Source organism: Enterococcus sp. E4-223, from assembly GCF_035727065.1.
Classification (GTDB): Bacteria; Bacillota; Bacilli; order Lactobacillales; family Enterococcaceae; genus Enterococcus_B; species Enterococcus_B faecium.
Genome location: NZ_JAPMLH010000002.1, coordinates 230,686 through 346,028, shown reverse-complemented (window position 1 = coordinate 346,028; position 115,343 = coordinate 230,686). Strand labels below are relative to the sequence as shown.

112 protein-coding genes, 1 tRNA gene and 1 other RNA gene (2 of these 114 only partly in view) are annotated in these 115,343 nt (G+C 37.4%); 27 read left to right on the top strand and 87 right to left on the bottom strand.

Translation table 11 applies throughout. The features are described from left to right. The 3 genes in view from OS139_RS04405 to OS139_RS04395 are tightly spaced (each overlapping or abutting the next) and all read right to left on the bottom strand, a layout consistent with a single transcriptional unit that may run on beyond the window. Positions 1–123, bottom strand: partial view of a FecCD family ABC transporter permease gene (locus OS139_RS04405; RefSeq protein ID WP_325066813.1) — the 5' portion only. The gene continues 882 nt to the left of window position 1, outside the view; the window shows 123 of its 1,005 coding nt (coding positions 1–123); the start codon lies at positions 121–123; its stop codon lies off the left edge, out of view. Beyond that, the gene (locus OS139_RS04400; RefSeq protein WP_325066812.1) at positions 120–1,109 is read right to left on the bottom strand and encodes a FecCD family ABC transporter permease; all 990 of its coding nucleotides are present in this window, start codon (positions 1,107–1,109) and stop codon (positions 120–122) included. The genes OS139_RS04405 and OS139_RS04400 overlap by 4 nt, the downstream gene beginning before the upstream one ends. Further along, the gene (locus tag OS139_RS04395) at positions 1,106–1,912 is read right to left on the bottom strand and encodes an ABC transporter ATP-binding protein (RefSeq protein WP_002293905.1); all 807 of its coding nucleotides are present in this window, start codon (positions 1,910–1,912) and stop codon (positions 1,106–1,108) included. Before OS139_RS04395 ends, OS139_RS04400 begins: the two co-directional genes overlap by 4 nt. Before the next feature lie 165 nt (positions 1,913–2,077). Between OS139_RS04395 and OS139_RS04390 the strand changes: the two genes are divergently transcribed. Then, complete coding sequence (locus OS139_RS04390) at positions 2,078–3,034, top strand: ABC transporter substrate-binding protein (protein ID WP_325066811.1); 957 nt, start codon at positions 2,078–2,080, stop codon at positions 3,032–3,034. A 76-nt stretch (positions 3,035–3,110) separates the two neighbouring features. Here OS139_RS04390 and OS139_RS04385 read toward each other — a convergent pair whose 3' ends face one another. Beyond that, entirely contained in the window at positions 3,111–3,629 is a 519-nt protein-coding gene (locus OS139_RS04385) for a dihydrofolate reductase (protein ID WP_002331480.1), read from the bottom strand. A gap of 87 nt (positions 3,630–3,716) precedes the next feature. Next, a complete protein-coding gene (gene rpmG, locus OS139_RS04380; RefSeq protein ID WP_002320810.1) occupies positions 3,717–3,881 on the bottom strand; it encodes a 50S ribosomal protein L33 in 165 nt (54 codons plus the stop codon). A gap of 214 nt (positions 3,882–4,095) precedes the next feature. Between rpmG and OS139_RS04375 the strand changes: the two genes are divergently transcribed. Beyond that, positions 4,096–4,542: a DUF2188 domain-containing protein gene (locus tag OS139_RS04375; RefSeq protein WP_002293914.1), complete on the top strand. Its 447-nt coding sequence runs from the start codon at positions 4,096–4,098 to the stop codon at positions 4,540–4,542. Positions 4,543–4,735: 193 nt separating this feature from the next. On the opposite strand, the gene asnB is transcribed toward OS139_RS04375, so the two are convergent. From asnB to OS139_RS04355, 4 genes are all read right to left on the bottom strand, one after another. Then, positions 4,736–6,631 carry an asparagine synthase (glutamine-hydrolyzing) gene (gene asnB / locus OS139_RS04370; protein WP_002293915.1) on the bottom strand — a complete coding sequence of 632 codons (1,896 nt, stop codon included), beginning with the start codon at positions 6,629–6,631 and terminating at the stop codon, positions 4,736–4,738. Between the two features lie 324 nt (positions 6,632–6,955). Next, on the bottom strand, positions 6,956–7,930 hold the full coding sequence (gene bsh, locus OS139_RS04365; RefSeq protein ID WP_002306408.1) for a choloylglycine hydrolase: 975 nt from the start codon (positions 7,928–7,930) through the stop codon (positions 6,956–6,958). A gap of 338 nt (positions 7,931–8,268) precedes the next feature. After that, positions 8,269–8,356, bottom strand: a tRNA-Ser gene (locus OS139_RS04360). 144 nt (positions 8,357–8,500) lie between these two features. Next, positions 8,501–9,067 carry a TetR/AcrR family transcriptional regulator gene (locus tag OS139_RS04355; RefSeq protein ID WP_002302607.1) on the bottom strand — a complete coding sequence of 189 codons (567 nt, stop codon included), beginning with the start codon at positions 9,065–9,067 and terminating at the stop codon, positions 8,501–8,503. Positions 9,068–9,322: 255 nt separating this feature from the next. Between OS139_RS04355 and OS139_RS04350 the strand changes: the two genes are divergently transcribed. Continuing rightward, entirely contained in the window at positions 9,323–10,654 is a 1,332-nt protein-coding gene (locus tag OS139_RS04350) for a DUF1576 domain-containing protein (protein WP_002331481.1), read from the top strand. Beyond that, complete coding sequence (locus OS139_RS04345; RefSeq protein WP_002293923.1) at positions 10,620–10,973, top strand: hypothetical protein; 354 nt, start codon at positions 10,620–10,622, stop codon at positions 10,971–10,973. The genes OS139_RS04350 and OS139_RS04345 overlap by 35 nt, the downstream gene beginning before the upstream one ends. A 91-nt stretch (positions 10,974–11,064) precedes the next feature. Here OS139_RS04345 and OS139_RS04340 read toward each other — a convergent pair whose 3' ends face one another. Both OS139_RS04340 and OS139_RS04335 read right to left on the bottom strand, forming a co-directional pair. Further along, positions 11,065–11,484 carry a cupin domain-containing protein gene (locus OS139_RS04340; protein ID WP_002306407.1) on the bottom strand — a complete coding sequence of 140 codons (420 nt, stop codon included), beginning with the start codon at positions 11,482–11,484 and terminating at the stop codon, positions 11,065–11,067. Beyond that, positions 11,485–11,829, bottom strand: coding sequence for a carboxymuconolactone decarboxylase family protein (locus OS139_RS04335; RefSeq protein WP_002293927.1), 345 nt, complete (start codon positions 11,827–11,829; stop codon positions 11,485–11,487). Positions 11,830–12,177: 348 nt separating this feature from the next. On the opposite strand from OS139_RS04335, the gene OS139_RS04330 reads away from it, so the two are divergent. Together OS139_RS04330 and OS139_RS04325 are read left to right on the top strand one after the other, a co-directional pair. Further along, complete coding sequence (locus OS139_RS04330; RefSeq protein WP_002287776.1) at positions 12,178–12,774, top strand: TVP38/TMEM64 family protein; 597 nt, start codon at positions 12,178–12,180, stop codon at positions 12,772–12,774. Between the two features lie 123 nt (positions 12,775–12,897). Continuing rightward, positions 12,898–14,697, top strand: a complete 1,800-nt coding sequence (locus tag OS139_RS04325) for a glycerophosphoryl diester phosphodiesterase membrane domain-containing protein (protein WP_010829607.1) — start codon at positions 12,898–12,900, stop codon at positions 14,695–14,697. Positions 14,698–14,974: 277 nt separating this feature from the next. Here the strand turns inward: OS139_RS04325 and OS139_RS04320 are convergent, their stop codons facing one another. Next, positions 14,975–15,187: a hypothetical protein gene (locus OS139_RS04320; RefSeq protein ID WP_002297633.1), complete on the bottom strand. Its 213-nt coding sequence runs from the start codon at positions 15,185–15,187 to the stop codon at positions 14,975–14,977. A 462-nt stretch (positions 15,188–15,649) separates the two neighbouring features. On the opposite strand from OS139_RS04320, the gene OS139_RS04315 reads away from it, so the two are divergent. Both OS139_RS04315 and OS139_RS04310 read left to right on the top strand, forming a co-directional pair. Next, positions 15,650–15,799 (top strand): hypothetical protein, encoded by a 150-nt coding sequence (locus OS139_RS04315; RefSeq protein WP_002293931.1) that lies wholly within the window; start codon positions 15,650–15,652, stop codon positions 15,797–15,799. A gap of 267 nt (positions 15,800–16,066) precedes the next feature. Further along, positions 16,067–16,453 carry a YxeA family protein gene (locus OS139_RS04310; RefSeq protein ID WP_002288573.1) on the top strand — a complete coding sequence of 129 codons (387 nt, stop codon included), beginning with the start codon at positions 16,067–16,069 and terminating at the stop codon, positions 16,451–16,453. Positions 16,454–16,757: 304 nt separating this feature from the next. Here OS139_RS04310 and OS139_RS04305 read toward each other — a convergent pair whose 3' ends face one another. Both OS139_RS04305 and gdhA read right to left on the bottom strand, forming a co-directional pair. Continuing rightward, on the bottom strand, positions 16,758–18,104 hold the full coding sequence (locus tag OS139_RS04305) for a glucose-6-phosphate isomerase (RefSeq protein ID WP_002288574.1): 1,347 nt from the start codon (positions 18,102–18,104) through the stop codon (positions 16,758–16,760). A 111-nt stretch (positions 18,105–18,215) separates the two neighbouring features. Next, positions 18,216–19,565, bottom strand: a complete 1,350-nt coding sequence (gene gdhA, locus OS139_RS04300; RefSeq protein ID WP_002306402.1) for an NADP-specific glutamate dehydrogenase — start codon at positions 19,563–19,565, stop codon at positions 18,216–18,218. 116 nt (positions 19,566–19,681) lie between these two features. Between gdhA and OS139_RS04295 the strand changes: the two genes are divergently transcribed. Then, positions 19,682–20,935, top strand: a complete 1,254-nt coding sequence (locus OS139_RS04295; RefSeq protein ID WP_002293934.1) for an NAD(P)/FAD-dependent oxidoreductase — start codon at positions 19,682–19,684, stop codon at positions 20,933–20,935. Positions 20,936–21,005: 70 nt separating this feature from the next. Here the strand turns inward: OS139_RS04295 and ybaK are convergent, their stop codons facing one another. The 3 genes from ybaK to OS139_RS04280 are packed head-to-tail and all read right to left on the bottom strand — an operon-like array spanning position 21,006 to position 23,466. Next, on the bottom strand, positions 21,006–21,491 hold the full coding sequence (ybaK, locus tag OS139_RS04290) for a Cys-tRNA(Pro) deacylase (RefSeq protein WP_002288577.1): 486 nt from the start codon (positions 21,489–21,491) through the stop codon (positions 21,006–21,008). Positions 21,492–21,513: 22 nt separating this feature from the next. Next, a complete protein-coding gene (aroD, locus tag OS139_RS04285) occupies positions 21,514–22,272 on the bottom strand; it encodes a type I 3-dehydroquinate dehydratase (RefSeq protein WP_002293935.1) in 759 nt (252 codons plus the stop codon). A gap of 15 nt (positions 22,273–22,287) precedes the next feature. Further along, positions 22,288–23,466, bottom strand: a complete 1,179-nt coding sequence (locus OS139_RS04280) for a class I SAM-dependent rRNA methyltransferase (RefSeq protein WP_325066810.1) — start codon at positions 23,464–23,466, stop codon at positions 22,288–22,290. 229 nt (positions 23,467–23,695) lie between these two features. Between OS139_RS04280 and OS139_RS04275 the strand changes: the two genes are divergently transcribed. The 3 genes from OS139_RS04275 (at position 23,696) to OS139_RS04265 (ending at position 27,263) form a co-directional block, all read left to right on the top strand. Beyond that, a complete protein-coding gene (locus tag OS139_RS04275) occupies positions 23,696–25,816 on the top strand; it encodes an LTA synthase family protein (RefSeq protein WP_002306399.1) in 2,121 nt (706 codons plus the stop codon). A gap of 222 nt (positions 25,817–26,038) precedes the next feature. Next, a complete protein-coding gene (locus OS139_RS04270) occupies positions 26,039–26,764 on the top strand; it encodes a hypothetical protein (protein ID WP_325066809.1) in 726 nt (241 codons plus the stop codon). Continuing rightward, positions 26,754–27,263 (top strand): hypothetical protein, encoded by a 510-nt coding sequence (locus OS139_RS04265; protein WP_002331483.1) that lies wholly within the window; start codon positions 26,754–26,756, stop codon positions 27,261–27,263. The genes OS139_RS04270 and OS139_RS04265 overlap by 11 nt, the downstream gene beginning before the upstream one ends. A gap of 70 nt (positions 27,264–27,333) precedes the next feature. Here the strand turns inward: OS139_RS04265 and OS139_RS04260 are convergent, their stop codons facing one another. Genes OS139_RS04260 through OS139_RS04250 form a run of 3 tightly spaced genes read right to left on the bottom strand, consistent with a single transcriptional unit; the run spans position 27,334 to position 29,829 of the window. Beyond that, positions 27,334–28,782, bottom strand: coding sequence for a sensor histidine kinase (locus tag OS139_RS04260; protein WP_002302594.1), 1,449 nt, complete (start codon positions 28,780–28,782; stop codon positions 27,334–27,336). Next, positions 28,782–29,498, bottom strand: coding sequence for a response regulator transcription factor (locus OS139_RS04255; protein WP_002293942.1), 717 nt, complete (start codon positions 29,496–29,498; stop codon positions 28,782–28,784). The genes OS139_RS04260 and OS139_RS04255 overlap by 1 nt, the downstream gene beginning before the upstream one ends. After that, entirely contained in the window at positions 29,479–29,829 is a 351-nt protein-coding gene (locus OS139_RS04250) for an SdpI family protein (protein ID WP_002288595.1), read from the bottom strand. The genes OS139_RS04255 and OS139_RS04250 overlap by 20 nt, the downstream gene beginning before the upstream one ends. 143 nt (positions 29,830–29,972) lie before the next feature. Between OS139_RS04250 and OS139_RS04245 the strand changes: the two genes are divergently transcribed. Both OS139_RS04245 and ssrA read left to right on the top strand, forming a co-directional pair. Beyond that, entirely contained in the window at positions 29,973–30,746 is a 774-nt protein-coding gene (locus OS139_RS04245) for a Cof-type HAD-IIB family hydrolase (RefSeq protein ID WP_002288592.1), read from the top strand. 171 nt (positions 30,747–30,917) lie between these two features. Further along, positions 30,918–31,284: a transfer-messenger RNA gene (gene ssrA, locus OS139_RS04240) on the top strand. A 432-nt stretch (positions 31,285–31,716) separates the two neighbouring features. Here ssrA and OS139_RS04235 read toward each other — a convergent pair. Beyond that, positions 31,717–32,031 carry an SdpI family protein gene (locus OS139_RS04235; RefSeq protein ID WP_002331484.1) on the bottom strand — a complete coding sequence of 105 codons (315 nt, stop codon included), beginning with the start codon at positions 32,029–32,031 and terminating at the stop codon, positions 31,717–31,719. A 281-nt stretch (positions 32,032–32,312) separates the two neighbouring features. Here OS139_RS04235 and OS139_RS04230 point away from each other — a divergent pair, with 281 nt between their 5' ends. Beyond that, a complete protein-coding gene (locus tag OS139_RS04230; RefSeq protein WP_002321266.1) occupies positions 32,313–32,552 on the top strand; it encodes a hypothetical protein in 240 nt (79 codons plus the stop codon). 361 nt (positions 32,553–32,913) lie between these two features. Here the strand turns inward: OS139_RS04230 and OS139_RS04225 are convergent, their stop codons facing one another. The 11 genes from OS139_RS04225 to OS139_RS04175 form a co-directional block, all read right to left on the bottom strand. Then, entirely contained in the window at positions 32,914–33,174 is a 261-nt protein-coding gene (locus tag OS139_RS04225; protein ID WP_325066808.1) for a hypothetical protein, read from the bottom strand. Positions 33,175–33,359: 185 nt separating this feature from the next. Further along, positions 33,360–33,857, bottom strand: a complete 498-nt coding sequence (locus OS139_RS04220) for a GAF domain-containing protein (protein WP_002306328.1) — start codon at positions 33,855–33,857, stop codon at positions 33,360–33,362. Positions 33,858–33,986: 129 nt separating this feature from the next. Then, entirely contained in the window at positions 33,987–34,697 is a 711-nt protein-coding gene (gene budA, locus OS139_RS04215; RefSeq protein ID WP_002306327.1) for an acetolactate decarboxylase, read from the bottom strand. A 12-nt stretch (positions 34,698–34,709) separates the two neighbouring features. Then, the gene (gene alsS / locus OS139_RS04210) at positions 34,710–36,374 is read right to left on the bottom strand and encodes an acetolactate synthase AlsS (protein ID WP_002297645.1); all 1,665 of its coding nucleotides are present in this window, start codon (positions 36,372–36,374) and stop codon (positions 34,710–34,712) included. A gap of 205 nt (positions 36,375–36,579) precedes the next feature. Continuing rightward, positions 36,580–37,242, bottom strand: coding sequence for a DUF624 domain-containing protein (locus OS139_RS04205; RefSeq protein WP_002306326.1), 663 nt, complete (start codon positions 37,240–37,242; stop codon positions 36,580–36,582). Positions 37,243–37,251: 9 nt separating this feature from the next. Continuing rightward, positions 37,252–38,067, bottom strand: a complete 816-nt coding sequence (locus tag OS139_RS04200; RefSeq protein ID WP_025479090.1) for a carbohydrate ABC transporter permease — start codon at positions 38,065–38,067, stop codon at positions 37,252–37,254. A gap of 64 nt (positions 38,068–38,131) precedes the next feature. Next, a complete protein-coding gene (locus OS139_RS04195) occupies positions 38,132–39,028 on the bottom strand; it encodes a carbohydrate ABC transporter permease (protein WP_016628336.1) in 897 nt (298 codons plus the stop codon). Positions 39,029–39,080: 52 nt separating this feature from the next. Further along, positions 39,081–40,337 carry an ABC transporter substrate-binding protein gene (locus tag OS139_RS04190; RefSeq protein WP_002331487.1) on the bottom strand — a complete coding sequence of 419 codons (1,257 nt, stop codon included), beginning with the start codon at positions 40,335–40,337 and terminating at the stop codon, positions 39,081–39,083. A gap of 30 nt (positions 40,338–40,367) precedes the next feature. Continuing rightward, positions 40,368–41,519: a glycoside hydrolase family 88 protein gene (locus OS139_RS04185; protein WP_002331488.1), complete on the bottom strand. Its 1,152-nt coding sequence runs from the start codon at positions 41,517–41,519 to the stop codon at positions 40,368–40,370. After that, a complete protein-coding gene (locus tag OS139_RS04180) occupies positions 41,509–43,353 on the bottom strand; it encodes a DUF2264 domain-containing protein (protein WP_002331489.1) in 1,845 nt (614 codons plus the stop codon). The genes OS139_RS04185 and OS139_RS04180 overlap by 11 nt, the downstream gene beginning before the upstream one ends. Next, a complete protein-coding gene (locus tag OS139_RS04175) occupies positions 43,346–43,741 on the bottom strand; it encodes a hypothetical protein (RefSeq protein ID WP_002331490.1) in 396 nt (131 codons plus the stop codon). Before OS139_RS04175 ends, OS139_RS04180 begins: the two co-directional genes overlap by 8 nt. 175 nt (positions 43,742–43,916) lie before the next feature. On the opposite strand from OS139_RS04175, the gene OS139_RS04170 reads away from it, so the two are divergent. Next, a complete protein-coding gene (locus OS139_RS04170; RefSeq protein ID WP_002331491.1) occupies positions 43,917–44,960 on the top strand; it encodes a LacI family DNA-binding transcriptional regulator in 1,044 nt (347 codons plus the stop codon). Between the two features lie 189 nt (positions 44,961–45,149). Here OS139_RS04170 and OS139_RS04165 read toward each other — a convergent pair whose 3' ends face one another. The 21 genes from OS139_RS04165 to OS139_RS04065 all read right to left on the bottom strand — a co-directional run bounded on the left by OS139_RS04165 (position 45,150) and on the right by OS139_RS04065 (position 68,914). Next, positions 45,150–46,823 carry a heparinase II/III family protein gene (locus OS139_RS04165; protein ID WP_002331492.1) on the bottom strand — a complete coding sequence of 558 codons (1,674 nt, stop codon included), beginning with the start codon at positions 46,821–46,823 and terminating at the stop codon, positions 45,150–45,152. A gap of 253 nt (positions 46,824–47,076) precedes the next feature. Then, positions 47,077–47,673, bottom strand: a complete 597-nt coding sequence (locus OS139_RS04160; RefSeq protein ID WP_002306317.1) for a hypothetical protein — start codon at positions 47,671–47,673, stop codon at positions 47,077–47,079. After that, the gene (locus OS139_RS04155; protein ID WP_230198353.1) at positions 47,663–49,051 is read right to left on the bottom strand and encodes a HAMP domain-containing sensor histidine kinase; all 1,389 of its coding nucleotides are present in this window, start codon (positions 49,049–49,051) and stop codon (positions 47,663–47,665) included. Before OS139_RS04155 ends, OS139_RS04160 begins: the two co-directional genes overlap by 11 nt. After that, positions 49,048–49,704 (bottom strand): response regulator transcription factor, encoded by a 657-nt coding sequence (locus tag OS139_RS04150; RefSeq protein WP_002331494.1) that lies wholly within the window; start codon positions 49,702–49,704, stop codon positions 49,048–49,050. The genes OS139_RS04155 and OS139_RS04150 overlap by 4 nt, the downstream gene beginning before the upstream one ends. After that, entirely contained in the window at positions 49,679–50,377 is a 699-nt protein-coding gene (locus tag OS139_RS04145; RefSeq protein WP_002306314.1) for a DUF1361 domain-containing protein, read from the bottom strand. The genes OS139_RS04150 and OS139_RS04145 overlap by 26 nt, the downstream gene beginning before the upstream one ends. Positions 50,378–50,399: 22 nt before the next feature. Next, positions 50,400–51,251 carry a polysaccharide deacetylase family protein gene (locus OS139_RS04140; RefSeq protein WP_002331495.1) on the bottom strand — a complete coding sequence of 284 codons (852 nt, stop codon included), beginning with the start codon at positions 51,249–51,251 and terminating at the stop codon, positions 50,400–50,402. Between the two features lie 16 nt (positions 51,252–51,267). Continuing rightward, positions 51,268–52,158, bottom strand: coding sequence for an LCP family protein (locus OS139_RS04135; RefSeq protein WP_002306312.1), 891 nt, complete (start codon positions 52,156–52,158; stop codon positions 51,268–51,270). A gap of 162 nt (positions 52,159–52,320) precedes the next feature. After that, positions 52,321–53,208, bottom strand: coding sequence for a polysaccharide deacetylase family protein (locus OS139_RS04130; RefSeq protein WP_002331496.1), 888 nt, complete (start codon positions 53,206–53,208; stop codon positions 52,321–52,323). A gap of 368 nt (positions 53,209–53,576) precedes the next feature. Then, positions 53,577–54,071: a GNAT family N-acetyltransferase gene (locus OS139_RS04125; protein ID WP_002306311.1), complete on the bottom strand. Its 495-nt coding sequence runs from the start codon at positions 54,069–54,071 to the stop codon at positions 53,577–53,579. A gap of 94 nt (positions 54,072–54,165) precedes the next feature. After that, entirely contained in the window at positions 54,166–54,981 is an 816-nt protein-coding gene (locus OS139_RS04120; RefSeq protein WP_002306310.1) for a PHP domain-containing protein, read from the bottom strand. A gap of 26 nt (positions 54,982–55,007) precedes the next feature. After that, entirely contained in the window at positions 55,008–55,895 is an 888-nt protein-coding gene (locus OS139_RS04115) for a PhnE/PtxC family ABC transporter permease (protein ID WP_002331497.1), read from the bottom strand. Next, complete coding sequence (locus tag OS139_RS04110) at positions 55,895–56,692, bottom strand: phosphate/phosphonate ABC transporter permease (RefSeq protein WP_002331498.1); 798 nt, start codon at positions 56,690–56,692, stop codon at positions 55,895–55,897. The genes OS139_RS04115 and OS139_RS04110 overlap by 1 nt, the downstream gene beginning before the upstream one ends. 11 nt (positions 56,693–56,703) lie before the next feature. Continuing rightward, positions 56,704–57,456 (bottom strand): phosphonate ABC transporter ATP-binding protein, encoded by a 753-nt coding sequence (gene phnC / locus OS139_RS04105; RefSeq protein ID WP_325066807.1) that lies wholly within the window; start codon positions 57,454–57,456, stop codon positions 56,704–56,706. Positions 57,457–57,480: 24 nt separating this feature from the next. Then, a complete protein-coding gene (locus tag OS139_RS04100; RefSeq protein WP_325066806.1) occupies positions 57,481–58,518 on the bottom strand; it encodes a phosphate/phosphite/phosphonate ABC transporter substrate-binding protein in 1,038 nt (345 codons plus the stop codon). A gap of 319 nt (positions 58,519–58,837) precedes the next feature. After that, positions 58,838–60,550 carry a DUF4091 domain-containing protein gene (locus OS139_RS04095; RefSeq protein WP_002331500.1) on the bottom strand — a complete coding sequence of 571 codons (1,713 nt, stop codon included), beginning with the start codon at positions 60,548–60,550 and terminating at the stop codon, positions 58,838–58,840. Beyond that, positions 60,519–62,075: a DUF5597 domain-containing protein gene (locus OS139_RS04090; protein WP_016628460.1), complete on the bottom strand. Its 1,557-nt coding sequence runs from the start codon at positions 62,073–62,075 to the stop codon at positions 60,519–60,521. The genes OS139_RS04095 and OS139_RS04090 overlap by 32 nt, the downstream gene beginning before the upstream one ends. 37 nt (positions 62,076–62,112) lie before the next feature. Beyond that, complete coding sequence (locus OS139_RS04085; protein ID WP_002331502.1) at positions 62,113–63,078, bottom strand: alpha/beta hydrolase; 966 nt, start codon at positions 63,076–63,078, stop codon at positions 62,113–62,115. A 4-nt stretch (positions 63,079–63,082) separates the two neighbouring features. Continuing rightward, positions 63,083–64,450, bottom strand: a complete 1,368-nt coding sequence (locus tag OS139_RS04080; protein ID WP_002331503.1) for a glycoside hydrolase family 1 protein — start codon at positions 64,448–64,450, stop codon at positions 63,083–63,085. Next, positions 64,434–65,348, bottom strand: a complete 915-nt coding sequence (locus OS139_RS04075) for an ROK family protein (RefSeq protein ID WP_002306300.1) — start codon at positions 65,346–65,348, stop codon at positions 64,434–64,436. The genes OS139_RS04080 and OS139_RS04075 overlap by 17 nt, the downstream gene beginning before the upstream one ends. After that, entirely contained in the window at positions 65,348–66,694 is a 1,347-nt protein-coding gene (locus tag OS139_RS04070) for a PTS sugar transporter subunit IIC (RefSeq protein WP_002302944.1), read from the bottom strand. The genes OS139_RS04075 and OS139_RS04070 overlap by 1 nt, the downstream gene beginning before the upstream one ends. A gap of 15 nt (positions 66,695–66,709) precedes the next feature. After that, the gene (locus tag OS139_RS04065; RefSeq protein ID WP_002331504.1) at positions 66,710–68,914 is read right to left on the bottom strand and encodes a glycoside hydrolase family 3 N-terminal domain-containing protein; all 2,205 of its coding nucleotides are present in this window, start codon (positions 68,912–68,914) and stop codon (positions 66,710–66,712) included. Positions 68,915–69,120: 206 nt separating this feature from the next. On the opposite strand from OS139_RS04065, the gene OS139_RS04060 reads away from it, so the two are divergent. After that, the gene (locus OS139_RS04060) at positions 69,121–70,266 is read left to right on the top strand and encodes a helix-turn-helix transcriptional regulator (protein WP_002306298.1); all 1,146 of its coding nucleotides are present in this window, start codon (positions 69,121–69,123) and stop codon (positions 70,264–70,266) included. Positions 70,267–70,385: 119 nt separating this feature from the next. After that, positions 70,386–71,135, top strand: coding sequence for a LytR/AlgR family response regulator transcription factor (locus OS139_RS04055; RefSeq protein ID WP_002306297.1), 750 nt, complete (start codon positions 70,386–70,388; stop codon positions 71,133–71,135). A gap of 83 nt (positions 71,136–71,218) precedes the next feature. On the opposite strand, the gene OS139_RS04050 is transcribed toward OS139_RS04055, so the two are convergent. The 8 genes from OS139_RS04050 to OS139_RS04015 form a co-directional block, all read right to left on the bottom strand. Further along, positions 71,219–72,478 carry a GHKL domain-containing protein gene (locus OS139_RS04050; RefSeq protein WP_016628456.1) on the bottom strand — a complete coding sequence of 420 codons (1,260 nt, stop codon included), beginning with the start codon at positions 72,476–72,478 and terminating at the stop codon, positions 71,219–71,221. A gap of 75 nt (positions 72,479–72,553) precedes the next feature. Next, entirely contained in the window at positions 72,554–74,653 is a 2,100-nt protein-coding gene (locus OS139_RS04045; protein ID WP_002306295.1) for a lectin-like domain-containing protein, read from the bottom strand. Further along, positions 74,654–75,670: a DUF916 and DUF3324 domain-containing protein gene (locus OS139_RS04040; RefSeq protein ID WP_002331508.1), complete on the bottom strand. Its 1,017-nt coding sequence runs from the start codon at positions 75,668–75,670 to the stop codon at positions 74,654–74,656. Positions 75,671–75,683: 13 nt separating this feature from the next. After that, on the bottom strand, positions 75,684–76,394 hold the full coding sequence (locus OS139_RS04035) for a WxL domain-containing protein (protein ID WP_002331509.1): 711 nt from the start codon (positions 76,392–76,394) through the stop codon (positions 75,684–75,686). Positions 76,395–76,435: 41 nt separating this feature from the next. After that, on the bottom strand, positions 76,436–77,095 hold the full coding sequence (locus OS139_RS04030; protein WP_325066805.1) for a WxL domain-containing protein: 660 nt from the start codon (positions 77,093–77,095) through the stop codon (positions 76,436–76,438). Then, positions 77,092–77,412: an LPXTG cell wall anchor domain-containing protein gene (locus OS139_RS04025; RefSeq protein ID WP_002306291.1), complete on the bottom strand. Its 321-nt coding sequence runs from the start codon at positions 77,410–77,412 to the stop codon at positions 77,092–77,094. The genes OS139_RS04030 and OS139_RS04025 overlap by 4 nt, the downstream gene beginning before the upstream one ends. A gap of 391 nt (positions 77,413–77,803) precedes the next feature. Further along, positions 77,804–78,685 carry a LysR family transcriptional regulator gene (locus OS139_RS04020; protein WP_002331511.1) on the bottom strand — a complete coding sequence of 294 codons (882 nt, stop codon included), beginning with the start codon at positions 78,683–78,685 and terminating at the stop codon, positions 77,804–77,806. 20 nt (positions 78,686–78,705) lie between these two features. Then, positions 78,706–79,083 (bottom strand): MerR family transcriptional regulator, encoded by a 378-nt coding sequence (locus OS139_RS04015; RefSeq protein ID WP_002331512.1) that lies wholly within the window; start codon positions 79,081–79,083, stop codon positions 78,706–78,708. 222 nt (positions 79,084–79,305) lie between these two features. Here OS139_RS04015 and OS139_RS04010 point away from each other — a divergent pair, with 222 nt between their 5' ends. Beyond that, positions 79,306–80,499 carry an MFS transporter gene (locus OS139_RS04010; RefSeq protein WP_002331513.1) on the top strand — a complete coding sequence of 398 codons (1,194 nt, stop codon included), beginning with the start codon at positions 79,306–79,308 and terminating at the stop codon, positions 80,497–80,499. A 193-nt stretch (positions 80,500–80,692) separates the two neighbouring features. Here OS139_RS04010 and OS139_RS04005 read toward each other — a convergent pair whose 3' ends face one another. From OS139_RS04005 to OS139_RS03990, 4 genes are all read right to left on the bottom strand, one after another. Further along, entirely contained in the window at positions 80,693–81,865 is a 1,173-nt protein-coding gene (locus OS139_RS04005; protein WP_010727551.1) for a class C sortase, read from the bottom strand. A gap of 577 nt (positions 81,866–82,442) precedes the next feature. Then, positions 82,443–83,873, bottom strand: coding sequence for a SpaH/EbpB family LPXTG-anchored major pilin (locus OS139_RS04000; protein ID WP_002331515.1), 1,431 nt, complete (start codon positions 83,871–83,873; stop codon positions 82,443–82,445). Next, the gene (locus OS139_RS03995) at positions 83,870–85,372 is read right to left on the bottom strand and encodes a SpaH/EbpB family LPXTG-anchored major pilin (protein ID WP_002331516.1); all 1,503 of its coding nucleotides are present in this window, start codon (positions 85,370–85,372) and stop codon (positions 83,870–83,872) included. The genes OS139_RS04000 and OS139_RS03995 overlap by 4 nt, the downstream gene beginning before the upstream one ends. Further along, positions 85,369–87,696, bottom strand: a complete 2,328-nt coding sequence (locus tag OS139_RS03990) for an MBG domain-containing protein (protein ID WP_025479092.1) — start codon at positions 87,694–87,696, stop codon at positions 85,369–85,371. The genes OS139_RS03995 and OS139_RS03990 overlap by 4 nt, the downstream gene beginning before the upstream one ends. Positions 87,697–88,269: 573 nt before the next feature. Between OS139_RS03990 and OS139_RS03985 the strand changes: the two genes are divergently transcribed. After that, the gene (locus OS139_RS03985; protein WP_002306282.1) at positions 88,270–88,926 is read left to right on the top strand and encodes a CPBP family intramembrane glutamic endopeptidase; all 657 of its coding nucleotides are present in this window, start codon (positions 88,270–88,272) and stop codon (positions 88,924–88,926) included. An 87-nt stretch (positions 88,927–89,013) separates the two neighbouring features. Here OS139_RS03985 and OS139_RS03980 read toward each other — a convergent pair whose 3' ends face one another. The 11 genes from OS139_RS03980 to OS139_RS03930 form a co-directional block, all read right to left on the bottom strand. Next, a complete protein-coding gene (locus OS139_RS03980; RefSeq protein WP_002306281.1) occupies positions 89,014–89,307 on the bottom strand; it encodes a DUF2087 domain-containing protein in 294 nt (97 codons plus the stop codon). A gap of 258 nt (positions 89,308–89,565) precedes the next feature. After that, on the bottom strand, positions 89,566–89,913 hold the full coding sequence (gene rplS, locus OS139_RS03975) for a 50S ribosomal protein L19 (protein ID WP_002286913.1): 348 nt from the start codon (positions 89,911–89,913) through the stop codon (positions 89,566–89,568). Positions 89,914–90,048: 135 nt separating this feature from the next. Beyond that, complete coding sequence (trmD, locus tag OS139_RS03970; protein ID WP_002306280.1) at positions 90,049–90,810, bottom strand: tRNA (guanosine(37)-N1)-methyltransferase TrmD; 762 nt, start codon at positions 90,808–90,810, stop codon at positions 90,049–90,051. Further along, positions 90,800–91,321: a ribosome maturation factor RimM gene (rimM, locus tag OS139_RS03965; protein ID WP_002306278.1), complete on the bottom strand. Its 522-nt coding sequence runs from the start codon at positions 91,319–91,321 to the stop codon at positions 90,800–90,802. Before rimM ends, trmD begins: the two co-directional genes overlap by 11 nt. 169 nt (positions 91,322–91,490) lie before the next feature. Further along, complete coding sequence (locus OS139_RS03960; RefSeq protein ID WP_002331518.1) at positions 91,491–92,282, bottom strand: hypothetical protein; 792 nt, start codon at positions 92,280–92,282, stop codon at positions 91,491–91,493. A gap of 124 nt (positions 92,283–92,406) precedes the next feature. Continuing rightward, complete coding sequence (locus tag OS139_RS03955) at positions 92,407–92,658, bottom strand: KH domain-containing protein (protein ID WP_002290277.1); 252 nt, start codon at positions 92,656–92,658, stop codon at positions 92,407–92,409. 11 nt (positions 92,659–92,669) lie between these two features. Then, entirely contained in the window at positions 92,670–92,945 is a 276-nt protein-coding gene (rpsP, locus tag OS139_RS03950; RefSeq protein WP_002290274.1) for a 30S ribosomal protein S16, read from the bottom strand. A gap of 122 nt (positions 92,946–93,067) precedes the next feature. Further along, the gene (locus tag OS139_RS03945) at positions 93,068–93,838 is read right to left on the bottom strand and encodes an ABC transporter permease subunit (RefSeq protein ID WP_002306276.1); all 771 of its coding nucleotides are present in this window, start codon (positions 93,836–93,838) and stop codon (positions 93,068–93,070) included. Continuing rightward, on the bottom strand, positions 93,835–94,737 hold the full coding sequence (locus OS139_RS03940; RefSeq protein ID WP_002306275.1) for an ABC transporter ATP-binding protein: 903 nt from the start codon (positions 94,735–94,737) through the stop codon (positions 93,835–93,837). Before OS139_RS03940 ends, OS139_RS03945 begins: the two co-directional genes overlap by 4 nt. Further along, on the bottom strand, positions 94,737–94,937 hold the full coding sequence (locus tag OS139_RS03935) for a PLDc N-terminal domain-containing protein (RefSeq protein ID WP_002306273.1): 201 nt from the start codon (positions 94,935–94,937) through the stop codon (positions 94,737–94,739). The genes OS139_RS03940 and OS139_RS03935 overlap by 1 nt, the downstream gene beginning before the upstream one ends. A 1-nt stretch (position 94,938) precedes the next feature. Beyond that, positions 94,939–96,051 carry a helix-turn-helix domain-containing protein gene (locus tag OS139_RS03930; RefSeq protein ID WP_002331519.1) on the bottom strand — a complete coding sequence of 371 codons (1,113 nt, stop codon included), beginning with the start codon at positions 96,049–96,051 and terminating at the stop codon, positions 94,939–94,941. Between the two features lie 179 nt (positions 96,052–96,230). Between OS139_RS03930 and OS139_RS03925 the strand changes: the two genes are divergently transcribed. Next, positions 96,231–96,785, top strand: a complete 555-nt coding sequence (locus OS139_RS03925; protein WP_002306271.1) for an NADPH-dependent FMN reductase — start codon at positions 96,231–96,233, stop codon at positions 96,783–96,785. A 76-nt stretch (positions 96,786–96,861) separates the two neighbouring features. Here the strand turns inward: OS139_RS03925 and OS139_RS03920 are convergent, their stop codons facing one another. From OS139_RS03920 to OS139_RS03900, 5 genes are all read right to left on the bottom strand, one after another. Further along, positions 96,862–97,383 (bottom strand): dihydrofolate reductase family protein, encoded by a 522-nt coding sequence (locus tag OS139_RS03920; protein ID WP_002306270.1) that lies wholly within the window; start codon positions 97,381–97,383, stop codon positions 96,862–96,864. A gap of 3 nt (positions 97,384–97,386) precedes the next feature. Then, positions 97,387–97,965 carry a DNA-3-methyladenine glycosylase I gene (locus tag OS139_RS03915; RefSeq protein WP_002306269.1) on the bottom strand — a complete coding sequence of 193 codons (579 nt, stop codon included), beginning with the start codon at positions 97,963–97,965 and terminating at the stop codon, positions 97,387–97,389. Positions 97,966–98,077: 112 nt separating this feature from the next. Next, entirely contained in the window at positions 98,078–99,496 is a 1,419-nt protein-coding gene (gene ffh, locus OS139_RS03910) for a signal recognition particle protein (RefSeq protein ID WP_002291602.1), read from the bottom strand. Between the two features lie 20 nt (positions 99,497–99,516). Further along, complete coding sequence (locus OS139_RS03905; protein ID WP_002293708.1) at positions 99,517–99,855, bottom strand: putative DNA-binding protein; 339 nt, start codon at positions 99,853–99,855, stop codon at positions 99,517–99,519. Then, entirely contained in the window at positions 99,815–100,318 is a 504-nt protein-coding gene (locus OS139_RS03900) for a DUF523 domain-containing protein (protein ID WP_002297194.1), read from the bottom strand. Before OS139_RS03900 ends, OS139_RS03905 begins: the two co-directional genes overlap by 41 nt. 130 nt (positions 100,319–100,448) lie before the next feature. On the opposite strand from OS139_RS03900, the gene OS139_RS03895 reads away from it, so the two are divergent. Together OS139_RS03895 and OS139_RS03890 are read left to right on the top strand one after the other, a co-directional pair. Then, the gene (locus OS139_RS03895) at positions 100,449–101,153 is read left to right on the top strand and encodes a response regulator transcription factor (RefSeq protein ID WP_002306267.1); all 705 of its coding nucleotides are present in this window, start codon (positions 100,449–100,451) and stop codon (positions 101,151–101,153) included. Continuing rightward, positions 101,150–102,886 carry an ATP-binding protein gene (locus OS139_RS03890; protein WP_002331520.1) on the top strand — a complete coding sequence of 579 codons (1,737 nt, stop codon included), beginning with the start codon at positions 101,150–101,152 and terminating at the stop codon, positions 102,884–102,886. Before OS139_RS03895 ends, OS139_RS03890 begins: the two co-directional genes overlap by 4 nt. A 101-nt stretch (positions 102,887–102,987) precedes the next feature. Here OS139_RS03890 and OS139_RS03885 read toward each other — a convergent pair whose 3' ends face one another. The 3 genes from OS139_RS03885 to OS139_RS03875 form a co-directional block, all read right to left on the bottom strand. Further along, positions 102,988–105,459: a cation-translocating P-type ATPase gene (locus OS139_RS03885; RefSeq protein ID WP_325066804.1), complete on the bottom strand. Its 2,472-nt coding sequence runs from the start codon at positions 105,457–105,459 to the stop codon at positions 102,988–102,990. A gap of 323 nt (positions 105,460–105,782) precedes the next feature. After that, on the bottom strand, positions 105,783–106,673 hold the full coding sequence (locus OS139_RS03880) for a phosphate ABC transporter substrate-binding protein PstS family protein (RefSeq protein WP_002306264.1): 891 nt from the start codon (positions 106,671–106,673) through the stop codon (positions 105,783–105,785). 195 nt (positions 106,674–106,868) lie between these two features. Then, positions 106,869–107,351: a hypothetical protein gene (locus OS139_RS03875; RefSeq protein ID WP_002305696.1), complete on the bottom strand. Its 483-nt coding sequence runs from the start codon at positions 107,349–107,351 to the stop codon at positions 106,869–106,871. Positions 107,352–107,558: 207 nt separating this feature from the next. Between OS139_RS03875 and OS139_RS03870 the strand changes: the two genes are divergently transcribed. After that, positions 107,559–107,924 (top strand): hypothetical protein, encoded by a 366-nt coding sequence (locus tag OS139_RS03870; protein ID WP_002289810.1) that lies wholly within the window; start codon positions 107,559–107,561, stop codon positions 107,922–107,924. A 61-nt stretch (positions 107,925–107,985) separates the two neighbouring features. On the opposite strand, the gene OS139_RS03865 is transcribed toward OS139_RS03870, so the two are convergent. Both OS139_RS03865 and OS139_RS03860 read right to left on the bottom strand, forming a co-directional pair. Continuing rightward, positions 107,986–108,555, bottom strand: a complete 570-nt coding sequence (locus tag OS139_RS03865; RefSeq protein WP_002294835.1) for a prevent-host-death protein — start codon at positions 108,553–108,555, stop codon at positions 107,986–107,988. Positions 108,556–108,628: 73 nt separating this feature from the next. Further along, entirely contained in the window at positions 108,629–109,921 is a 1,293-nt protein-coding gene (locus tag OS139_RS03860; protein ID WP_010728246.1) for a hypothetical protein, read from the bottom strand. A gap of 257 nt (positions 109,922–110,178) precedes the next feature. On the opposite strand from OS139_RS03860, the gene OS139_RS03855 reads away from it, so the two are divergent. Genes OS139_RS03855 through OS139_RS03845 form a run of 3 tightly spaced genes read left to right on the top strand, consistent with a single transcriptional unit; the run spans position 110,179 to position 114,371 of the window. Beyond that, positions 110,179–111,123, top strand: a complete 945-nt coding sequence (locus tag OS139_RS03855; protein WP_002331524.1) for an AAA family ATPase — start codon at positions 110,179–110,181, stop codon at positions 111,121–111,123. Between the two features lie 13 nt (positions 111,124–111,136). Beyond that, the gene (locus OS139_RS03850; RefSeq protein WP_002331525.1) at positions 111,137–112,210 is read left to right on the top strand and encodes a DUF58 domain-containing protein; all 1,074 of its coding nucleotides are present in this window, start codon (positions 111,137–111,139) and stop codon (positions 112,208–112,210) included. Beyond that, positions 112,200–114,371 carry a DUF4129 domain-containing transglutaminase family protein gene (locus tag OS139_RS03845; protein ID WP_025481608.1) on the top strand — a complete coding sequence of 724 codons (2,172 nt, stop codon included), beginning with the start codon at positions 112,200–112,202 and terminating at the stop codon, positions 114,369–114,371. Before OS139_RS03850 ends, OS139_RS03845 begins: the two co-directional genes overlap by 11 nt. Positions 114,372–114,482: 111 nt before the next feature. Here the strand turns inward: OS139_RS03845 and copB are convergent, their stop codons facing one another. Continuing rightward, positions 114,483–115,343, bottom strand: partial view of a copper/silver-translocating P-type ATPase CopB gene (gene copB / locus OS139_RS03840; RefSeq protein WP_002331527.1) — the 3' portion only. The gene runs 1,311 nt beyond the window's last position; 861 of the gene's 2,172 nt are visible here — the last part of the coding sequence; the start codon falls outside the window, past its right edge; it ends in the stop codon at positions 114,483–114,485.

Genomic DNA, 115,343 nt, shown 5'->3' with positions numbered 1-115,343 from the left:
CCCTATGAACGTGGCAAAAAGCTGATCCAGGTAAATAAAAGGCGTACCAATCATCAAACTACCTATAGACAGGATGACAAGTACAAAAAGCAAGAAATAAAACGTCCAATATATTTTTTTCACCGTTGTTCCCTCCTTACTTGTATCAGTAAAAACGGAACGCCAATCAATGCAATGACTAATCCAAAAGGTGTTTCAAAAGGGGGATTGATCATCCTCGCTGTAAAATCCGCCAACATAACCAATCCACCGCCAACTAAAAAAGAGACAGGTAGAACATAACGATAGTCCGTTCCAACCATTCCACGAACAACTGGCGGAACCAACAGTCCAATAAAGGAGACTGGACCGACTAACGAAACTGCTATGGCTGCCAACACTGCGACTAGACAGAAAACAATCAACCGCGTTCGTTTAGGATGACTTCCAAGAGCTAATGCATGTGTTTCACTCAAATGAATCAAAGATATTGCTTTTCCTAATGAAAAAGAAACCAAAACAGCAAGTATATATAAAGGAAACAATACTGCTAATTGTTTCCATGTGATATTGGCAGCTCCGCCTACAAACCAAAAAGCAAGATCCTGCTGCAGATTAAAGAATTGGGTCAGTGCTTGGCTGATAGCAGTAAAAAAAGAACTAATAGCTACGCCAGCTAAAATAAGCTGTAAAGGATTCATGCCCATTTTCGAAAACTGCAAAAAACCAAATACGAGCAAAGTTACAGCAAAAGAACCTGCCAATGACATTAGAAATACAGAAAAATCAGAAGCTTTAGGCCAAAAAGCAAAACTAAGGGCCATTGCCAACGAAGCACCCGCGTTGATTCCTAGTAAGCCTGAATCTGCTAAAGGATTTCTTGTCACTCCTTGCATCAATGCACCGCTCAATGCAAAACAACTCCCTACAAGAAATGCTCCCGCCACACGAGGCAAACGAATATTTCGTATGATTTGGTGACTTTGTTTTGATCTATCAAAATCAAACAACGCCTGCCAAAAATCTGCTTTTCCCACAGTCGCTGCGCCATTTGAAAGATCAACAAAAAAAATAATCAAAAGAACAAAACAGACCAAAAGCAGGAGTCTATTTTTCTTCATAGTCCTCATAATTGATCCTCCTGCTCTTTTGGCAACAAATCATAGGTTAGAAAAACTGGTTTATTTGTTCTTGGAAGCGTGACAATCGTTGCATCAATCTCAAATATTTTTTTCATACACTCTTTTGTGATCACTTCTTCAGGTGTACCTTCTGTGATCAACTTACCGTTTTTCATTGCTAATAAATAATCTGAAAAACGTGAAGCATGATTAATGTCATGAATCGACATCAAGATCGTTGTTTGTTTCATTTGATTGATTTCAGTCAATAACTGTAGGATCTCTAATTGGTGTGCCGGATCTAAAAATGTTGTCGGTTCATCCAAGATCAAGATATCTGTTTCCTGAGCAAGCGCCATAGCGATCCAGACACGCTGGGTTTGTCCACCAGACAGCGTTGCGATATCCCGCATACGAAATCCAGCTAGACCTGTAGCATCCAACGCCCACTCGATTGCTTCATGATCTTGCGTGTCCATGCCACTGAACAGTTTTTGATAAGGGTATCGTCCGTAAGATACTACTTCTTCTACTGTCATACCTGTAGGGTGTTCACTAGTTTGTGCTAATAATGCAATTTTTTTTGCAAGTTCTTTTGAACTGTATGTAGAGATATCAGAGTTATTGACAATGATCTTTCCTGATTTCACAGGTAGTATACGGGTAAAACTTTTCAATAAAGTAGATTTTCCACTTCCATTTGGCCCAATCAAACTAGTGATTTTCCCTTCAGGAATCGTAACAGACATGTTTTCAATGATTTTTTTGTTTTCGTAGCCGGCTGCAATGTCAGCTGCTCTTAATCTCGTCATTTCACCCATCCTTTCGCTGAAAATCATTCTCAATTATGACGCTGTTTCAACATTTCGTCAAGCGCTACTTTCATATCTATAGCCAAATGAAGCGGTTGACAGCGTTCGAAATATCAGGAATAATAACCAATGAGAAAGATTCTCAATTATGTCAGGAGGAAAGAAATGAAATTAAAAACAAAAGTATTCACATTATCTAGCATATTGCTGCTGGCTGGAGTACTGAGCGCTTGCTCCCCCTCTTCAGATAAAGAAACAGCTACAACTGCCAATTCGACGACTTCATCCAATAGTACTCATACAGTCACAGATACACTTGGACATAAAGTAGAGATTCCAAACGCGCCCAAACGGATCATCGGCAGTTACTTAGAAGACTATCTGATTGCACTAGGGGAAAAACCTATCGCCCAGTGGACTGTTGGCAGTGGTTCCATTCAAGATTATCTGCAAGATGATTTAAAGGATGTCCCAACGATTTCTTATGATCTTCCTTATGAGAAAGTGTTAAGCTTTGAACCTGATTTGCTGTTGATTTCTTCTTCCGCTACTGTCGAAGGCGGGAAATACGAACAATATAGCAAAATCGCGCCAACTTATGTTGTAAAAAACGGAACAGATATCACATGGGAAGAACAACTAAAAGATGTCGGCAAAGCTTTGGCAAAAGAAAAAGAGGCAGAAAAAATCATTTCCGATTATCAAAAATCCATCAAGAAAACTCGAGAAGAACTAGCAGATAAAATCGAGAACAAGACAGCTGCAGTGTTGTGGGTGACCAACAACTCAGCCTTTATGGTCAGCAAAAATCGGTCAAGTGGAAGAATCGTATACGACGATCTGGAATTTGGTGTTCCTGATCTAGTGGAAGAGGTCTCCAAAAAAGCCACTTCTGACTGGTCTGCTGTTTCCTCTGAAAAGCTAGCTGAATTAGATGCTGACTACATCATCCTTGTGAACAGTGACAAAGATGCTGCCATGTTCAATGAACCAAGCTGGAAGAATCTTAAAGCAGTGACAGACAATCATGTACTGCAATTCGGACCTGAATCTAGCTGGCTATATAACGGACCTATTGCCAGTCAGGAAATGGTCAATGATATCAAAGAAAAACTAAATTGATTTTAACTAAAAAAAGCATCTTCACGATTAGTCGTAAGATGCTTTTGTTCTTATTAACAAACTAGACGCATAGATTTTATTCTTCTTTTGAAGCAACCCTATTTTTTACTCTTTCCCATTTTTGAAAACGATGGGCATATAGATTTTCTTGATCCGTTATCCCCTCATACTCCTCTATAAGGGTGAAGTCTGAAAAATCAATATTCCCAATATACGTATCGCCTTCAAACGTGCTATCGATCAATGTTCGCCAGATCCGACCAGTGTAAGGAAGAAGTTCTTGAAAAATCCGACTACCACCCGAAACATAGATATCTTCTGAGATCGTTTGACTATACGACAAAAGTTCATCGATCGAATGCATTACTTCCGCATTTTCTTTCGTACGAAAATTTGGTTGCTTTGTCAACACGATGATATGGCGATAAGGAAGTGAAAGATCCCCCATTCCTTCATAGGTCTTTCTTCCCATCACTAAAATTCGATCCATTGTATGTTCGCGAAAGAAACGCATATCATTTGGCAATCGCCATGGTAACAAACCATTTTTGCCGATCAGACCATTTTTATCTTGTGCCCACATGGAAATAAACATATTATCCGCTCCTTATGATTTTAGATGTTTTGAGATAAAAAAAGTCTCAATTCTTTGACCAGCAAGGAATTGAGAACTTTAAAAACATTATTTTGTTTCACGGTGCAAAGTAACTTTGCGTTCGCGTGGGCAATATTTTTGTTTTTCCAAACGATCAGGATTGTTACGTTTGTTTTTGCTTGTTAGATAGTTACGTTCTTTACAAGAAGTACACTCTAAAGTGATGTTTACGCGCATGTTTTTCCCTCCCATTTTTACAAGAATCCTCTAAGATGACTCTCAGACTTGATTATCTTACCATGATTTTTTCTAGATTGCTAGTGTTTTTCACGATTTTGTTAAGTAAAACTACTTGACGATAAATACAACGGTTTTACTTCTCAGACAAAATCTTTTTCTTTTTGTATAAATACCCTTACACTTGTTTATAGAGACTATGTTTTTTTAAATAAAGGGGGATACTAATATGCCATGGAACATGAAGGACTTTCCTGCATCAATGAAAAACTTAGATAAACTGACAAGAAAAAAGGCGATCGACATCGCAAATGCTCTATTAGACGAGGGTTACCCTGATAGCCGTGCGATCCCAATTGCCATTGATCAAGCAAAAGAGTGGTATGAAAATGCTAGTGAATCAGAAAGACGAACATTCGAAAAAGAAAAAAATCCAAGTAAGTCGGATAAACATGATACGAATCCTCGTGCCGGAAAATTGCTTGATTCAGATGTGATCGTAGAATATGCCGAAGAACAATGGATCGTGAAATCTAAAGGAGCAAAAAAGGCTAGCAACCATTTTGATACAAAGAAAGAAGCGATCGAAAAAGGAAAGCAAGTAGCACAAAACAAAGAATCAACTTTGGTCATTTATAAAAAAGATGGGACAAAAGAAAAAGAAATCGATTATTGAACATATGTAAAGGGGTTGTGACGAAAATCGTGTCACAACCCCTTATGTTCGAAACAATGGTGTTCCTCTGCCAACTCCGAACCACAAGTCATAATATCTATAAAACGGGAAGAACTGTTTTTTGAAATTTTTTCTTATCACTCGGTGTTAAACGGTAGGAGAAAACCTATTTTTTATTGATATTTGATTTTCATCAAACAGTCACATAGTCGATTGCTTCTGCTTGCGGAATCGTTTCATCTACAAAGTAGACTTTATACCATGTCAAGAAACTGAAGATTGTCCAGATTTTTCTTTGCTCTTCTTTACGTCCTTCGTGATGGTCATCTAGCAACTTCATGATTTTTTCTTGATCAAAAAATTCTTTTGCAAAATCTGCTTCGAATAATGCTTTGACTTGTTCGTAGCCGTGTTCTTCTTTCAACCAAGCTTTGATTGGCACAGGGAATCCTAATTTCACACGATTCGACCATTCTTCCGGAAGATGTTTGTTCGCAGCTTGTCTGAAAATATCTTTTGTGTTGTTTTGATTCAATAAGAACTTACTTGGTATTTGTTGAGCCAATTTCATGACTTCGATATCCAATAAAGGTACTCGGACTTCCAAAGAACTTGCCATAGAAAGTTTATCTGCCTTCAACAAGATATCTTTTGGCATCCATTGATGAAGATCGACATATTGCATCTTATTGACTTCATCTTTGATTCCTTCTGTTTTCTCGTAATGAACAGTCATGATTTCATCCACAGATGGTGCTGTTTGATATTTTGGTGTCAACACTTCTGATGCTTCTGATTCTTCGAACACTCGAGCATGACCGATAAAATATTCTTTTGCAGGAGCAAGTGATTCATATAAATGGATCCGTCCATGGAAATTTTTCATTTTTCCGATTTTACGTCCTAAATTATAGCGTGTTCCTTTTGGTAATTTTTTCAATCCTTGAGCAATCACACGGATGAATTTTGAATTCGTATGGAATCCATACGTTTGGTATCCCGCAAACAGTTCATCCGCCCCTTCTCCAGATTGGACTACCCGCACGCTTTGTGAAGCAAGATTTGCTAAAAAGTACAAAGGTACGCAAGAAGGATTTGAATCAGGTTCATCTAAGTGATACTGGATCAAAGGGAATGCTTTGAACGACATGTCTCCGTCGATCACTGCTGCTGTATTATCTAAGTCCAATAGTTCGGTTAGTTTTCTGGCTTCAATCGCTTCATTATAGGTTTTATCATCAAACCCGATTGAGAAAGAATGATCTGGTTTCAATACAGAGGTTACATAACTGGAATCAACCCCGCTGGATAAGAAAGAACCAACTTCTACATCACTGACCGTATGTGCTTCAATAGAAGCTTGAACGGTTTCGTCGATTTTTTCGATCCATTCTTGTCGGGAATGCGTTTCTTTTGTTTCAAAATCTGCATCCCAATATTGCTGAATGTCTAGTTTTCCATCTTTATACGTATAATAATGGCCTTCAGGCAAACGATAGACATCTTTGAAGAATGTTTCGCCGTTTAATGGAGAATATTGGAAAGTCATATAAGGTTTCAACGCTTCTTTGTTCAATTCTTTGTTAAAATCAGGATGAGGCAGAAAACTTTTGATTTCTGAACCAAACATAAATGTTCCGTTCATTTCTGCATAATAATATGGTTTGATCCCAAAGTGGTCTCTTGCACCGAATAACTCATTCTTTTCATTATCCCAAATAGCAAAAGCAAACATTCCGCGGATCTTTTGCAATAATTCTGTTCCCCATTCTTCGTAACCATGCAAAAGGACTTCTGTATCTGCATGTGTTTGAAAAACGTGGCCAGCTGCAATCAATTCTTCTCTCAAAGGCTGGTAATTATAGATTTCGCCATTAAAAATAATGATCTTTGTCCGATCTTCATTGTAAATAGGCTGAGTACCGCCCTCTAAGTCAATAATACTTAATCTTCTGAATCCTAAAGCAACATGTTTATCGATATATTCTCCTGAACTATTAGGTCCACGGTGAACGATTCGATCCATCATTGTATTAATAATTGTTTTTTTGTTGTCCTTGTCGTTAACAAAACCTACAATACCGCACATTTAACTTTCACATCCTAATATAAAATTACTGTTTATTTCATTCATATGCATCTTATCATAGAATAAATAGCGGACGAATATTTTCTCTCTTACAGTTTCGTCACGTGAAAACAAAAGATGAAAGTTTCTGTTTTTACAGAAAATAAAGTCCCAATATCTAATTTACCATGTTTTCTTTTTTGAGGCTATCTTATTCTCTTCGTGTTAAAAAAATATTAGTGGATGCTATTTCCAAAAAAACCAGCAAAAAAAGACACGACCTAAAGATCGTGTCTAATTATGACTGTATCAGAAAATATGATACCAAACGGATCTATTCATTAATTAATTGACATAGTTTATCTGTTGCTCTTTTATGACTGGATAACTGACCAATTCATGACGATCCAAGTCTTCTTTATTCATATTTACAGCAGTAATCTGACTGTCTTCATACGTACGATAATAATAAATCCCTTTATCAACGTTACAGCAAGAAGAATAAATCGTATATTCGTATTTTCCTTCTCCAGTATCGCATACTCCTTTTTGTTGCTCGACTGAGCCTAGTATATGAAAAAATTGACTGATACTTTCAGATTCTGAATCACCTGATGCAGCATTCATTTTAGTAAATGTGGCTTTTACAAATCGAGAAACAGAAGAGAGATCTCCAGGTAAGCCTAATCCTCCCATCCCACGACTATAAACATTCAAGCTGATCTGGTTTGAAAAATGATTTTCTGGTGTTCCATTTGATAGCGAGCGATAATTGTTCAGATTAAATAATTGATAATCAAATGGCGGATTATTTGTCAACACACCGACAGGATTATCATATAAATGAAGTCCATCTTTCATACTTTCAATTACTATCGATTTTTCTTTATCAGCTAATAACCAGTGTAAAGGTGACAAGGGTAGTTTTTCACTAAAATCGATATTGACTAGATTGATAGTAGCCAATAATTCTTTAGCTTCGTCTATGGTTGAGCATTGCCCTAGTATCCATGGAATAAACTCAAATGGTGCAACGTTATCTTTTCCTTCTTGTAATTCTTTATAATCAGCATTGCCAGGAAAATTCAGTCCTGCCATACTCAACCCTTTTTCATTTGTAGCCTCATAATAGAGTGGATAGTTGGCTACCCCAGCTGCTATCCCAATCATTGCATAATGTTTATCTAAATTTTTTACCTTTCTAAAATCGAAACGATAATTTCTTGGAGTAATAGTGACTACTTCATTATAAGACATCTCATAATCAAAATTCCTTCCAAAATAATGGTCTTTCGTTGCATAAGTGATTGCGGTACACATCGTTTCCCCTCCTAAAACAAATCGTTTTTACACTTTTATCTTACATCTAGTATTTTTTTTTATCAAAAAAAAAGCCAAAGAAGATTGATTTACTAGCATTTATAAAAAATAGTACTCAGGGGGAATCAAAAAATATTGTAGGCTAAAAGTACAACAAAAATAAGGGGCTGTGACAAAAGCATTGTCACAGCCCCTTATTCCGAACAAACGGTGTTCAAAAGCTTGCATCTGCAGTAATAAGCCCAACCAAATGAAAAAATAGGAAGAGCTATTTTTGTTTGGCCGTTCTTATTACTTGATGCAAGACAGCTTCTTCACAACCTCTAATCGTTGATATAAGGAAGGTACAGGATTTGAACCTGCGCGCCGGTATTAGCCGGTTCGCCGGATTTCGAGTCCGGTGCATTACCACTCTGCCAACCTTCCGTAAGTACTATTTTTAAACTTTTTCCACGAAATGTCAAGCCTATTTCTAATAGATAAATAACAGAAATCGCTTTTTTTAGAAAAAAAGTCCATTGACAGTTTGCAGCCAACGGACTTACCGATCAAATTCATACTGATAGAACACTATCTGATTATTTCAGGATTATCTAATGCTAAAATCGAGTCAATTGTCCGTTTGATCAGTGCAATGATTTGTTCTTCTGTTGGATGCATGATATTTGATGACATCAATGACGCTAAGCCAGTCACTGCTACCCACGTACCAGTATGCAGAGCATCGACATATTCATCCGATAATTGATTGTATCTTTCATCTTCTTTAACTATTTCACAGAAATAATTGTATGAAAAATCATGCATTTTCTTTCCGTCCCCATGTTCATCAATGTACAATGCCATGTAAAGACTATGATGCTTTTTTGCAAAGTAGATATAGTTCAAACCGAGATCAATGATTTTATCACCAGTACGTTCAATAGGGAAAACATCTTCTTTTAGTTGTTCAAAGATAGAATCCAGCAACGTATTTTTTAAATCTTCCATGTTTTTGAATTCCAGATAAATCGGCTGTGTCGAAATCCCCATCTTTTTAGCAATATTTCTCGCAGTAAATCCTTTAAACCCTTCCTTTGCAACAACATCATAAGCAGCTTTTAGAATTTGATCCTTGGTATAGACTTTTCTTCTCATTAAAACTCCCCCACTTCTTTACTGCAGTATATGTTGTTTTATTGTACCCTATTTTTAGCATTTTTTGCAAACATTTTACTCAAAACGTTATATTTTAAATTTTTTTCTCAGTCTTCTTTAACTTTTTTTGCAAAATTAAAAAAATTTGGTTAAATTCAATGGGTTCCCTTACATTTTTAGTTTTGACCTAAATGATAGTTGACCAAATCTTTCATTTCAAGTTATAGTTAAAGAAAATGAAAAAGAAGGTGTGTAATGGAAAACGAAACTGACGTTATTTATATTCATCCTCAAAAACGAATCGTTTCACAGAAAAGAAAGTATTTTTATCTTGGTTTTACAGGTGCTTTTTTTCTTTTTATTGGCTTGCTTTCTGGTACTCCTACTGATAATTGGAGTGGATTGCTAACTATTCTTACCTCGCCAAGCAATCTTTTGACAGATTATTTTGCTTTAGGCGGTTTCGGAAGCGCATTCATAAATGTGGGGATTTTGACCTTACTTTCTGTGCTTTTAGCTTATCGGCACAAGGTGTTTTTAAACGGTCCCTTATTTGCTTCGATTCTAACAGTTACCGGTTTCTCTTTTTTTGGCAAAAACCTTTATAATTCTATCTCAATCATTTTAGGTGTGTATCTATACGCTGTATTTGTCAATAAACCTTTTTCTCAGTACATCATGATCGGACTGTTTGGTAGCGCATTATCACCGGTCGTTAGTTATATCACTTTTGGTATGCGTTTTCCTTTACTGATAGGTATTTTATTGGGGAATTTAGCTGGCATAGCAATTGGTCTACTTCTTCCGCCCTTAGCTGCTCAAACTTTAGTTTTCCATCGTGGATTCACACTTTATAATATTGGATTCACCTCTGGGTTGATTGCGATGACTTTTACTGCTGTTTTGAGGTTATTCAGCTATTCAATCGTCGAAAATACATTGGTTTCCAATGAATATCACTTTCCTCTCATTTGGATTATTTTTGGCTTTTTTTCGCTGACAGTCGGAATTGGTTTCTATTATAATTCCTTTCGGCTTTCGGGGATTCGAGAGATTTTCGATTCATCTGGAAAATTGACAACTGATTTCATTGCTAATTCTGGTATTGGTGCTACTTTGATCAACATGGGCTTAGTTGGTCTGATGCTGTCTTCTTATGTTTTACTGGTTGGCGGTCAGTTAAATGGACCTGTCATCGGTGCTATTTTATCTGCGGTTGGTTTCAGTGCTTTTGGTTGTCATTTAAAAAACAGTTTTCCGATACTAGTCGGAATATTTATTGCTTCTTTGTTTGGAACTTTTCATGAGATCACCAGTACTGGCATGCTTGTTGCAGCTGTGTTTGGGACAGGTCTCGCGCCCATAAGCGGTTTTTACGGCAGTTTTTACGGTGTAATAGCTGGTGTGCTACATATTGCTCTTGTCCATAACGTCAGCACTTTACACGGAGGACTAAATCTATATAACAGTGGTTTTTCAACTGGTTTCGTTGCAGGTATCCTTGTACCGATACTAGATAACTTTACCGCTGTCAGAAAGGAAAAAAAGACACTTGGAAAAAGAATTATCAAAAAGAATCATCGATGAGCTTCTTACTTATTTATATTCCCATGAAATAACTGAAATACGTATTGGAGTAGAATTTGCTGAGGAAGGGCTTTTCATAGAGATACAGGGTACGGCAGAAACTCAGCCAGAAGATTTAGATGTACTTGCTGATTTGCTGAACAATCCTCGGGACCCTAGTATGGAAATCTACTATCAGGAACTATTAGGTAATCCCCGACATGATCGGGAAGATTATCATCTGTTAGGTAGTTTGATTGATGACGTGGAAATCATGTACGCCCAGCCGATTATCAATATTAAGATCTTTCGACGTGCTTCTCCTCGTTCCTATTATTAACCCTATTTTCTATTTATAAAAGACTGAATCAAAAAAGCAGCTCCTGAAAGTTCGATTAAAATCTACTTTCAGGAGCTGTTCAAGCTTGACATTATTGATTTTCCAATCCTTCATACACTTCATCTGTTACAGGTTCTAAAAACTCTGAGTTTCCGGAAGTGATCGCTAAATGTTCAAACCAACTGTCTTTTGTAGCACCATGCCAGTGTTTGATTCCTTTGTGCGTCACCACAACGTCTCCAGCTCTTAATCGTCTTGCTGGCTTTCCTTCTTCCTGGTACCATCCTTCTCCGCCAGTCACAAGTAAGATTTGATATCCATCCGTATGGACATGCCAGTGATTACGACAACCTGGTTCAAATGTTACATTCCCTACACCAACAGAAACTTCGGGATCATTCACTAACATATTCAGATAGCTTTGCCCAGTAAATACCTGAGCGTAAGCTTCGTTTTTTTCCCCTGCTGGAAAAATCACGCCATTGTGTATTTCTTCGTATTTTGTCATCATTTACGCCTCTTTCTTGTTTACGCTGTTTCCTTCTAGATAGATTTCTTTTGCTAAGTTAAAAGCTGACCAAGCTTTTGGCCATCCTACATAAAAAGCTAAATGGGTAATGATTTCTGCTATTTCTTCACCAGTAATGCCATTTTGTTTGCCAATCTTCAGATGAGCTGGCAATTGTTCAAAATTTCCTCCTGAAATTAATGAAGATATGGTGATGATACTACGCTGATGAGCAGATAATTCTTCTCTGGACCATACTTGTCCAAATAAAACATCATCATTCAATTCTGCAAATTTTGGTGCAAAATCTCCTAATTGATCTCGTCCTGCGGTTTGTTTTTCTGCCACTTCTCTTATTCTCCCTTCACGACTGTTAGGTGATTCAACTATGGTTCTAAGGCAACTTTATTTTCTATTGTTTCTTCGCATTTCATTTTAAATGTAGTCTTTCAGCCTGTCCAATGCTTAGTTTATTCAGTCGATATGCTTTTTAAGCATAGTTGCTAACGCTTTTTTTATTTAAAAAAAACAAGTTATTAAATAAGTCTTTAGTTGGATGTTTTTTTGAGATCAATCTTTTATACTTATGATGAACTTACAAAATTGTTTGTTTTCTGTCATATCAAAAAATGGCGCAGTTAGTTGCTTTTATAGTAAAGTATAGTTAACAAAGAACCTCTAAGGAGTTGATGAATAATGAATATTGCTGCCTCTCGAAAACTGATAAATTTCATATCCATTATCGGATTAGGCCTATCAATCGCGCTGACGATTTATTTTATTAATTTAGGTGTTTTCAAAGATTTGAATGCGTTAAGAGGATTAGTAGGTGATTCCATCATTTTAGGACCGATTATTTTTGTCTTCATCCAAATCCTGCAAGTAGTTATTCCAATCATTCCTGGAGGGATCAGTACTGCAGCTGGTGTCCTGATATTTGGCCCTTATGCTGGATTTATCTATAACTATATTGGAATCTGCATTGGTTCGATTATCATTTTTCTGCTAGGGCGTCGTTATGGAAAGCCATTCATACTTTCCATGATTAGCGATAAGACATATAACAAATATATTGGCTGGCTGGATAATCAAAACCGCTTTGAGAAGCTGTTTGCTCTAGCTATTTTTCTTCCAGTTGCTCCTGACGATGCGTTATGTTTGATGGCTGGATTGACAAACATGTCAGTGAAACGATATACACTAATCATTTTGATTGCTAAACCACTGTCGATTTTCTTATATAGTATGGCCTTGATTTATGGAGGCCAATATCTAAGTGGTCTTCTTGGATAATATTTATTTTGCAAAATTAGTCATTGATTGACAATGTTAAATCTGGGAAAGGGGCTGCAAAACACACTGCACCCTTTCCTTTTTCATTAGATTTGCGCTACAATGTGAAGAGCAGGTGATAGGATGAATTATTTAAAACGTAGCTTAGGTAATGCTTGGGACTTTTTAAAAGGAACACAAGCTTATTTCCGTGATGTCTTGCTGATGCATGGCTTTATTTTATTTATTTGTTTACCCTTATTGAGCAGTACGACCCGTTTTATTTTACACCGAGGGGCAATTGACTATTTGTCTTATGACAATATTCCTTCAATTTTTTCTCAACATCCTGGAGTTCTACTCTCGTTAATCGTAGTTTTGATGATGATTTTACTGTTAGTTTATTTCGAATTTACTTTTCTTTTGATGAGTGTCTTTTTTATTAAAAAGAAAGAACCAATCTCTTTGAAGCAACTCTTACACTTGACGATACTTCAGCTGAAGAAAGTGAGACCCATTACTTTTTTGTTTTTCCTTGCTTATTTTTTATTGATTCTACCGATCAGCGGATTAAGTTTTAATTCTGATCTACTGTCAAAAATAAAAATCCCCGCTTTCATTATGGATTTTATTTTTGCTAATCGTTGGATCATCGTCAGTTCCTTTTTACTCGTTTATATTTTCCTTGGCTATATTGGGATTCGACTGATTTTTGCTTTACCGGAAATGATTCTACGAGATCGTCCTTTTCGAGCAGCCATTCGGGAAAGCTGGTCATTGACCAAATCGCGTCTTTTGGCCATCACGGGCCAATTTATTGTGATTGGCGGTACGATTTTACTCCTTTCTTCTTTAGGATATATCGTTGTTATTTTGGCACAAAGTATGGTTGAACAATTTTTCCCAGACTATGCATTGATCAGCGCTGTGTTTGCTATGACGCTTTTACAAGGGATTTTATTATTCAACATCGTGATGTCTACCGTAGGGATTTTTTATATCATTGTTGATTTCATGGATGACGAAGGCTTCTTGCCTGAGATCCCTAAGTGGTTTATCCCACAAGCCCCCAACTTGCGTTTCTCTGCGCTGAAAAACACTGGTTTGACTCTTTTTGCAGTTTTTTTCGGTATTGGCGTCTGTCTTTACAATATGGATTATCTGACTTCAGCTGTTCAGACAAAACCAGTGACTGTCTCTCACAGAGGTGTGAGTACCCAAAATGGGGCGCAAAATACTTTAGAAGCACTTGAAAAAACAAGCAGAGACTATCATCCTGATTATGTAGAGATGGATGTTCAGGAAACAAAAGATGGTCATTTCGTAGTGATGCATGATGCAAATCTTCGTCACTTAACAGGGGTAAATGGAACACCACAGGATCTTACATTGAAAGAATTGACAAATCTTACAGTTACTGAAAACGGAGTGCAAGCCCCTGTTTGTTCTTTTGATTCTTATTTGGAAAAAGCACATAAGCTAAACCAAAAATTACTTATTGAGATCAAGACCTCTAAAAAAGATTCGGATGACCTTGTCGAACGATTTGTCCATAAATACCGCAAAGTTATCTTAGAGAACCATCATATTTTGCAAAGTTTGACGTACCAAACCGTTTCAGATTTAAAAGAAGCAGAACCAAACTTTTATGTGGGCTACATCTTACCTTTCAATATTGTTGGGCCCCCTGTGACGCCTGCTGATTTTCTGACAATGGAATATAGTACGATCAACCGTAACTTCATTAATTCTGCCCACCAAGACGGAAAAGAAGTATATGTATGGACAATCAACGATTCAGATGCCATGAGTCGCATGATCTTTTATGGTGTGGATGGTATCATAACCGATGAGATGGGACTACTAAATGAAAGTGTGAAACAAACAGATGAAGAAATCACTTATTCAGATAAACTGCTAAATTTTGTTTTGGGAGTCGGCTGATCAAAAATCGTTAATGAAAAAAGTCTTTATACAACAAAAAACGCATAACCTGCCACCGCAGGTATATGCGTTTTTTGTTTGATGCTCATAATGTGTGCTTAACTTTCTCTTGATTCCTTCATCGCACGAACAATAGCTAAAATAGCAGGAATTGCAGAGATCACTGCAAGAATAATTCCCATTTTCCCTGAACTTTTTCTTTTTGGCATATCTTCTCGCTCCCTTCTGTCTTTATTTACATTATAAGGGAGTTCTTGCGAATTCTCAAAAATACTGTTTAAGAAACCAATTCAGCAGGTGCGCTAATATCACAGAATTTTACGAGCATGCGATACTTGCTTTCATTGATAAGTTGATAGTCTCGTTGGTCATAACTTTCAACATACACGACAGCCGTGTTGATATATGTACGTTCAATACAGCCGATTAGTTCATGAGATACTCCGATCGGTTTGCATATATAAGATCTTCCTACTTCTGCTTTTACCATTTCATTCCCTCTTTTTCTTTATTTTTATTTTGTTTTTTCTTTATTTTATAATAACAAATTACCTTATATTTGAAAACGTTTTTATTCATTTTTTTATTTTTTATTTTGAGTATCTTTCTGCTTTTTAGATAACTATTTTTTAACACGATCTTAGACGTTGTGACAAAAACGTTTGTTTATATTCCTATGTTGTTCGTGCGTTTTTTTCTTTATATTGCTAAGTTATTTATAAAGAGGTGAGCATATGATTTATATTCAAGCAATAGTATTTGTAACCTTGATGATTGGGCTACTTATCGGATTAAAAGAAAATAGCTAAACCATTTAAGAAAAAATAAATAAGGAAAATGATAAATGCTTTTTAATTGCATCAAAAAACGTACGATGCTAAACTTGGTATAAGTTCGAAAGTTTAAAGGAAACTTTCAAGAACTAAATTACATTACAAAGGAGATGGATTTTATGACGTTTACAAAAACAAATATGCAATACCGCGTAGCTTTTGATACAACTTCTAACCGTTTTATGGCGATTGATGCACAAAACGAAAATAACGTTGCGTTTGGTATTACAATCGAACAAGCAGTCCGAGCATTAAACGAATCTAGATAAGGAGTGAACCATTCCAAATGGCGACTGATGAGATCTCGGAAAATCAATAAAAGACGTTTGTAACGGTAATCCGCGACAAACGTCTTTTTGTATTCATTACATATATTTGGAAATTGTCTCTCTTTATCTCTAGATCTAAACAAAAACACAAGTTCTAATATCAACCATCTCGTTTTTTATGACAATTTTGTTAGCTGTTTCGATGATAATATTCCGTTATTATCTGTATAATATTTAATATAATAAAAATAAAAAAGGAGATCTTTCATGAAAAAAATTTTAGGGTTGATCGTTATCATATTGATTGCTTTTATAGGATGGAAAGGTTGGGACTACTATCAGTCTACTTATGTAGGTAAAGATTATTATGCGGTAGTCAAAGCTCCAATGCCTGCAGAAACTGATATCAAAGCAGATAATGGGGAAGTAATTGGAAGAGGTTTTAAATACAACGTAGATGCTTATGCTGAAAACGGTGAAAAAAGACAGTTAGATTTCGATGTCATTACTTCTGGTGACTCTGCCAATGGTTCTGCTTACCCCGAAGGAACGATCTTGCAGTTGAAAGCAAGCGAAAAGCGGATCATAGAGAAAAAAGTAATTACCAGCGATAAGGTACCCTCATCTGTAAAAGAAAAATTAGGCCTATCTTAAGCTAAGAATATATCGTAAAAAAGCACTCGAAGTGAGTGCTTTTTTTGTTGATTTTAGAAAACGAAAAAATAGAATTGGTCTTCGAAGTCAGCCTCACTGTTCTTAAAGTCCTAAATCAAACTAAAGAACAAGGCAATCAATCGATTTCTATACAAACAAGGGACTGTGACAAAAGTCTTGTCACAGCCCCTTATTCTGAATAAACGATGCAGTATGTTTGAGTACCTAAATGGGTACCAGTTTTCATTTTAAAGCGAACATGTTTCTATCACTGATTTTTTAAATTTAGCGAAAAAACCTTATCTTACAGGCGTTCGTTCAATTCTTTCGCAAGATCTTCAAAGCCTGGTTTGCCTAGAAGTGCGAACATGTTTTTCTTGTAAGCTTCTACACCTGGTTGGTCGAATGGGTTGATTCCATTCAAGTAACCTGAAATACCTACAGCAATTTCAAAGAAGTACATTGTATAACCCAATGTATAAGCATCCATTTCTGGAATTTTGACTAGCAAGTTAGGCACGTCACCGTCTGTATGAGCAAGCAATGTTCCTTCAAATGCTTTTGTATTTACGAAGTCCACTTCTTTTCCTTGCAAGTAGCCTAGACCGTCTAAATCTTCTGCTTGTTCAGGAATTGTGATTGATTTACGAGGTTTTTCAACCTTCACAACTGTTTCAAAAATATTGCGACGTCCTTCTTGGATGAATTGTCCTAAAGAGTGCAAATCAGTTGAGAAGTTTGCGCTTGAAGGATAGATGCCTTTTTGGTCTTTTCCTTCAGATTCACCATACAATTGTTTCCACCATTCTGAGAAGTATTGCATTCCTGGTTCATAGTTGATCAACAACTCAGTTACTTTGCCTTTACGGTAAAGAATGTTGCGCATTGCTGCGTATTGGTAAGCTTCGTTTTCTTCTAGTTTGTCGCTTGAGTATGCTTTGCTTGCATCAGCGGCACCTTGCATCAATGCATCGATATCTGCACCACTAACAGCGATTGGTAACAAACCAACAGCAGTTAATACAGAGAAACGTCCGCCGATGTCATCAGGAATCACGAAAGTTTCCCAACCTTCTGCATCTGCTTCTACTTTAACTGCACCTTTTGCTTTATCTGTTGTAGCGTAGATACGTTTGTTTGCTTCTTCTTGTCCATATTTCTTAACAAGAAGCTCTTTGAATACACGGAACGCAATCGCTGGTTCAGTAGTTGTTCCAGATTTTGAAATAACGTTTACTGAAAAGTCGCGATCACCGATTACTTCGATCAAGTCAGCAATATATGTTGAGCTGATTGAATTTCCGGCAAAGAAGATTTGTGGTGCTTTTCTTGTGTTGCTATCTAATAAATTGAAGAATGTGTGATTCAAGAAGTCGATCGCTGCACGAGCGCCTAAATAAGAACCACCGATACCGATAACAACTAATACTTCAGAATCAGATTGGATTTTTTTAGCTGCTTCTTTGATACGTGCAAATTCTTCTTTGTCATAGTTCGTTGGTAAATCGATCCAGCCGCGGAAGTCGCTTCCTGCGCCAGTACCTTCCCGTAATTCGTTGTGGGCTGCTGTTACTTGGCTTTGCATGTACCCTAACTCTTGTTCGTTGACAAACGGTGCTACTTTTGAATAGTCAAAATGAATGTGTGCCATTTGTTCTCCTCCTTATAGGTTTACTCTACAGGTAATACTTTACGTTTTTTTTTATTATTTTTCAAGCAAATAAACAAAATGCTGACAATATTTCCAAGAAAGTTTCACTTTTCAAACTAAACCTTCTGCTGCCATTGCTTTGGCAACTTTTTCAAATCCAGCAACATTTGCTCCAAGAAGCAGATTTTTTTCGTCGCCGTACTCGGCTGCTGTTTGGCGACACGTATGGTAAATCGTTTCCATGATTTGATCCAGCTGCTCATCCACTTGCTCTCTTTCCCAAGTCAATCGCTGGGCGTTCTGACTCATTTCTAAAGCAGATACTGCCACTCCTCCAGCATTAGCAGCTTTTCCTGGACAATACCACACGCCTGCTTCATGAAGAACAGAAACAGCTTTTACTGTACATGGCATATTAGCGCCTTCTGCTACGATTTTGATCCCATTTTCTACTAAGATTTCGGCCAAGCTTTCGTCTATTTCATTTTGAGTAGCACATGGCAAAGCGATATCCGCTTTTTCTTTCAATGTCCAAACAGATTCTCCAGCATGATAAATAGCAGAAGGACGTTGGTTTGCGTATTCCGTCAAACGTTGTCTATTGATTTCTTTGACTTCTTTCAATAGTTTCACATCTATTCCTTCTGGATCATAGATATACCCGCTAGAATCTGAACATGTAACAACTTTCCCGCCTAGCTCTTGCACTTTTTCGATTGCATAAATGGCTACATTCCCGCTTCCGGAAACAAAAACTGTTTTTTGATTAAATGAATCTTTTTCTTCGTTCAATAGATGTTTGACATAATACACTAATCCATAACCAGTAGCTTCCGTACGTATCTTACTTCCCCAAAAATCCAAAGGTTTACCTGTCAACACACCAGTATCATATTTTTTCAATCGTTTATATTCGCCGAACAAATAGCCGATTTCTCTAGCTCCTACACCGATATCTCCCGCAGGAACATCAATCGATGGGCCGATATGTTTTGACAATTCCAGCATGAAACTTTGACAAAAACGCATGATCTCATTATCAGATTTTCCTTTAGGATCGAAGTCACTTCCGCCTTTTCCTCCACCGATTGGCAGACCGGTTAAACTATTCTTGAAAATCTGTTCGAAAGCCAAAAATTTCAAGATACTTAGATTGACACTAGGATGGAAGCGCAATCCACCTTTATAAGGGCCGATAGCTGAGTTGTATTGGATACGGTACCCTCTATTTACTCGCCAGTTTCCTTCATCATCTTGCCAAGGCACTCGAAATTGAATAATTCTTTCTGGTTCCGTTAAAAGTTCTAAGATATTCTTTTCGATATATTCGGGATGAGTGTCCAAAAAAGACATAACCGTGGGCATGAATTCATCGATTGCTTGTAAAAATTCTTCTTGCCCTTGATCCTTTTGATGTAGCTTTTCTTGAATTGCTTGAACATATTCTGTTGCGTTTGTCATCGTTCCACGCTCCTTTGCTTATCTTCCCTCATTTTAGCTCATTTTCTCTTTTGGCTCAAAACATTTTTTTCTGTTTTCTTTCTTCAGATATGCTACACTTTCCTTGAGGTGAGGGAATGGAAAAACTGTATGATGTGATCGTAGTCGGCGCTGGAACAAGCGGGATGATGGCAGCGATCAGTGCAGCTGAACAAGGCGCACGCGTACTCTTGATCGAAAAAAACAAAAAAGCAGGAAAAAAACTACTGATGACAGGTGGTGGTCGGTGCAATGTTACGAACAATCGTCCTGTTGATGATTTGATTGCACATATTCCTGGAAATGGAAAGTTTTTATATAGTACGTTTGCGCAATGGAATAATTTCGATATCATGAACTTCTTTGAATCACAAGGCGTACATTTAAAAGAAGAGGATCATGGACGGATGTTTCCTGTAACAAATAAATCAAAAACGATTATCGAAGCATTGCTCAATCGTCTGAAAGAACTAGATGTGACGCTTCTATTCTCTACTCGAGTAGAGAAATTGATCCACAAAGAACATAAAATTTACGGTATACGCACGGAATTCGAAGAGTTCCATGCTCCTGCCGTTATCTTAACAACTGGTGGACGGACTTATCCATCTACTGGTTCTACTGGAGATGGGTACAAGATCGTGAAGCGAGTGGGTCACACGGTGACGCCTCTTTATGCGACAGAGTCCCCCTTGATATCGGATGAACCGTATATTCAGGAGAAAACACTTCAAGGGCTTTCTTTACAAGACATCACTTTACGCGTTTTAAATAAAAAAGGTCGTGTATTGACTGAACATACGATGGATTTACTTTTCACCCATTTCGGTATTTCTGGTCCGGCTGCACTGCGTTGTTCAAGTTTTGTCAATAAAGAATTAGAGAAAACGGGAGAACCAGTGACACTTTCTCTGGATTGTTTCCCTACACAAACCAAACAAGAGCTTATTCATTTATTGACAGAAAAAAGTAAAACCACCAAAAAGAACTTGGTAAATGCCTGGCACGGTCTATTACCTGAGCGATTGTTGGTTTTCTTTCTTGAGCGGCTTGAAATGGATCATCTGACAGGACAACAAGCCTCTCAAAAACAAATTCAAGATTTCGTTCAATTATGCAAAGAGTTTAAGCTATCAATCAACAAGACTTTTCCTATTGAGAAATCATTTGTAACTGGCGGAGGGGTTTCTCTAAAGGAAATTCATCCTAAAACGTTGGAGAGTAAAATCATTGATGGTCTGTATTTTGCGGGAGAATTACTGGATGTCAATGGTTATACTGGCGGCTTTAATATCACAGCGGCTTTCGCTACAGGGCATGTAGCAGGAATGAATGCTGGGCAAAGAGCATAATGTATAAAAAAGAAAGAAGAAGACTGGGCAAACAACATCCCGGCCTCCTTCTTTCTTTTATACGTATGATTTATTGTTTTATATCTGCAAATTGTCCGCTCGTTAATGCACAGATATCTTGAGGTGCTAACTCCATCTGTAGCCCTCTTCTGCCAGCCGAGACAATGATTTGTTCATAGCTTTCTGCAATTTGATCTAAATAAGTAGGAAATAGTTTTTTCATACCTATAGGCGAGCAGCCACCACGTATGTATCCGGTCGTTGCTTCCAAATCTTTTAAATGGAGCATTTCTACTTTTTTATTCCCTGAAACTTTTGCTAATTTTTTTAGATTCAATTCGGCTTCTCCCGGTATCACAGCAACAAGAGGCCCCGTCACATTGCCCACAGCAACCAGTGTTTTAAATATACGAGATTGGCTTTCTGGAAGCTGTTCAGCGACCGATGACGCACTTAGGTGGCTTTCGTCCCACTCATATTCGTGCTCTGTATAGGGAATCTTTTTTTGTTCGACCATACGGATTGCATTCGTTTTTACTATTTTTTTCTTTGCCAAAAAATATCACCTCAAACTTGTTCTACAACGGTTCATTTAATAATTGAATAATTTGCTTCAATGCTTTGACCGGTAATTGTCCTGGAGCAGAAGTAGAATCGCTGCTTAAGGAACCAAATGTCATAACGGAACCCGTCGTTCCGCCAGCCAGACGAGAAATTTTACCAAGATTTCCCATGGACATCGTAATAATAGGCATGGAGACAAAAGCATTTGCCCGTCTAGTCAACTCCATCAACCGCAAAACATCTCGTTCATTATTGGGAGTTACTGCCAGTTTTCCGATATCGGCTCCAAAATGTTCCATAACATTCAATCGGTAAAGCAAGACAGGGTCTGCTGGTGTTTCTTTAAAATCATGACTACTAATAATTAAAGGAATGTTTAAAGACTTGATTTCCTCTATCAGTCTTTTTCCTAGACTTTCTACTTTGAACAACTCGATATCGACCATATCTACTAATCCTGTGTGTATCACATGTTCATAAAGGTCGCGATACTGACGGATCGATATGTCTTGTTCTCCGCCTTCAGCTAAGGTACGAAACGTAAATAATAACGGCAGTCCATCAAGCATCTCATGGATAAGAACCAATGTTTCTGCTACTTCATCAAAAGAAAAAACTTCACGATAATGATCGACTCGCCATTCGACTAAATCGGCCCCTGCTTCACGTGCAAGAACTGCTTCACGTAATACTTCCTCTCGGACGGCCCCGATAAGAGGCGCACAAATCTTTGGTCTACCGCTTCCTATATTCAATCCCTTTACCCGAACCATTCTGCATCGCTCCTTCTAATGGTTATTTTTAATTTGATAAACAAACACTTTCAGATAATTGCCTTCTAAAAAGGTATCCGTCGTCTGGAAATCTTTTGGCAGACGATATAAAGCAAGTTGTTCAAAAGAAACATTTTTGGCATGGAATTCCTCTTCAATCATTGTTTGGAATTGTTCTATCGAGACATTCGCAGCATTTGTAGACGCAATAAGTATCCCGTCTTCTGCTAAAATATCCAGACTATCCTTGACCAGTTCCCCGTAATCTTTTGCTACGCGAAAGACTTTTTTCTTATTTCTGGCAAAACTTGGTGGATCCAATACAATCATGTCATATAAAAATTGTTTTCTTTTGGCGTATTTGAAATACTCGAATACGTCCATAACAATGATTTTTTGCTGATCGACATCCAAACCATTCACTTCAAACTGTTCCTGTGTTTTTTTTAAACTGCGTTTTGCTAGATCGACACTTGTTGTTTCGATTGCCCCTCCCATTGCGGCAGCAACAGAAAAGGCGCCGGTATAACTAAACATGTTCAAAACTGTTTTCCCAGAAGCGAAACCTTCTGCTAATGATCCCCGTACTTCTTTTTGGTCTAAAAAGATCCCAGTCATTAATCCTTCATTTAAATAAACGGCAAATTTGACTCCGTTTTCTTTTACGATCAAGGGTTCCGGTGCCTCTTTTCCGTAAATGAACTGGCTCTCAGGCAGATTTACTGATTCAAACCGAATTTTCTCATAGCCTCCTATGATTTCCGGGTAGATTTCACGAAAAGCTTGAATCAATAATTCACGATGTGCATATAACGTTTCGTTATACCAAGAAAAAACAGCATAGCCTGCATAATAATCAATAATCAGACCGCCGATCCCGTCTCCTTCTCCATTGAATATACGAAAAGCGGTAGTAGAATCATCTGAAAAAAAGAAAGTTCTTTTTTCTTTTGACTTCACAAAAAGTTCTTCAAAAAAAGATTGATCAAATGAAATGTTCTGCTGGCTCAATACCCAACCGATTCCCTTATTCTGCTTTCCTAGATATCCTTTTGCGATAAATTGGTTTTGCGAATCAACTAATTCCACCCATTGCGTGGTTTCTTTTTGGGGATGAGCAAGGTCTTCTTTTTGGATCAGTGGATATCCTTTTTTCAATCGATTGCTTGCTCTTTTTTTTACTTGTACTTTCATTCCTTCACCTGCTTTAGCTTTCTCTTCCCAAGTATAACAAAAAACATAGGACTTGTCTTACTGCTCATTTTTTCATGAAGCTTAAAGAAAACCTTAATGAAACAGCATAAACTTCTGGTTTCAATTGACACTATATTGTCATACTAGTAAAATAAATGAGAATAAGTGAGCTGTGTAACATGGTTTCATGACACTTCTGTGATTAAGAAGTGCAGAAAGGAAGATTATCTTGAAATATATAAAAACACCTGCCTTTTTGAATAAGAGGCTCGGATTTTTTTCTTTACTAGTCGTTTTACTTTGGTTGAAAACGATTTTTGCCTATTTAGTTGATTTCCATCTCGGAATCGAAAGTGGCATTCAATACTTTATCTTGTTTATCAACCCTATTGCAACTACATTGTTATTACTTGGAATTGCTCTTTATATCAGACGCCCTAGAGTTGCTTATATCACGATGATGGTCATTTATTTTCTTTTGACATTGCTTGTTTTTTCGAATGTCACTTATTATCGAGAATTCACGGACTTCATTACGATCAACACGATTTTAGGTGCTGGGAAAGTAGCGAGTGGTCTGGGAGAAAGTGCCATTCGACTGTTTCGCCCATATGATGTGATCTATTGGATCGATTTTATTATCTTGGCTGTTCTGCTGATTGCAAAAAAAATCAAGTTGGACCCTCGCCCGATCCGAGCAAGAATGGCTTTTGCGATCTCTACATTAGCAGTTATGATTTTCTCAGGAAATCTTTTTATGGCGGAAGCTGATCGTCCAGAATTGCTGACTCGAACATTCTCTCGTGATTATTTGGTCAAATATCTTGGCTTGAATGCTTTCATGGTTTATGACGGTGTTCAAACTTACCAGACAAACCAAGTGCGGGCAGAAGCAAGTCCCAATGATATGAAAGAAGTAGAAAATTATGTAAAAGAACATTATGCAGCACCAAATGACGATTTGTTCGGGCTCGCTAAAGGAAAAAATGTGATTTATATCCATTTAGAAAGCTTCCAGCAATTCCTGATCGATTATAAATTGACAGATGAGAATGGTGTCCAGCATGAAGTTACACCTTTCATCAATAGTCTTTACCACAGCAACAGCACGTTCAGTTTTGACAACTTTTTCCATCAAGTAAAAGCAGGAAAAACAAGCGATGCGGAAACGCTGATGGAAAATTCATTGTTTGGCTTGAATCAAGGCTCCTTGTTCACACAATTAGGCGGAAAAAATACTTTCCAAGCTGCACCTGATATTTTAAGTCAAACACAAGGTTACACTAGTGCGGTATTCCATGGGAACGCTGGTACATTCTGGAATCGAAACGAGACCTATAAGAATTTAGGATATGATTATTTCTTTGATTCTTCTTATTATGATGTTAATGATGACAATTCGTTCCAATACGGGTTGCATGATAAACCATTTTTCCAACAATCCGTACAATACTTGGAACGTCTGCAACAACCATTTTATTCAAAATTCATTGCTGTATCTAACCATTATCCTTATTCAAAATTCACCAATGACGAAGCAGGATTCCCGTTAGCCAATACAAATGATGAAACGATCAACGGTTACTTTGCGACAGCCAATTATTTAGATACCGCCGTACAAGAATTCTTCAATTATTTGAAAGAAAGCGGCTTGTATGATAATTCAGTCATCGTCCTTTACGGTGACCATTACGGTGTCTCGAATTCAAGAAATAAAAATCTAGCTGAATTAGTTGGAAAAACAAGTTCTACTTGGACAAACTACGACAATGCACAAATGCAGCGTGTCCCTTATATGATCCATATCCCTGGACAAACACAGGGCGGAATCAATCACACTTACGGCGGACAAGTTGATGCCTTGCCTACATTACTTCACTTACTAGGTGTAGATACAAAAAATTATATTCAGTTAGGACAAGATCTATTCTCGAAAGATCATGAACAGCTTGTTTCTTTCCGTGATGGTGATTTTGTTACACCAAAATATACTTACTACGGTGGTACGATCTATAGTAACGAAACTGGTGAAGCTATTACTGAACCTACTGAGGAAGTACAAAATGAAATTGATTCACTGAAAGAAAAAGTTGATAAACAGTTAGCTGTTTCTGACCAAATCAATAACGGTGATCTTCTTCGTTTCTATACGAATAGTGGATTAGATCCAATCGACACCAGCGACTATGACTATAAGAATGGCTTAGAGAAATTAAAAGAAGCTGAAAAATCTCTTGGTGACAAGTCAACTAGTGTCTTTAGTGAACACAACGGACAATCAACTGTTGATCTTTATAAAACGCAAACGTACCAAGAACTTCACGGAACGACCACAAGTTCTTCCGAATGATAAAATAAATTTAAAAGGAGCAGCGACAAAATTATTGTCGCTGCTCCTTTTTTCGAATAAACAGTGTTCAAAAGCTTGCATCTACGGTAATAGAATAGGGCAGCTTCTTCACAACCTCTTGCTTTTTACAAAATATTTTCTGGTTTTAATTCGTGATTTCACTAAAGGAATTTCATACTTTATTCATATTCATTTTCTATACTTTTTATAGAGGTGAAAAGTATGAAAATAATCCGCTATGCTACTGCTCGATTAATTTATTACAAAAAGCAGACAATACTCTATTGTTTATTTTCAAGCTTTTCTGCTTTTTTATTGATAGCATGCCTGACTCTTTACCATTTGCAATCGGCTTTAGCCAATCAAGTCCAAGATCGGCTTTCATTTATTGGCGCTTCTGCATCTACAGAGCTTCTTCCGGCTTTAGAATTAGCTAGCCGATTTTATATAAAAGGCATATTCAGTTTATTTTTTCTATTTGCCTTCCTTTTTATCTTTTTCTTTTACTATTCAGTCAGGCAAAACAAGCAGGAATTGATCAATTGGCGCCTGACTGGTCTTTCTAAAACCAAATTATTCCTTTTTATTTTCTGGCAGCTGTTCTTTCCTCTCTTTCTTTGTTGTATCTTGGTTTTATTGTGGATCGTCAGCTTCCAGTCAGTTTATGAAGCGCTTCTTCAAAGGATCAATTTTCTTGTCTTAAAGACTACTGAACTGACAGATATTCGTGATATCTTGACTTCGGTAAGCGGACTGACAATTCCGATGGATCAACAGACTTTTTTTACCATCGATTTCCAAAATGATCTTTTTTTCACAGATATACTTAAGGGATTTGCCCAAACTCTTATTGGACTCAGTGGATGCTGTCTCATTCTTAGTCTATTCCCTTTCACTTTTTTTATCCATCATTTGCAAAGTAGGAGGCCTGGACGTAATGAAACCTGAATATTTGATTCATGCTGAACACTTGACCGTTATTTTGTGTCCTCTCGAAAAACAGCATAAAATATTGGAGCACTTGAAAAAAGAGGTTCTTGTTGCAAAACTGGATAATTTTGCGATCATCCAAAAAAATTGGCCGATGTTTCCTTATCTGAATCTTAAAGACCATGTCCTGTTAGATGTACCGGAAAAAGAAATCAAACAAGATCGTTTGGCCTATCAAGAAAAACTTGATATCTCTTCTTCCTTGCTTAATTGTGCGGCAGCTGAGTTGACGTCTTTTGAAAAAGTAAAGCTGCAATTACTTCATGCCTTGCTTTCCAAGCGAAACAATATTGTTATTGAAGATACATTTGATGAACTTAGTGTATTGGAGATCCAAGAGCTACTCCACTTGCTTTCTTATTTAGCTCATGAAGAAAATCAAGGTATCTTACTCTTTACTCATGATGCTACTATTGCCCAAAGTCCTTATATTGATCGTTTAGAGCCCGCGGGCTAAATCAATCATTTTATAGTAAAAACAAAGCGGTATAGAAGATCGATTCATGATCTTTTATACCGCTTGTTTTTTACTCTTCTTTGATTTCTACGTCAGGCAAACGAACAGTGAATTTTGTTCCTTTTCCTAGTTCGCTTTCTACTTCTAATTTTCCTTTATGCAAGCGTACAAGTTGCTGCACGATTGGTAAACCTAATCCTGATTCACCATATTTTGTATTTTTTCTTGAAGGATCTACTTTATAATAACGATCCCAGATACTTTTCATTTGTTGTTCAGACATTCCAATTCCCGTATCTTCAATCGTGATGATCGTTTCAAGATAGCCTTTTTCTAGAGTAATCGTGATTTGGCCGTTTTCAGTAAACTGTATCGCGTTTTGAATAATATTGACCATGATTTGGACAAATCGGTCATAATCAGCGTAAACATCAATATCATCAACGGCTTTCAATGTCAATGTATCTCCTGCTGCTTCTGCTTTAGCTTCTAACTGTGCAACAATATTTTTCAATGTTTCTGTTCCATTGAATTTTTTAATGACCATACTGATTTGATTCGTACGGATTTTTTCATAATCCAAGTTTTCATTCACCAAACGGATCAGACGCTCTGTTTCATTTTTCATCAATTTAATCGCGTTTTCTCGCTGATTTTCAGGGATTGCATTGTATTCTAACCCTTCCAGAAGTCCGTTGATTGTCGTAAGAGGTGTTCTCATCTCGTGAGAAGCATCTGCCATAAATTGTCTTCGACGATTTTCTTGTTCTTCAATTTCTGCTTGAGATTCTTTCAATGAATTCGTCATTTTATTGAAATCATCTGCTAACTCATCAAATTCATCTTTGTCATGTACGGGGAGCTGTACATCAAAATTACCATTCGTCACTTCTTTCGTCGCATTCCTTAACCGATTGATACGCTTAACTTGGAATGCTGCAAAAGCATAGCTGGCAATGACTGCAACGATACTGGAAAAAATAAATCCTTTGAACAGGTTCAGTGTAATTGGACGAACGCTGTTATCGATATTTCGCGCAGGTTGACTAACTACAAGTGCTCCATAGAATTCATGATTCAAATTAAATGGCACAAGTGCGTAAGAGGTCGCCTGTGCTTGTCCTAAAATATTTTTATTCGATGTGAATTTTTCTTGACGTCCATTCCTCAGATTTTTCCATTGATCAGCTGTTAAGGTAAAATTCAGTAAAGCTGTATTAGTCGGATAAATGACACGTTCGTTTTTATCGATAAATATAAAGTTCACATTTTGTTCTGTCAGTACTTGCTCTGTCAGCAGCAGTGCATTTTGAAACGCCTGATCTTGACTAAACTGCGGGAGCGTATCGGCATAGGTTTGCGTTGTCTTTTCAACTGATTCAGCATATCCAAACAGTTGCTGGTAATTGTTTTCTTCAATCGTTTGTTTTGTCAGTTGTGTAAAAGAAACTCCAACGATCAATAAGATCAACGCGACCATTCCGCAAAAAGCTAAGAGTTGCTGATACAAATAACGCATTAGGCAACACCAGAATCATCGAATTTGTAGCCGACTCCCCAAACAGTTTGGATGACTTGTGGTCCGACCTTTTCGATTTTTTGTCGTAATTTCTTGATATGAGCGTCCACTGTCCGTTCATCACCAAAGTACTGATAATCCCAGACTAATTCAAGCAGCTGCTCCCGAGAGAATACTTGACGTGGTTTTTTTGCTAAAGTAAACAATAGATCGAACTCTTTAGGCGTTAGTCCTTCAATTGGCCGGTTGTCCAGATACGCTTCTCGTGTTTTCGTATTCATCTTGAAATGACTAGTCTCGATATCAAAATGATCATCTGAAACTGCTGCTTCTTCTCTTGCTTCTGCCAACTCACTACGACGATGCAAAGCTTTCATTCGAGCAATAAGCGTCAGAGGACTGAAAGGTTTTGTGACATAATCATCTGCCCCCATCTCTAAGCCGATCACCTGATCGCTTTCAGAATCTCTAGCTGTCAGCATGATAATCGGCACAGTACTTGAAACTTTGCGGATCTCTCTTCCTACTAGCATACCGTCCAGCGTGGGCAAATTCAGGTCTAGTGTAATCATATCCCAATGTTGTGGGTTTTCTAAAAAGGCATCGAGCCCTTCTTTTCCATCATACTTGAAAGTTGCTTCCCAACCTTCATTTAAGAAAAACATCTGCATCATTTCAGAAACAGATTGATTATCTTCAATCATTAAAATATTCATTATCGTTCCCTCCAGTTTCCAGGTCATATTTCTGTAATTTCTTTTCTGTCATAATAAAAATAGGCATAATTGGAAATACTAGCAAAAGCATTTCAATCAGAAAATAATTCGTATGCCCAGATGTCTTTAAATAATAGCCGATCAATGCCATCAGTAAGCCCATAAGAAAAAACCAGTTTCCGCTTGTCTTTTGAGCCAGCCGCCAATGAGCGTCTGTTTTTGCGGCAAGAGGCGAATGGTACCCATAAAAAGGCAGATTTCCTTTTGAGGGCAGAATCCGAAAAAGACTGCCAATTATTAAGAATAAGATACCAATACTGAAAAAAATCATTCTTTCCCTCCTAAATTCTCTTCTTATAGTATACTCTAAATTGTTGACTGAACCAATATGTTCAGGAATTCTTCACGAAAGGTTTGTCTTTTGTTCATTCTTTGTTAAGATAAACTTATTCCAATAAAAAAGGAGTTTTATTTGTGTCAAATTATCGTGCAATCACTTTCTTTGATCTTGATGGAACATTACTAGATGCGAAATCAAAAATCACACCCGAAGTGGCAAAAGCTATGAACGCATTAAAAGAAAACAATGTTCTCCCCGTCATCGCTACAGGACGTACAGAAGCAGAAATCCACTCTATCATGGAAGATGCGGGCATTACTTCTGCGGTCACCATGAATGGTTCTTTCATTCGAGTAGACGGCGAAGAAATCTATTCTCAAACATTTTCTTCAGAAGAATGTCAAAAAATGTATGATCATGTACAGTTGAACGGTCATGAACTTTCTTACTATAACGATCAGAAAATCTGGTGTACCGGTCATAGCCAAACAATGATCAATGCTTACGACTTCATTCATTCAGATGTTCCGGAAATTGATCCTTTAGGCTTTAAAGAAAACACAGTAAATATGTTGCTGATCTTATCTCAATCAGGTGACGAATACTATCACGAACATTTTCCTGAGCTAACTTTTTATCGGAATGGTCCTTACTCGATCGATACAGTGAAGAAAGGAATCTCAAAAGGGGCAGGTGTCAAACGTCTGCAAAAAGAACTTCAGCTGGAAAAAGTTCCTACTTTTGGATTTGGCGATGGTCCGAATGATTTTGCCTTGTTGGAAGCTTGCGACAACAAAATCGCTATGGGCAACGCCTATGACGGATTAAAAGAACTTTCTACCTTTATCACAAAGAAAAATACAGAAGGCGGAATTGTCCACGCATTGAAGTATTTTGATCTGATTTAAGATCTTTTTTTTGAAGCTACCTCTTTTCTTAGGAAAATCGCTTATTTTTTCTTAAGAAAAGGGCAGTTATTATATAAATAATGGGATATGATCCGCTTTTTTATTGAATTTATCCCAATATATGCTATACTAATTTTGTATGAAAAATACACGTAACCCTTGTTAGCTAACGGGGACGTTACGGATTCGACAGGCACAGTCGAGCTTGAATTGCGTTTCGTAGGTTACGTCTACGTAAAAACGTTACAGTTAAATATAACTGCTAAAAACGAAAACAACTCTTACGCTTTAGCTGCCTAAAAACAGTTAGCGTAGATCCTCTCGGCATCGCCCATGTGCTCGAGTAAGGGTCCTAACTTTAGTGGGATACGTTTCAACTTTCCGTCTGTAAGTTGAAAAAGAGAACATCAGACTAGCGATACAGAATGCCTGTCACTCGGCAAGCTGTAAAGCGAATCCTTAAATGAGTTGACTATGAACGTAGATTTTTAAGTGGCGATGTGTTTGGACGCGGGTTCGACTCCCGCCGTCTCCATATATGTATGGTTGAGACAGATAAACATGTATGAAAAACGTTGTTAAATCAACGTTTTTTTATTTTGGTCAAGGAGAGAAAAGTAGAGAAATGCAAAATTTTTTGCATTGATTTTGCATTCAAAAAAGCATTCAAACATTTAGAAATCCCCAATACGTATTCAGGAAAATCTATTTTAAGGTTTACAAAAAGAACTTTTGTTCGTACACTCTTTTTGAGGTAAACGTTAAGTTAATGAAAGGTAAAACATAGTTATGGTTTAAGTATGTTCCTTCAAATAAGTTTTTTAATTATAAACTCTAGAGAAATTAATTCATCCTAACATAAAATAATTGTTCACTCAAAAGTTTTTCTAGAACAATTAAAACAGCAGGCTTCTCATTCGCTATACATTTGTAAGAAGTAATAATTCTTGTACTAAAAGGCGTAATTGCTTTAATTATTTTTTGACTTCTCTTCAAACACAAGAAGTAGTTGTGTAATAATTGCAGAAATAAGGATTCCAATAATAGATATAAAATTTGACATGGAAACGTCTATAACATTTAAAGAATAAAGTGTTGAAGAAAGTAAACTGATTGAAATAATCCCTCCGTAAAAAATAGTCTGTGAAAATACCCACTTTTTTTCAGAAGACGTACTTCGTTTGGTTCTAAAACCTATCCCTGCATTTCTACTCTTATCAAAAAACCAAATATTTAGAAGTAATAATATTGCTATTATTAAGATAAAATTACTGTAAAAATCCAAAAGCTATCCTCCTAGCAACTATTTAAATGCCCAAAAAAATTACGTCTAGATAATATCATACCTACGTTTTCACTTATAAATTTTTTCATAAAAAAAGCGTTTAGAAGCATAATCGTTAATACAGATGGTAACCAATGTAACTGGTTTGAACTGGGATATCACCCTCTCCATGTATTGCTAAGACTAATAGATACTATAAAAGACTTGATAGTTTTGCATTGATTTTGCCTAATACTGAGCATAGGTGTATGCTAAACGATACTATAAGGAGTGTGTACATAATGAAAAGAATTCTGTTTATCAGTTTATCAAATTTATTGTTACTTACTGCTTGTGGGACTTCTGCATCAAAGAACATACCTTCAGATACGCAAATTTCGAATAGTATCGATTCAACAATTTCTACAAATGAGAAAAATTCTCCGGTAGAAACTTCCGATATAAAAGTTTCTACCTCTGCAAAAAACAGGGTAAAGAAACTGTCAGCACGTCTCCTTTATTTCAAACAAACTCTGAATTAGCTTCTTCATCTTTTTCAGCAAATAATGATGATAGTTTCGCGTTTACTCCTAACTAAATGCAACCTTTACAAATGCTTTACGATAACAAGCCTGAGCTAAATGATCCTGATATCAGTTTTGCATTTTTTGAAATGATTGGATCGGATGATCTTTTTAAAACTACTAGTTTGTCTATCCGAAAATAGGACAGTTCTGGCGGTATAGGTTTTTATCGAGTTTCTCCACCAGGCCTCGTTACAGAAACAGATTTTCTAGGCGAACCTTTTGAATAAATCAAAAATCATGAACAATCACTGCCAACTAAATAAAGTGTCTTCAAAAGCTTGGTCTTCTCGCTTTTGAAGGTACTTTATTTAAATCTTTATGAAACTAAAGTATGTTCATATTTATTGCTGTAGTTATATAGATATTCTGTTGTTTCCAACTCATAAATGTGAGTATATTTTGCCACTACTTTTCCGCATTTTTCTAATATTTCATTGCGATCGACGTCATGATATTCGTCTACGCAGATCACAACACAATTTTCTAATTTACTGATTACTTCTCCAACCACTTTTTGTTTCAAGCCAATAGGTTGGCAAATATATTTTCTTCCTAAAATGATAGTTTCGTTATTCATATTTCATCCATCCTTAATGTGTTTTTCATTATTCAAAATGATAATACCATTAAAATATGATTATGAAAAACAATAACACTTGTGATTTTATAAAAAAATAAAAAAACCGAAAAACAGAAATGCCCACTGTCTTTCCGGCTCTTTTTATTCTTGATTTCTCTTCTTTTTTGTTTCAATAGACGATTTTAGTTATTAATAAATGAAAAAGCATTTATATTAAAATTTGCTAATAAAAGATCTACATATTTTTCTAGAAATGCTTGATCGATTTCATCATACCCTTTCGTTACTCCGCAATCGATATCTAAAACACCGATTAAATTACCTTCTTTTACCATTGGCACTACGATTTCTGATTGTGCGGCTGAATCGCAGGAAATGTAATTTGCATGGGTTTTGACATCATCAACGATCAATGTTTCTTGTTTTTTAGCTGATTCTCCACAAACTCCTTTTCCCATCTTGATACGTGTGCAAGAAACTCGCCCTTGGAACGGTCCTAAAATCAATTCATTACCATCGAATAAATAATATCCTGCAAAGACAGTCTCAGGCAAAGTCTCATTCAACAATGCAGATGAATTTGCTAAATTTGCTAACCAGTTATCTTCTGCTTCTAATAATCCTTGTTGCTGTAATAATAAAATTTCGTATGCATCTTTTTTCTGTTTTTCTGTCCACATGATAAAAACCGCTCCTTTTTGATCTATGGAGAAGATTATAGCTCAGTTTTTTTGTAAACGCTAGGTTTCCTCCTCAAAAAAACGAGATACGTCAGGTTGATCACCTTGAACGCATCTCGCTGTCTTTTTCTATTCTGCTTGTTGGATTTCTGCTGCTAAATCAGCATAATCAATCGTTTCGTGAACAAAAGTCGGATCATCAACTGGAAAATGCTGTACAAGGGACGTGATGCGGCTAATCTCAACTTTTCCTTCAGCCACTTCAAAATCCATTACATGTCCGCCAAATGTATGTGTATCATCGATAAAATGCAGGTGAAATCCCGCTGCAGCAACTCCTTGGAATAATTCAGGCGTAAAGAACCCGACTAATGTTCCTTGGACATTGCTTTGTTGGAATTCTGGTTGAGACTCTGAAATTTTTGCTAGTCTTCTGTAAGGTTTTTCTTGCTTCGGCATGATACGGATGTGCATATTTTTGAATAATCCAGTTATCTTCACTGCCAAAAATAGGTTTTCCCCGGCTTCTCTTACTAATATGTCTTTTTTCAATTGTTCTCCATCTGCAGTTTTTGAGACAGAAAAACTAGTATCTGGCGTAAAATCTGTAATTGCTGCATAGGGGGTAAGTTCACTTCCATCTAATTGGGCAACTGAGCCATCTGATCTTCCTTGATAAGCTACGCCATCTAAAAAGATGACTTCACCATCAAGTCCATGCAATGTTCCCAATCCCAGAGTTCCTTTTTCTAATATATGAGCAATCGTTTCTGTTCCATCCATCAAGCCGGCCATCAAAGCTCCTAATGTCCCGTGCTGGTATAAGATTTTTTCAGTCATGTCGACACTTCCTTAATAGAATTGATCTGGTAAGATTGTTTCTCCCAATTTCTCATTATCACGGTAATCAATCGGAATATCAATAATTACGGGTCCTTCTGTCGCAAATCCTTCTTCTAAAGCTTTTTCTAATTCCTCTACACTTGTAGCTCGGATTCCTTTAGCGCCAAAAGCTTCTGCATATTTCACAAAATCAACTGGACCAAAGTCTACACCTGACGCCCGTTGATATTTCATTTTTTCTTGGAACTCTACCATATTGTAGTGTCCATCATTCCAAATCAAATGAACGATATTCAATTTTTTACGTACAGCCGTTTCTAAATCCTGGGCAGAGAATAAAAATCCCCCATCGCCGGAAACTGATACGATTTGTGTATTTGGACGCACCAATGCAGCAGAAATCGCCCATGGCAATGCAACACCAAGCGTTTGCATACCATTACTGAATAACAAATGACGAGGTTCATAACTTCTAAAGTGGCGTGCCATCCAAATATAATGACTACCTACATCTACGGTAACAGTCATATCATCTGTTACTTTTGACTGAAGCGTATTAATGACTTCTAAAGGATGCAAGATACCTGCTTCTCCTTTTGATTGAACAATGTCCCGCTCCGTTAATTTTGCTTGAAGAGATGCTAAATATTCTTTTGCATCTTCTGACACTTGTTGAGGCTCTAATGAACCTGTCAATAAATCAAGAGTGGCTGAGATATCACCGATCAATTCTCTTTCAGGCTGCATAAAAGGATCGATTTCAGCTGGCGCTTCATCGATCACAATGATCCGCGCATCTTTTTCCGCATTCCAGTTTCTTGCTTCATATTCGATTGGATCATAGCCAATTGCAATAACTAGATCACTTCGTTTCAAAAGCATATCTCCAGGTTGGTTTCTAAATAAACCCACACGACCAAAGAAATGCGCTTCTAATTCACGTGAGATCACTCCAGCTGCTTGGAATGTCTCTACAACAGGCAATGCTGTCTTTTCAACTAATTGCCTGATGGCTAACGTTTCTTTTTCACTTGATCCTCGCATACCTACTAATAGTACCGGTAGTTTTGCTTCTCTAATGCGTTCAGCTAGGTAACGGATATCATCTGCAGAAGCAGAACCTAATTTAGGATCGCTCAATGGCTTGATGACATTACCTTGGACAGGTGCATCCACTACATCTTGCGGGATACTGATAAAGCTCGCGCCTTTTTTTGAACTCTTAGCCATACGATAAGCATTGGCAATCACTTCTGAAATTGTTTCTGGATCTTGAATTTCTGCACTGTATTTTGTGATTGGCTGGAACAGTGCTGCATTATCCATGCTTTGATGGGTCAACTTCAATAGATCGCTTCGTTTTACTTGTCCGGCAATTGCTAAAACTGGGTCACCTTCTGCTGTCGCTGTTACCAAACCTGTAGCTAAGTTACTAGCACCAGGACCACTTGTTGCGATAACTACTCCTGGCTCTCCTGTAATACGTCCGATTGCTTGTGCCATAAATGCAGCATTTTGTTCGTGACGAGTCACGATTAATTCAGGACCTTGATCCTCTAATTCATTAAATACACCATCGATTTTTGCACCTGGTATACCGAATACATAATCAACGTGATGATTAATCAAACTTTCTACTACAGATTTCGAACCTTGTTTCATTTTTTCAGCCATTGAACATCGTCCTTTTTATGGTTTATTTTTAATTATTAGTTAGAAATAATCACAAATAAGTGATACAGTTTCTAAACCTGTTTCATTCAGAAGTATAGCACGTTTTATTTCATTTGTTTAGCCATATGTTTCAAAAAATGAAAAAGAATGACAGTTTTTACATAAAAAACTGTCATTCTTAATTGAAAGTTTCAATTTATAAATTCTACAGATCCATAGTTCTCATCAATTTACGATTGTTGAAGTAAATCAAACCAAATACGATAGAAGGACCTAGTAGAATACACCATTGGGGCTTTACGAAAAAGAAGAGAAACAAACTTGTCAATAGTAAAAAATCTAGTAAACTCACATACCATTTTTTCAACGTATAGTAGAACGCTATCCGTAGAACTTGATTTGGTTTCGACGCTGGATTTCTCACCTGAAAATACCAGCAGTTGATGCTAAAGGAAACTGATAAACAAGCAAGTAAAACAAACAACGGAATCAACCATTTTCCATAAGAAAAACGTATAAAAAAGAAACAATCAAAAATCATTATCACACTAACTATCCAAGCAAATAGCCAATAAAAAAATCCCTTTAGCCAAAATTGGCGAAACGTCTTTATGAACAAACGTACTGGTGAAAAACTTTTTTCTTTTGCTAATTCTTCTGTCATACCTATCATCACGATGCAACCTGGACCAATAAAAAGTAAAGAAAAAATAAAGGAAAAGACATTCCTTCCATCTATCGACAAAAGGAACGCAGCTGCTATATACAAGATATTGACACACCAAAAACAAAGGCTACTTGCCAATGATTGATACAACAAATAAAAGAATTCCATATAAACATTTTTGTCAAAACGCTGCTCTTTCATAATCGCCTCCTATTCCTTCATTCCTGATGAAGCGATCCCTTCTACAAAATATTTTTGCATCGCTAAAAATATAAAAGCAACAGGAAGAACAGAAACAACTGAGGCAGCCATGATTAATGCGTACTCTGCATCAAATAGCCCAATAAACATTTTCAACCCTAACTGGATTGTTTTATTTTCCGTAGAAGACAAATAAATGAATGGCCCCATATAATCGTTCCATGTATTAACGGATGTGATGATCGTCAAACTGGCAATCGCCGGTTTTGTAAGAGGCAAAATGATCTTGCGATAGATTCCCCACTCTGATAAGCCATCGATCCGCGCACTCTCACATAAAGAATCTGGGATACTACTGTAATATTGCTTCAACAAGAACACACCAAAAGCATTGAACGCTTGTAATAGCACCAACGACCACAACGTATCTGTTAAACCCACTTTTCTCATCATAATGAACTGCGGGATCATATAAGACTGCCAAGGGACAGCAATCGTGCCGATATATGCTAAAAATAAAATATCGCGCCCTTTAAAATTTAGTTTAGAAAACCCGTAAGCAGCAAAACTAGAAGTAAACAACTGAATCAACGTGATCACAACGCTTAAAAAAGCTGTATTCTTAAAAAATGTCACTAAAGGAATACGAGACCAAATAACCAGATAATTCTCTAAATGCCAAGTTTGAGGGATCCATTGAATCGGAATCGTGAACACTTCATTATTTGCTTTGAATGAAGCAGAAACCATCCATAAAAAAGGAATGATCGTCAATAAAGCTAATACAATCAGCAGAATCATACCCAACCATTGAATAAAGGGCATGTTTTTTGAACGAATTTTTGCTTTTTTTCTTTCATTTCGAACACTCTCTTCCATATCACACCTCCTAAGTACGACGCTTATTCCAAGAAAATTGAACAACCGTAACGCCCAAAACAATTACGAACAAAACAAGTGAAATAGCTGAAGCATAACCAAAATCAAATTTTTTGAATGCTTCATTGTAGATTTGGTAAACCAGCACATTTGTCGCTCGACCAGGGCCGCCATCCGTCATCACTTGCACAAGGTCAAACACCTTGAAACAATTGATGACAAGCATGATCGTTACAAAGAAGGTTGTTGGTCTCAACGAAGGTAATGTCACATTCAAAAATTGTTTCCAACGGTTTGCTCCATCTAGTGAAGACGCTTCATACAATTCTTTTTGGATACTTTGTAGTCCTGCAAGGTACAGAATCATGTAATAACCCATCCCGCGCCAAATACTGACAATTACAATTGCCCAAAGCGCCCAATTTGAACTTGAAGTCCAACCTGGAGGATGTTCAATAAATCGCCTTAAAAAGATATTAATTGGTCCCATCGTTGGATGAAACAACATATTCCAAACAACAGCAATTGCTACTAAAGAAGTAACATACGGAAAGAAAAATATCGTACGAAAAAGCTTCATCCCTCTAATTTTTTGATTTAGTAGTAAAGCTAGCCCTAACGAACAAACAAGTGTGCCGGGCACTACAGCAGCGGTATATAAAAAAGTATTTTTCAAAGAAATCCAAAAGGTCTCATCGTTGGCCATTTTACGAAAGTTATCTAGTCCAGCAAATTCTGGCGTTGAAAAAGAATCCCATTTCATAAATGCTAGTACAAGCGAAAACAGGATCGGTATTAATGTAAAAACGAAAAAACCAATGAAATTCGGGGCGATAAACGAATAAGCGATCCACGTTCGTTTTCTACGCAAATGATTTGTAGCTTTCTTATTTATACTATTTTCCATTTCGATGACGAAACAAAGAGCGTTTGATCTCTTGGCTTCTCTCCTTTCATGATTATTCTTTTTCAGCAGCTACACGTTTCTCCATATTTGCCGTTCCTTTTTCCGGCGTTTCATCTCCAACCAAAATCAAGTCATGTTCTTCTTGTAAAATCTTATCGATGGCAGGCCCATGCGTATCAATCGGAAATTCAAGTTTGATTTCATCAGGAGAAAAAGCTTTTTTAGAAATCTCATCCGTTGGCATTCCAGCGAGGTTAAAATAAAGCTGATCAATCTCATCTGTACGATATGAAGGAACTACTCCTACTCCTGCCAATACTTTTGCTCCTTCTTCACTAGCTGCAAATTCAATAAATTCTTGCGCTGCTTTTTGTTTCTTTGAGTTTTTATTGACAGCAAATGCTGTTGGCGATCCAAACGTCGTGACCGATTCTCCTTTTTTCTTCTGAGGAATAGCTGTAATTCCCCATTCTACTTCTGTCTTATTTGCTTCTTTGTTCGCAAGTATGCCAGCCATATACCAAGTTCCCATGTACATCATTGCTGCTTTTTGTTCTTCAAATTGAGATTGATAGGTTACTTTCGTTGACTTAGCCGTGCCAAAATCCATTTGCGCGCCTTCTTTTTGCATCCTCAATGCTCGATCATAATAATCAGCCATAAATCGATAATCTGGTTCCACAAGATTCGCTTCGTTTTGAGCAGCTGCAATAGCTTGGATCGTTGAACGCCAGATATGTTGATATGCTCCATAAACTTGTCCGTCATTTTTACTAAGCTTTTTTGCTAAATCTTCGTATTCGTCCCAAGTTAGATTTTCTGGGTATTCGATTCCTGCATCATCAAACATTTTCTTATTGTAATACAGTACCCAAAAGTCCGTTCGATAGGGCAATGCGTATGTTTTTCCATCGATATCATACATTTCATATGTTCCTTCAGCAGCAGTATCTAATTCTCTAATTCGTTCTGTTTGATCGACTAACTGATCTCGTAAAGCATAATTTGAATACGACAAAAGATTTTTCATCGTCAATACATCTGTCGTGTCTCCAGAAGAAAGCATCGTAGTAAGTTTCGTGTCATAATCATCTGAAGCAATATCCACTGCTTTCACTTTGATTCCCGTTTTCTTTTCGAATGCTTCAAAGAGCGCTTTGAATTCAGGTGTTGTTTCATAATTCCATGTCGAAACGGTAATTTCATTTGCTGATTCTCCACTACTGCCTTCTTGATTACCACAAGCACCAAATACAAGTGACATTCCCAAAACTATTGATCCAATCATCATTTTTTTCCATCGCTTCATTATATATGAATCCTCCTCTTCTCTTATACATTACCAGTAACAGTACCATGTTTTAGCTAGACGAGTGATCCCTTCTACATAAAAGTAATCACCCCAGATCACACATTCATCTACACCTTTTAAGCTGTTTTTATCATAAACGGCATGGAGAAGCAGCCCGTTTGATCCATCTACTTGTTTCGTTGTATAGTTTTTTTGTAATTCTCCCAAGATTTTGACTGCCATCTCTTCGTAATCGAAATGACGATGATCTGAAACAGGCAGTTGTTTGGAAAGTTCTAACAATCCGCATGCAGCTATTGCTGCCGCAGAGCTATCTTTTTCCTCTTGACTACCTTCTTTGAATATTAAATCCCAATAACAAATCAAATCTTCAGGAAGCTCTTGTAGAAAATAATCAGCAAGTTGCGTGGCGGTCTCTAAAAAAGAACCGTCTCCCGTATACAAGTAACTTAATGTGAATCCATAGATTCCCCACGCTTGCCCGCGTGCCCAACAGGATTCATCTGAATAACCTTGTTGCGTACGACCATATTTAGGCACTCCAGTAACATCATCAAAGTAATACGTATGGTAAGTAGTAGCATTGTCTCTCACAATATACTTTTGAGTTTGTTTCGCATGGCTGTAGGCAGCTGTTTTATAATCCTCATCTCCGGTAGCCTCAGTAGCAAAGTAAAGTAATGGTAGATTCATCAAACAATCAATGATCATACGTCCACGCTGCTTTGGATCATCTAAGTCTCCCCAAGCTTGGATAATTTGAGATTTGGGAGAATAACGCTCCATCAATCGATCAGCTGCTTGTATCGCTATTTGCTTTGATGACTCGTTTTTATTCAATCGATAATCAGCAACAGCTGATAATTGATATAAAAATCCGATATCATGCGTATCCAAGGCTATATCTTTTTCTAAACGTTCTTTGAATGAAGCTAATTGACTTTCTATCGTTCGATCAAAATCTTTTGAGTTAGAAAGTTCTTTTGTTAAAAATAATATCCCCAACCAGAAACTAGCCGTCCAATCAGTGTTTTCTTCCGCTTCATATACATGATTGTTACTAGCTGCAGCAGGTACGAGAAATTTAAATTTTTCTTGATTTTCACGCATCTGTTTTTCAATAAAATCAATTTCTGAAACTAGCCAATCTAACTCAACTATATTTGTTCTATTGTCCATCGTTGTATTTTTCCTCCAACTTTACATTAATCCTTTGCCCTAGTTGCCCGATTTCTATATTTCTCCCAATAATTTCTACAGCAGGCTCTTCAAAAACCTGTTCTGGTAAAACACCGCTGATCACAGATATAAATACTTGTTTTCCGCTTTCAGCCACGCCTGTCAAATATGGTAATAGTGTTACTGGAAAATAAAGACTTGTATTAGGTTCAGGTCGAATAATCCCAGCTTTCTTGTATCCAATGATGTTCTTAATCCTCGAAGTACCAATGATCGATCGTGCTGTGGCACATTGTCCCGCTATACATCTATTTGTATTTTCCATTGGTACACTAAACCCGCCTTCATACACATACAGCAACCGTTCACTCCATATTTCGTGGATACGCAAATGCCCGTTTTCAAGCGGAACGATTGTACTTTTTATTGTCACATCTGACCAAGGACGCCATAAATGGACAACTCGGTCTAACTCGATTGAAAACATTTCATCTAATTCTTTTGTCCGAAAGTGACGGCCATCTTCAGACAACGCCAAACAACTATCATAAGCTCCTTCACCATATGATCCGTTGCTTTTTGGCACACTGAAACCAAAAAGAGTTGAATAGACAAATTTACTGTATTTCGCACTCCCATGATTTTGATTTTGAATGAACTGTCCCGCCGGAAAAGCTTGCACATGCTTTAATGTCTGATCATATTGATACATATTTTTACTAGAAGGCACTGCTTTTTTACGTACTTCTATCTTTAATCCGAGTGCTTCTGCTTGCCAATAAGGATGATCATCAGGGACTGCTAATAACAAAAACGTTTTGAATGCCCAATAAGGGGATCCTGGGCCATTGTATCCTTCCGCAAAAACCATATTTTGATAATGATAACCAACTGACAGCAACCCATCAGTTGTCAGCATCTCTTGATGATTCCAATATTTCAAATGTCGACTGATCAATCCTTTGATCTCGCCCCACGGCAATGCTTCGACATTAGCAAAAACTAGCGCACTAAAAAATGACACTTGCGCAAAGCGATAAGTCAAACTACGCCCAAATGGAAGCCCTCTTCCTTCTTCATCAAACCAATATTTAAATGTCTGAGCAAACAAGCATGCCCTTTTCTTCATTCTTTTGGCACGAACCGGATCTTCTTTTTCCATGAAGCGGCAATAGATCAAACTATAGTAGTGGATAGCAAAGGAAACATAATAATCTACTTGTGTCTCAACTCCGTCACAATACCACCCCTCGCCTTGATAAAAGCTTTCAATAGTTTCAAGATCTTTCTCCAACAAACTCTTTGAATAACTTCTTCCACAATTTTTCATCGCTAAATTGATCAGTACACGGAAGAAATGCCAATTATTTCTCGGTAAAGAAGATTCATTAACCTGCATTAGCCAATGATGAAGATTTTTTTGTGCCTGCGGTTCTAATCGATCCCAAATATTTTCTTTATTCAGCAACAAGGACGTACTAAGAGAAGCCATCTCTACGATCAATTGATCAGAAGAATCGATTTCTCCCCAATAATCTGGACTTCTTGGGTCTACGCCTTTCGTTATCCCTTCAAGATAAACTTCTGTAAGAGGATGCGGCTTGTTTGTGATAAAAGGTCCTAATCCCCATAACGGTCTTAAGTATGCTTCGATTTGTCTACGATCTTCTGTATATACCGTTCCATGCGTCCCTAACTTCAAGCGCCCGGGTCGTTTCTCATAAAAGACGCTTAATGGCTCTAGCAAACCCAAAAACATTTCTTCAATATCTTCTTTTGATAAACAATCATTGAACCTTAAACTATTTTGTCTTCCCCTCTTTCTTTCATTCACTCTCGTTCCTCCTTTCAATCAGCAGCCCCTTTATAAAACCATAATATTCTCCATATACTTTAATCCGCTCTCCTACACGAAAGCATTGATTTTGATCGTTGAATATCATAAAAACGTTTCCTTGAGTTTGCAATAAGAAACGATCGCCATTTTCCACTTTGCCGCTTTTTCGATCTGATTTGATGATAGTCTCCTCTAAAGAAACCATTTCACGTAAAGGTACTTCATCGTTTTGCCATTCTTGTTCAGAAACGCTTCGAGCATTTTCTTTTAACTTTTCTTCTTGTTTTTTACTAAAATTATTTATTTGCTTACGATTGTCGTTCATGTACCCTGTTGCTAAAAACAGACTACAAATAACGATAACCATAGCTACTAACCCTTTCAATTTTCTCCCGCCCCTCCTTTTTTTGATAGCGCTTCCTTAAGAAGATAGTACTTTTTTACTCAGGAAAAATCAATAGTTTTTAGTAAAATATTTTTTTTTGTAATTTTTTTACTTTGCTTTTTTACTTGAAAGAAATATACTGTATATAAGAAATTGAATGAATGAGGGGTACAAAATGGCCACTATTACTGATATCGCAAAAGCTGCAGCAGTATCGATCTCTACTGTTTCTAGAGTATTAAATTATGACTCTACCTTGTCTGTTACTGAAGAAACGAAGCGGAAGATTTTTGAAATTGCTGAAGAACTGAATTACACAAAATATAAGCAAAAAAAGAAACAGAAAAGAAACATAAAAAAAGTAGGAGAAAAAAAAGAACGATCGCTTGGTATTATCCAATGGCGCTTAGATGAGGAAGAATTAGATGATATATATTACATGTCCATTCGCTTAGGAGTAGAAAAACGTGCTGCCGAGCTAGGATATAACGTATTGAAGATTTCTCACTTAGATGATCAATCAATAGAATCAGTGGATGGTCTCTTAGCTATTGGTAAATTTACCCAGGAAAGAATCGATGAATTCGCAGCACTTCATGAACATTTCTGTGTAATAGGAAGTAATTTTCCTTTGAACAACTATGATTCCGTAAACACCGATTTTGCCCAAGCAACTGAACTAGCCTTAGGACATTTATTTTCTCTTGGCCATAAAGAGATTGCTTTTATTGGGGCTGAAGAAACAGATAATCTTCATAGTTATCGTCAATATAAGACACCAACTACTAACACTTTCATTGATGTTATGCAATTTCATGGCTTATATAAAGAAGAGTATTTTATCTTGAAGGAAAATAGTCACTTGGATGTCCCTACAGGAGAAGAACTGACCTTGCAAGCATTGAAAAGCTGGAATGAAAAGTTGCCCACTGCTATTTTAGCAGCAAATGATTCATTTGCGATCGGTATTATCCATAAATTGACAGAAGCTGGGATTCGTGTGCCGGAAGAAATCAGTGTGATGGGAATAAACGATCTTTCGATTTCTCGTTATGTCTCACCTTCTTTATCAACTGTCCATGCATTTACAGAAGAAATGGGCGAAATGGGCGTGAACGTTTTAGATGAACGAATTAAAAATCCCGGAATCGCTAAACGGATTCTACTTAGTACAGAATTAGTTATCCGACAATCGACAGCTTCTCCACGTCAAACGTAGAGAAATAAGAGGTTGTGAAAAAATTGTCCTACATCAAGCAATAAGAACAGCTAAGCAAAAACAGCTCTTCCTGTTTTATGAATAGTGATTTATAAAAGTGGAGTTGGCAGGAAAACATGGTTTACTCCGAAAAAGGGCTGTGACGCGTTTATTGTCACAGCCCTTTTTAAGTTGAAGTGTTCAAGTTTATCACATAAGTAAAAAGGAAGTAATAATCTCAGTTTCTTTGGCAACACGATACATCGCTTGTATTTGATGCGCTTCGTAAAGACCACCATCATGCCGGTGATATTGTTTTTTTATCACATTGAGGCTAATCAAAAAACGCGTATCGAATTTGATTTCAACTACTTCGTTGCTTGTACTTAGAATAACTTTTTTCTCCTCTATTACTGGTTCAATATGAGACACGAAATTCTCTATGATCTCATTTTTTGCTTTACTGAAACAAAACCGATCATGGAGCACTAAGATTTTTTTCTGTTCATGAACAGAAAAATGACGGGTAAATTTTTCTATATAAGATTCAGTACTATATGTTTCGGCCAAGTTGTAAGTGATTTCCCCGTTAGCGCAATCCGTTCTTACCACTTCTGCTTTTCCGTCGTTAACGACTTGTGAACAACCATTTAAGATAGGCAGATGATGGCTCTTAGCTGAAGTAACGAAATACTGATACCGTTTTGCTTCATCAAAGTATTCTTTAGTATATTCCCCTGCCCCTAGGTCTGTTAGGAACAATACTTCGTGATTGCCAAATACAAAATGACCAACATCCAAATGATTATGGCTTTCTCGATTGTCACCACCTTTTGCTGCGAAAAATAGATCTTGTTTTACTGAATTTAGGATAAACCATTGAGCATCTGGAAAATAGTTACACTGTCTGTTAATAACACTCGACTCCTTCTTTTTTGTCCATCGAAGATTATGATAGAGATGAGCAAAACGGTAACACTTGTCAAAATCCAAAGAACTGACTGTCTCTATAGGAATATCTGCACCGAATCTCGATACGCAAAAGCTTAAGAGTCCACTTGGCAAGTTTGGTTGAGAAAAATCTGAAAAAGGAAGATAAGTATTATTTATTCTTACTTTCCCAGGAAATTCCGCTATTTTCTTGACCTTATTTATCTCTAAATAATAATGATTTCCTGTCGATTCGGCTAATTTTTCAGCATAATAAATATAATAACCAAATCCATAACCCCAGTATCCCACACCTTCTGTGCAGATACCGTCTTCTCCAAAGCTACGAAGATAGTTCTTAAGCGAAATATCGATTTTTGTCAGGAGTCGTTCTAAACGATCGCTTTTTTTAGGAAGCAAGGACAAACAAGCCATCCCGATGCATCCGCCGATTACAGCACTCCAGTTGTTTTTCTTTTGTTCCCATTCCCATGACTGTTTTTCAAAAGGCAGGATCAAACGTTTCTCTACTTCCTTTCTTATACGATTCGCAACGATAGGCGATAGCTCTTCTCCGACTTGTTCATAGATCTCAGCTAATGCCTGTCCCGTTTCGGCAGAAAATAAGTCGATATAAACCCTTGCTTGATCATTGGATAAAACTTGCTTTGACAAGTGAGCAGGCAGTGCCCATGTCCACTCATTACAAACTTCCCAAATTAATTGTTCCAACCACTCTTTGTTCTCACTGTTCTTTTCATAGAAATAAGCTAAAGCAGCCACAAACAATTGTCTTCTTCTAGCAAAATAACTAGATTCGTATCTCAATCGTTTACCCGTTTCAAAAAATTCCATAAATTCTTTTAATACAAAAGGCTCAATCTTGTTCTGCTGAATATACTCTTTATTGGCTTTAAAAATCTCCGTTTTTAAAGGATCAGCTATTGTTTTCATCATATCCTCCTTGAATGAAACCTTTTTATCTCATTTTACCAGAATTCAGTAAAAAAATATATTTTTAGTAAAAAATTGATCCTGTTTTTTTGGTTCGATTTTCATCTTTCCTTTGCTGTTAAGGATATAAGCAAACTCTATCTGATTTATCTCTGGATACCATGTCTTAGTAATATAAAAAAAGGTTGTGACAAAATTCTGATCACAACCTTTTGGCAAACGGTAGATTCACCCCTTCTTTCTAAATAATTCTTCATGCATAATTCAGCAACAATCGTGTCTCATCAATCAGAAAGTTTAATTTCTGTCCATTTTTCAAAGTGACAGTAATCATCTCACCATCTTCTTCGATTTTATCTGCTTTTAGAGGAAGATAGTTCAAGTAATCATCTATAATTTGTTTTTTCCCCCGGTTATTTTGATCTTCATCAAAATAAGATAACCGCACAACTTTTTTGTTCGTTTCATCAATGATTGCCGTTCCGTAGCCTGTTTGCGTGAGGAATTCCATTTGCCAAAATACGCTGTCCTCTGAGATCAAAACTTCATAGTCTTGAACAATCACTGGCTCTTTTGGCATGGATAGCTTTTGAAATAGCTGATTTAATTCCTCTCGCAGCCGATTGACCATATCTAATTGGCTCTGATCTGATTCTTCCATAATAGAAAAAGATTGGGCTTGGCTCATTGCTGTTTCGATAGAGGGAGAAGAAGCTGAACTTAAAGAAGAGATATCTACTGTTCTTTGTTCTTTTGCAGTAATACTACTCGCTAAAATATCTGGTAAAAAAAACAATCCTGCACTGAATACCAGAAAGAAAGCAGAAAGAAGATATAATTTAATTTTCATCTGTTTCCCCTCCTAAAGCAAAATCGATCGTGATCATTGTCCCTGAGTCTAGCGTACTTTCTATGTCAAAAGAACTATTATGCAATTCGGTTATTTTCTTTACCAAAGCTAATCCAAGTCCTAAATGTTTCGTTGTCCTTGAAGGATTTCCTGTAAAAAATTCATCTGTTACTTTAGACAAATTTTCTGCTGGTATCCCTCTCCCATTATCGGAAAACTGCAGAATATAACGCTTTTCTTTCTTTATTCCTTTGACCACTAATTTTCCATCTTCTGCTATAGCTTCTAATGAATTCGCCAGAATATTCATTGCTAGTAACTTGAAAAGATTGATGTCTAGCAAAATATTGGCAGGTTCTAGTTCGATGGTATAAGTAAATCCTTGTTTCATTCCTTTAAGAAACTTGTTTAGATCATTGCTGATCATGCTGGTCGATATTTCTTCAAGAGAGACATTTGTTCTTTCTAGTTCTATCAATTTCAAAATATCATTGGACAAATGTTTTAGCCGGTTGCTTTCTTCAAGGATATAATCGACAGATTCTTTGGCTGATTGGTCCAATTTTTCCCATTTCAGCATTTGCGCATAGCCGATAATGGAAGTCAGCGGCGTTCGAATCTCGTGAGAAAAGCTAGAAACAAATAAATCTTGCTTTTCCTTTGCCTGACGGAGAGTTTCTAAATCGTAGTTCAATTTATCAGCCATATTGTTCAAACTGTTCCCTAATTTCCCAATTTCGTCTTGAGTATTGACTATTGCCCGTTCTTTCGTCTTACCTTCTGTGATATGCTGGGCTACAGAAATCAGCTGATTGATGGGCTTCAAGATCATGCTTGTTAGAAAATAAGTGACGGGAATGATAGCCAAAAGCAAAAAGAGTAAAATCAGCCGAAAATAGACAAGGGAATCTTTCGCGATTTCTTCATAGTTCTTTGCTTGATGGTAAGTAGCTAAACGATAGGTAGTGTCGGGTATCTTTGAAGTCGAATAAAGTATCTTTTTGTTTTTAACAGTAACCATATCACTGATTTCTACAATACGATTAGACAACTCTTTTGGAGAATCGTATTTTTCAAACAAAGTAGGCTTTGTACTAAAAACCGTTTTACCTTTTTTGTCTAGAATCTCAAATTCTCCGATTTTGGCTGCAGCTACGAATTCACCATTTTTTCTCATTTCATCTGTTGTTTCATCTCCGTCTGTTTTCGTCGACAAAAGCAGTAAGAGATTTTTCTGCTGGTTGACTAGCACTTCTTTTTCTTGAGAAACTGTGCGCTGGTAAATCGCATGCAGTGTAAAACCACTGACCACCAAATAAATGAGTAAAAAGAAGAATAATAATGAAAAGAAAACTTTGCTCGTATATTTCAAGTTCACCCCTCCAATAGGTAACCTACACCATAAATCGTACGCAAGTCCTGTCCTAATTGCAATTTATTTCTGATTCGTTGGATGTGTAAATCAAGCGTTCTGGAGTTGGGTTCTTCTTCCCTTCCCCAGATTTTTTGATAGATTTTTTCTCTTGGCAAAATAATTGCTTTATTTCTAATTAAGTAAAGAAGTAATTCATATTCTTTAGGAGTCAAAGAAACAGCTTGATTTCTTGCAGTGACGGCCCTTGTTTTTTCATTGATTTCGATATACTTCCATTTCAATAATTTATTTGAGCTAGATTTTCCGTTTCTTCGAAGAACAACTTCCACCCGTGCCAGCAATTCTTCTAGATCAAATGGCTTTGTTATATAATCTTCAGCTCCTGACCTTAATCCGCTCACTCGGTCGGAAATCTGGTCTTTGGCTGTCAAGAAAATAACGGGGAGATCATACTCACGCATATACGCAAATACTTCATAACCATCGATTTCAGGAAGCATGATATCCAACAACGCCAAATCAAATTCCTGCTGCTCGATGATATCTGCCACTTCCTTTCCTGTGAATACTGAATAGACCGTATAGCCATTTTTTTCTAATGTACGAACTAAAAGTTTATTGATTGCAAGATTATCTTCTACTACTAGTATCTTCATACAGATCCTCACCTTCTGCCAATAGAGCAAATTTTATCCCTAACTTATAAATATACACGAATATCAGTGAAAATAAAAAGATGAGTACGATCAATAAAAAAGATGGACTGTCTATCCTGGTAAATGCTTCGATCAATCTCATGAGCGTTTCTTTGCTGTCGGTGAAGACGTCTGTACTGTTCAATCTTAAAAAGCGACCGAAGTAAATCCCTATGGCGTTGATAAACAAGATGATGCTGACAACTAACCATTGATAGACGCCTATTCCGATTTTTTTGACGATTATATCGGTAACTATCCATAAGCTTTCACAACCCAAAAATGTGGTTGGAAAGACAGAAAGAACGACTAGCAACAATTTATACCAGATTTCTATCTCCATACTTATCATCATAGTTGATGGATCATAAGGTGAAAGCAAAGACAGATGGAATAAATCGGTGAACAAATAAAAGTTATTGGGAAAAAACAGTAACCAGAATAAGATCAGCACGAGAGAGACTAATTTGGATCTGCTGGATTTTATCCACATCGCTAATTCAATCGGGATATATGCCAGAATCGTATTAGTAAAAAATAAATAAAAAACACTTTTTTCATAAAAAGAAAGATAAAGAACGAGCAGCAACAAAATGTAATATCCTCTAATAAAATACATCTGCTTTTGAATCATTGGACATCTCTCCTTTTTTAAACTAAACGGGTCGGTGATCATTGCGCCCATAATAATTTTCTGCTTTTGATGGATTATCTAATAAATCGCTGATGGTCGTAAAAGTATATCCTTCTCTTTTTAATTCATCAATCAGCACAGGAACAGCATCTACGGTCTCAGGATAGATATCATGTAGTAAGATAATTGCACCGTCATATACTGTGCTTTTTACTTGCTGCAGAATTTTTTCCTTTTGTCTAGATTGCCAATCTTTCGAGTCAACAGACCATTCGATCATTGGGCGATTAATGATTCCTGCTCCTTTTTTTGTGATAGAGCCATACGGAGGTCGGACATATGCTGGCTTTTTACCGATTGCTTTCAAAATAGCGTTATCTGTTTGAGTAATTTCAGCACTGATTTCCTGGTCAGATAGACCTGCTAAATCTTTATGTGAAAATGTATGGCTGCCGATTTGATGACCATCTTGTACCTCTTTTTTCAAAAGTTGTTCGTTCTGGGAAACATTTTCTCCTAGAACAAAAAAAGTGGCATGTATATCTTTTTGTTTTAAAACTTCTAAAAGTTTCGGCGTTGTGGACGGATTAGGCCCGTCATCAAAGGTAAGAGCAATGGTCTTTGATGATTTCATTGTATCTTCCGTTTCTTTATTTTTTTCATTTTTTGTTTGCTGTTCCTTTGTGGTGATCGTTGGACTGGTAGAATTTTGTATTTCTGTTTGCTCTTGTTTCCTGGAGCTTTCAGTATTTTCTATTGTTTTGTCTTCGTTCGTTGAGGGCGTGAAGACTCTGTCTGCCATATAGACGCTTCCCCCTGTGATCCCTATTAGAAGGATGATTATTCCAAAGGCTATCAAACTTTTTTTAATCATATTCCTCTCTCCTGCTTTACTGTAATTGCTGACTGATTCGTTTGATTTCTGCATCAGTCATTTTTTGGTAAGATATGCCGTCAATTATTTCTTCTTTCCCTTTTAATTGATCCGTACTCATTTTAAATTTGTTGTTCTTCGTTATATATAATTTCAGCAATTCTCTCAAAGGTAAATTGGTTTTCATATTGTTGCCTAAAACATTGATGATTTTGTCTACTTTAGGTATGGATTCCAGAGTCAATAGCTTCTGCATAATCGCTTTGATCACTTTTTGCTGTCGAATTTGTCTCCCATAGTCACCATTAGGATCGTCATATCTCATTCTTGACCAGGCAAGTGCTTCTTCTGGAGATAACGTAAGGGAGCCTTTTGGGAAATCATAGTGATCAAAGCTGAAAGCAAAATCATTGACCACTTCAATATCGCCAACGATACTTAGAATACTCTCCAGCCCTTTCATATTCATTGCCATGTAGTAGGGAATAGTAGTATCAAGCATACTCTCTGTCGTTTGAATAGCAGTTTGTTCTCCTCCGTAAGCATAAGCGGCATTCAATTTGTCAAATCTGTTTTGTCCTGCGATTTGAACATAGGTATCTCGCTCTAGACTAATCAATTTTATTGCTTCATTTTTCAGATCAACATGAGCAGCAATCATTGAATCCGATCTTCCTCGTTCCGTCCTTCCAAATTCTCCAGTATCTACACCTAATAGCAGTACATTGAACCGATCGGGTAATTGTGTGTCTGTATCGGCTGAATATTTCACATTCATGTTGGCGGCTGTTTTTTTTGAAACCTCAGACAGGTTTTGCAATTTCATATATTCGCTTACACCATAAGCACCTGCTGCTATAATAAACATCAATAGAAAAATAGATATGATTTTTAACGTTTTATACATTTATCTTCTCCTCCTTTGCTGTTAAGGATAGAAGCAAAATCTATCTGATTTGTATCTAAATACCATACTTTAGAGAAATTAAAAAAAGGTTGTGCCAAAATTTTTGTCACAACCTCTTGATAAACGGTATTCTAAAAGTAGCTTTTTCGAAAAATAATTTATTTACTGAACTGGCCGATGATCGTTTCTACCATAGTAGTTCTCGACAGCCGTTGGATGCCCTAATAAATCCCCAACTGTCGTGATGCGACAGCCTTGCTCTTTCAGATAATCGATCACTTGAGGAACGGCACGAATCGTTTCAGGATAGATATCATGGAATAAAATAATTGCCCCATCGTATACTGTTGCTTGGATCTTCTGCAAAATCAAGTCAGGATTTCTTGTCTTCCAATCTTCTGAATCAACAGACCATTCGATGATCGGTCGCTGGATGATCGTTGCCCCTACATTCGTGACAGAACCATAGGGCGGACGAACAAAAGCGGGGGTTTTGCCAGTGACTTTTTTGATCTCAGTGTCTGCTTTCGTCACTTCCTCCGTCATCGACTGGGCAGAAAGAGTGGCCAGATTCTGATGATCGTATGTGTGATTGCCAATCTCGTGCCCTGCTTCAGCTGTCTGCTTCACGATTTCAGGATGCTGCGCCGTATTTTCTCCTAAGACGAAAAAAGTGACATGCACGTTTTTTTCTTTTAAGATTCGCAGAAGCTGCGGCGTTGTGGTCGCTCCTGGTCCATCATCAAAGCTGATTGCGACGCTTTTGACAGCCGTATCTCGGCTCGTTTTTGTACTGTCTTGTGTTGATGGTGATGACTGACTTTGTACCTTTTCCGCTGATTCTTGAATGGCTTCTTTGACGTTAGCTGTTTCAGTTGATTGGCTTTTAAAGGTTGATTGTTCTGATTGTTTGAAAGATTGTGACGAATGATCCGAAGAATGTGCTTGTCCTTTCACTTCGGTGATCAAGGAGGCCACCGAAGTAACTTCGAAAAATAAAATACCTAGCAAAGCAATAATCCCAATAACTAAAAAAGACTGTTTTGACATACACATTCTTCCTTTAATCCTTATTTTTTGCAGAATTCTCAAGAAACAAATTTTTTGCTACTTTATAATTACTTTATTATCACTTTATTGTTATATTATCGTCAGTTAGTTCAAAATCAGCGTTCGATAATACTCAGCCTAAAATAAAGGGCTAACATTTCTTTAGAAATTTCTGCTATTTCTCATTGATACTAGGATAAATGATAAATGAATGGCATATGAGATAAAAATGATTTTTTTTTACTGTTATTTGATTAATTAATATGATAATTAAAAAAATTCATCCTCACTTTACTCTTTTCAATTGAAACATTCTATGATAATGACCGCTTCCAAGTGTAAAAAACACTTGAAAGCGGTCATTATTATTATTCGTAAGATTTTCCTAAAATAGTTAAATCAGTCAACTGATCATCCATGTTTGCAACTTTAGGTAAATGCCCCCACTGCTCATATCCGTTTTTTCGGAATAGGTTGATGCTCGCTTGATTGGTAGCAAACACAAAAGCTAAAAGTGTATCGATCTTACAATCTAAAAGTTGAGATTCAGCAAATGATAATGCTTTTTGTCCTAATCCATGTTTTCGGTAATTTGAATCAATATAAATACTTATCTCTGCAGTTTTTGCATAAGCTGGTCTCCCGTAAAAATCGCTAAGACTCACCCATCCTGCGATATTTTGATCGATCTTCAAAACCCACATCGGGCGTTCTTTTGATTGATGGGCATCAAACCATGCCTTTTTCGATTCTATTGTAACTGGTTCTAAATCAGCTGTAGATAAGCGAGTTGGAATCGCTTGATTGTAAATTTCCACGATTCTAGGCAAATCCTGGATCTGTGATAAAGAAAAGTTGATCATCGTTCACAATCCCCTCATACGTAATTGAGGTTATTATATCATTATCTATAGTTGCTGCAATCATTTTTTCATTTTTCTGAAACAGGTAGTTTATTCAATTATAGAGTAGTTGATCGGGAAATTCTCGCGCATCTGTGATCAATGTCCTGCCAAATCCTGTAGTACCTCTTATTCCATGAAAATCAGAACCGCCAAAACAAGAAAAATGATATGTTTTGATGAGATCTGAAAGGATTTTAAGGTCTCTTATACGATGAGCTGGATGATACTTCTCCAAACCATCAATCCCGAATGAAGCGAGTTCTGGGATTAAATCATAGTTATCAAATTTTCCTGGACAGGCTAGAACAGTCAATCCACCACCGTATTTGATTGCCTCTATGGCATCATATACATTTATTTTTTTTCGATTATCAGAAACTTCTTCTGCTGTCATAAGTTTTTGATAAAACGTATGGTCCATCTGTGTACCATAGCCTCTTTTTTTCAATAAACGATATAAATGACAGGGATAAAGTGCAGTTGCCTTCTCTGCTTCCTTCCAAAGTTCCTCTTCCTTCAGATGATAACCTTCTGCCTGCAGTTTTTTTAACTTAAATAAAGTTTGATTGGTTTGAAAATGAAGTAACGGTCTGCACAACTGCTTGATATAGCTCCGATTTGAAAGATTATATCCCAATATGCGGACATGTTTTTGTCTTTTCAAGTCAAAAGCACTAATTTCGATTCCTTCGATCAAATTAACAGGCGACTCAAAGAATACTTCTTTTACTGCTTCTATCCCTGCGAATGTATGATGATCCACGATTGCTAAATGGTTTATTTCTTGAGCTGTCGCTAAAGACAAAAGTTCTTTTGGATGAAAAAAACCATTCGAATAGCAGCTATGCACATGTAAGTCTGCCTTCATTCCCGTTCTCCTCTTTCTATAAAATTTTATGTTTTGACAATATATTTTTCTTTTAATTTCAAAGAAATAAATTCTAACAGTACAGCAATCGTCAAGATCATATAGACCATCACGCCGATTTCTCGAAAATCAAAATAAAAGTTACTAGCCATCGTCAACTGAAAGCCTAATCCTCCTGCACCAGCTGCAGCTCCTACCGCAATCGCATTTGTAAAATTGATTTCAAACCGAATGAATGTCCAAGAAAGCAATGTCGTGAAACAATGAGGGAGAACACTTTGAAAAACAATCTGCCACCAGCTCGCTCCACACGCTTTCAAACTTTCGATCATGCCAGACTCCATTTCTTCAATACTTTCAGAATAAACTTTTGTCAAATAAGCAATGCTGTGAAAAGACATCCCGATAATTGCAGCATTCGCTCCTAATCCGATCAAAATAGAAAAAATCATGACCCATAAAATCGTGGGAACTGCTCGAATAAAAGACATCAGCCCTCTTATCGTATTGGAAAGAAAGCCACTGCTTAAGTTTCGGGAAGCTAACAGGCTAAGAAAGAAAGCAAGAAAAGCACCAATCACAGTTGTTAAAACAGAGAGACCAATCGTTATACCAAGACTTTCTACTAAAGAAAACGTCGTAAATCTTCCAGATAACTGCGGACGCAAGAAAATATTGAACATATTGGAAAAAAAAGCAGAAACTGCTTCTGTTAACTTGACATTCCCGTAATCCATTGTGATCACAGTGTATGCAGAAACCAAACATAAAAGTAGCAGCATGAGCCTTACAATGATCCGTTCTTGACGCCATAGTTTAACTTTTATCCTCTGATTTCTTTTCCTGAATGCCACCTTTGAATAAGAGGTTGGATTAAATATGGCATTCGTTTCATTTGTCTGATAATCCATCATCAGCGGATCATCCTCCTTACTGTATTCGAAATTGCCTCCAGTGAGATAACTGCAATAATGACAGTCAGCGTAATCATCCCGACCACATCGTATTGGAATTTTTTGTAATAAAAGTCAAATAAAAAACCAATACTAGTCCCTGTCAGTATCCCGACTAGCGTAGCATCACGAATATTATTTTCTATTAGAAAAAGAAGCCAGCTAAGGAGCTGATTCAAACACATCGGCAAAACACCTTGCCAAATGATTTGCAAATAGGAAGCTCCAGATGCCATCATCGCTTCAATGACGCTGCCAGATACTTCATCGATTGTTTCCATGAATGAACGGGTCAAATAACCAAATGTCGTAAAAGTAATCGCCAAATATCCGGTAAACTCGTTTTGTTTGAAACTTAACAACAGGATTATTGCCCATACAACAATAGGGACATTTCTGAAAAAACTCGCCATGCCTCTAGCGATCACTTTTGTGAAACGATTCAAACTGATTTCTCTTGATCCAATCACAGCTGCTATCAAGGCAAAAATAGCACCTGATGTCGTAGCAGTCACTGCCATCAGTATCGTCTGGACGAGTCTAGATATGATGATCGATAAATAGGCTAGGGAATCACTTGTCGGAATAAAGTTGGAGAATAGCCAGAAAAAACTTTTTGGCACAGCAGAAAAAGCTGCTCCTGCCCGAAATCCAACGCCATGTGCTGAAATAAAATAAAGAAAAGCAATCATCAAAATATAAAACAAGCGATATCTTTTTTGTTGTCTGAAAAATTTTTCTGCCTCTATTTTTTCCATTCTCTCATCCTTTACACTAATAATTTTTTAAATTGATAGATCGTTTCTATTTTTTCTTTTGTCAACTCGTATGGCCTTCCCTCAAATACGATCTTTCCGCTATTCACTCCAATGATCCTATCGGAATAATCGATGGCTGTTTCCACTTGATGCAAGTTGACAAGGCAAGTAATCGCCAATTCATTGGTTATTCTTTTTAAGTAATCCATGATCGTTTTAGCAGATTTTGGATCAAGAGAAGCTATTGGTTCATCACATAAGATGAGTGCCGGATTTTGCATGAGTGCTCTGGCGATTCCGACCCGCTGCTTTTGTCCACCACTTAATTCGTCACATCGAGTGTACGCAAATGCCGAAAGATCCACCTTTTCTATAAGATCAAAAGCCTGTTCTTTTTCTTCTTCTCGATAAAGACCAGCAGCTCCACTGAGTGTTGTTTTATAACCCAAACAGCCATGCAATACATTTTCGATCACAGTAAGGCGACTGACAAGATTATAATGCTGAAAAATCATACCAATACGTCTTCTTTTCTTTCGCAGTTCTTTTCTTTTCAGTTCATTCATTTCTCTATCCTCAAATCGAATCGTACCACTATCTGCTTCGATTAATCGGTTGATCGTACGCAAGATGGTTGATTTTCCCGCCCCAGACGGCCCGATGATCGAAACAAATTCTCCTTTTTCAAGTGAAAATGAAATATCCTGCAATGCTTGATTTCCGTTTGGATAGGTTTTCGTGATGTTTTTTACTTCTAATAGCATTTGGCTTTCCTTTCCAGTCTTTTCTTATTTGTTCATTTCTTTGATCTCATCATAAAAGTCATCTGAGACTTCCACATACCGCTCATTTCCTTCTTTTGTGAACATACCTGGGACATCAGCATCTTTTGGTGCAAAAATAGCTTTATTTTCAGCTGTACTATCAGCAGTCATTCCTTTGATGATCTTATCAATATCTGCTTCAGACAACGTCTGTTTGTTTGCTGCAATTGGTCCATTCAAGACCGGTATGGAAAGAATAACTTGTGCTTGTTCCCCTCGTACCGTGTCAAAAGGAGCTTGAGTATCTTTTTTTACTTCGTAAATGACTCCTGCCTTGTTTTCTTCTCCTTTGATCACATCAAAATATTGCGGCATATTCATAAAAGCAGCTACATCCGCGTCGCCTTTTAATAAATTGATCATGGATCCTTGAGGAGACCCGCCAAACAACACTTTTTCAAAGAATAGACCATCCATGATAAGATCATCTGTATTCTTTAAATCAAAATGTTCAGCGATTTTGTTGCTCGGTACAGTAAAACCAGAAGTTGAGGTATTCGTGACGAAAGAAATCGTTTTGCCTTTGATTGGATCAATCGTATAGCCGCCTGTTTCTTCGTACTCTTTGCTTTTTTCTGGTTTCACCGCTAAAAAGCTGTAATATAACGCATCTTCCAGCGTTCCGCTTGGCCCAGAATTGGTCAATATGGCTTCTACTTGCTCATTTTTCTTGTTTGCTTCGATATAGCCTTCTGCACCCATATAAGCTAAGTCTACTTGTCCATTTGCAATAGATTCCACGACCACGTTGTAATCTGTACTTGTCACTAATTCAACTTTCTTATCTGTAGCTTTTTCAACCACCGCTTTTACCGCTTCTCTTGCCGGTTCAAACTCTGCAGCAGATTCATTAGGGTAAAAAGCAATATTGATCGTATCAGAGGATTGGTTTTGATTACCACTTACTGTCTGATTGGACGAACGACAACCTGCTAATACCATTAGAGTTGCTATTAATACTATACTCACCATCGTTTTTTCTATTTTTTTCAACTCAAACATATCTTAGCTCCTTTTATTTATTTGCTACATCTTTAGTGTACCCTCTATTTGTAAAGTTCTAATTTGTATCTTTCTTAATTCAAATAAAGATTGTAAAAACTATGTAAATTCGTGATTTCTCTATCCCAAAAGTTTATCTAAGCAGGAACAAGGTTCTTTGTCTCTTTTCAGCTAGCTAGATCTAAACTGGTTTAAACAAAGATTTACAAAACACGCTGTGCTGGAAATATTTTTACGGTGGATTCTTTCCTATCTCGGTTAAAAATAAAAAGCATGCCCTGCAATATGCAGGTCATGCTTTTTATTCACTATTATTTAATTAAATAGAAGTTTCTGTGATGATCGCAATCAATTTCTTTCTTAACTGATCGAATTGACTGTAAGACTGATTGAATAATCTCTGCACAGACTGATGGCTGTTTTCCATCCAGTTTTCTGGCTTTTTCTCTCCAAGAAAATCAGCTAGGAGCTGGTCTGTTTTTGTTTTGTTTATTTTCTCCGCTTCTTTTAGCAGATAAAAGTCTTCTACACCACGATACAGTTCTTTATAGCGAAGAGACAAGAGCAAGCTGCCGGAGACAGATGGATAAACCAAGCACAAATCACCAATTGGAAGTGAACTGGTATTGTAACGAATATCTTCTCTTGCATGTTCCGGCCAGCAGTTATATGCCCATCTCAGCAGACCATCTGTTCCAAAATAATAAGCTAATGCTCCTTGTAAGCGGCTTTCTGTCAAGGGACTGTGCAAGAATGTGTTTGGTTTATCTGGATAATTGCAGATGTAGTATTGTGTTTTTCCAGGAAACTGTTCCTTCAGCCATTCATAATTTTGACAAGTACAATAAAAAGATGTGACTGGATAGTCGATCTCTGAAATCAAGGCTTGTAAGACTGGTTCCTTGTCAAATGCCACTTTCAGCTGTAATGTTGGTTCAATTTCTTTTAGACACTTGACAGCTTCTTTAAACGTAGCGATTTCATGTGCTTTTGGCTCATCTGCCATGAGACGAACTTTGTCCCAAATGTTCTTTTTCTTAAAATAGGTAAACAATTGCTGGAAATATTGTCTGAGCTCTTCTTGTTTTTCGATGAATGCCATTTGCTCTATTTCCTCATCATAATAACGGATCACAAGTTTTTCTGGATGTTCTACTGCTTTATTCAAAGGGAAGAAGGGTGGCTGCCAGACGCCTAAAAGGCCGAACACATCGATTTCTTTATCGATCCCTGCTTCAAAAAAACAAGCTAAATACTTATCCAAAATTGAAAAATCACACTGGATATTTCCTTCTTTTGTTTTGAGGACTTTGACCATTGAGTATTCATACAAGTTAGCTGGGAAATCTTTGACAATATAATTGAACCATCCTTTCCAAGGGATTTCTCCTGCAATGACTGTAATGGTTTTTTGGCCTAATTCAGCTAAAGTTGAAGCCATTGTCTGAATCAGTTCAAAATGTTGATTACTCCAAAGAGGCACTTGGAATGTACGAGAAAGATTAGAAGGTTGCTGCCAAATGTCTAAATGGAAGGAGTCAGTTACTTTATCACTGAAAGTAAATGCTTCTACAGTTACTTCTAATCGTTTCTGTCCGATGACTGTTTCTTTTGTTGTTATTCCTGCTTGATAAATCGTGATATCTATTGGATAGGTGCCGGTTTTTTGTTGACCATCAACCGGGATTTCTACGTAAATAGGAGTAAAGCGATCACCAGAATAAGTATGTGCTTTTTCTTCTAACAGTTTATCTCCGTAGAAAATGTCGTCTTTTCCGCAATAATATTCAATAAAATTCGACTTGATGGGCAGTTCTGAGTTGATTTCTATTCGGTATATAGGTATTTCAATCGCATCTGGGATCGTAAATTGATCGTCTAAGCTGTAATGGTTTTTCTTCCCATCATGCAGCAATAACTGAAATGCGGCTGTACTATTTCGATAAACAGATATATTTTCGAGTGGCTCCGGTTCTTGGGCAAACATACTAGTAGATGGTTTAAAGGTTTCGTTCGTCAGCAAGATATTCATGGACAACCTCCTGTTCTTTTTTCGGATAGGTATATAAAGAGAATTTGATGATTTTAGGCATATTACCGATATATGGCGTATAGCGCTCATCCCCATTTAAAACACGCTCTGTGATCCATTTTTTTCCTTCAAAATATCCTTCTTCAAAATTCAAAATTTCTGAACACAGCTCTTCATCTACTGCATCGTGGAATAGCGCAAAGTTACATCCAGCAAAAAAATATTCATTTTCTAATTGAAAAAAGAGGCCAGCAGTGTTCAGCTGCTCTTTCTTGTCTTTGCTTAAATATTTGATCAAAAATCGGTAATTTTCATCTTGATACTGATACGTCATGTCCTTTTCCTTTTTAAAAGAATGGATCTTGATTGTTTCATCCGTTAAAAACGGGGTTAGTTCTTTAATTATTTGATAACACTTAGTAAAATAAGGCAAACTTCCTGTCGGATCAAAAGCCGCTTGGTCTAATCCTAACTCTTTCAAAAAAGCCTGATCCTCATCTATTATAGCTTCCGTACTTTTTCTAAGATCTTCGATTCCAAATGGAGAATACAAAAGTGCGCCTTTCCCAAATGCATAGAAACAATTAGATAGATATCTTAGATCTTTTCTTGTTTCTGGTATGAAAAGGGGTTGATCAATCATTTGATAATCTTGAATGATTTCCCGAAAATTTTCTTCATAGATATCTGGAGCAAAAGCCGTTAAGCTAGGTGCATTTTTTTCCCATACGTTTAATACATTTTTTGTAGGACCACCGCTAGGATAGTCGCCCGCGCTTTTTCCTTCTTTATGCAGCCAAGCATTGGTGAACAACGGGGTATCTAACCATTTTTTTGCTTCTAATGCCATCTTTTCCAGTGCATGACTAAAGGTATAGGCCATGAATGTCTCGTCTGAAAGTTCCTGCCAGCTGCTTGCTTGAGGATATAATTCTCTGATTCTTTCTGGAAGTGTGGATCCATATATTTGCTGTGCTTTTCTAGAGTAATCCCTTGCCGTTTCAAGACAGCCAACCTCATTTTGGATCTGCATCATGCATACTTGATCTTTCAGCGGATGCTGACTGATAAATTGACATAGGCTAGATAATGCGCGACAATCTGCTTCAATTGCTTTCTCGCAAAACGGTGAGATACAATTTAACTGCTCTTGCTTTTGGTTGACTACTCTAAAATAATTTTCTGTATCTGTCTTGATCCACGGAGGAACATAAGTAGATAAACCGTTTTTCCATAAACCGAACCACAGAAAAACCAGCTTGATCTTATTTTCAGCTGCTTTTTGTAACTGAGCTTCTATCAAATCAAAGTTGAATATTCCCGGAATTGACTCAATGTTTTCCCAATAAACAGGTACAAGCAGGGTGTTCAATCCAATATTGTTCACAAATGGCCAAATATTTTTTTCCATAGAAAGTGTCGTGGAAGCTGCTGAATTATGCACTTCTCCCCCTAAGAGAAGACAGGGTTTTTCATCCATGAGAAAATAGAACCGATTGTTCTTATTGATTATTTCATATTTCATTTATTTCCTCCGATCATCGATTCTTTGATGGAAAAGTTCAAAGATTCCAAGTCAATTCATTTACCCATAGACTGATCTTTGTTTTTGTAAATTTCTCTGGCGAAAATTCACACAGCTGGTTGAGGGACAAACTTCGAATGATTTTGTACCTACTTTTATCGGCTAAAAATGGCAAATGTTCAAGTAAGATCGAACGATTTGCTTCAATGGCGTATAAATTTTTGATCGGTACTTGCCAAACGTCTTCTATTTTTTGTGTAGTTTCTACAGCGGCTTGTGACCAAATGATTTCCAGCCACTCGATACAAAGCTCAAACCACTTGGCAAATCGTGGGTCCACCATCTCTTCACTATTTCCACTCCATTTATTTCCTAATGATAATCCGTGCTTTCCTTTTTGAAAAATATGTGTTTCAAATGGTACATCGTTTTCTTCTAACGCTCTCAAATACAAAATAGAATTCTCGATAGGCACCACATTATCTTCGAATGTAGAAAACAAAAAAGTAGGTGGCGTTTGCGGTGTCACACACATGTCTAAAGAAGGAGCCTTGATCTTCATCGCTTCCGCAAAGGAGCTTAAAATAGCCGGATAGGCAAGGATACAAGCACTTGGTTTTCGATCGGACAAAGTAGACAAAGCGGCTGCTAAATGCCCACCGGCAGAAAAACCGATCACTGCAACTTTGGATTGATCGATTTTTGCTTTTTCAGCTAGTAAGGCAATCAGATCCATGCTTTTTTCTGCATCCGCCAGTGCTTTGTGGAAATCACGGTGTTCTCCAACGTGATAGCGCAGCACACCCGCATGATAACCTTCAGCAGCAAATTTCAATGCAATCGGTTCTGCTTCTCTTTCACTGCAAAATCCATACCCTCCTCCTGGAATCACTAGTATAAACGGACGTTTGTCAATACGGTGAAATTCGGGTTTTTCTTCATGAAGATAAACCGTTAGAGTCGTATTGGCTTCGTTGTCAATAGTCATCGTATTGATCTGCATAGGCTTACTCCTCTTCGTTTAATCCATTTTCAGCAATCAATTTTTGATACCAATAAAAGCTATCCTTTTTGTAACGATCCAAAGTATTCAAAGAATCATCTGTTCGATCAACATAAATAAAACCGTATCTTTTTTCGATTCCTTCATGGGTGCTGATCAAATCGATCGCGCTCCACGGACAATAACCGATCACCTCTACACCATCTTCCATTGCTAGATACATTTGCTGGATATGCTGTTTCAAATAGTCGATGCGATACTTGTCATGGATTTTTCCATCTTCTGTTAATTGGTCTTTTGCTCCTATTCCGTTTTCGGTTATCAATAACGGCAGACGATATCTTGAATAGATCTCATTTAACGTATAACGGAACCCTTCTGGATCGATTGGCCAGCCGAATTCAGTCATTGGCAAATGTGGGTTCGTTGTTGTTTGAAAGAAATCCGGGATACCAAAGCCAGATTGCTGATCGATCTTGTTTTCTTTTTGATAATAGGCTGACACAGTCATGGTATTGTAATAATTAAAAGCGATATAATCGCATGTACCTTCTAGCATGATTTTTTTGTCTTCTTCTGTTACTTCAGGACAGGCATTGATTTTTGACAAAATGTGCCAGGCATTATGGTTATAGACACCATAAACCGCAGCATCTAAAAACAGCCAGTTTCTTAAAGCACTCATATTCATTGCAGCCAACTGGTCTTCTGGTTTATCAGAAGCAGCATATACACTAGCAATGTTCGGTGCGGGTCCGATCTTTCCTGGATAATTCCCATCATGATAATTTTTCGTGACTAGGGCTTGAGCAACGAGCATATGATGGTTTTCTTGAAACTTTTCTTTCATTGATTTATTACTTGTACCAATGATCGAACCAGCTAAAGCCATGACATTTTGTTCATTGATTGTTTGCCAATAGTTTACTTCTTGACCGAATGTGTCAAAAAGCAGCTGGCAGTAATCAGCGAAAGCTTGGATCGTTGCTCTATTTTCCCATCCTCCCTTTTCATGTATCTCATAAGGCAAATCAAAATGGAACACCGTCACGATCGGCTCGATCTCATTTTCCTTCAATAAAGCAATGAGTTTCTTATAAAACTCCAGCCCTTTTGGATTAACTTTTCCATTAGACATGACTCTACTCCAAGAAATCGAGAACCGATAAGCTTTTAATCCTAGCTCTTTAAATAAACGAACATCTTCTTCAAAGCGATGGTAATGATCTACCGCCACTTTGAAATCACTTGTTCCGTCAGGTATTTCTTTCATATCTTGAACAGACGGCGCTTTACCGTCTGCATCCCAAGCTCCCTCTGTCTGATACGCACTAGTGGAAGCTCCCCATAAAAAATCAGTTGGAAATCTCATTCAATCGTACTCCTTTCGCTGCACCGATCAGATTTGCTTCAGACTCAAAGGCGGCAGCTTCTATCGTCATTTTCGTAATCGTTTGTTCGATCATCGGCGACACAGAAAAGATGGCTTCATAGTTTTTCTGGATATCTCTGATCAGCCTTTTTTGTTTACTGATTCCACCGCCAATAATTATTTTGTCCAAATCCAGCAAACACTGGATATTGAAACAAAGAATCGCTACTTGATTGCAGTATGTGCGATATAAAGTTTGTGCTTGTTCATCTTCTTTTTGATATAGATAATCAAATACAAGAGGTCCTTCTGGTTCACACTGAAATAATTTTGCCAGTTCTTTTACTAATCGAACAGCTGACAAATTGATCCCTGCAAATGATTCAGCCCCATTTATCTCACGATCTTGTATCAAGAAACTAACCTCTCCAGCTTGACAATGGGGTCCTTTTCTTACCTGCCCATCTAACAAAAGTCCAACGCCGACGCCTGTTCCTAGAATAATTCCTGCACCATTTTCAATCCCTTTTAAATGACCGAAACTTGCTTCTCCCAATACAGCAGCTTTCGCATCATTTTCTACAAACACACGAACGGGCAAATGTTTTTCTATTTCTTGCTTTAAATTGACTTCATTCAGGCACGCGACTGCTCCACCAAAAAAGACGGTTGACGCTTCTTTCACCGCACCAGGAACAGAAAATCCGACAAATTCAATGGGTTCGATCTGCTGATAAGAACGGATCAATTTGACAAGGGCAAGGATAAAATTGTCCTTATCCGTTTTCGGTGTCTCTATTTGTCTTTTTTCTCTTATTTGCGTATCCATTATTAAAGCTGACTTGATATACGTTCCACCGATATCGATACTTAATGTCCACATGCTTTTCCCCTTCATTATGCTTCGACTTCTGCATTGATGATTTTTTCTGCTTTCGTTTCTGCTTCTTCTTTTTCCAGCGCCGCTTCTAACTCTAGTTCTTTCTTATCTGCGATCTTAATGAATGGGTACCACATCACCACACCGATTGCCATACAAATAACCATTAGGATCGTGTAGTTCAATCCGCCTGATAAAGGCATCTTCACAAATGTAGGAGTTGTCCAAGGTAATAGCGACATAGTCGGATTCAAAGAAATCGGCAATATGGTAGTGGTTAATCCCCACGTAACGAATCCTGCAATCAATTGTGTAAAGATTTGTGGAATAAAGAAAATCGGATTCAAGATGATCGGCATCCCAAACATCAATGGTTCTGTCACATTGAATAAGGATGGAACAAAAGATAATTTACCTAACTGGCGCATTTTGGCTGATTTGCTTTTGATCATGAAAAATGTCACGAATCCCATGAATCCAGCTGCGTACATCCCCATGTAGATAACAGACGGAACTAAATAGGGTAATGCTTTTCCTTCTTGGAAGGCAGCAATGTTCCCAACGACCATCGTCATACTGATTGCGCCTAAAGGTCCTTGCAAAACAGCATTGTGGATACCGAAGAACCATAAAACAGCTAATAATTCCATGATAATGATGATCGATAACGGACTCGCTACTAAAGAGTTCAATGGGGCATTGATTACGTCGATAAAGAATTGGAAAATCGTTCCTGATTGTGTCAAGCCAAACAATACTCGCAAAGCAAATACAACAACAAAAATGATCGTAACGACAAATACTGGTGACAAGGATTGTGTGACCATTGGCGGCACGCTTTCCGGTAATTTGATCATAATATTTTTCTTAGCTAAGAAGGCATAGAAGCGGGTAATGAGCAAAGCGACAAGCATACCGATAAATAATCCTTGTCCGCCCAGATAATCCAATCGTAACGCACCGACAGCTTGTTCTACTGCTTTCCCATCTTGTGTGACAGTTGTCATGACGGATTGCGGCATCAGCATAATGAAACTTGCCAAAGAGATGATCGAGGCATTCCGTTCATTGGTCCCTAATTGTTTTGCATAAGAGAAAGCTAAACTATATACGACATACAACGAGAAAACACCTGTAGCACCATTAGTGATTGCTTCTACATGAGGAAAAATCCCCACATTTTTCAAAAAATCGATCCAGCCAGGAAATGGGAAATTACCAATAATTGTAATGAAGGCAATCCCTAATGTAATTGGACTTGTTCGGATAAATCCTTCCATCAATGCGGCTAACACTTTGTTCTTTTGTAATTTCTCCGACATCGGCAATAGTCTACTACTTAAAAACTGTTCTAATTTTTCCATCTTTCTTCTCCTTTTTTATAATTGAATTGTACGGTCATCTTCTGAATCTACTGTCGAGAGAGAAAAAGTAAATTCGCCAGACTCCCAAATTTTTTCCCCTTGATTGTTATAAAACATAAGTGCTTCTTTTGATAATGTATAGTTAATCGATTTTTTCTCATCTGCATGTATAGAAACGACTTGACTAGCAATCAACCGTCTAACTGGTTGCACAATAGAAGCTGTCTTGTCCTTTACATAAATATGGATAACTGTTTCTATTGGTTTTGCTGAATGATTGATTACTTCATAAACAAGTTGCAACTTATCTTCTTGATCCTGTATCTCCTGCCAGCTTGCTTCGACTTTTCCATACGTTTTACCAGTGCCAAAAGCAAACAGTGGCTCATTGGATTCATCAATATACTTGGACACAAAGCGAGTGGAATGCGTACTTGTTTCTAAAGGTCGGCCAGTTGAAGCATGTGCATAATAGATTGGAATCTGTCCCTCACTCCGTGGGAAAGTCATGCTGAGTCGAGCACTTGGCGCTGCTTTTCCTGCAAGAAGATTGGCAATACCGATGCCTCCCATCGTTCCAGGATACCAAACGAGCAGCAAACTAGAGAAATAAGGTTCGATCTCCGTTAGGACAAGCGGACGTCCGGTATATAAAATCCCCACGATTGGTTTGCCCAATGCTGCTAACGCTTTGATCAACCGTTTTTGCTTTTCAGGCAATCGAAGGTTAGTTTTAGAAGCTCCTTCTCCACTTTCTAAAAATTGTTCTCCGATCGTCAGTAAAATCACGTCAGATTTTTCAGCAGTTTCCAATGCTTCTTGGAATAATGTTTCTTCGTCTTCGATTGTTCCATTCAGTTGTTCAATTCCAGCTTTTAACGGTCCAAATGGTTCATAAGAATCAAACAGGTTGAATCCTTTTGCAAATAATAGCTGTTCTTTTGAAAAATGCTGTTCTAGTCCATCTTTTAGTGGAATACTATCTTGAGGTTTACCACTGACAGAAGCCCAGAATCCAATCGTCAGACGACTTTTGCCGTAAGGACCGATAACTGCGATTTTCTGGTGTTTTTTTAATGGAAGTGTATCCTCATTCTTCAGCAAGACACAACTCTTTTCTACTAACTTGACTGCTATTTCTTTCGATTCTTCCGTCAGGATTTCTCCCGTGTTCTCTTCTTCAAGCCCACGATAAGGATCTTCGAATAGTCCAAGTTTGTTCTTTAAATCTAAGATCCGCCACACAGCTTCATCTAACAATTGCAAGATCTCTTTATTTTCTTCTGCTAATTTTTCTAAAGAATTGGTATAGACAGAAGTCATCATATCGAAGTCCACACCGGCTTCTAATGCTTTTTTAGCTGAATCTGCTTGATCTTTCGCATAGCCATGTACTTGCAACTCTTCAATAGCCGCATAATCAGATACCAGTACGCCGTTAAAGCCGAACCTTTTTCGAAGAATATCCCGATTAAGCCAGCGATTACCAGTAGAAGGCACGCCATTCAAAACGTTGAACGCGGTCATGACTAGCAAACAATTGGCTTCAACTGCCGCTTGATAAGGAGCGAGATATTCATTGAAGAGACGTTGGTTGGACATATCGACCGTATTGTATTCCCTCCCAGCTTCTGGAGCCCCGTATCCTGCAAAATGCTTGATACATGCGCCCACTCGGTATTTGTCAATCAACTGGAGATTGTCTCCTTGATACCCTTGGACAGCGTGTTTAGCAAATTCTTTTGCAGTATACACATCTTCTCCCGGAGACTCCATCACCCGTCCCCAGCGAGGATCTCTTACTAAATCAAGCATAGGTGAAAATAGAACATGCAGTCCGCTTAAATAACTCTCTTTCGCTGTTTCTTGTGCGGCTTTTTGAATCAAGTCAAAATCATACGATCCAGCTTGTGCTAACGGAATAGGAAAAATGGTTCGGAAACCATAAATAACATCTGACATAAAGAGGAGCGGAATTTTTTTATTCCTTTCTTCCATTATTTTTTTTTGGATTTTTTTTAGTTTTTCAGGTTCATTTATATTATAAATGGAACCAATCTGACTTAAATCAAAATCATCAGGAAAGCCTAATTCCTTTGTTGGTCCGGTATTCATCACATTGCTATCAGTAAATAAGTCGCCGTTCAACTGGACAGTTTGTGCGATTTTTTCTTTTATTGTCAAGGAATCGACTAATTGCTTTAATTGTTTTTCATCCATTATTTTCTCCTTTTTTGTAACCGTTTTTACACTTTTAATTATAACGATAAAATTTTCTTTGTTATACAACAAAAGAAGACTTTATATAAAAATAGAAGAGAGATACCTGAAAAAATTAATATTCAACATGTTATTTTTGCGATACAATGGAAGAAAAAGGATAGACAGGAGGAAAATAATTGAAACAGACAGCGATTTCTAAAATAATGGATTTGTTATACAAAAAATATCTGATCCCCATGGTTTTATTCGATTCAAGCGGCGAAGTTTGCCACCCGAAGATTTCATGGGAGATACAGCCTATCATGGAAAAATTCATTTCGCCTAAAGAGAATCAATCCGTATGTTTATTTAATCACTTTCCTTTTATGTTTGCTAAACTGGATTTTATTACAGACAGCAAGCCCTATTCCTTATTAATCGGCCCTTGCGGTATGATCGGAGAATCTCCTGATACTTTCCTTTTCAAAGGACATAGCTATCACTATGGTATTCACTATACGAAAGAAACAACTGCAGCTTTTGAAGAATTCGTGCAGCTTACCTATGCTTTTCTAACACACGAACTCTTGAAAAAAGAGGAATTGCACTGGGTTTACCAAAAAGAAATCAAGCAGCGATCTACCACGGATCAACGGTTAGAGGACAGTTTGTACGACCGCCGGATGCAAGAAGCCACTTTTGATTCTTATCAATTCGAGCTTCGATACACGGAGTATATCAAACGGAATCAGCCAGAAAAGATTGATTGGCTCTTCAAAAAGATGCAAGAAACGTATCATGTCGAATTGTCCGAAAATGAATTAGAAGGTTTGAAGCTGAAGTTCTCTGCTTTCGTTGCCATCCTGACGCGTATTAGTATCGATGAAGGAGTCCCGATCAATCAGGCCTTCAGTTTATCTGATGCTTTAATCCAAGGCTTGTTCCGTATCCATTCTTCTAGTGAATGGCACACATATATGAAAGAAGCGACTTATCGTTTCATGCAACTGATCCATCAGCAGCCTCTAGCCGATAAATCCATGCTAGTCAAGCAACTGATCAATTATATAGACAGTCATATTTACGATCGTGTAACGCTTGACGAGCTAGCTGAGACATTTGATAAGCACAAGACACATCTTTCTGCTTTATTCAAAAAAGAAATGGGACAAACGATCCACTCCTATATCCAAGAACGGAAGATCAATGAAAGTAAACATTTATTGCTTTTTACGGACAAGAGTTATAAAGAAATCAGCGTATTGCTTTCATTTGCGAGTCAAAGCCATTTTATTCAAGTCTTTAAAAAAACAACTTCCCTTACGCCAAGAGAATATCGCGATCAACATTATGCTTATTCCGTCCATTAAAAAGATAAAATGATATATTCTCTAATTAATAAAAAAAAAAATATCAATTATATGATGAAATTTATAGAAAAAATCTGTTATACTAACCGTAATGAAATCTGTCTTAGGGGAATCGAATCATGAAAATCTACTACATTGAAGATAACTTGTTTCATCAGGAACTATTTAAGAAAGAATTAATGAAACATCAAGAGCTGAGTGTCATCTCTCTTCAAATATTCCCGAACAATGAGTTGGAAACGATTTATAAACGCTTAGATACACTGGTCTTTTCTTCTTCTGATTTGTTTATTATTGACATTGATCTGAAGACATTGCATAGCGGTATTGATTTTGCTAAAAAAATACGGAACAAAAACCCAGAATGTTCCATTATCTTCCTATCAAATGATAATACACGCGGATTAGAAATCATTAATCAGCAGATTCGTCCCGATTGTTACCTTGATAAAACGAACCTAGATGAAGTTGCGCAAACATTGAAACAACTTCTCTTAGAAAAACTGGAAGCTCATAAACAATCGTCCTCTATCATTGAACTGCAAGGTGCCGCAAAAGTCTTTTTGATTGCGCCAGACGAAGTCAATTATATTTCAACGATCAATGGTTCTCGCTCCACATTAGAATTTTATGGAACAAACGAGAACTTCGTTATTCATGATAAAATGAAAAATATCAAACAAAAATTTCAAAATTATCATTTCTTTAATGACCTGAAAAGTTTTTCTATCAACCCGTTCAATATCAAAGAAGTAGATAAACAAATGATGGAAGTCCATTTCAAAAATAAAGATACGCTTTTTTTAAGTTCTTCTAGTGTAAAAAAACTATTGCGCCATATTGACCAGCTGAAACAAACGAACAGCTGACGATTCCTTTTTTCAAACATCAAAACGGGTAGGACATCTCTGTCCTGCCCGTTTTAACTTCAATAGGCTACTTTACTAGCTATTCAAACAATTTTACTGATAGATTTCTCATAGATTGCTAATTCCAAGACAAACATTTTCGTGCGCTTTAAATATTTGATCACGTAATTGGCGTTTAGATATTTATCCGTGATTTTCGAGAAGTTATAAAGACCGAGTCCCCCATTTTTTTTCATTGAGCTTCCTCTTTTCATCAACTTAGATAAACTTGTTGATGACATATCAGCTGGATTCTCGATTTTGAAATAAAACCGTTCGTTTGTTTGATTGATCGTGATACTGACGGGCACTTCTTTTCTTGTTTTATCACAATGTTCAACGGCATTATTCAGTGCGATAGATAAAAGACGAAGAACATCGATATAATCTGCTTTGATATTATTGATGATATTTAGAACTTGGATATCATAAGAAACACCTGATTGATTTGCTTTTTCCATAAAATGATAAAAAAGCCCGCGTACCGCTGGATCGCCGATTCGCTTCAGAGGATTATGCCTGGCATCATCGATCGCTTCTAAAGAATAATCCTTTAAATGTGTCAATAGCTTGATAGAATTCTCCTGACTGTCATTCTTCAAGCTGTATTCCAATGCAGAAATATAATTCAAATAATCATGACGGAAATCATCCAATTTCTCGTAGTAGTCTTTTGTCTCCTGATTGTCTTTCAAATAAAGTTCGATCACTTGGAACTTTTTCTTGTATATAATAAAAACAATAAAAAAAGCCGTATAAAAAATACTATATAAAAGTGTGATGATCGAAGTAAGGATGTAATCCAATGAATAAAAACTAATACCTAAATGAAAGATGTAAATCAGCACATAAATAACAACGGATAAAACTGTCAGTCCTTTCAGTTTTTTCGTGTAACCGCTGAAATAATCGAATATATCATATTTTTGGTCTGCTTTTCTGATGATTGAAAATAAGCAAGCTGCTAAAGCTAGCTCTACTGAAAGGTTCAAATAACTTGTATAAAATCCCAAATATCTTGGAATATCGATTGCTAAGAAAAAGGAAATACCTATCACATTCAATAGAAAATTCTGTAGCAGGACCGATAAAAAAATATTTTCTACCAAAAGATACAAGAACCAGCATGTCACAACATAAGCGATTGCAAAAAAAAATGACGTATATGGAACAAAGAACATATTAGCCATCATCAACCCCAAATAAAATAAGATGAATCGCCATTTTGACGCTCCTTTAAATAACATACTCATCCAAATAAACAAATTTAAATAAGCAACAAGAACAAACATGATTGACTCCATCAACTAACCCCACCCTTTCGTCCTTATCATAACAAAAATAAGAAGGAAAAACAGCCGCGTTTCCCCTTCTTATTATTATGGCGCTGTTTCGATCGTCCATTCCAACTGTGACTGATATTCACCAGCATAAGCACCTGGTAAAACAGCTAACTGGAATTGATGGTTCGCATCTTGATGCAAAGAATAATCTGTCGTATTGTTTTGGACTACTGGTAATTCTATTGCTGAACTATTCGTTATTGGCAATTTTTCTTCGCCATTTAGATAAGTTAATTGCGCAGGCAACTCTCTTGTTCCGTCAGAAAAAGAGGAGGTCTGTTTGACTTTAAGCTGCCAATCTTTCGTAATTCCTGTCGTATCTTCTACAACTACCCCAACAGTTGCTTGTGGTGAAGAATAAACAGTGCTACCGGAAATAACCATATTTTGAAATTGGATCTCCGGATCGATCGATTTAAAGCTTACCTTTCCTTGATTCAATATGATTTTAAAACTTTCGTGATTAGATAGCTGACCTTCTGCATCTTTAGCATAAACTTCTACTTGATTATCGCCAAGTTTCAAATCTGTAAGAGATATATCTTGTGAAAAAGGAAGCCATGAGTCTTTTGCTGTATTGCTAACGTTGTCTTGTAAGACTCTTTCTTGACCATTTAGTTTATAAAACAATGTAACCGTATTACTGTCTTTATCCTTCCATTCCCCATTGATCGTCAATGACTGATCTGTTGGAAAAACATTGACAGTAGCATTTGCCAAAGAATCAGAAAGTTTGATTTGTGGTCTCAAAGCTTCGTTATTTAAAATTTGGTAAGTAGTCTCATACGGTTGGACTGTATAATTATCCCCAATAAATTCTGTATAGTCCTCTGCTTTAATCGTTTTTTGATTAGAATCGATGTTTTTAACTTTTACATCGAATGTTATTTCTACACTTGTCCATTTGTTTTCATGTACGTCTCCTAAATCATTGGACAATGCAGGAACGATTAGCTGATTGTTAGATGTGATCTGTGGTTCTTCCTTCGTTATCGTGCCTGTTTCTGGGTACTTAACTGCTAACGTATGGGGGATATATTCTACATATGGATTAAGAAATTCCTCTCCTACTACATCTGTCCAATTTTGAATACCGCCTAAATAAGTTGCTTTTAAAGAATAGGTCAACGTGTCACCCATATTCACATTTTTGTTAATGACACTTTCGTTATTTTTTAATACATCTGTAGTAGTTTCCACGTCAACAGCTTTTGGCAGTTCTGAAAATACGACAGCGTTGACATTAGAATCATCTCCCGTAGCCCCTGTAAATCCCCAGTAAACATAGTCACTAGAAAACTCAGTTCGCGGAAGATTACAAGTTCTGCTTTGTCCATCAAATGTGTAGGAAATCTGACTTGTAAGATGATCATAATGCACTTCAAAATCATGCCATTGTCCATTGGAGAGAGAACCATTTGGTAAATTGATCGGCTCTGTCAATACATTGTGACGTACTTTTACTTCGTTCGTAAACCATTCTTTAGTTACTTCATAGGTATCAGGATTTCCAGGCATAGTTGCTGCAATATGATTTGGTCCAGGTTCACATTGCTGGGTTTTTTTATCGTATGCATTACCTTTATCTTTATTTGGGTGCGTATCAAATTCGATAGAAAAACTGTTATGGAGTGCTTCTCGCGCTGCTTCAGCGCTATTTCTAGCATTTTGTGAAGAATAAACGCCTAAGGCTCCGCCTTCTGTTGAACTTGAAAAAGCACTATTACCTCTTGGATCATTTTGGAGCGTGAAAGTAATCCCATCTGCAGCTGCTCTTCCTTTATTCCCTAAATACAATTTCATTTTTGTATCAAAGTCTTTATTCAAATCTAATTGATAGTTAGTTGCTGACCACAATGCGGCTCTTTGATTCCTACTATCATCGGTTAGAATACATACGTCATTTCCATTTTTATTTTTAGCGATCGTAGCATGACTGTTAATCCAAACTGGCACTAAATTAAACGCATCTTCTAAACTTGCTCCATCTGGCGCATTAAAGATAACGTCATTTACTGATTCGGCTCTAACCTCTTGTATTTCAAAAAGAAGAAAGAGAGAAACAAGACTAAGAATCGAAAATATTTGTAAAAATAGATGGATATTTTTATTTACCCTTTTTTTCAATATTCTCACCTACTTTTTTTGTTTAAGTAATTTGTAACTTAAAAATGCGATGATCAATAATAACAAAATTCCGACTGTAATGATAGCTGTGAGATACGGGATTCCTTTATCTTCTGTCACTGCTTCTTGATTGATCTTTTTGGCTTTTTCTGACTGGATTGTAAAATCAGTTGTCAAATGCCATGTTTTATCTGTGTTGCCTTCGCTGGCATCGATTGTTACCGTGTAATCTCCAGCTTCGATCTTCTCCTTATTCAAGCTGATCGGAAAGTCGAAGTTCGTATTAGGAGCGATCGACATGTTCTCTTTTTTTGTTTCATAAAGAACATCTTTTGATCCTTTTTTTGTGATCTTTGCATCGAATTTGACTTTGCTGATAATTCCAGGTGTTGGGTTTTGTACATTAGCAAACACAGTCGTATATGAATTTTGTAGACCTGCTTTTGCTGAGTTCAGCTTCAAATCAGGTGTGACAGCATCTGTATCGTTTTGCAATTTTACACCGATCACGTATGCATATTTATTGCGGATAGCTGTCCCGTCTACTTTTTCACTGACATTATCTTTTTTGCTGATGTGTATTCCGCCAAGGATAATTCCTTTGAAACGATTTTTTGGCATGTGAACTTGGAAAGTCACATCTTTGGATTCACCAGCTTGTAATTCGATTTCTTGATTTTTAGGAGTAACGAGCTGATTCAATACATATTTAGCAGAAGAGTCCTTCTTTAGATCTGTTTGTCCGTAATCAATGACCCCATTACTGTTTGTGGCAGCATTATTAACGTCTACGCTAAAAGTTGCTTTTTCTTTTGCTGAATTTGCTAAATGGATCGAAATCTCTTCTTTTTGATCTAGACCTAATTGCAAATCAAAATAAGAAACGTTCTTATTTTTTTGAAAGTCGGGAATATTCGCACTGACGCTGTACGCTGATTCATTCGAATCAGCGTATGTCGTCAGTGGCACGACTACAACACTTAATAAACTAAGAGCAGCAACAAACAATGATTGAAGTTTGTTCATTTTTCTCTCCATCCTAAACAGTTGGCCCTGCTGTTAGTGTCCAAGTGATCGTTGCTGTGTATTCTTTTGCTTGCGCAGATCCTGAAGGGACTGATAATTGAACATTTGTATTGTTTCCTTCTTCTCCTTTAAAGACATCCAGCCATGTCCCTTGACCTTTCAAACTATCAGCTGTCATGACTGTTTTTGCTTCAGTATTGTTAAAAATCAAATCATTTGTTGCGGGTGCTTCACTTGTATTATCCGAAGTTTTTTCTGCTACCCCATTTTTAAATGATAATTCTGCACCTTTTAACTCTGAATGGTCACTAGCAACAAATTTTGTAGCTGCGGCTGTCAATGTCCAACCACCTTCTACTCCACGTTTATCAGTGATCTGAACATGTGGCTCTGCATTTTCAGCGTTGTATACTTGGCTAGTCGTTGAGATATCTTGTGTGCCAAATGTAATATTTGAGACATAGTCAATTGACAAAGGTCCGTTATCTCCAGTCCCGTGGTTATCTGGGTCGTCCGGATCTACTGGGTTCACTGGATTATCAGGATCATCTGGGTTTACTGGATCTACAGGATCAGTGTTATCTCCTGTAAATGTGATCTTTGCTGTCGAAGTGGTAGAATCTTTTGCTGGCTCTGTTTCATCTGCTTGTACGTTCAATGCGCTTAATAATGAGCTTGATAGCAATACTGTCGCTGCTAATGTGTAGAATACTTGTTTTTTCATCGTTGTTCTTCTCTCCTTATTCGTTCATGATAAATGTTTCATTAAGCTGGTGCGTCTGATAAAGTCCAGACAAGCGTAGCTGTGTAATCACCCACTAAGTTACCTGATGGGACTTTAAGCGAAACATTTGCTGTGTCCATTTCATCTGCCCATGTTCCTAATCCTGTATTCGCAGCCGCTGTCATAATGTTTTGTGCGTCATCATTAACTACTACTTCGCTTGTAGCAGGAGGTGTAGCCTTGTTATCTGCAACACTTTTAGCAGTTCCGCTAGGTAATGTTAGTTCTGCACCACTCAATGTTTTATCTTCTGAAGTAAATCCTGGTTTTTCTGTATCGTAATTTACTTGCAAATGCCAGCCAGCACCAGTTCCTCGTAAATCTGATACTTGTGATTCTGTTAGAGATGCAGGTTTTTCGGCAATATATGTTTCTGTTTTCCCAGAAATCGTTTGAGTACCAAAGTCGATGTTTGAGATATAATCGATACGCAAGTCCCCAGTATTTCCAGTTGGATCATTTGAAGGAGGATTATCATCAGGATCGATTGGATCGATCGGGCCTACTGGATTATCTGGATCTTGTTTCGTTAGACCGATTTTTGCTGTACTCTTACCACTTAGGTCATCTGCATGTACGGCCACTGTTCCCGCTAAGATTGTTGTGCTGATTAATAATGTAGCTAAAATTGTTTTTTTCATTCTCTACTCCTCTTTCTATTCCAAAATATAAATAATAAAATAACTACTAAAAGAAATACTCCACTCCATGTAATAAATGATTGCTGTTGCTCATTGGTCTTCGGGTATTTCTCTTGTCTGGATTGATCTGCTGATTTATCAGCATCTTGCGAGGATGGTACGGATGGATCAGTTGAACTTGGCGGAACGCTTCCTTCAAAAGTGATACCTACACTACTTTTTTCACTTGCAGCAAACACCACTTGGTTGAAAGCAGAAAGTTGTATCAAGCAACTCAACGTAAAAACCAATATCAAACTTTTTCTAAATCTTTTCATGAAAGCTCCTCCCATTTTTCTTTTCGAACACCTCCAAAGTTATAACCTTCATTTCTTTATAATGATTACAATCCAGAACAACGCTTATTATAGCCGATTCCGTTCTATCCTTTTTTTATTTGTAAGCGCTTATTTAATAAGTTGTGTAAATTTTTTGATTTTTTGATTCAAAATGAAAAATAAAAAAAGGAGTGTGACAATAGTTATGTCACTCTCCTTTTTTCAAATAAACGATGTTCTAAAGCTTGTATTTGAGGTAATAAGTCGAAATTATATAAAATATTTGAAAAGCTATTTTCGTACATTTCATCTTATTTCCTGAAACTGACCACTTTTGTCACAACCTTTTTATCAATTAATATTATTGAGTTTCCTTGATTAGAAATGGTTATTACTGTTCAAAAGCTTCTTTAAAACGGTGGATCAATTCATTGACTACAGGTGACAAGATCCGATTCTTTTTCCAGACTAGCATACAGTTCGTTTCAATCAGCGGGTCAAGCGGAACAAATCTCACTTCCTTTGAATGATTACTTACAGCCCCTTCTATGACTAAAGCAGCTCCTACCTGATTCTCAATTAGCGAGAACACATTGAAAATCAAATTGTACGTTCCTGTGATCAACAGCTGTTCTTTTTTTATACCTAACCAGTCTGCAAACATTCGTTGTATTTCTGGACGCTTAGAAATCAAAAGAGAAACATTGGAAAAGTCTTCTTTTTTTATTGCATCTTTTTGTGCTAAATCAGAAGCTTTTGAAATGAGTAATCCCCATTTTTCCTTTCTTGGCAGCAAAATCGTTTCATATTTTTCTGTATCTACTGGATCTAGCAAAATCGCTAAATCTAACAGACCTTTTTCTAGCCGCTCCGTGATGTCATCACTTGTTCCGCTATGTATATGAAATTGAACGCTGGGATAATCACGGATCAACTCTTCTAGTAATAATGCCAATGTGTCTGAATTATCAGCTTCCACACATCCGATCGTAAATCGTCCGCTGAATAATTGTTTCTTTCTGTTCTCGAATTCTTGAGTCGTTTGATTCGTCAAATCTAAGATTTCTTCTGCTCGGCTTTTTAGAAAATAACCTGCATCTGTCAAGATCATTTTACGATTTTCACGTACAAACAGTTCTATTCCTAGCTCCTCTTCTAGTTCCTTCAATTGTCGGCTTAAGGTGGGTTGTGTAAGATGCAAAACTTCTGCAGCTTGGGAAATCGTTCCTTCTTCTGCAATTGTCCAAAAATATTTTAGCAAGCGTAATTCCATAACGATGCTCCTTGATTTTTTTACTTGATACATTCCATTTTATTTCTAGATAAAACATGATCATATTTCTTGATTTTACCTTGCAAACGTTCTAAACATTCTTGCATTTCAGCAATTTTTTTCGTCAAAAGTTCACTTTCTTCAATCAAAAGCTTACGTCGTTCAGACACAGTTGCTTCTCCTTCGCTAGATAGACGAATATATTCGATCAAAGACTCAATCGATAATCCAGCGTTTCGCATACAAATCGTAAAATCGACCCATTTCAGGTCTTCTTTTGTATAATCACGAATCCCGCCTTTTGTCCGATTAACTGGCGGAATCAGCCCGATTCGTTCATAATAGCGCAATGTATCGGCCGAAATTCCCTTTTCTTCACTGACTTGTTTGATATTCATTTGATCACTCTTTCTTTTATTATCTTACCACTTCTCTTATGTATCTTATTATTCTATAACTTTAAGTGTACTCTAAGTCAATAACCATTTCTATTAAAACTGAGCTGGATCATCTATATCAGCCGGATCTACTCTATTCGGAATAAAAAAGACTTGTTTTTTTATTCTTTTTTGGATATACTTTTAACAATTTAGGAAAATTTTAGGAAAAGGGGTATAAAAATGACAAAGTATCAGCGAAAGGTATTATTATCGACATCGGCGGGAATTGCATTAGAGAATATGGACATTATGTTTTTAGCTTTTTCATTATCTTCAATGATTGCTTCTTTTCATATTAGTGGTACGCAAGCGGGCTTCATTTCAACGATCACTAATTTGGGGATGCTCATTGGAGGTATTTTTTTTGGCATCATAGCTGACAAATATGGTCGCGTGAAAGTATTTTCTCAAACGGTCCTTCTGTTTTCGATTGCTTCTTTATTGATGTATTTTGCTTCAAACATCTACTTAGTTTATCTCTTTCGCTTTATCGCAGGTGTAGGAGCAGGAGGAGAATATGGTGCATGCATGTCCTTGATTTCCGAAAGTTTTTCCAAAAAACAAATTGGCCGAGCTTCGTCGGTTGCTGGTATTGGTGCGCAGGTTGGTGCGGCTTTGGCTGCGATTTTAGCTGCTTTGATCATTCCAGCGTTTGGTTGGAAGATGCTATATGTCGTAGGCGTACTTCCGGTACTGATGGTATTGTTCATTCGTCGCGGTTTGACTGAACCAAAGGAATTCAAATCTATACAATCCGCCAAAAAGAAAACCAAACTTAGCCGACTATTTGAAACAAAACATCTTGCTTGGCAAACATGTGGCCTTAGTATCATGGTGACTGTCCAAATTGCCGGTTATTTCGGGTTGATGAACTGGCTTCCTTCGATTATGCAAGATCGATTAGGACTTTCAGTTTCTGGTTCTTCATTGTGGATGGTAAGTACTATTTTAGGAATGTCTTTGGGGATGATGACTTTTGGCATGATCATGGATAAGATGGGGCCTAAACTAGCCTTTTCTTTATTTTTGATTTGTTCTTCTTTATCTGTCTATCTACTTGTATTAGCTCATAACCAGTGGAGTTTGGTAGCCGCAGCTGTGATAGTCGGCTACTTTATCAATGGTATGTATGGTGGATATGGCGCAGTAATCAGCAGTTTGTATCCAACGGAAATCCGTGCGACGGCGAATAATTTCATTATGAATCTTGGACGAGCTGTTGGTGGTTTTTCTTCTATCGTCATCGGTTTTTTGATGGATCATTATAGTTTAACTGCCGTAATCTTGTTTTTGAGCGGTATTTACCTAGTCAGTCTGCTGGTCTTGACAACTCTTACTGGTGTTACAGAATTAAGGGAAAGCTTGCAGCATTAAAATTCGATGATATAAAGAACCAAAAGGGAGACTGATTAAAAAGTTATACTATAATAATAAAAATCTTCTGAAGCATAAAAAATAGAAGCTGGCGTTCCAGATAGTAAACCAAAAATAGTAGTTTACACGTCCATTTCGTCAGCTTCTCTTTTTTTATTTAGTCGGTTTCCTCTGCTTTTTTGGACATCTTCATTCATTCTTTCTCAATCAAATAGTACGCCTCTTTTTCTTTTCGCAGTTTGTATCTTCCTTTTTTCAATTTCATTGAAAACTGTTTCGAATGTTTATGTTTTACATGGATTTTAAGTAGGATCTCCTCATGTTGCAAGCGATAGTTCCCGCCCTTCAAATCGGAAAACATGACTAATCCATATTCATCAGAAGCTTTCACGAATGGAACTTTTTCTCTAGTAATATAGTGTTTGCCGTTGAGTGTTTTTACAGAAAAGACCATTCCTTCGATTGGTCGTCCGTTTTTGTTCTTTACATAAAAAGATAAAGGATAGTTTCGCTTAGCAATGGCCAAAAAATCTAAATAAGCTATGATTAACCAAATTAAGCCGATCGATCCAAGTAGTATGCCGATAGTCAATGCAAAAAATTTCCATTTTTTCCATTGATCAATTCCTTGGATTGCTTTTTTTGCCTCTTTTGCATGATAAGGAATACGATGACCAGTCACAAGCAGTCGATGTGTATTGACCATGTAAGGAGTGCAGGTAAGCAAAGTCACGAGATCCCTACCTTTTTGGATACCCAAAGAATCTACTTCATCAGGTAAGACTACTTGGATTTTTTCTACTTGATATGCCAATGTCTTTCCATTGATCTGGATGAAAAATTGGTCTTCTTTCTTCAATTTAGGCAGATCTGTAAATAATTTTGCTTCTGGAAGACCACGATGTCCAGAAAGAACGGCATGGGTGCTTTTCCCGCCAGTCGGGTAAGAGCTTCCTTCCAATAATGACGTTCCTTTTTGCAAAAATATCTCCGTTGTCTGATCAAATATGGGTAAACTGACATTGATTTTTGGGATTTCGATGACTCCAAGCATGTGTGCCATAAAAAAGGCATTACTAGGTAAATCTTTTAATACTTTTGCATCAACTGTCTGGTTGAAACTGGCTATCCCTGGTGATACATTTTTTTCTGCCAGCTGCTGGTTTTTCTTTGTCATTTTTTCTTGCTGTTTTTTTATTTCTGCTGAATTCTTTTTCGATGCTTGCTTTTGATAATGGATGATCATCTGCTGGGCAAGAAAATCATTCAGTGAATCTTCTACAAAAGGATAGGAAAAGATCCCGATCCCAACGACTAAAATGATTGCCATGAAGATGTCCAGTATTCTTATTCTGTTTTTTTTCATCATGTCCACCTGTTTTCTAATATGTATATGAAGAGGTTGTGAAATCAGCGTCTTGACCTGAGTATTAGAGAAGCAAACGGAAAAATAGTTCCTCATATTTTACTGTTTGTTGAGCTAATACCGAGGGTCAGCTGATTGAACACCGTTTAAGAAAGAGGTCGTGAGCCTGCCGTTCAGCTCTGAGTCACAAGGAACAATTTCAAAAAACAGCTTCTCATGTTTGATGAATATTATGACTTGTGACCGAGGAGTTGGTAGGAGAACACCGTTTAAAGAAGAGGTTCTGAAATCAGCGTCTTGACCTGAGTATTAGAGAAACAAACGGAAAAATAGTTCCTCATATTTTGCTATTTTTTAGAAGGAAAAGCTGTGACAAAAGTCTTATCACAGTCCCTTCTTCCGAATAGACGGTGTTCAAGAGACAGCCTATCGGCAATAAGGCACGATTTTGTAAAATATGAGGAGCTATTTTTCAAAATCGCTTCTTATCGGTCAAGGCTGAACATCTCTTTCACAACCTTTCTCCCCATCTGATTCACTGTCGTTTATTTATCGTATGATTTTTGTTTCCAATAGTTTAAGCTTCTGTTTCTTGATGGCGTTTTTTGAAGTAGATCACTGCTCCTCCCGTTAAAGAAATACCTGCTAAGATGAACGCGATGATCCCTGTACCACCAGTTGAAGGCAAGATTCCTTTAGGCTGGTTATCAATCGTTGTTTTATCAGAAGTTGTTGGATCATCATCTACTGTAAATTCAGTGTACGCTGCTTCATTCTTAGGTAACGCATAGCCTTTTGGTGCTTTAATTTCTTGTAGGCAGTACGTTCCTTGTTTCAGTCCTTCGATTGAAAGTTTCCCTTCTGAATCAGAAATCAATTTCACTTCTTCCCAGTCAGAACCTGAGACTTCACTTGACCAAGCATATGGGTATTCTCCTGAGACAAGGTTTGCTATTTTCTTCATCAATTTAACGGTTGGATCTTTTGCTCTTAGAATAGAAAATTCTGCCCCTCCTAATTTTTCTTGTGTGTTCACGTCTTGTTTGATGAAGTGGAAATCACCGTATTTTTGGACGTTTTCTACAGTAATCGTGTTATCTGTAGTTGTATTTTCTCGATTGACTACACCGGTTGGATTCCCAAGATTTGCTTGATCTGCCCCATGGATGATTCCGGTTGTTTGTTGCAATTTTCCGTTTTTTACTATAAAAGTAGTTTCTTTTTGTGGATCGGTTAATTGATAACCATCTGGTGCTTTTGTTTCAACTAAAGTATAATTGCCGTCTATTAATCCATTGACACTGATGGATCCTTCAGTATCAGTTGTGAATGTCAACGCTGACTCAGCAGGATCATAGAGAGCGACACCAGTGTTTTCATCAAAACCGGTCACGAATTGATTCTCTGAATTTTTGATCTGGAATTGCGCCCCTGCTAACTTATCTACCCCTGAAAAGTTCCCAGCTTTCTGGATTTTGATATTGCTTTCTTTGATGACATTTTTAGCATATAGATGAATCGTGTCTAAAGGTTTGTCAGGGTCTGATGAATTCGGGTTATAAAAGGGTAAGCTTAACACGATATTTGGCGACGTTTCGACACCGGGCTTTGGTGTTTCTACAAAGACGTATACAGCATCTTTCCCATCAGATTTACCTGGAAGAGTCAGGTTAGCTAATCCTTCACCAGAAGTCGTTACACTTGCGAAGGGTGTAGCGTCTGCTGGAACTGCTGTATCTTTACTTGGATAGTACGTAGCAGTGATGTCATATACGTTGAATTCAACGCCGTTCAACGGTTTGCTATTCGGAAATGTCAATTCCGTTCCGTTGTTTATTTGATTTTCAGGTGCTGAAGTGAATTTCAATTTATGCAAATTAACCGTAACATTTTCTGGTGTAGGTGATACGGCTGCAGAAACCTCTGCAGTTCCTAGGCTGAGAATGAAAGGAAGCAACATAATAGTAGTTCCTAGAAGTGCCCATATTTTTGTTTTGATGTTTTTCATTTTATTTCCCTCCTATTGTTTCCTTTTTGTTGTTTTTTATAAAACCAAGCTGTCCCTGTTGAAAGGACTAGCAACAACCCTAAGATTGAAAAACTTCCAAGCATCTCTTCGTTTGTTTTTGGAAAGCTTCCTCCACTTTTTTCATGTGATGAGCCATTCGTCTGCATCTGAACTGGCGTTTTTCCATTATTCGTCGGATTTGCTTTTGGTTCGTTGATGATTTCCAATGGTATAGGATGAAGCGGATCATAACTGCCTTTTTCAACTTCAAAGGGAATGGTTGATTGACTCAATATATATCCTTTAGGCGGTTTAATCTCCACTAGTTCGTAACTTCCAAAAGACAATCCATGGACAGAAAATGTTCCATCTTTACTGGAAGTAAAAATCGTTGCTCTTGAATCATCTTTGGCTACCCAATGATTTATCCCGTTTTCTTGCGCTAAGTATTGGTCATTTTTTTTGACTAGAAATTGAGCATCTGCTAGTCTTTGTTTCGTTTGCCGATCCACTTTGACAAATTGTTTGCCTCCTGTTTGGATGGCAAGATGTGTTTCTACTGTTTGATTGTCAGTCGTCAAACGTACATCGTTAACAAATGTCGTTTTTTCACTGTTTTCTTTCAATGTCATTTGGTAACGGATCGTTAATTTTTCCCCAGCAAACGAACTGAGATCTTTTCCAGAATCTGATAAGACAAAACCATGTTTTGTTTTTTGTGTGTGAAATGTATGAATCTTGTCTCCACCAATCAAAAAATCGATCGTTTCTGGTTCTAGCCATAACTGAGGATCAGCTGTATCTTTGATCGTATAGGTTCCTATCTCGTTGATGTTCTCAGGAATTGTTACGGTGATGAGATAAGGGACTTGATCCCCATCTGCAAAATCTGTCTGCTTATTCTCTACTGTTTTTGTTAATGTGAGTGCAGTAGGTATTTTTTGTTCGCTCTTGGGATACAAGTGGATGGTCGTCAATTTATGATTAGATGAATCTGTCACAGGAAGCACAACGACAAATGGTGCTGATTTTTCTTTTACTTGATCTGAAGTCTTTATTTCCGCAAATCGGTAAACAGCGTCACGACCTTGCTCATCTTTGTCCGATGCACTAAAAGAAGCAATGCCCTCTTCCCCGTCTACTGTTTTTGTCACATTTTCTGCCAGTATTTTTTCACTATCACTTTTTTGTGCTAGTTTTCTTTGTGCGTCTTCCACACTACTTCCTTCTGACCGCAGCTTGTAAAATTCATCCGAGACATCATATATAGCGAAAGTAACGCCGTTCAACCCTTTTACTCCTTGAAAGTTATCTGGGATATTTATTCCGTCGTTTTGACTGATACTTGGCATCTTATCGCTTTCGAACATTCGATTATGCAAAGTAAATGTAATAGGTGATTCTCTAGCTGACACAGTCGGAGAACCTATAAAAAAGACCAGTAGGATAAAAAAGAGAACAGCAAATATATCCACACGTACATTTTTTGTTTTTTTCATCGCTGTTCACCTGCTTTTTTCTTACGATGGATAAAATAAAAGAAGCCAGAAAAAATAAAGATCAGTCCTAAAAAGACAAAGGGCAGTAGACCTATCCCGCCTGTCGAAGGAAGCAAGAGAGTCGGATTGATCGTCAACTTAGCGGTATCTGTTGCGATAATCGTATAATTATTGTTTACAGTTCCTTCGCCTAAACTAATCGTTACTATTTGTGATCCAATATCTGTCCGGCTGTTAACTGTTAGGGTATAATCCAATGATTCGCCTAAGACAACACCGGTAACGTGGACATTTCCAACCGGAATCGAGTGACTTTGGGCATCATAATTAAAGGCAGCGTCATCGACAGTAATCACTGCGTTAGCTTTATAGATGGTATAAGTTCCTGATGTGTTGGCTATATCAGTAAATAACAACTTGGGATTTGCTGCTTTGACTTTGTCTATTCCGCTATTCGTTAGTTTAATTGTATAGCTGCCAGCATTAACCATATTTTTTGCTGATTGTGCATCTACTGTGTAATCCATACTGCTAAGTGCCACTTGTACTGGAGTAAGCGAACTAGTGACACCCTCTGCTAGCTTGACATGGATTGACGGGACACCTGCTTTTCCATCATATGTCTTACTGCCACTGAGCTCTACCGCACCGCTGATTTGCTTAATCGTATAGACATCAGATGTCTGCACGATAGTAAATAAATAGTTTGTTCTGACAGCTAGTTTAGCTAGTCCGCTTTTTGTCAATTGCCAAGACGTATAGGTTCCAATTTCAGTAGGCGCAGTTACTTCAACTCCCTTTTCATTCATCGCTTTGAAATCAGTTGGATTCCATGTGATTTGATCAATACTGAGATCATTGTTTAAAAGGGATGTTGATTCTGTTTTATCATTAAAGGTATATTTAACGATCGGTACAACAGAAAGACCATCATAGTACTTACTGCCATTTGCATTGATTGATACTGTTGCATTTGTCTTATAATATAGGATGACTTCAGAAATCTGTTTTCCATTTGCGTCCTTTACGATTACATTTCCATTTGTATCTAAACTAGCTAAAACACTCATTGCTGATTGGTTCTTTGTTTCTGTCGCTGAAACAGCTGTAAAGGTATATCCGCCGATAGTAGGCGCATTAGTCGTCAGGTCTTGTGCAGCACTTCCGTAAGTAAGATTCATTATTTTAGAAGGAGCAATCGTCTGTCCAAAATAGTCTTGATACTTAATAGTGATTGGTGTTTGTTTGCCTGTATAGGTCACCGTATCGACGTTACTTTCTAGGGCTGTGAAAGAACCGTTTGTTTGTGCAAAAGAATAGCCCGTTACTGCTGTTGGAGTGATAACCACTTTGTCACCCACATGGATTCCAGATAATGTAGTCCCGTACGTTCCGATTTTTGCTGCTCCACCATTGACTGTATAAGAAAAAGTTCCTGTCCGATTCGCATTGACCTGAACCGTCGCTGCTTGATAGGTTGGGAAATTTGAAACATTTCCCTTACCATCAACGATCTGCCCATTTTTGATCGAGTACCCTGTGAATGGAATATCATTTGCTAACTGTATACCGATTGAAAAAGTACTCATACCTCCTCCGGCAGGAAGCCCTCCCCATGTTGAGGGTGTAAAAGAATAACTTTTATCCGCATTGGGTGTAACTGAATCGATCGTATTTCCAGCGGTAGCCACCCCCATATAGATACTTTTTGGGAATGTGATAGTAGTACCATTTACTGTGGAGCCAATAAACAGATTATGGATATCTGGACGGTTATCAATAAAAGCGATTGCTTTGGTTACGCCTTGTAACGCAGTTTTATCCGCACTCATCGATCCGTTAACCGCAACAATGACTCCATCTTTGGCATATATCACTGTATATCCATCTGGTATGGTATGTCCGTTGAAATTCGTCGTGGCCGCAACAGTACTAAATGTCTGGCTTCTACCTGTTTCTGAATAAGCTTTCTCCCCTGCTGCTTTTGCTGCTGTGATTTCTTTTTCTGTCGGATCAATCAGTTGAGTCGAGGATGTGGTGGAGGTTGTCTCGTTGGTGCTAGACTGATTGGTGCTTTCTATGGACTGTATTTCAGAATAGGGTGGACTATTTGTCTCCTCTGTCGTTTGGTTAGCAAAATTTGACGTTTCTGTATAAACGTTTACATAAATACTTGATAAGCTCCCTAAGAAAGTAAAAATCAAGATGATCGAAATCATAATGGGATGTAAGTATTTTCTTTTAGATATAGCTTTGAGTCTAGAAACAAAATGTTTTTGACATATACGTTGGATTTTATTTTGAGTTTTCTTAATCATTTTCATCCCTCCTCTCAATAAAAAATCATCAAATAATCCTTTACACGTTATTCTAAATTTAATTTTTATTATTTTATTGATGTATAGAAAGTTTGGGGCTTTTTTTCTCTTTTTATTCTAAGGTTATTTTAGTCTTGTCCTTTAATACAAAGATTTTATTTTTAAATAAAAAATACTCTTTTTTTACGATTATTGAAAAAAAAAGATAAAACTTGATTAATTGAAGTATTGCTTAAATTTGGAAGCTAGGAGGGAAGAATAAAAGAGTTAGGACGGGATTATCTACTATTTTTCTTTGTTTTAAATATTTGTTATCTTTGAACATAAAAGAGAAATGTGTCGACTGCAGTGTTGTGTCCCTCATCACGAATAAACGGTGTTCAATTAGCTGATCTTGTATTCACTTAAAAAATGGTAAAGTACGAGTTGCTATTCCCCATTTTCAATTTTCTAACGCTCAGGACAAAATACTGTTTTCACAACCTCATTGGAATAAAAGCATATATATTGTTTCAAGAACGAAATCTTGTTATCTTTTTAAAGGGCATCTGTCCAAAATCTAATTTTAGGAGGTACGTTTTGGTATTTATTCGTACAAATAAAAGAGAATTATCTTTATTCATTCTTTATTTTCTATTCATAGGATTTCAATTAGGGATCCTTCCATTAGCCTTATTATCTATGGTAACGAACAGTGATTTAATACATTCAGAGTTTGTTGTGTTCGCGGTTAACTTATGTATTCCTTCTATTATTGGTATCATTTTGTTTCGTAAAGAGATCATAGAAAGTTTTTCTTACTTCAAAGAAAAAACTTGGCTGAGGATTGCTAGTATATTTTTTTGGGTAGGCTTGATCTTTTTAGTAGACGTCTTCATGCAATACATTTTAGGTCCTACTAACCAATCAGCCAATCAGGGATATTTATTGCAATTAGGAAAACAAACGCCGCTATTTTTGACTTTGATTGTTTTTGCTTTCTTTGGTCCGATTTTAGAAGAACTTATTTTTCGTCATCTTTTAATTAATTGGCTTTCTCAATCTATTGGTTTAATTTTGTCTTCTTTGATTTCTATTTTTCTATTTACATTTATTCATGTAACGCATCCAATTGATTTTTTCATGTACGCTCCTGGAACGATTTTACTGACGATTGCTTATTTAACTGCGAATCGCTCATTAGCTTTTATCATAGCTATCCATATTTTGAATAACGTTCTTGGCTTTGTATTATAGATACAGATGACAAAAAAAGTTCAAGTATGCGGTGTAGAACCAATATCGCATACTTGAACTTTTTTCAATGAGTATAAATTAAAACTTCTAATTTTCAATTCCCATCATCTGATATGCCCGACCGTCTGAACTTCTTTTGAAAAAGCCGAATGTGATTAGATAACGTCTTTGTTCGACATAATCGCCACTAGAAAATACATTCAGCAGTATCGAATTAACCTCTGTTTCTGTATAAATCACTCCATGGTCAAAGCGTTTCAAGACTTCTTTCAATAAGATGTATTTCTTTTTTGTTGAACTTGGTACTTGTTTTACTTTTCCATCATTCATGAATGTGTCTAAAACTTTCATTTTTTCTTGCTCCGTATAAGTATAAACCATCTTCTTTCTCCTTTTGATTCTAAGAATATTCCATTCGTGTTAGAATATTCTGGATTTTTTATTAAAGCGGTTACTCTTAAGAAAGATATTATCATAGTGCTCTTTTTTTTACTACTACTTATAGGTAGATTTATTCTAATCCATTATTCTCCTCTACCAATAATTAAAGAAAAAAACTGGATCAGGGTGTTCAAATTACATGCTAAGAAAAAAGAACCCTTGAATACCAAGGGTTCTTTCTCAGTCTGATAACAATGATTAACGACGGATTTCTTTGATACGAGCAGCTTTTCCGTGTAATGCACGTAGGTAGTACAATTTTGCACGACGTACTTTACCGTAGCGAACTACTTCGATTTTTGCAACACGTGGTGTGTGCAATGGGAATGTACGCTCAACGCCCACTCCGTTAGAAACTTTACGTACTGTATAAGTTTCGCTGATTCCAGCACCGCGGCGTTTGATAACAACACCTTCAAATAACTGGATACGTTCACGAGTACCTTCAACAACTTTTGCGTGAACACGCACAGTGTCACCAGGGCGGAACGCTGGGATGTCAGAACGTAATTGTTCTTTTGTTAATTCTTCGATTAATGGATTCATGGTTTTCTTCTCCTTATTCCAAATATTCTTATGAGCTTTTCTCACAGCGGAATATCGTAATAGTTAAGTGCTTTTGCACTCACCATAAAATACTAACATATTATCAACCTACTGTAAAGAAGATTTTAGAAAAAGTCACTTGGCTTCATCTGCTGTTTTTTCTTGTTCTTCTTTCTTGATTTCTTCTAAAAATTTCGTCATTTGAGGTGTCCATTCAAGTGTTTCCAAAAGATCAGGCCGTCGTTGATAGGTCCTTCTTAGTGATTCTTTTAATTGCCATTCTTCAATCAATTTATGATTTCCATTTGTCAATACTTCTGGTACTTTCATCCCTTTATATTCTGCCGGGCGAGTATATTGGGGATGTTCTAATAGACCAGTTGAATAAGAATCGGTTTGGGCAGAAGTATGATTGCCTAACACATCTGGCAAAAGCCGAACTGTTGCATCGATCATGACCATCGCACCTAATTCTCCCCCAGTAAGAACATAATCTCCTAAGGAAACTTCATCTGTCACTAATGTGCGGATACGTTCATCATATCCCTCATAATGACCACAAATGAATACTAAGTGTTCTTCTTGTGAAAATTCTTCTGCCATTTTCTGATCGAATCGTTTACCAGCTGGGTCAAGAAGAATTACTCTTTTTTTGACATCCGGTGCAGCTTTTTCAATGGCTTGGATGTTATCATAGATGGGCTGGACTTTGAGCAGCATGCCTGCTCCACCGCCGTATGGATAATCATCTACTGTCTGATGTTTGTTATCTGAATAATCGCGGAAGTTAGAGATATTGATATCTAATAATCCTTTATCTACAGCCTTACCGATGATGGATTCCCCCATAGGACCTTCAAACATTCTTGGAAATAAAGTCAATACATCAATCTTCATCGTCAATCAGTCCTTCTGGGATTTCTACACGGACCACTCCAGCTTCTAAATCGACTTCTTTGACGACAGAAGCGATATATGGAAGCAATATATCAGCTTTTTTCGGACGTTGAACGACCCAAACATCATTGGCACCTGGTGACAAGATTTCTTTTACTTTACCTAACTCAGTTCCATCTTCTAATACACGCAGACCGATGATCTCATGGTAATAGAATTCATTTTCAGCTAAATCTACAGAGTTGTCTTTCGACACTTTTAATATGCCATCCCGATATTTTTCCACATCATTGATAGAAGGATGTCCTTCAAAACTCAATAAGTCAAAATTTTTATGTTTGCGATGACTTTTGACTGTTAATTCCACAGGTGCTTTTCCGTCTTGGAATAGTGTTAGCACCGTTCCTTTTTTGTAACGTTCTTCTGGGAAATCCGTTGTTGAGATCACACGGACTTCGCCTTTGATACCTTGTGTGTTTACGATTTTTCCTACATTCAAGTATTCAGTCAACTTATATCCCCATTTCTTTTTTGTCTGTTTTATTTTAGCATGTGTGAAGAGGCAATTCTAGTTTTCTTTTAAGGTATTAAGCCAAAATTATGCAAAAATGCGGCGTGCTATTTTTGATTACTTCCTGTGACTTGGAGTTAAATGATGGGCTCAGATCAGCGCGCTGATTTCACAACCTCTTCATAGAAACTGCCATCTTCAACGCAGACATAGGATCTTGATGAGTGATCGTATAGGCATTTTTCGGTTCTTGCCAGCTTACTTCTACGGCTCGATTCGTCGTATCACCCATATCAACAGTAATTTTACCAAATTGTTCAGGTGCTGGTAGACTGTTTTCTTCCAAATAAGCTACGATTTCTTTAGCTAATAGTAAGGGATCTTGGCCTTCTATATTATTCCCACGGATTCGAATACGCCAATTTCCTTCTTGCCATTCAAGGTAGCTTGAACCTGCTGCACCTTGCTGATACCCTGTGATTCGAGAACCTAAGTCCACTTGCTGACCATTTGTGTTGATCTCAAAGGGCTGCAAAACTTGGATTGTTTCTTGACTAGAAGCAAACCCATATTGATATAGATAGGTTGCAATAGGCGTTTCTTGATTCAATTCGTCAGCATTCAACCCGTGGGGACGATCTGTTCTGTAATATAAAATAGAATAACCTTGCTTTGTTTGTGCCGCTGCGATATTGAGATAGCCTGAAGAAACTGGTACATCTAGAGGCATGGGAACATTTGGCTGTTGTTCTTTCAACTGGTCTAAAGCAGTCTTTTTCTCATTATTTGAGGTAGCCATTGTTTGTTCAGTGGTGGAAGCCGTTTTGGTACTACTTTTTTCTGGACTGGTAACAGTTTCAGATATACTGCTTGATAGATGTGTATTGTCTGATTCTTGAGTAACCGAACTACAAGCGCTTAACAATAGAGCAAATGGAATAAATAACATTTTCTTTCTCATTGGCTGTTCACTCCCTCCTCCTATAAGGATACGCTTTCTTGCTTGTTTTGCCAAATAATCATTTCTTCAATTAATAAAAAAAACAAAAAAGCTGCACTCGAAAATTCGAGTACAGCACGTTTATTTACTTTTCCTTATCATCGATGATATTCAAACGCACTTTTTTCGGTGCATTGATCCGAACACCGTAAACGATTGTGCGGATTGCTTTAGCAACACGCCCTTGTTTTCCAATGATACGGCCAATATCTTCAGGAGCCACTGTTAGATTGTACTCGTAAAAGTCTTTCGACTCTACGACGTCTAACTTGACTTGATCAGGATAAGTGACTAGCGGACGAACGATTGTTAAGACTAAGTCGCTTAAATCTTTCATATCCGGTCACCTTATTTCTTTGAGAATTTAGCTTCGTGGTGTTTTTGCATAACGCCTTCTTTTGAAAGGATGTTACGTACAGTGTCAGAAGGTTGTGCACCTTTTGATAACCAGTCAAGAACTAAGTCTTCTTTTAAAACTACTTCTGCAGGGTCTTTCAAAGGATTGTAAGTACCTACAGTTTCGATGAAACGTCCATCACGAGGAGAACGTGAATCAGCTACGACGATACGGTAAAACGGACTCTTTTTAGAACCCATACGTTTTAAACGGATTTTAACTGCCATTATTTATTTCCACCTCCATTGTTTTATTCACAAGATGTAGTGTAACAGTTTTTTTTTACCCTGTAAAGCTTTTTTTCTTTACAGCTTGATTAAATTCGATTTTTTTTAGGAAATAGAAGATTTTAGACTTCTTTTTTGTTAAAAATAAGCCACCCAGCTACGATGGATATGACGATAGAACAACACGTCACTGCTAATGACTGAGTATAATCTGTAAGGTGGATTTCTTTCGCAAGAAAATTTGAGGAAGAAATCAAATAAGTCGGTACATATTCTGCTACTTTAGAGAACAACCCAGCACCATAACTCAGAATGACCGTTCCCCCACTAGCCAACAGAACCGCATAATTGGAAGAAAGAAAAGCTGAATAAAATAAAATCAATGAATAAAGCCAACAGCCAAAAAAATAATAAGTAAAACTGATAAATAAAGGATGGGAGATAATCGACTGGTCCCAATAATAAATCGTGTATGCTAGCGTAATACTATAACAGCACCAATAGCAGACACTCCAAAACAGTATACCCATGATCCATTTCGACAGAAATATCTTCCAGCGCTTCATTCCTTTTGTTAGCAAGTTGATGATTGTTCCGTTTTGGTATTCGCTTGTCAATATCCCGCTGAATAAAAGAAGGAAGAAAATCAACAGCATCGGAATATTTTTATAAAATTGTGTCCATGAAGTCGTTGCATCAACTGTGATTTTCTGAACAGAAATCCCTGATTCTGTCAGAGTTGTTGACATAGCTTGCACTAAATAAGGAGTCAATTTAGCTAGCAATGGATTCATTATACCGAAAATCACTGTGAGCGCACTTAGCGTGATGATTTTTCCAGTACGCCAGTTTTCTTTTAGCTCCTTTTTGGCGAAGGCAATGAGTTGTCTCATGATTGAACGACCTCCAAAAAGAGTTTTTCTAGCGTAGGTTCTTCCATCTGGACTGATTGGACTGGCAATTGATATTTGCCTAGCAAATCCATAGCAAAAAGCATTTCTTCTTTACTTTTTTGTGGGTAAGCTATACGCAGTTCACTTCGGATCATCCCTCCAGGTAAAAGCTCTTCAAATTGTTCGCGCTCTTTTTTGGAAAAAAATACGATCTCAAACCCACTAGCATTTGTTTGCTTTTTCAATTCGTCCACTGATCCAGACAACACGATTTTTCCATTATCCAAAAAAGCAACTTTGTCACAAATACGCACCACATCAGACAAAATATGAGTTGAAAATAAAATCGTCGTTTGCTCTTTCACAGAGGATAAGATATCTAAGATTTCTTTTCGACCAACAGGATCAAGAGCAGAAGTTGGTTCATCGCAAATGAGTAATTTGGGCTCGTTCAACAAGGCTTGAGCAATCCCTAAACGTTGTCGCATCCCTCTGGAAAATTTTTTGATCCGCTTCTTTTCATTTGACAGACCGACCAGTGACAACAGTTCATTGGTTTTTTCCTTTATCCGCTGTTTAGGCATTCCTGTGAGTTCGCCGCAAAAGATTAAATACTCAGAAGCGGTCATATAATCATAAAAAACCGGTACATCAGCTAGATAGCCGATTTCTTGATTGGTCGTTGTTTGTCCGTACTCTACTTCTTTTCCGTTCACTCGGATCATTCCGCTGTCTTTTTTGATAAGACCTAAGATCAGTTTCATAGTTGTCGTTTTTCCAGAACCGTTTTTACCGATGAAACCAAAAATCGTCTGTTCTTCTACAGAAAAAGATAAATCATCCAGCAATTTGTTTGTACCAAAGGACTTTGAGACTTTTTCAAGTGTCAAGATAGCCACTACGCATCCTCCTTGCCAAAAATCAAATAAAGGACAGGACCGATAAACTGCATACCAACAATAACAATAATCACCCATATCATTCGATTTCCATGTTTATATGCAGAATGTGTAAAGATATGATGAAGTACATAAATAAGTAATCCAAACTGTACAATGATTAAAGGAATTAAAAACGGAAGAAATTCTTTGATGCCCATATTACTCGCCTGCCAATCGTTTTTTTAGTTTTTCAATTTTTGATCTTTCAATTTGTTGAAAAATCGGATTTTCTAATGCACTCAATGCCCCTTCCCTGATGATTTTCGTGTCTCTTATTTGCTGTACCCCAAGATCTGCTCCTTCAAATATCTCAGTTATCTCATCAAAATACCTATCACCATGAAGGATCCTGCCTTCCTCGCTTAAAAGTATAAGTGTCAAATCCACAAACTGTTTTAAGCACTTTATTACTTGTTCTTCTTTTTCATGTTTCGCATAAGCACAGGCTACAGCATAAGAAAATTGAGCACAGCTGTTGGGATGGACCGCAGTCAGGTTGAATGCTTGGATCACAGCATCCATTCTATTGACAGTTTCTTCTATAACCGGTAATTGAATGATTTGGATCAATAGATAATGAGTGGCTGAAGATACGATATTGATTAAATGAGAAAACATGCTGTATTGAGTGTAGCTTACCGCTTTTTTTGTTTGACCAGCGGCTCGGTACGCTTGGATAAGCAAGGTGTCGCTTTGCTGGGCAAAACGATAAGGATCCGCTTTTTCTTCGATTTCAGATAAAGCTTCTTCTGGTTTGCCTAACTGGAGCATGACCGCTACTTTTAACAAAGAAGCATTATTGCATAGAGATAATTCTGCTGATTCTTCTACGATTTTCGTACATAATGCTTCTGCTTCAGACAGAATTGCTTGTTGTTCCTCCAGATCCTTTGTTAGCATAAAATGATTCAACCACAAAACGACTACTTGTAAAAGAAAAGGATAACATGAGTAATATTGTTTGACCGCTTTTCTACAGTCCTCCATCACATATTCAAAGGGCTCTTCAGAAAAAGCGGTGGTCCACTGCTGATAAAAGTGTCTGATTTGCTCTTTCGTCAATTGAGGACGATAGCCAAGCAGTTCATCAACAGACACATCAAAAAAACTGGCTAATTTAGGCAATATGAGTACATCAGGCATACTTTGGCCTGTCTCCCATTTGGAAACAGAAGCTTTTGTCACACCTATGAATTCAGCTAGAGTTTCTTGAGTCACGCCTTTTTCCTTTCGTAAATTTGCTACATTTTTGGATAATGATAATTCTTCCATCTTATCCCTCCTTTTTCTTCATTATATAGACTTTCTAAGAGGGTTGGCAATGGAGACTAACGATACTTCGCGATCATTTGTCAACTAAAACGAAACTTTTATCAGTAAGTGTTTTTATTTGCTCCAGTTACTTATTTTTTGTAAGATTATTATAGATAGTTTGAAGGAGGAAAAATCGTATGACAAAAAAAATTGGATTTTTTATTGGTAGTTTAAGAAAAGATTCTTACAACAAAAAAGTAGCAGAAGCTTTTGCGAAATTGCTTCCTGAAGGGTACGAAAGTGTATTTGTAAAAATCGATGATCTGCCATTTTACAATGAGGATCTCGAAACTCCAGAACAGGCTCCTGCTGAATGGACTCGTTTTCGTGAGGAAGTGAGGGGATTAGACGGTGTCGTTTTCGTTACTCCTGAATACAACCGTTCTGTGCCAGCAGTATTGAAAAATGCTTTAGATGTAGGCTCAAGACCTTATGGACACAGTGTTTGGGATCATAAACCAGGTTTAGTCGTTACTGCATCACCAGGTGGGATCGGCGGCTTTGGCGCAAACCACCATCTACGCCAATCGCTTGTCTTTTTGAATGTGCCAACCTTGCAGCAACCGGAAGCATATATCGGAAACGTTGCGAATCTAATTGATGAAAACGGTAATATCGTTGAAGGAACATTAAGTTTCTTCCAAACGATTTTAGATGCGTATCTAGATTTTTCTAACAAATTAGCAGAGTAAAAAGCATAACGGTAATAAAAAAGGCAACTATATGCAGATTACTTCTGCTTATAGTTGCCTTTTGTTTTATTTACTTCTACTTTCGTACGTAATGCAATTCAATAAATTCACCGAATCGTGTCGTGTCTAGCAATTCAAAACGCGCTTCATATGTTCCTTTTTGGAATAAAGGGATCCCGTCCCCTAATAATACAGGGGCAATCTGGATATACCATTCATCAATCATTTGATGTTCTACTAACGGTTTGATTAATCGACCGCCTCCCACAACCCAGATATCCTTTCCTTCTGTCATTTGTAGATTTTTTAGAAAAGCAACAGGCTCTTCGTGTACAACCTCAGCATCTGGCAATTGTAATTGTGCGTGGGTGGAAAAAACGAAATTCTTTTTCTCTGGATAAATTGCTTCGGTCTCCAAATATTTTTTTGCTTCCTGATAAGTTTTTCTGCCCATGATGGTCGTATCGATTGTTTCATAAAAAGCTTCATAAGTGGTTTGCTTACCTGTTGGAGTGTCAAAAAGCCATTGAAGATCATCCGTTTTCGTTGCCAAATAGCCATCTAAACTTATAGCACCATAAAATATGATTTTTCGCATGCTTTATTCGCCCTTTCTGCCGATACGTACGACCTCTTCTTTGCGGAAACAACTGTCAAGGTGATCATTGATGATCCCGACAGCTTCTAAAAAAGCATAGATTGTTGTGCTTCCGATAAATTTAAATCCTCTTTTCTTTAGATCTTTTGCTAATTCATCTGAAAGAGGACTTGTTGTTGGGACTTCTTCTTGTGAATGATAAGAAGAATCAACGATTTTTCCATTAGAAAACGACCAAAGATACTCTGAAAAACTGCCGATTTCTTCTTGAATTTTCAAGACTGCTTTGGCGTTTTGGACGGCTGCTTCGATTTTTCTGCGGTTACGAATAATTCCTTTGTTTTCCATTAGTTCACTGATTTTTGTTTCTCCATAATTTGCGACTTTTTTGATATCGAATCGATCATATGCTTCATCGAATGCTTCACTTTTATTTAAAATCGTCTGCCAGCTCAATCCGGCTTGATTAATATCAAGCATCAATTTTCGGAACAGCTTTTGGTCATCATATTCAGGAACACCCCAGACAGTATCATGATATTGCCGCATATTTTCTGTTTGTTCACTCCACGGACATCTCATCTGTGCCACCTCTTTATTTAGAGTAATTGTACCAATAAGTAATAAAAATTGCTGATAGAAAAGCTTCGGCAGTAGACATTCTTCTGTCTATACCGAAGCTGTTTTTCATATTTTATTTTCGTTTTTTCTTTTTCTTCTTGTTTTTCTTGATCATTCGATTCATCGCCATTTTGCCTAGTTTTCCTTTGACGCCTGAACCAAACATTTGGTCCATACCTGGGATGTTCATATCCCCTTTGGACATTTGTTGCATCATTTTTCTTGATTCCTTGAATTGTTTGATCATTCGGTTTACTTCAACCACACTGTTTCCAGAACCGGCAGCAATTCGACGACGACGGCTTGGGTTCAACAGATCAGGATTTGCTCTTTCTGCTGGTGTCATAGAATAAACCATCGCTTTTTTACGTTCTACGTCTTTTGGATCTACCTTGACGTTTTCGATTCCGGGTACTTGATTCATTCCTGGAATCATCTTGATTAGATCTTCCAGTGGACCCATCCCCATCACTTGATCGAGCTGTTCAATAAAGTCATTGAAATCAAATGAGTTTTCCCGCATCTTCTGTGCAAGTTCTTCCGCTTTTTTCTCATCATAGTCTTGCTGCGCTTTTTCAATCAGTGTCAGCATATCCCCCATACCAAGGATACGGCTAGCCATACGATCTGGGTGGAATACTTCTAAGTCAGTCAATTTTTCACCAGAACCGATGAATTTGATTGGTGCGCCTGTCACTGAGCGGATCGATAGTGCTGCCCCGCCTCGAGTATCTCCATCAAGTTTAGTGATGACGACCCCTGTAATACCTAATTGCTGGTTGAAGCTATCAGCTACGTTGACGGCATCTTGACCAGTCATGGCATCGACAACAAGCAAAATCTCATTTGGTTGCGTCAATTCTTTGATTTGTTTCAACTCATCCATCAATGTTTCATCGATATGCAGACGTCCTGCCGTATCGATCAATACATAGTCGTTTTTCTTTTCTCTTGCTAACTCCATCCCTTGACGGACGATCTCTACCGGGCTGACTTCAGTTCCCATATCAAATACAGGAACGTCTAGCTGTTGACCTAATACTTTCAATTGGTCGATCGCAGCTGGTCGATATACGTCCCCTGCGATTAGGAGCGGACGAGCATTTTCATTTTTCTTTAAATAATTGGCTAATTTACCAGTAAAGGTCGTTTTACCTGCCCCTTGAAGACCAGCCATCATGATAACAGTTGGTATTTTTGGTGATTTATTTAACTCTGCTGTTTCAGAACCAAGTGTGATCGTCAATTCTTCATCAACGATTTTTACGATTTGTTGTGCAGGTGATAAACTTTCCAGCACTTCTGCCCCTACCGCACGTTCGCGTACGCGCTTAGTAAAATCTTTGACTACTTGCAAGTTAACATCGGCTTCTAGTAAGGCAAGGCGGATTTCCCGCATCATTTCTTTTACGTCAGCTTCTGATACTTTTCCTTTTTTTCTTAGTTTTCCCATCGCCTGCTGGAGACGTTCAGTTAAGCTTTCAAATGCCATATTTTCTTCATTCCTTTTATTTATTCTTCGATTGCTTGAATTTGCTGTACATATTCAAGTAGTTTTTTATCTTCCGGGTACTTATCTGTAATATATGCAGTCATATTTTCCAATACCTGTTCTCGAACAATATAATTAGAGAAAAGATGGAGTTTTTTTTCATAATCCTCCAAGATCTTGCTTGTCCGCTTGATATTGTCATATACTGCTTGTCGGCTTACTTCGTATTCTTCCGCGATCTCACCTAATGAAAAATCATCTGCATAATATAATTCCATGTAGTTCATTTGTTTTTCTGTCAATAAGGTCGAATAAAATTCAAAGAGCGCGTTCATTCGATTGGTCTTTTCGATTTCCATTCTGCTCACCTCTAGTTTTCAGCCATTCTTCATCAGAGAGCACAGTCATTTTTTGCTGAATAAAATAAGCAGTAGCCACTCCGGCACCATTTTTTTTTATTCCGGAAAAACTCCCGTCATAAATCGAATGGGTTCCGCATGAAGGGCTTTTTTCCTTCATGATGACTAGATCAATGTGTTTTTCCTGCAATTTTTGATAGGCTTTGATCGCGCCATTTTTGTACGCTTCCGTTACATCTTCGCCGCTTGTCGTCCATACTTTTGCTTGATCTTTCCACACATCGAATCCATTTCCACCAATGATTTCAGCGGGATCTCTAGGAATTGGTAATCCGCCGATCACTTCTGGACAGACCATGACAGCTTCTCCAGTTTCAACTAGTTCCATCAATTCTGGCACTTCTTTTTTCTGTCCATCATAGCGACATGCCAGACCGCCTAAACATGCACTGATTCCAATCATTGACTGCTCTTCCTTTCTATTCAGCAAAGTGCCTTCCTATTATACCATTTATTTCTTTTGTAAAATAGCCCTTTGTACTGATTCTATGCTAAAATATAAACAGAATGAAACCTATTTAAAGGAGATTTGAATGAAAAAAATACTAGTTGTTGATGATGAACCTTCTATTGTAACGCTCTTGACGTTCAATTTGGAAAAAGAAGGCTACAAGGTAACCAGTGCCACAGATGGAGGCGAAGGATTAGAATTAGCATTAGAACAATCATTTGATTTCATCATTTTAGATGTGATGCTTCCAACGATGGATGGCATGGAGATCACTCAGCGGCTGCGTCAAGAAAAAAATGAAACACCGATTTTGATGCTGACGGCTAAAGATGACCAAGTGGATCGGATCATTGGTCTAGAGATAGGTGCTGACGACTATTTGACCAAACCATTTAGTCCACGTGAAGTATTAGCCCGTATGAAAGCAATATTCAGACGGATTGAACCTCGTAAGCAATCAAAAGATGAAGCTGAGCCTGAATATCTATCGATTGGACAAATCACTGCTGATTTGACCAATTATCAAGTGACCGTAGACGACCATCTGATTGAACTAACACCGAAAGAATTTGAATTACTGGTTTATTTCATGAAACGAAAAGACCGTGTGATCGACCGAGACACACTGCTAGACCGCATTTGGAATTTTGACTTCGCAGGACAAAGCCGAATCGTAGATGTACACGTTAGTCATTTGCGAGAAAAAATCGAGCGAGATCCAAAACATCCAAAGTACTTGGTGACTGTTAGAGGATTTGGCTATAAGTTTCAGGAACCAAAACGATGAAATGGAAAAAAATTTATGAACGTCTCTTCTTTCTTATTCTTTTAGTTAGTTTGTTTTTTGGTGGCTGGCAATTGATTTCCCATTATTTTCAACAGCAGATCGTAGAACAGCAAGAAAGCTACCTGACAAAAAAAGCACAACTGCTGATCCGGCAATTAGATGTCGAAAACCTCCAAGCAACGCAAAACAAAACTGCTTTGGAAGAATTCGTCCATCAGTCGAACGAACGGATTACTTTAATGGATGCTACTGGAAAGATCTTATTTGACACAAACAATGAAACATTGAATGAACAGCGAAACTCCCGTCCCGAAATCAAAGCCGTATTGAATGGCGGAAACCTAGGTAGCGCTTTGCGTAAAAGTACCACTTTGGATGAGGATCTTTTATATGTCGCATTACCAGTCAAAAAAAGTGGCCAGTTAGAAGCCATTTTACGTATCGCAGAACCGACAAGCGGTTTTTTACCGAGAACTGAGAGTTTTCGCCGTTGGGTCTTTTTCTTCTTTCTGTCTTTCTTCCTTGTTCTTGCAGGAATGATCTATTATCTGATCTATCAAAAAAACCAGCCATTGAAAACCGTGCTGCCCGTACTAAAAAAAATGGTGCAAAATCCTAATCAGGCGGAAGTAATCATGCAAACACCCGATCAATGGGAAGAATTGTATCAGACGATCAATGCGTTGAGCGAACAAATGAGTAAGATGTATCGGGCGTATACTACCACAGAAGAGCAATTATATACGTTACTGAACGAACTGATGATTGGCGTATTCCTGATTGATGATGCTGATTCTCGTTTACTACTGCTTAATCCAAAGATGCAGCTACATTTAAACGTGGTAAGCTATCAACCTGAACAGCGGTACACAGAAGTCATTCAAGAGCCAAAACTCATTCAGCTGATTCATCAAGTGACTCCTGAGCATCCGCTGATCCATCAGGAGATCACCCTTACAGAAGGTCGGCAGACATTAGACTTGAGTTTGCGCTACTTTACTAATTCAGAAGGTACCGGACAGATTCTAGGGGTGGCGTATGACTTAACGAAAGTGCGACGTTTAGAAAAGCTACAAAAGGATTTCGTTGGCAACGTCTCTCACGAATTAAAAACTCCTGTGACTTCACTGATTGGTTTTACCGAGACTTTACTGGATGGTGCAAAAGATGACCCGCAAACTCTGACTTCTTTTCTTGAGATCATGCAAAAAGATGCGATCCGGTTAGATAAACTGATTCGGGAAATCATCCAGCTGTCAAAAGATGGCGAGAATTCTTACGAGATCCAGACAATTTATACAGAACCTTATTTCCAGCAAATCGTTCAAAATTATCAGCCAATCATCGAAAAGAAACGGTTGACGATTCGATTGATTGGAAAGAACGAACCATTTACTACTAAAACAGATATCCTTTATCCAATTATCAAAAATCTGATTGAAAATGCTATCCAATATTCAAAAAGCGACAGCGAGATTATTATCCGCTATCAGGCAACAGATGATCTATCGTTTTCTGTCCAAGATTTTGGTATAGGTATCGACATTGAGGATCAGGAACGTATCTTTGAGCGTTTTTACCGCGTAGACAAGGCGCGAAGCCGACATTCAGGCGGGACCGGATTAGGGTTAGCGATTGTAAAAGACTACGTGCAACTCCTTCATGGTACGATTACTGTAGACAGTCATCTTGGAACAGGTTCGACTTTCACCGTTACCATTCCGAAAATGTAAAAAAGAGCAACTGCTCGTGCGTTTTAAAGTTGGATGACTCATCCTGCTTCGAAAGATACACGAGTGGTTGTTCTTTTTTACTTTTTTTGAGATACTTTTCGTCAATTTTCTCGTTTAAATATCGATAGAAATTTTTTAACTACGCGACTAAACGGCTTTGGCTCTTTTTCATTTTTACGTTCAAACAAATATTCTACCAATGTGGTCAAATGCCTAAAAATCGAATCTGCCGAGAAAAATAGAATGCTCAACAGCAAAAGCGATACAGCTGAGATACCGGTGATTGAAAACAGCTTATGCAAAAAGACGACCGAAAAAAAGATACCGCTAGCACAGAAAAGAATGATCTGACTTCTGAATTTATTCAGCGGTGAACAGATTTTATAGAGAACGAGGAACCCTACTGCAATCAAAAGCATGGTAGATGCTGTAGAAACATCTGTTTTATTTAGATTCAAAGTCACCCCGCAGATCACCAACGCACCGACTACGATCATATCTGTTAGTCCACCTGGCACAGCTTTTTCCATCACATTCATGATGAATTCCCCTCTGATTCGCTTTTTGTTTTCTTCTAGAGCAAGCAAGAAAGATGGAAGTCCGATAGTAAACAAACTAATCAATGTGATTTGTGATGGTTCTAAAGGATAGGTCAGAGCAAAGATCACTGAAAACAGTGAGAGCAAAAAGGAGAAAATATTCTTCACTAAAAACAAGCTGGCTGATCGCTCAATATTATTCACAACGCGCCGTCCTTCTGCAACAACTTCTGGCATGCGTGAAAAGTCAGAATCAAGTAAGACCACTTGTGAGGCCTGCATGGCGGCTTCATTTCCGGAAGCCATCGCTATACTGCAGTCTGCTTCTTTCATGGCTAGAATATCATTCACGCCATCACCTGTCATAGCTACTGTATTGTTACGCTTTAGCAATTGAACGAAGATTTTCTTTTGTTCTGGCTTGACGCGTCCAAAAACTGTATATTTTTCGACAGCTGCTTCATATTCTTCTTCTGATAATTTAGATGCATCAACGTACTGATCAGCATGTGAAATCCCTGCTTGGACAGCTACATTGGATACGGTGAGCGGATTATCTCCAGAAATCACTTTGATGGCTACTTGCTGTTTTTTGAAGTAATCAAATGTGGATCTTGCTTCTTTTCTGATAGGATTAGCAATCAGAATATAGCCTAATGGTGTGACTGCTTCTGTCAATACTGGTTCTTCAAGAATCCCATCGTACACACCAAAGACCAACACGCGATAGCCTTTTTCAGCGAAAGAAACAAACTCTTCCGCATATTCCGGCAATTGATCGCGCAAAACCATTTCGGGCGCTCCTAAAACATACACCTTGTCTGCCAACGCTACACTGCTGAATTTTTGGACAGAAGAAAAAGGAATAACATGGTGATAGGATTGATCAGTGGTTTTTGTAAAATATGCTTTAACAGCTTCCATTGTTGCATTGTCTCCTGCCATCGCTTTTGCATAGTCAGCAATGCATGCTTCCAATTGATCTGACTGACTGATTATTTCTTGTTTTTTAGAGACGATCACTTTTTGAACAGACATTTTATTTTCTGTGATCGTTCCTGTTTTATCTACACAAAGGACATTTACCCTTGCCAATGTCTCAATGCTTTTCATATTGTGTAAAAGAACTCTTTGATTTGCTAGTTTAGTCGCACTTAATGCTAATGCAATCGTCGTCAGCAAGTACAGTCCTTCAGGTATCATACCGATCAATGCTGCTTCCATTGCAACGACACTTTCTTTGATCGTGTTTCCATTAAAAAAGTAACTTTGAGAAAAAAGCAGGATACCGATAGGAATAATGATGATCCCAATCCATTTGATCAATTGATTAAGAGAAGCAATCATCTCCGACTGTTCTCCTTCTCCCATTGTCTTGGCTTTGACTGTCAGCTGGGAAATATACGAATCTGCTCCAACTTTGTCTAATCGGGCGTAAGCTTTTCCGGAAACAATGAAACTGCCGGACATTAATGGATCGCCTATTTCTTTGGTTATTTCATCTGCTTCGCCTGTCAATAAAGCCTCATTAACTTGCAGTTTCCCTTCCACGACCTCTGCATCTGCTGGAATTTGATGTCCAGTCTCTAAAATAACAATGTCATCTATTACAAGGTCTTCTATATCTATTGTTTGTTCTATCCCGTCTCGTATGACATTGACTTTTGCTGTATTTAAAACATTTAGTTCGTCCAAGATCTTTTTGGATCGAATTTCCTGAAAAATGGCGATTCCTGTATTGGCTATGATAACTGGTAAAAAAGTCAAGTTCTTATAGGATTCTACTAAACAAAGCAAAATGGCTAAGATAAGAAAGATCAAATTGAAATACGTAAATATGTTTTCCAATACGATTTGCTGATTTGTTTTGAATGTGGGATCGACTGAATCATTTGCTGCACCTTTTTCTATTCGTTCCTTGACTTGATCTGCCGTTAATCCTTCTTTATACGATGGAAAAAGACGGATGACTTTATCTGATGATCTTTGTGTTACTTTCTTTTTTTTACTTCGATTTGTCCATTTATTCTTCATGTGGCTACCTCGATTGATTTCGTTTTCTGGATATTTCCAAACTTCTCCTATCCAGTATAGAACAGATATGGAAAGTGTTCCTCACATTAAGCTTGCAAACACCTTTCATTCCTGTCATATAGCAAAAAAAAGCTACGACAGTTCTATGTCGTAGCTCTTTTTTCGAATAAACGGTGTTCAATCAGCTGACCCTCGGTATTAGCTCAAAAAACGGCAAAATATGAGGAACTATTTTTCACAATTAAAGGAAAAATGTATATGTGGGGAAACATAGTTGATTTTTCCTTAATAGTAACGACTACCGTAGTATGTTTATCTGCTAGTTATTTGATATTTCCTTCGTGATCACGTTCTACTTCCATCATTGTGATTGGTAAATAGCCCAATTCTTTGACAGGTCCTTCTTGTATTTCTTCTGTCATCATGTAGTCTAAGAATTTTTGAACTTCAGGGGAAGGTTTTCCGTTCGTGTACATATGTTCATATGACCAGATTCCCCAGCTGTTATCTGCTACATTCTCTTCTTTTGGTTCTACACCGTCGATACTTAGTGCTTGTGTGGAATCATCGAGATATGAGAAAGCTAAATAGCTGATTGCTCCTGGTGTTTGACTTACAAGCTGCCGAACAGTTCCTGATGAGTCTTGTTCTTGGGACTGTATAGGTGTGGCACCATCTAATCCCCATTTTTCAAATGTCGCGCGGGTACCGCTGCCGTTTGCACGGTTAACGACGTTGATTTTTTGATCTTTCCCGCCAACTTCCTTCCAGTTAGTGATTTTTCCTGTAAAGATATCAATCAATTCCTGTTTTGTGATATCTTTGACACCTGTATCTTTGTTGACGATTGGTGCCATCCCAACCACTGCTACTTTATGATCCACTAATTTTGAAGCATCAACTCCGTCTCTTTCTTCTGCAAATACATCAGAGTTTCCGATAGTAACTGCTCCAGCTTCGACTTGGCTCAAACCAGTTCCGCTTCCTCCTCCTTGTACAGAGATTTGATAATTTGGATTTTCTTGTACAAAGCTTTCTTGTGCTGCATCGACTAACGGCTGTAATGCTGTCGAACCTACCGCAACGATTTTTACTTGTTCATTTGAGTCACTTGAATTATTTTGTGTGGCAGAGCCATCTGTATTTCCTGATCCTGAGCCGCATCCGGCTAAAAGAATTCCCATCATACCTAGAGTAAACAATACTTTTTTCATTTTATTGCTCCTTTCTTATTTACAACTAAAGTTTATCAGTCGACTGTAAATCCCTCGTATGGTTGCTGTAAAAATATAGTTAAGTTATGTAAAAATCATGTAAACGTTTTTCGCATTCTTTACATAATAATAAAAAAAGCATATGAGAAACATGCGTTTTCCGCCGCTCATATGCTTTTTACTGATGATCCACCATCAATAGTTATTTTTTATAGATACAGATCGTTCACTTTTTATCCTGATTTCTGTCCAGAAGTAAAAAAATGTTGCAAGAATAAATGAGGCAATTACTAAATAGAACCATGGTTTGATCGTCAAGAAATACATGGAGGAATAAGCTGAATCCTTCAATCCACTCTCGCTCAAACCATTAGGGCCGATAATCAAGCGAGGCAGCAAAGAAAACATAGATGTAAATACTAATAAGCAAGAAAAGTAAAGCAGCTGCCAATTGTAGTGATTGATCAGAGATTTTGGTAATAAGAGACCTACACTTATCACTAAATAGAAAACAGTCAAAGCTGGAAAATTCCTAGAAACCACAAATCCGCTTCCTTGGATCAGGCCTAATATCTCCGCACCTTGTACAACAGCATTTACCCATGTAAAAGGTAGCAAAACGATAGGAAAAAACCAAAAAAATAAATAAAGCCGATCGATTACTGCTTTTCTTCTCATTAACGTTCCCCCAAACTACTTTTTCTCTCATCATACTATACAATTTTCTATCTAAAAAAATTAGGGGGAAAAACTTTTTTTTTAGAGATAATGGCATGAGAGTTTATTCATTTAATCTAGAAATAATGAAAAAGTAATTGATTATTGCAGGATTCAATTTACAATAAAACTAACAAAATAATAACACTTGTTAGGTGGTGATGAAAGATGATAAAAACTTGCTGGAAAAACCTTCCATTGCTTTTATCTTTTGTTCCTTATGTGCATTTCGCCTTACTGCTTGATTTTCGTTACCATTCCGTAAGCGGGTTCATCACATTGATATTTTTATCTCTTTTTGCTGGATATTATTTTCAAAGGAACAGGCGTATTATATCTTTATTCATTGCCAATATTATATCTACTGTCACTTCCTATTTATTTTGCGCCAATTTTACTGAATGGCGTTACTTCTATCATCCTTTAAAACCGACCCAGCTGATCTTGCTTCTTGCAGGTATTTACTTAGTTCCACAAATCCTTGGGTCGTTATGGGCGGTAGCCTTATCTTATAAAAAAGCTCGGCATCCATAAAAACAAACCATATATGTACAAAGAGAAGCTACTTTCTTCTTTTTATACACATATGGTTTTCTTATAGCTCATGTAGAAAAATTTTCTTGATGATGATTTTATCCATCAACTGAGATTGACTGTTTTGCTCTCCTATGATTTCAGCTATGATTGTCCGATTTTGCGGTTTTCTTCTTAACTGGTAGTTGATTTTCCCAGTTTCCATCAACTCGCTAAGCATATCCACGACTCCGCCAAATCCGGTCTTTTTCGTAATAAAACCTAGTGCTACCATTCGTTCATCTAGATTTTTTGCTGTAATCGTCACACCAGTAATGAGCGAGTGCTGTAATGTTTGGGCCAGCTCTTCCATCCCTTCAGCATTGGATACGACGGAAGCTGTTTTGTTAATAGGTTCTTCGTTTATTTCTTTTGGTTCTTTCCTCTCCACTTTCACTGTTTGACGAAGGACATCTAGTTCTTGCAAGAGCGTTTCGTATTGTTCTTGGGTCAGCATCACGCCAGCTACTTTTTCACGATTAAATATATATACGCCAGTTCCCGCGTCTCGCGCTTGAGCAAATACATCCATCGGCGATCGTTTCACTTCTGTGATCGAAGATGTGGGAACTTCTAATTTCTTTAATTCCAATGGATTTCCTCCTTTACTAATCGCTTTTTATTATAGCACAGACTGACTTGTTTTGATCTTTTTTCCAAAGGTTTTATCGGTTTTTGCCTAACCAGTAATTGATATCGGTAAGAAGTCTTTCGATACCAAATGAAGGATGGTACAGATACGTTTTTTGATCTTCGTTATGGTCTAGTGGAAAAAAATGATCGGTGATCACTAGATCTGCATACCGAGGCGGCTTATTTCGAGTACATACATGTATAGAGATCCGTTTTCGATGTCTTAGCGTTTTGTTCAGTACCCCGGCAAGTCTTCTTGCTTCTTGGTGTTCATAGCGAAAAAAAAAGACGATTTTCACTTCAGGAGGGTGGACATCTAAATACCCTCGTTCCTGGAGTGTTTTCAGTAAAAGCATCCCCCACTCTACTGCGGGGTGTGCAAGAGCTTGTTGGATCGCTAGCCGAAATTGATATAGTTTATCTTTGGAATTGGGAAATTTTTCTAATGTTTCCTGATAATAACGAACTTCTTCTTCTACCAGCCGGTCATGGATACCAATTACGTAACGAAGCCATTCTTGGTAAAGTACTTTTGTCAGCTTTGATTTGTTTTCGCTCTCAAATTCGCTATTCAGCCAAAACAGCGAATCAAGCTTTTCAGTCACAATCGTCAATTTCCGATAGTCTTGTGTCTCTTCTATCCGTTTCCACCGCTTTTCAGTAATCTGGTTACAGCTCAAGCGCAAAATTGCTAGATAATTTTTTTCTTTTATTGGCAAAATCTGCTCCTCTCTAAATAGCAATTCAGGAAACAATTCAAAGAATAGTGTTCGACTGTCTCCTAAAATCTCGATTTCTGCCGGATCCTTTCTTTGCTTCAATAATTGGATGAACATCTCAGAAAAGGACTGCTCTCCATCATCTGCAAAAAAATGCGGAAAATCTTTCAAAAAGCAAAACAGCAGATATCTTACTTTTCTTTCTGAACCAAAGATCTGTGCTTTTTTATAAGAAAAAGAAAGGTGGTACTCGCCAAACCACTTTCTCAATCGCTCTTGCGTAGAACGATCGTACTTCTGCTCGTAAGGTTCATTCAATAGCAGATTTTTCAGTAAACAAAACGGGGGTGATTGGATCAGAAAAACAAATAGGAGGTAAGGTTCGCTATATCCTTGATCATAAACTAACTGAACGGTTTTCTTATGAAGAATCAGCTGGATGGGACAGTCGCTTTCCGCCAAACGTTTCAGATGCCGATCCACTGTTTTAACATCGATTTTCAGTTCTTCAGCTAAATCAGCTTTTCGCCAGATCAAATCTTTCATTAGATTGATTAGTGAAAATAAATTCTGTGCATTTTTTGATAATAGTTTTTGCCATCTCATCGATCATTTCTCACCTGATTTCTAAACATATTGTTTGATCAAAATGGGTTCACTCCTAAAAAGATAAAAAACTCCCTTTCTATTTATTTAAATACGCAAATTTTCCTCATTATTTTTTATTTTACTCAATTTAATCGTATTCTCATTTCAAAACGAATGTACTTTAAAAAAACATAATAAAATCACTTTGCTTGTAGGATGTATCCCCTTCCATTACAATGAAATAAATAGCGATTTTATGAGAAGGTGATGTGAAAATGGAAGAAAAAATCGAAAAATCCAAACAAAAAATTGATCAGTTGATACAAGAATTAGAAAAAGCGGTCATCGGCAAACGTTCAACTATCCAATTGATGATCGTGGCCCTATTAGCAGGTGGTCATGTCTTATTCGAAGATATTCCCGGTGTAGGTAAAACGTTATTGGTCAAAGCACTAGCAAAAGCTGTACAGGGAACCTTCAGCAGAGTCCAATGTACTCCTGATCTGCTGCCTAGTGATATTCTTGGTTTTTCCGTATACAATTCACAATCAAAAGAGTTTGAATTTCGTCCAGGACCGATCTTTACCACGATCTTGTTGGCAGATGAGATCAATCGTACGACTCCTCGTACTCAGTCAGCACTTTTAGAAGCAATGGCCGAGAATCATGCAACGATCGACAACAATACATACCCTCTAGACAATCATTTTTTTGTCTTAGCTACGCAAAATCCAATCGAGTACGAAGGAACATATCCTTTGCCGGAAGCACAGCTCGATCGTTTTTTATTCCGACTACAAATCGGTTATCCTTCTTTTGATGACGAACTTTTGCTACTTTTAGATAAATTCGAAAAAGTGTTGGATAACTTAAATGAAGTATTGAACAGTTATGAAATAGAAGAAATAAAAACAAATGTGGCGAATGTCTTTGTCAGTCCCGAAGTGGCATATTATGCCTTGCAGTTAGTGTCAGCAACAAGAAGCCATGCTGCCATCCAGCTTGGCATCAGTCCACGAGGAAGCCTTTCCTTTATTCAGGCAGCAAAAGCTTATGCTTTAATCCATGGGAGAAATTACGTCACGCCCAAAGATTTGCAGGATTTAGTTCCTTACGTGTTTTCCCATCGCCTGATTTTTTACGATCGTTCATTGAAGGAAGACGAAAAGAAACAAATCATTCATACTCTTGTTGCACAAATTCCTATTCCTGTGAGGTAGATTGAGGTAGATAATGGAAAAAATCAAAGATTATTTCATTAATTTTGTGTTATTTCTGGTATATTTCATCATTGTGCTTTTTGCTCTTGTATTCAACAATTCTTTAGGCTGGTTCTTGTTGGCCTTTTTTACTCTTTATGTATCATGGAGCTTGATTTCATTAAGCAGCTTTCTAAAGAAACTTTCGGTTACTTGTATATTGCAGCCACTCGTTTATCGCAAAAAAAGTATGCAGGTTATTTTTTCCATAGCAAAAAAGAGAACTTTTTCTTTACCTCTCCCTCGTTTACAAATCGGCTTCCCAGCAATCTTTGCAGAAAAAAAACAAGAGATTTTGATTCTTACAAATAAACCGCAAGAAGTCCAATTGCTTTGGCAGCCAAAAGAAAGAGGATGCCATGAAACATTAACAGTCATTTTTACAGCCTATGATAGTCTAGGACTTTTCAGAAAAAGTGCAAAAAGAGAGATCTCTTTTCCTGTGACTGTTCTGCCTGCTTTTTGTAAGATTCAAGCAGAAAAATTGCAGAGAGTTCTGAAAAAAAAACAGCAGCTGAACGCATACCAAAGAGGTCTTGATTTTCGGGAACATCGCGCTTATCGTCCAGGTGATTCTTTCAACCGAATCGATTGGAAATTGTCTGCTCATACTCAAGAGTGGTTATACCGTGAATACGATTATCAAGAAGAAGAATGTTCTCCTCTTCTTTGCTTTTGGGGTTCGCCCAGTCCAAAATTTGAACCTCTGCTAGACTTGTGTTTTTCTTTATGGCATTTGAGAAAAGAAAAGCAGCCGGAACTTCTGATATTAGGCAACCGCGCCTTTCATGGCAAAGACCCCGGTCATACCTATTTTGCTTCTTTGGAAGCTGGCGATGAGAAAGCTTTTTTAGCACACTTGAAAAAATATGCAAAAAAACAAATCGTTCTCTTTGTTCCTGAGAATTCTCCTGAAGTCTCAGAAGCTATTGAAACATTGTCAAAAGATCGAACGGTTTATCTTGTTTATTTCGTAGAAAAACAACTCATGGTCCAAGAAAAAGACAAGATATGTTCATTGCCAGGAGGTGAATGGATTGACGATTAAATGGGAAAAATGGCTGCGTGGCGTTTACTCCTTTGTGATACTAAGTGTAGGTGCTCCGATATTTGTAGTAGCTAATCAATTGCAAAACAGCTACCTTTTTATCCTAACTATTGGTGTCCTATGCCTTATTGTCTGCTGTATTCCTAAAAAATGGGTACGTTTGCTGCTTTCTTTGCCAGTAATGATAGGTTGTTTGTTTTTATATTTTCCTTCGAAGACATTTTCCTTATTATGGATCTTACAGTTTTTTTCGTCAGTCACAGAGGAATTCTTCCATCTATCCCAAGGTAAACTTTATTATTTGCCAGAAAAGACAGCTTTTTTTCTCATAATGTTGCTGATCTATTTATTTATTACATTGACCGTGGATTACGACTATTGGTACGCACCCTTTCTTTCTTTGATGGCTTACTTCATGATGCTTACCGTTTTTCGGGAAAAAGATTTACTGTACGAAATGATTGCGGTAGTAACTGTTTTGTTCGTGTATCTGGCAGCAAGGCAATTTTTCTCCATCCGGTTGTTGTCGGGAAACACTCGATTCCAATCATTGACTACAGTTCTGCTTATTTGTTTCTTAACTTTTAGCGCTATCTTGCCTTTATATCTTCCGAAAGTACACCAATCTCTCGAGGAAACGAGTGAACCGATCCGAGAATATCTTAATGATGAAGGGCTTTATGATACACTCCATGAGTATCAATTAACCGGAAGTGCAAGAACAGGCTTCAGTGAGAATGATGAACAGCTTGGTGGACCTTTATATGATAATGGCGAAGTTGTTTTTACAGCGAACCAAAAAGGAAATGGCTATTGGAAGATCGAAAATAAAAATCATTACACCGGTTCTGGATGGATAGAAGATCAGGACGCACCCATCCAACCAATCCAAGAATTCCCTGTTGACATCACGAGCTACCAAACCGTTATGGAAGACAAAGAAAACATTACATTGACCCTAAAAAAACAAGCTTTCTTACCTTATCCTTATGGAAATACTACCTTGACTGATTTTTCATTAGCTAGTGGACAAACGCTTTACTATTTGCCTGAAAGCCAGCGATTCATTCCTGTCCCGAATGAATCGACACGTTCTGCAACTTTACAAACAGAAAGGTTAGTTTTTACGAGAGAAGAATTAAAAAGCAGTCAGTTAAAAGCTGATGATTTAGAAAATCAGCAGACAAATCTTCAATTGCCAAAAAGTTTGCCTAAACGTATTGAGGACTTGGCGGTCGAATTGACCAAAAATGAAGGAACTTTAATTCGTAAAGTCGAAGCTGTCGAACAGTATTTAAAAACAAGCGGAAATTTCCGCTATTCCAAAACGGATACCGGACATACTCCGAAAGAACACGATTATGTGGATTATTTCCTCTTTGATTCAAAAGTCGGCTATTGTGACAACTTTTCAACTTCTATGGTCGTCCTTCTTCGAACACTTGGTATCCCAGCTCGCTGGACAAAAGGTTTTACAAATGGGCTCAGAACAGGCACAGATAATCAAGGGAATGAGGAATACAGCATTCTCAATAGTCATGCTCATTCTTGGCCAGAGGTATACTTTCCTGGATTTGGCTGGCTTCCATTTGAACCAACCCCTTCATTTGCCAATCCAATGGGTTCACAACCAGTTGCTGAAACAACCGAAACCGTCCAGCCTGCTATCGAACAACCAAATGAAAGCGAAAATATGGCAGAAACTATTTCCAGTGAGAGATCTGAGGTCATTCCATCAGAAGAAACAACACTCACACCAGCTTATAAAATCGTCTTATTCAGCCTTGGGGTGTGTTTATCCGTCTTGTTGTTCTTTCTATTGTTATTCAGAAAATCTCTGCGCTGGACAAGTTATCTTATCTATCTTCATTTTTTTGCTTCTACTAATACGATTGCATATCAAAAACTTCTTAACCATTTGGAAACATTGGTACCGCGCAAACCCGCAGAATCTTTGCAGGAATATAGCCTGCGAATAGAACAAGAATTCAAGCTAGATCTGCGTTTCATTCGATTAACTACTCAATATGAAGCAGAAATATATGGACGACAAGCAGATCCGGTAAAATTCGATAAAAAAACCTATTTAGAAATTACGCATATAATAAGAAAAACGGTATACAAAAAAGTTCTGACAAAAGGGAGCCACTTCAAAAAATAAGATAAAATTTCTGGAGAATCTACTTCTGGAATGCCGAGAACCAGCTGATTGAGTATCGATTATTCGAAAAAAAGGTTGTGACACGTTTTTTGTCACAACCTTTTTTCATTATTATTTGATTTTCAATGTCAAAGCATTTAGAGCTACAACTACCGTACTTAACGACATCAAGACAGCACCAACTGCTGGACTTAATATGATACCAATTGGCGCAAGAATTCCGGCTGCTAGCGGGATTGCAAGAATATTGTAACCTGCCCCCCACCAGAGGTTCTGGATCATTTTCTTTCGCGTTTGCTTGGCTAGATCAAGGAAATGCAAAATATCTTTTGGATCGCTGTTTGTCAATACGACATCCGCAGAATCGATTGCGATATCTGTCCCTGCACCGATTGCCATCCCGATTGAAGCACGGGCTAAACTTGGCGCATCATTGATCCCATCACCCACCATGATTACTTTTTTCCCTTGGTCAAGGTATTTCTGGACAACAGCTTCTTTATCATCTGGTAATAAACCGCCATAATATTCTTCGATCCCTAAATAATCTGCTACTGCTTGGGCAGCGTTTTTATTGTCACCAGTAAGCATGACAGGAGTGATTTTTCTTTCTTTCAATGTTCGGATAAATTCTTTTGCTTCTGTTTTTACTACGTCACCTAAAGCAACGATTGCAGCTAGATGATTTTCTAAAATCAGGAAGCTGATGGTATTTCCTTGTTCTTGGTAAGGTTTCAGTAATGCTTGTTCTACGTTTAATCCGAGACGCTCAACTTCTTTTTCATTAACTATTTTCACTTGTTGGTTTTTGACTGTTGCCTCTAGCCCAACTCCTGAAAGATTTTTTAGATTTTCGGCTTGATAAGGCTTGATTTCATGTTCTTTCAAATAATTCATAATGCCAACAGCCAATGGATGATTGGCATTCGCTTCCAATGCTCCTAAATATTGAAGGATTTCATTTTTATTGAA

Bases quoted from the DNA above. Each gene is read 5' to 3' on its own strand.
- OS139_RS04000 (WP_002331515.1), bottom strand. From the start codon at position 83,873: ATGAAAAACATCAAAACAAAAATATGGGCACTTCTAGGAACTACTATT.
- OS139_RS04120 (WP_002306310.1), bottom strand. From the start codon at position 54,981: ATGAAGGCAGACTTACATGTGCATAGCTGCTATTCGAATGGTTTTTTT.
- OS139_RS04390 (WP_325066811.1), top strand. From the start codon at position 2,078: ATGAAATTAAAAACAAAAGTATTCACATTATCTAGCATATTGCTGCTG.
- OS139_RS04395 (WP_002293905.1), bottom strand. From the start codon at position 1,912: ATGACGAGATTAAGAGCAGCTGACATTGCAGCCGGCTACGAAAACAAA.
- OS139_RS03945 (WP_002306276.1), bottom strand. From the start codon at position 93,838: ATGAGACAACTCATTGCCTTCGCCAAAAAGGAGCTAAAAGAAAACTGG.
- OS139_RS04050 (WP_016628456.1), bottom strand. From the start codon at position 72,478: ATGGAGTCAATCATGTTTGTTCTTGTTGCTTATTTAAATTTGTTTATT.
- OS139_RS04185 (WP_002331488.1), bottom strand. From the start codon at position 41,519: ATGGACAATAGAACAAATATAGTTGAGTTAGATTGGCTAGTTTCAGAA.
- OS139_RS04115 (WP_002331497.1), bottom strand. From the start codon at position 55,895: ATGATGGATTATCAGACAAATGAAACGAATGCCATATTTAATCCAACC.
- OS139_RS04355 (WP_002302607.1), bottom strand. From the start codon at position 9,067: ATGAGAAGAAAAGTCTATACCAAGGATCAAATTCTAAAAGCTGCTTAT.
- rpsP (WP_002290274.1), bottom strand. From the start codon at position 92,945: ATGGCAGTTAAAATCCGTTTAAAACGTATGGGTTCTAAAAAGAGTCCG.
- OS139_RS04160 (WP_002306317.1), bottom strand. From the start codon at position 47,673: ATGAAAATTAAATTATATCTTCTTTCTGCTTTCTTTCTGGTATTCAGT.
- OS139_RS04005 (WP_010727551.1), bottom strand. From the start codon at position 81,865: ATGAAAAAAAACAGAATAAGAATACTGGACATCTTCATGGCAATCATT.
- OS139_RS04110 (WP_002331498.1), bottom strand. From the start codon at position 56,692: ATGGAAAAAATAGAGGCAGAAAAATTTTTCAGACAACAAAAAAGATAT.
- OS139_RS04080 (WP_002331503.1), bottom strand. From the start codon at position 64,450: ATGAGATTTCCAACTGATTTTTTATGGGGAGCTTCCACTAGTGCGTAT.
- OS139_RS04315 (WP_002293931.1), top strand. From the start codon at position 15,650: ATGACGTTTACAAAAACAAATATGCAATACCGCGTAGCTTTTGATACA.
- OS139_RS04070 (WP_002302944.1), bottom strand. From the start codon at position 66,694: ATGGAAAAATTAGAACAGTTTTTAAGTAGTAGACTATTGCCGATGTCG.
- OS139_RS03990 (WP_025479092.1), bottom strand. From the start codon at position 87,696: ATGAAAATGATTAAGAAAACTCAAAATAAAATCCAACGTATATGTCAA.
- rpmG (WP_002320810.1), bottom strand. From the start codon at position 3,881: ATGGGAGGGAAAAACATGCGCGTAAACATCACTTTAGAGTGTACTTCT.
- OS139_RS03850 (WP_002331525.1), top strand. From the start codon at position 111,137: ATGGAAAAAATCAAAGATTATTTCATTAATTTTGTGTTATTTCTGGTA.
- OS139_RS04375 (WP_002293914.1), top strand. From the start codon at position 4,096: ATGCCATGGAACATGAAGGACTTTCCTGCATCAATGAAAAACTTAGAT.
- OS139_RS03880 (WP_002306264.1), bottom strand. From the start codon at position 106,673: ATGAAAAAAGTATTGTTTACTCTAGGTATGATGGGAATTCTTTTAGCC.
- OS139_RS03875 (WP_002305696.1), bottom strand. From the start codon at position 107,351: ATGAGAAGAAAAGCAGTAATCGATCGGCTTTATTTATTTTTTTGGTTT.
- OS139_RS04400 (WP_325066812.1), bottom strand. From the start codon at position 1,109: ATGAGGACTATGAAGAAAAATAGACTCCTGCTTTTGGTCTGTTTTGTT.
- rplS (WP_002286913.1), bottom strand. From the start codon at position 89,913: ATGAATCCATTAATCGAAGAATTAACAAAAGAACAATTACGTTCTGAC.
- OS139_RS03915 (WP_002306269.1), bottom strand. From the start codon at position 97,965: ATGAGATGTCCGTGGAGTGAACAAACAGAAAATATGCGGCAATATCAT.
- OS139_RS04295 (WP_002293934.1), top strand. From the start codon at position 19,682: ATGGAAAAACTGTATGATGTGATCGTAGTCGGCGCTGGAACAAGCGGG.
- ffh (WP_002291602.1), bottom strand. From the start codon at position 99,496: ATGGCATTTGAAAGCTTAACTGAACGTCTCCAGCAGGCGATGGGAAAA.
- OS139_RS03860 (WP_010728246.1), bottom strand. From the start codon at position 109,921: ATGAGATGGCAAAAACTATTATCAAAAAATGCACAGAATTTATTTTCA.
- OS139_RS04265 (WP_002331483.1), top strand. From the start codon at position 26,754: ATGAAACCTGAATATTTGATTCATGCTGAACACTTGACCGTTATTTTG.
- OS139_RS04350 (WP_002331481.1), top strand. From the start codon at position 9,323: ATGGAAAACGAAACTGACGTTATTTATATTCATCCTCAAAAACGAATC.
- OS139_RS04085 (WP_002331502.1), bottom strand. From the start codon at position 63,078: ATGCAGATCAATACGATGACTATTGACAACGAAGCCAATACGACTCTA.
- OS139_RS04010 (WP_002331513.1), top strand. From the start codon at position 79,306: ATGACAAAGTATCAGCGAAAGGTATTATTATCGACATCGGCGGGAATT.
- asnB (WP_002293915.1), bottom strand. From the start codon at position 6,631: ATGTGCGGTATTGTAGGTTTTGTTAACGACAAGGACAACAAAAAAACA.
- OS139_RS03935 (WP_002306273.1), bottom strand. From the start codon at position 94,937: ATGGGCATCAAAGAATTTCTTCCGTTTTTAATTCCTTTAATCATTGTA.
- OS139_RS04090 (WP_016628460.1), bottom strand. From the start codon at position 62,075: ATGAAATATGAAATAATCAATAAGAACAATCGGTTCTATTTTCTCATG.
- OS139_RS04125 (WP_002306311.1), bottom strand. From the start codon at position 54,071: ATGATCAACTTTTCTTTATCACAGATCCAGGATTTGCCTAGAATCGTG.
- OS139_RS03955 (WP_002290277.1), bottom strand. From the start codon at position 92,658: ATGAAAGATTTAAGCGACTTAGTCTTAACAATCGTTCGTCCGCTAGTC.
- OS139_RS04100 (WP_325066806.1), bottom strand. From the start codon at position 58,518: ATGTTTGAGTTGAAAAAAATAGAAAAAACGATGGTGAGTATAGTATTA.
- OS139_RS03885 (WP_325066804.1), bottom strand. From the start codon at position 105,459: ATGAAGAATAAATGGACAAATCGAAGTAAAAAAAAGAAAGTAACACAA.
- gdhA (WP_002306402.1), bottom strand. From the start codon at position 19,565: ATGACAAACGCAACAGAATATGTTCAAGCAATTCAAGAAAAGCTACAT.
- OS139_RS04220 (WP_002306328.1), bottom strand. From the start codon at position 33,857: ATGTGGACAGAAAAACAGAAAAAAGATGCATACGAAATTTTATTATTA.
- OS139_RS03855 (WP_002331524.1), top strand. From the start codon at position 110,179: ATGGAAGAAAAAATCGAAAAATCCAAACAAAAAATTGATCAGTTGATA.
- OS139_RS04055 (WP_002306297.1), top strand. From the start codon at position 70,386: ATGAAAATCTACTACATTGAAGATAACTTGTTTCATCAGGAACTATTT.
- OS139_RS04280 (WP_325066810.1), bottom strand. From the start codon at position 23,466: ATGAAAGTACAAGTAAAAAAAAGAGCAAGCAATCGATTGAAAAAAGGA.
- OS139_RS04165 (WP_002331492.1), bottom strand. From the start codon at position 46,823: ATGAAAACAATAGCTGATCCTTTAAAAACGGAGATTTTTAAAGCCAAT.
- OS139_RS04150 (WP_002331494.1), bottom strand. From the start codon at position 49,704: ATGAAGATACTAGTAGTAGAAGATAATCTTGCAATCAATAAACTTTTA.
- OS139_RS04170 (WP_002331491.1), top strand. From the start codon at position 43,917: ATGGCCACTATTACTGATATCGCAAAAGCTGCAGCAGTATCGATCTCT.
- OS139_RS03930 (WP_002331519.1), bottom strand. From the start codon at position 96,051: ATGGAAGAATTATCATTATCCAAAAATGTAGCAAATTTACGAAAGGAA.
- OS139_RS04095 (WP_002331500.1), bottom strand. From the start codon at position 60,550: ATGAATATCTTGCTGACGAACGAAACCTTTAAACCATCTACTAGTATG.
- OS139_RS03925 (WP_002306271.1), top strand. From the start codon at position 96,231: ATGACAAAAAAAATTGGATTTTTTATTGGTAGTTTAAGAAAAGATTCT.
- OS139_RS04135 (WP_002306312.1), bottom strand. From the start codon at position 52,158: ATGTATAAAACGTTAAAAATCATATCTATTTTTCTATTGATGTTTATT.
- OS139_RS04325 (WP_010829607.1), top strand. From the start codon at position 12,898: ATGAATTATTTAAAACGTAGCTTAGGTAATGCTTGGGACTTTTTAAAA.
- OS139_RS04250 (WP_002288595.1), bottom strand. From the start codon at position 29,829: ATGATTTTTTTCAGTATTGGTATCTTATTCTTAATAATTGGCAGTCTT.
- OS139_RS04200 (WP_025479090.1), bottom strand. From the start codon at position 38,067: ATGCCCTTTATTCAATGGTTGGGTATGATTCTGCTGATTGTATTAGCT.
- OS139_RS04260 (WP_002302594.1), bottom strand. From the start codon at position 28,782: ATGCGTTATTTGTATCAGCAACTCTTAGCTTTTTGCGGAATGGTCGCG.
- OS139_RS04340 (WP_002306407.1), bottom strand. From the start codon at position 11,484: ATGATGACAAAATACGAAGAAATACACAATGGCGTGATTTTTCCAGCA.
- OS139_RS04020 (WP_002331511.1), bottom strand. From the start codon at position 78,685: ATGGAATTACGCTTGCTAAAATATTTTTGGACAATTGCAGAAGAAGGA.
- trmD (WP_002306280.1), bottom strand. From the start codon at position 90,810: ATGAAGATTGATGTATTGACTTTATTTCCAAGAATGTTTGAAGGTCCT.
- OS139_RS04205 (WP_002306326.1), bottom strand. From the start codon at position 37,242: ATGAAAGAGCAGCGTTTTGACAAAAATGTTTATATGGAATTCTTTTAT.
- OS139_RS04015 (WP_002331512.1), bottom strand. From the start codon at position 79,083: ATGAATATCAAACAAGTCAGTGAAGAAAAGGGAATTTCGGCCGATACA.
- OS139_RS04130 (WP_002331496.1), bottom strand. From the start codon at position 53,208: ATGTCAAAACAGTCTTTTTTAGTTATTGGGATTATTGCTTTGCTAGGT.
- aroD (WP_002293935.1), bottom strand. From the start codon at position 22,272: ATGGTTCGGGTAAAGGGATTGAATATAGGAAGCGGTAGACCAAAGATT.
- OS139_RS04310 (WP_002288573.1), top strand. From the start codon at position 16,067: ATGAAAAAAATTTTAGGGTTGATCGTTATCATATTGATTGCTTTTATA.
- OS139_RS04225 (WP_325066808.1), bottom strand. From the start codon at position 33,174: ATGAATAACGAAACTATCATTTTAGGAAGAAAATATATTTGCCAACCT.
- OS139_RS03900 (WP_002297194.1), bottom strand. From the start codon at position 100,318: ATGATTGGAATCAGTGCATGTTTAGGCGGTCTGGCATGTCGCTATGAT.
- OS139_RS03895 (WP_002306267.1), top strand. From the start codon at position 100,449: ATGAAAAAAATACTAGTTGTTGATGATGAACCTTCTATTGTAACGCTC.
- OS139_RS04040 (WP_002331508.1), bottom strand. From the start codon at position 75,670: ATGAACAAACTTCAATCATTGTTTGTTGCTGCTCTTAGTTTATTAAGT.
- OS139_RS04145 (WP_002306314.1), bottom strand. From the start codon at position 50,377: ATGATTCAAAAGCAGATGTATTTTATTAGAGGATATTACATTTTGTTG.
- bsh (WP_002306408.1), bottom strand. From the start codon at position 7,930: ATGTGTACCGCAATCACTTATGCAACGAAAGACCATTATTTTGGAAGG.
- OS139_RS03995 (WP_002331516.1), bottom strand. From the start codon at position 85,372: ATGAAAAAAACAAAAAATGTACGTGTGGATATATTTGCTGTTCTCTTT.
- OS139_RS04065 (WP_002331504.1), bottom strand. From the start codon at position 68,914: ATGGATGAAAAACAATTAAAGCAATTAGTCGATTCCTTGACAATAAAA.
- budA (WP_002306327.1), bottom strand. From the start codon at position 34,697: ATGACTGAAAAAATCTTATACCAGCACGGGACATTAGGAGCTTTGATG.
- OS139_RS04270 (WP_325066809.1), top strand. From the start codon at position 26,039: ATGAAAATAATCCGCTATGCTACTGCTCGATTAATTTATTACAAAAAG.
- OS139_RS03870 (WP_002289810.1), top strand. From the start codon at position 107,559: ATGATAAAAACTTGCTGGAAAAACCTTCCATTGCTTTTATCTTTTGTT.
- alsS (WP_002297645.1), bottom strand. From the start codon at position 36,374: ATGGCTGAAAAAATGAAACAAGGTTCGAAATCTGTAGTAGAAAGTTTG.
- OS139_RS04025 (WP_002306291.1), bottom strand. From the start codon at position 77,412: ATGAAAAGATTTAGAAAAAGTTTGATATTGGTTTTTACGTTGAGTTGC.
- OS139_RS04305 (WP_002288574.1), bottom strand. From the start codon at position 18,104: ATGGCACACATTCATTTTGACTATTCAAAAGTAGCACCGTTTGTCAAC.
- OS139_RS04140 (WP_002331495.1), bottom strand. From the start codon at position 51,251: ATGATTAAAAAAAGTTTGATAGCCTTTGGAATAATCATCCTTCTAATA.
- OS139_RS03960 (WP_002331518.1), bottom strand. From the start codon at position 92,282: ATGAGAAAGAAAATGTTATTTATTCCATTTGCTCTATTGTTAAGCGCT.
- OS139_RS04195 (WP_016628336.1), bottom strand. From the start codon at position 39,028: ATGGAAAATAGTATAAATAAGAAAGCTACAAATCATTTGCGTAGAAAA.
- OS139_RS04035 (WP_002331509.1), bottom strand. From the start codon at position 76,394: ATGAAAAAACAAGTATTCTACACATTAGCAGCGACAGTATTGCTATCA.
- OS139_RS04330 (WP_002287776.1), top strand. From the start codon at position 12,178: ATGAATATTGCTGCCTCTCGAAAACTGATAAATTTCATATCCATTATC.
- OS139_RS03905 (WP_002293708.1), bottom strand. From the start codon at position 99,855: ATGGAAATCGAAAAGACCAATCGAATGAACGCGCTCTTTGAATTTTAT.
- OS139_RS04190 (WP_002331487.1), bottom strand. From the start codon at position 40,337: ATGAAGCGATGGAAAAAAATGATGATTGGATCAATAGTTTTGGGAATG.
- phnC (WP_325066807.1), bottom strand. From the start codon at position 57,456: ATGCTATTAGAAGTAAAAAACATCACGAAAACCTATCCAAACGGAAAT.
- OS139_RS04230 (WP_002321266.1), top strand. From the start codon at position 32,313: ATGAAAAGAATTCTGTTTATCAGTTTATCAAATTTATTGTTACTTACT.
- OS139_RS03890 (WP_002331520.1), top strand. From the start codon at position 101,150: ATGAAATGGAAAAAAATTTATGAACGTCTCTTCTTTCTTATTCTTTTA.
- OS139_RS03980 (WP_002306281.1), bottom strand. From the start codon at position 89,307: ATGGTTTATACTTATACGGAGCAAGAAAAAATGAAAGTTTTAGACACA.
- OS139_RS04385 (WP_002331480.1), bottom strand. From the start codon at position 3,629: ATGTTTATTTCCATGTGGGCACAAGATAAAAATGGTCTGATCGGCAAA.
- OS139_RS04075 (WP_002306300.1), bottom strand. From the start codon at position 65,348: ATGAAGGGGAAAAGCATGTGGACATTAAGTATCGATATCGGTGGAACG.
- OS139_RS04030 (WP_325066805.1), bottom strand. From the start codon at position 77,095: ATGAAAAAAACAATTTTAGCTACATTATTAATCAGCACAACAATCTTA.
- OS139_RS04255 (WP_002293942.1), bottom strand. From the start codon at position 29,498: ATGAATATTTTAATGATTGAAGATAATCAATCTGTTTCTGAAATGATG.
- OS139_RS04060 (WP_002306298.1), top strand. From the start codon at position 69,121: ATGGATTTGTTATACAAAAAATATCTGATCCCCATGGTTTTATTCGAT.
- OS139_RS04320 (WP_002297633.1), bottom strand. From the start codon at position 15,187: ATGGTAAAAGCAGAAGTAGGAAGATCTTATATATGCAAACCGATCGGA.
- OS139_RS03920 (WP_002306270.1), bottom strand. From the start codon at position 97,383: ATGCGAAAAATCATATTTTATGGTGCTATAAGTTTAGATGGCTATTTG.